Here is a 112217-nt window from a genome sequence, read left to right as displayed (position 1 = left end):
GTCTGGTGACGCCGTTTCCGAAGATCAGCCTGCCGGCCCGAAGCTACTTCGCCTACTTCCCGGAAGGGCGCAGCGACGATCCGCACCGCGCGGTGTTCTGCGATTGGCTGGAGCAGCAGGGACGGCGGATGGACTGAACCCGACTACGGCTGTTCGTCGTCATCGCCCTCGATCTCCTGCGGCAGCGCGATCACGACGCGTCCGCTATTGAGATCGACCTCGGGCACCACCGCGTTGGTAAACGGCAGCAGCATCGTCGTGCCCTTCGGCGGCGCTATCTCGATGATGTCGCCGGCGCCGAAATTATGGATCGCGAGCACGCGGCCGAGCGCTTCGCCGGTCATGGTGACGGCGGCGAGCCCGATCAGGTCGGTGTGGTAATATTCGTCCTCGTCGGTCGCCGGCAGTTTTTCGCGCGCGACGTAGAGCTCGATGCCGTTGAGCCGTTCGGCCTCATCGCGGGTCGTGACGCCCTTGAACGTCGCGACCAGATGATCCTTGGCCTCACGCGCCTGCGCGACCTCGAACTGGCGCTTGCCGTCCTTGGAGACAAGCGGCCCATAGCGCCGCACGGCCAAGGGATCTTCGGTGAAGGTCCACAATTTGACCGCGCCGCGCACACCATGCGCGGCGCCGATCCGCGCGACGCAGATCAGCGCCGACATGGGTTGGCCTTAGCCCTTCGCAGCGGCTTCGGCCTGCGCCTTGCGCTCCTTGCGCGGCACGGCCTTCTGCGGGTTGCTGCGCGTCTCGCGCTTCTTGACGCCGGCGGCATCGAGGAAGCGCATCACGCGGTCCGACGGCTGCGCGCCCTTGGCGAGCCAGGCCTTCACCTTGTCCATGTCGAGCTTCAGCCGGGTCTCGTTGTCCTTCGGCAGCAGCGGGTTGAAATGGCCGAGGCGCTCGATGAAACGGCCGTCGCGGGGGAAGCGCGAATCGGCGACGACGACGTGATAGACGGGGCGCTTCTTGGTGCCTGCGCGTGCGAGGCGGATAACGACTGACATTCGGTTTCTCCTTCAAAGTACGTTTTGTTCAGTTGATTGGTATTCCGCGTCACGCCGGATGCTTGCGATCCGTTGCGACGAATTCCTCATTTCTTCTTGCCCGGGAAGCCACCAAGGCCTGGCAGCAACGGCTTGCCGCTCAGCCCGGTGAGCCCTGGAACGTTCGGAAGACCCTGACGCAGGCCGGCCGGCAAATCCTTCGGCAGGTTCGGAAGGCCACCGCCACCACCCTGCATCTTGTCCTGCAATGCCTTCATCTCTTCCGGCGAAGGCGGCTTCATGCCGCCGCCGAAGCCCATCGCCTGGGCGATGCCGGCGAGCGGGCCGCGCTTGCCCGAGCCCATGGCCTTCATCACGTCGGCCATGTTCCGATGCATCTTGAGCAGCTTGTTGACCTGCTCGACGCTCTGGCCGGAGCCGGCGGCGATGCGCTTCTTGCGGCTGGCCTTGAGCACGTCGGGATGACGCCGCTCGTCGCGCGTCATGGAATCGATCACCGCGACCTGACGCTTCAAAATCTTGTCGTCGATGCCGGCGGCCGCGATCTGGTTCTTCATCTTGGCGATGCCGGGCATCATGCCCATCAAGCCGCTGATGCCGCCCATATTGGCCATCTGCAACAACTGCTCGCGCATGTCGTTGAGATCGAACTGCCCCTTGCGCATCCGCTCGGCGGTGCGCGCGGCCTTCTCCGCATCGATGTTGGCGGCGGCCCGCTCGACCAGCGACACCACGTCGCCCATGCCGAGGATGCGGCCGGCGATACGGTCGGGGTGGAAATCCTCCAGCGCGTCGGTCTTTTCACCGGTGCCCAGCAGCTTGATCGGCTTGCCGGTGACCGCGCGCATCGACAGCGCCGCGCCGCCGCGGCCATCGCCGTCCACGCGGGTCAAGACGATCCCGGTGAGGCCGACGCGCTCGTCGAAGGCGCGGGCGAGGTTGACGGCGTCCTGGCCGGTGAGGCTATCCGCGACCAGCAGCACTTCATGCGGATTCGCGGCAGCCTTGATGGCTGCTGCCTCCGCCATCATCTCTTCGTCGAGCGTGGTGCGGCCGGCGGTGTCGAGCAGCACGATGTCGTAGCCGCCGAGCTTGCCGGCTTCGAGCGCGCGCTTGGCGATTTGAGGCGGCTGCTGTCCCGCGACGATCGGAAGCGTCGGAATGTCGAGATCGCGGCCGAGCACGGCAAGCTGCTCCATCGCCGCCGGGCGGTAGACGTCGAGCGAGGCCATCAGCACCTTGCGCTTGTCGCGCTGGACGAGACGGCGGGCGAGCTTTGCGGTGGTCGTCGTCTTACCGGAACCTTGCAGGCCGACCATCATGATCGGCACCGGCGGCACGGAATTCACGTCGATGGTCTGGCTCTCGGCGCCGAGCGTGTTGATCAGCTCGTCGTGGACGATCTTGACCACCATCTGGCCGGGCGTCACCGACTTGACGACGGTGGCGCCGATCGCCTGCTCGCGGACCCGTTCGGTGAAGCTGCGCACGACCTCGAGCGCAACGTCGGCTTCCAGCAGCGCGCGGCGCACCTCGCGCATCGCGGCGTCGACGTCCTTTTCGGTCAGCGCACCGCGCCCCGTCAGACGATCGAGGATGCCGCCAAGCCGTTCCGACAGATTGTCGAACAATGCCGTTGTCCCTTGTCCTGCTCGCGCAGGGTTGCCGCATTCACCCCTGTCATGCCCCGGCTTGACCGGGGCATCCAGTACGCCGCGGCGCCTCGGTTCGAGCCGAGTTGCCTCTGGAATACTGGATCCCCCCGCCTTCGCGGGGGATGACCTTGCTCTCGTTCCTTGGCAAACTGCCAGGAAGCGATCTTCCAAACACCTTTACGCCCGAGGGCGCACAGCGCTGTCGGGCGTTGGCCTCTGGCCTCCAGGGCCAGTGGGCGGGTCGAAAAGAAAGCCTTTCCGAGAAAGTGCGCGGGTTAAACGCCGCCGGCGCCCGAAAGTCAAGGAAAGTTAGTGCGCCGAGGCAGGCTTGAGAAGGCAAGGCATTGAAAATATTACCCTTCCGGCGACGGGTTCCTTTTCCCACAGCACCGCCCATATAGGCGGTGATGCCTTACCTCCTGTCCCGGCCCTGAAGCCTGCCCGTGCCTATCACCCGCCGCCGCATCTTCGGACTACTGGCCGGTGGCGTTGATCGGTGTTCCGTCCCTCTGGATGTCCCGCATGAAAACCTATGATGGCCCCGTCTCCGACCATTTCGACGGCCTGAATTTCTTTGATCCCGACGGCGTGCCGCCGAAATCGCTTGGCGAGGTGCTGCGCTGGCAATTCGGCGGCGGGCGGCAGCGCGCGACCTGGCCGGACTGGGTCCCGAGCCCGCATGCCGATACGCCCCCGGCCCGCGTCGACGGCGACAAGGCCCGGCTCTCCTTCGTCGGCCACGCAAGCTGGCTGATCCAGGCCGGCGGCCTCAACATCCTGGTCGATCCCGTCTGGTCGATGCGGGTCTCGCCGGTGGGGTGGGCCGGACCGAAACGGCACAACGATCCCGGCATCGCGTTCGAGAAACTTCCGAAAATCGACGTCGTGCTGGTCTCGCACGGACACTACGATCATCTCGACATCGCGACGCTGTCGCGGCTCGCCAAGAATTTTGCCCCGCGCGTGGTCACCCCGCTCGGCAACGACGTCACGATGCGCGGCGCCGGTCCCGCGATCAAGGTGGAAGCCTTCGACTGGCACGATCGCGTCGAGCTCGGCGACGGTGTGGCCGTGACGCTGGTGCCGACGCGGCACTGGTCGGCGCGCGGCATGTTTGACCGCAACAAGGCGCTGTGGGCGAGCTTCGTGCTGGAGACGCCGGCAGGCAAGATCTATGTCGTTTGCGATTCCGGCTATGGCGAGGGCAAGCACTTCCGCCGCGTCGCCGAGGCGCATGGGCCGTTACGTCTGGCGATCCTCCCCATCGGCGCCTACGAACCGCGCTCGTTCATGCGCGATCAGCATATGAATCCGGATGACGCGGTGAAAGCGCTCGCCGATTGCGGCGCGTTGGCCGCGCTCGGGCATCATCACGGGACGTTTCAGCTGACGGATGAAGCGATCGATGCGCCGGCGAAGGCGTTGGTTGAGGCGCTGGATGCTGCAAACATCCCGCAGGAGCAATTTGTGGCGATGAAGCCGGGGCAGGTGGTGGAGATCTAGCTCTGCGCGCTTTTTTGCTCCGCTGTCGTCCCGGACAAGCGAGCGGAGCGAGCGCGCTTGTCCGGGACGACAGCTGGAATTCTTGCAGCAGCGCGCCTCTTACGAGCGCCGCTACTGCCCCTGCTTGATTGCCCAGCTCACACTCACCGTCACCGACAGCGTTTCCTCGCCCGGTGCAACGGAGGCGGGCGCTGCGGCCATCGGCGCCGTCGCCATCCTCGCCTTGAACAGCGGGACCGGGCCGCCGCCTTCGGACACGCTGAGTGGCGAGCCGAGCGTGACGCCGGTGGCCTTGGCGTAGATCTCGGCCTTGCGGCGGGCATCGGCAACGGCCTGCACGCGCGCATCGTCGAGCAGCTTTGAGGCTTGCGTCACCTCGAAGGAGATGTTGCCGATATCGTTGGCGCCGGCGCCGACCAGCGTGTCGATGATGCCGGCCACCTTGGTCACGTCGCGGATCTTCACGGTGACGCGATTGCTGGCGCGGAAACCGACCACCGGCGAGGCGCCGCCACTGCGGTTCGGCGCATATTGCGGCTGCAACGACAGCCGCGAGGTCTGGTAGTCCTTCTCGGCGATCCCGGCGGCCTTCAGCGCCAGCAGCACCTTGCCCATTGCGGCGTTGTTGGCGTCGGAGGCCTCCTTCGCCGTCTTGGCGTCATTGGCGACACCAGCGTCGATCTGCGCGAGGTCAGGCGCCGCTGATACGGTCGCCTCGCCGCTCACCGAGATCGCGGCTGGAAAATCGTCGGCGAGCGCGGGAGCCGCGATCAGCGCGGCGGCGAAAACGGAGGCAATGGCGGCAAGCTTGTTCATCGATCTCACTTCAGCGGCACGAAAACGTTGATCACAAGCTTGTCCTCGGCCGTCTTCAGGGGATCGGTAAGGTACTCCTCGATGAACGTATCCTTGGCTTCGAGCTTCTTGTCGTCGAGGTGATTGGTGATCGCCTCGTAGGTGTTGTCCATATTGTCGTAGGAGCCGCGATGGACGAATTTCAGCGCCTTGCCCTCCGGAGATTTGCCGACGCTCATGTCCTTGGGCAAGTTTTTCGGATCCTGCTCGACCGGGATCTCGGCGAGGAAGGTAAAGCCGGTATCGTCGGTCGAGGTGTAGACGATCATGGAATTGCCGGCGTGCTTGATGCCCTGCTTGTCCAGCAGCGCGTTCAGCGCCTTGAAGGCATCGACCAATGTGTCGAAGGCCGAGTCCCAATTGGCGGTGCCCTTGACCATGACGACCTTTTTCGGCTCGAGCGCGGTCTCCAAGCCGAAGGGATCGGCGATCTGCACCGGGGCTGGGGTGGTGGCCGCAGCGGGCGGGGCCGCCGGACTGGGCGAGGGTGAGGCGCTGGCCGCCGGCGACGGCGTGGCCACAGGCGCGGGCGAGGCGCTCACGGCCGGGGACGGCGATGCAGATGGCGCCGGCTGGGGACTGGCCGATGCGGCGGGCGCGGGGCTCTGGGTTTGCGCCCAACTGCCGGAAGCGCCAAGCGACAGGGCCGCTGCCGGGATCAGCGCGGCAAAAGCGAGACGGCAAAAGCGATTCATTCTATTCTCCCCAAAACCTTACGCACCAAGGCCTTAATTCACCAAGTCCTTAACCCACCAAGGCCTTAACCGGCCGCGCGTCCCGGTTGGCGCGAACCGCGCCGTTCTAACACGCGAGCGCCGAATTCGTCCCATGACAGATGCGTCATGGCCATCGGCCCCAAATCACTGGTCAAGCCGCCAAGGATCGCCATATAAGACGGGCGGAATTCAGGAATTTTCATGAGCGCGCTGGCCAACCACGCATTTGCCAAGATGAATGGCATCGGCAACGAGATCGTCGTTGTCGACATGCGCGATTCCGCCTCGCCGGTCACGCCGGACGACGCCCGCGCCGTGGCATCGGCTCAGGGCGGCGTGCCCTACGACCAGCTCATGGTGCTTCAGAAGCCGCGGCTCGACGGCACCGAAGCCTTCATCCGCATCTACAACAACGACGGCTCGGAGGCCGGCGCCTGCGGTAACGGCATGCGTTGCGTGGTGCGGCAAATCTTTGAGAAGACCGGGCAGGCCACGGCGACATTCGAGACGCCTGCGGGCCTGCTCAATTGCTGGCAGGGCCCGGCGCCCGACCTCTACACCGTCGACATGGGCGCGCCCAAGTTTGGCTGGCAGGATATTCCGCTGGCGGAAGAGTTTCGCGATACCCGCTACATCGAATTGCAGATCGGGCCGATCGACAATCCGATTCTGCATTCGCCATCAGTGGTGAGCATGGGCAATCCGCACGCGGTCTTCTGGGTCGACGACGTCAACGCCTATGATCTCGAGCGTTTTGGTCCTCTGCTGGAAAACCATCCGATCTTCCCCGAGCGCGCCAACATCACGCTCGCCCATATCGTCGATCGCGAGCACATCACGATCCGCACCTGGGAGCGCGGCGCCGGCCTGACCAGGGCCTGCGGCTCGGCGGCCTGCGCCACCGCTGTCGCCGCGGCGCGCCTGAAGCGCGTCAACCGCAATGTCGAGATCACGCTGCCCGGCGGCAAGCTCGGCATCGAATGGCGCGAGCGCGACGATCACGTGCTGATGACGGGCACGGCGACCTTCGAATATGAGGGCGCCTTCGATCCGGCGCTGTTCGCGCCGGTCGGGTGATGGGCGTCGAGGTCGTCACCTTCGGCTGCCGCCTCAATGCGTTCGAGGCCGAAGTGATCCGCCGCGAGGCTGAGGGCGCGGGACTTTCCGACACCATCGTCATCAACAGCTGCGCCGTCACCAACGAAGCGGTGGCGCAGGCGCGGCAGTCGATCCGCAAATTGAAACGCGAGCGGCCGGAGGCGCGCATCGTCGTCACCGGCTGCGCCGCGCAGACGCAAAGCCAAATGTTTGCCGGCATGGCGGAGGTCGATCGCGTCGTCGGCAATGACGACAAGATGCGAACGTCTGCATGGCGCGATGCGCGCGATGCATTCGCCATCGGCGCCAGCGAGAAGATCGCGGTCAGCGACATCATGGCGGTGAAGGAGATGGCGCCGCATCTCGTCGACGGCTTTGCGGCCGGCCTGCCGCGCGTGTTCGTGCAGGTGCAGAACGGCTGCGACCATCGCTGCACCTTCTGCATCATTCCGTTCGGCCGCGGCAATTCGCGCTCGGTGCCGATGGGCGCGATTGTTAATCAGGTGCGGGCGCTTGCTCAGCGCGGCCATGCCGAGATCGTGCTGACCGGCGTCGATCTCACCAGCTATGGCGCCGACCTGCCGGGTACGCCGAAGCTCGGAATGCTGACGAAGCAGATCCTGCGGCATGTGCCGGAATTGAAGCGGCTGCGCATCTCGTCGATCGATTCGATCGAGGCCGATGCCGATCTGCTCGACGCCATCGCCGATGATGCGCGGCTGATGCCGCATCTGCATCTGTCGCTGCAATCCGGCGACGACATGATCTTGAAGCGCATGAAGCGCCGGCATTCGCGCAGCGACGCGATCGCATTCTGCGACCAGGTACGCCGCCTCCGCCCGGACATTGCGTTCGGCGCCGACGTCATCGCGGGTTTTCCGACCGAGACGGAGGAGATGTTTTCGCGCTCGCTCGACCTCGTCGAGGAATGCGGCCTCACCTTCCTGCACGTCTTCCCCTATTCGCCGCGCCCCGGCACGCCGGCCGCGCGCATGCCGCAGGTCGCGGGTCCAGTCATCAAGGAACGCGCGAAGCGACTCCGTTTCGCCGGTGAGGCCGCGCTACGGCTGAGGCTGCAAGCCGAGATCGGCGCGACCCGCGACGTGCTGATCGAGAGCGGGAGCCAGGGGCGCACGGAGCACTATCTGCCGGTGGCGATTGCGGGCGCAAAGGTCGGGAGCGTGATGCCGCTGAGGATTGACGGAAGTGATGGCGAGCGGCTGACGGTGTGACTCCGTTGCCGTGAGTTGCGTCGCAACTGCATCCCCAATGTTGTCCCGGCGAAGGCCGGGACCTATACCGCGTGATCTATCAGTCACCTGCGGTGCTTGTCCCAGCGAAGCAGAGTAACTGAGAGTCTCCGTCAAACTTCTCCCTGTGGTTGATGGGGTGGACGGCCCCCTACGGCATCAGTGTGCCAGAATGAGGTTGTCAGAAACTCATTCGCAGGAGCCGCCCGTGAACCAGATTATCCGCATTGGAATGGATACGTCGAAGTATATTTTTGTGCTGCATGGGGTTGATGAGGATGAGCGGCCTGTGCTGCGCAAGAAACTTTCGCGCAAGCAGGTGCTCGAGTTCTTCACCAAGTTGCCGCCGACCGTGATCGGGATGGAGGCCTGCGGGGCTTCGCAACATTGGGCGCGAGAGCTTCGCAAGCTCGGCCACGAGGTGAAGCTGATGGCGCCGCAACTGGTGAAGCCCTACGTGTCGCGGAACAAGAACGACGGACGGGACGCGGAAGGGCTTTGCGAGGCGATGAGCCGACCGACCATGCGGTTCGTGCCGGTGAAGAGCGCCGAGCAGCAAGCCGCATTGATGCTGACGGGCATCCGCGACGGGCTGATCGCCCGGCGCACTCAGTTGACCAATACGATCCGCGGCCATGCGGCGGAGTTTGGCCTGATTGCGCCCAAGGGGCTGGACAAGATCGAGCCGTTGCTGGCGCAGATTGCGCAGGACGAGACGCTTCCCGTCCTGGCGCGCGAGCTGTTTGTCGTGCTGGGCCGCGAATGCGCCAAGCTCGAGAGCGAGCTGGAGGCGATCGAAGCCAGGCTGATGGCCTGGCACCGTGGCGATGCCATGGGCCGGCGTTTGGCGCAGATCCCCTCGGTCGGTCCGATCGTTGCCACCGCGCTGGTGATGAAGACGCCGGATCCGCGGGCGTTCCGCTCCGGTCGTCACTTTGCGGCCTGGGTGGGATTGACGCCCAAGGACCACTCCACCGCCGGCAAGACCAGGCTTGGCAAGATCACCCGGGCGGGCGACGAGGATCTGAGGCGGCTGCTCGTGATCGGGGCCACGGCCGTGATCCAGCAGGCCCGACGAGGCCGCGGCCAACACTCACGTTGGCTGCTGGCGCTGATTGCGCGCAAGCCGCCGAAGCTTGCGGCCGTGGCGCTCGCCAACAAGGTGGCCCGCATCGCCTGGAAGCTGATGATCAGCGGCGAGAGTTACGACGCGGCACGGTTGAATGCCGCCGCGGTAGTCCCCGCCTAACAGATTGGCCGACCGGCGGGCTCGCTCGCCGGCCGACCCGGAGCTGCAGGAGCAGATGGAGCGATCGATCGAGCAACGATGCGAGACATTCCGTGGGACCCATTGGCCGCCAGCAGGTCGCCGGGTTGTTTGGAACCCGCATCGCGCAAACCATCTTGGCCAGCGATCTAATCCATCGCACTCAACAGGCCGGACATATGGATGCAAGCGATCCGATCTCACCAAAAAGCTCTTGTGCCACGGGGGCCGTCCACATATGGGTCCCGGCCTTCGCCGGGACGACATCGAGGGTGTGGATGCGTGGTGCCTTGCTGGATGCCGTCTACGACGCCCGCACCTGCCAGAACCGGAGCGTGCGCCGTGCGTTCTCCGGCGTCATGCGGGCGAAATGGCCTTGCGCCTTGGCGAGATCGGCCGGCTTCATCGCGCCGGTGGCATAGCGGCTTTCCAGCACGGCAGCCGTCGTTTCCCAGCTGAGCTGCGCCGCCTTGCACGGCACCAGTAGCCCGTCGTCGCGCAGGCTCTGCATCAACGGGCGAATGACCTCGATGGTCGATCCGGACAGCGCCGCCAAGGCAGCGACAGTCTCCTCGTAGCGCCGCTGCGTCGCGAAGCCGAGCAGCCTCGCCTCGCCGAGCTCGCCGGCCGCCTTCAGATTCGCGATGGCACGCTTGGCACCTTCGAAGTCGCGAACACCCGACATCTCGCGCTCGACGCCCACCGTGACGGCTGCAATAGCACTCTGGATCTCCTCGAACAGATGCGGCGGCGCGCGCGACAGCAGCCGGGCACGAACGACATCCGTCGCCGAGCGCAGCAATTGGCGGCGCAGCTCCGACGGCAGGTCGACGCGAACGCCGATGCTCACGGCGAGTTCGGAATCGGACTCGGCCTGTCCGACGATGACGGCAAATCCGCTGCCCGAGACCCGTGCGCCCGGATTGGCGGCAAGCCGCCGGCTGACGCTCGGATAGCGGCGCGCCAGCAGCGCGTCGGTGACGATCTCCTTCAGCCACCAGCGGCCGGCGACCGCGAGCAGATGCGGCTCGCCCTTGCTCGCCGCGATCTTCACCAGCTCACCATCATCGAGGCGCGCCGATTCCTGGAGCACGGGGCCGGCGATGCGGATCTCGTCATTGTTGGCGAGGCGGCGGATCACGGACGGCGGCGCCTGCGCGATCGGTGCGAGCTGCGCGCTGATCTCGGCGAGCGCAATGCGCGCGCCCATATCGGCGATCGCCCGCAGCTCGATCGTGCCGATCAGGCGCTCGAGCACGTCGTCGAACAGCGCGATCTGCTCGTCGTCGAAGCTGCCGGCGGAGGACAGGAACAGGTCAGTGACGCGCCGGGCCGTTTCCAGGCCCTTTTCCGCCGAGCCGAGTCGAATCGCGGATTCGACCTCGTCGATGATCGATAGCTCGGCGTTGGACATGACGCGCTGCTCGTCCTGAGCGGATTGACGGAAGCTTGTTCTAAGCAACCGTTATCATTAGAGACGAGCGCTGAACGTTTCGTAAACCGTGCACGGGGACGCGGCTATTCTCCAGTCCACCCGCAGGCGCGGAGCCGCTCGTGCATATGGGGCGGGGCCGGGGCCACCACGCGGACCGGCTCCTTGTTCCTGGAGATCGGCACCACGATCTCGCGGGAATGCAGATGCAGGCGCGGTTCGCCGAAACGCGGGCCGTTGCCGTAAATGTTATCGCCGAAGATCGGCCATCCCGTCGCGGCCGAATGCACCCGCAATTGATGGGTCCGGCCGGTGACCGGTTCCATGGCGAGCCAGGTCAGGCCCGCGCCCCGGCCCATCACCTTCCAGTTGGTGACGGCCTTCTGTCCCTCGGGATCGGGCTTCTGCCACCAGCCGCGTTCGGCATTGAGCCGGCCCAGCGGCATGTCGATGGTGCCTTCATCCTCAGTGGGGCCGCCCTCGACCAGGGTCCAGTAGGTCTTGCCGATCTTGCCGTGCTTGAACAGGAGGCCGAGCGAGGCGGTCGCCTTGCGATGGCGGCCGAGCACGAGGCAACCAGAGGTGTCCTTGTCCAGCCGGTGGGCCAGCACTGGCGGCCGCGGCAGGCCGAAACGGAGGGCGTCGAACGATGCTTCCAGATTGGCGCCGCCCTTGGGGCCGCGATGCACCGGCAGGCCCACCGGCTTGTCGATGACCAGCATCAGCCCGTCGCGATGGAGCACGCGCGCCAGGATTTCGTCGGCGGTCAATTCGGGAACATCGAGCAATTGCAAGACTTTCGTTCAAGACTTTCGTTTGCTTGCGGGAACGGCTAACACACCGCCACCATGAACGATACCACCCCCGAGACCCCAAAGCTGAGCTGGTGGCGCCGCCTGTCCAACGGGCTGAAGCGCACGTCGTCCTCGCTTGGGACCGCGGTCGCCGACCTCGTCACCAAGCGCAAGCTCGACCGCGCCATGCTCGACGATATCGAGGACGTGCTGCTGCGCGCCGACCTCGGCACCGAGGTCGCGGTGCGGATCGCCGACGCCGTCGGCACGGGGCGCTATGACAAGGCGATCTCGGCGGACGAGGTCAAGGACGTCGTCGCGACCGAAGTCGAGAAGGTGTTGTCGCCGGTCGCGAAGGCGCTCGAGATCGATGCGGCGAAAAAACCGTTCGTCATCCTCGTGGTCGGCGTCAACGGTTCCGGCAAGACCACGACTATCGGCAAGCTGTCTGCAAAGTTTGCGGCCGAAAGCCGCAAGGTGATGCTGGCCGCCGGCGACACGTTTCGCGCGGCCGCGATCGAGCAGCTCAAGGTCTGGGGCGAGCGCACCAAGACGCCGGTCATCGCCGGTGCGCAGGGCTCGGACTCGGCGAGCCTCGCGTTCAACGCACTGACGGCGGCGAAGGAGCAGAACATCGATGTGCTCCTGATCGACACCGCGGGGCGGCTCCAGAACAAGTCCGAGCTGATGAACGAGCTCGAAAAGGTCGTGCGCGTCATCCGGAAGGTGGACGCCACCGCGCCGCATGCGGTGTTACTGGTGCTCGATGCCACGGTCGGCCAGAACGCGCTGTCCCAGGTCGAGGCCTTCCACCGCACCGCCGGCGTCACCGGTCTCGTGATGACGAAGCTCGACGGCACCGCGCGCGGCGGCATCCTGGTCGCGCTCGCGGAAAAATTCAAACTGCCCGTGCATTTCATCGGCGTCGGCGAGAGCGTCGACGATCTCGCGCCGTTCACCGCGCGCGATTTCGCCCGCGCCATTGCCGGAATCGAAAGCTGAAAAATGGACAAGACCCAGCCGCATCCGTTGTTCAAGCTTGCGACCGAGCTCGGTCCGCTGCTCATCTTCTTTTTCGTGAATGCGAAGTTCAACCTTTTCGCGGCGACCGGCGCCTTCATGGTCGCGATCGTCATTGCGATGATCGCCTCCTATGTGGTGACGCGCCACGTGCCGATCATGGCGATCGTGACCGGCGTGATTGTGCTGGTGTTCGGCACGCTGACGCTAGTGCTGCACGACGAGACCTTCATCAAGGTCAAGCCGACGATCATCTACGGCCTGTTTGCCGCGATCCTCGGCGGCGGGCTGCTGTTCGGCCGCTCCTTCATCGCCGTGATGTTCGACCAGATGTTCAACCTGACCCCGCAGGGCTGGCGCATCCTGACGCTGCGCTGGGCGCTGTTCTTCTTCGGCATGGCGATTCTGAACGAGATCGTCTGGCGCACCCAGAGCACGGACTTCTGGGTGAACTTCAAGGTGTTTGGCGTGACGCCGCTGACGATGGTGTTTGCCATCGCGCAGATGCCGCTGACCAAGCGTTATCACATCGAGCCGGCATCGCTGGAGGCGAGCGAGGCCGAGGCGGGGGATGTGAGGAAGGGGTAGGGCTCTGCGGCTTCTCCGCCTCCCGCCACCTTCTCGGGCATACCGGATCGCCCGCGGCATCTTCTGCCGCTTCAGCGAACGTGCTAGAGCCCGCTGATGAGTTCCCTTCCCTCCTCCGTCGACGTCGCGATCATCGGCGCCGGTGCTGCGGGCCTCGGCGCGGCGCACGCCCTACGCGGCTCCGGCCTCTCGGTGATCGTGCTGGAGGCGCGCAATCGCATCGGCGGACGGGCCTGGACCGTGCAGGCCTCACCTGAAGTGACCTTCGACGTCGGTTGCGGCTGGCTCCATTCGGCAGACAAGAACTCCTTCGTCCCGATCGCCCGCCAGCTCGATTTCGAGGTCAACACGGATCTGCCGCCCTGGAGCGATCGCGCCTTTGGCGAGGCCTTTCCGGAAGTCGCGCGCAGGGATTTTGTGCGCGCGATGGATGAATTCTACTATCGTGCCTCTGAGGCTGCGGAAAAAGCTGAGGATGCGCCTGCCGCACGCTATCTCGAACTCGGCAACCGCTGGAACCCGATGATCGACGCGGTCTCGACTTATGTGAATGGGTGCGAGCTCGATCAAGTCTCGATCTTCGACATGGAGGCCTACGAGGACACTTACTTCAATTGGCGCGTGCGGGCCGGATATGGGACTCTGATCGCGGCCTATGGCGCTTCCTGCCCGTTCACACTGAACTGCAACGTCGCGCTCATCGACCATTCCGGCCAGCGCATCCGGCTCGAAACTTCGCTCGGCACCCTCGATGCCGCCAAGGTGATCGTCACTGTGCCGACCAATTTGATTGCAGACGAGGCGATCCGCTTTGCGCCGCCGGTGCCCGCCAAGGTCGATGCGGCAGCCGGCCTGCCGCTCGGCGTCGACGACAAGGTAACGCTGGCGCTGGAGGATGCGGAGGCTTTCCCGAAGGAGGGAAACTTGCGCGGCGCCACCATGCGCACCGCGATGGGCACCTATCACATCCGCCCGTTCGGCCAGCCCTGCATCGAGGGCTTTTTCGGCGGCAGCTTTGCGCGCGAATTGGAAGACGCCGGCGATGGCGCCTTCGCGGCCCAAAGCATCGACGAGATCGCAGGCTTTCTCGGCAACGATATCCGGCGCAAGCTGAAGCCGCTCGCCGAAACGCGCTGGGCCCACGATCCCTTCGCCCGCGGCGCCTATTCGCATGCGCTGCCCGGCCATGCCGGCGACCGCGCGGTGTTGGCGGCGCCGGTCGATGGCCGGCTGTTCTTCGCGGGCGAAGCGACGTCGCCGAATTTCTTCACGACGGCGCATGGGGCGCGAGACAGCGGAGAACGGGCGGCGAAAGAAGTGCTCGCGGCTCTCGGGGAAGACTGATCGGACGCCGTCATTGCGTCATATCCCCAACGTCGTCCCGGCCGAGCGCGCAATTGCGCACGAGGGGCCGGAACCCATACCGCGTGATCTCTCGGTGAACCTCGGTATTGGTACCGCGGATTGATTCCTTCACTGCCAATCTTCGTCAAACCTCTCCCTGTGGTTATGGGTCCCGGCCTTCGCCGGGACGACACCGAGTTCGTAGGCGCGTCTCGTCGCTGCGCTCGCAGACGAATTCATTCAATGACCCGCGCGCGCAGATCGGCGTCCGGCACAAAACACGCTTCGTACTTCCCAAAGATGCGATAGCGATTGCGCGCGATGAGGTTGTACACCGCATTCCGCAGCGGCTTCGGCACCGCGAACAACATGCGCACCCGGCGCCATCCCGGCAGCTGCGACAGCACCGTCAGCGCAGCGTCTGACTTCAAGAACACCTCGCCACCGTGGACCACCGCGTTTGTATCGGGATCGTCCGGATCAATTCCGAACGTTTTTGCGAGCCGGGCCCCGTAGTTCGACTGGACCGGCGTGAACCGAAACCGCCGCGCCGTATCGCGCTGCGCGACGAAGCGGACCCAGCGCGAGCAGAAGATGCAGACGCCGTCGAACAGGATCACGTCATCGTCGGGCCATTTTTGCATCAGCGATTGTCCAGCATCAGGAGCGCGACCAGCATTAGCACAATAGCCGGCCCGATCTTCACCAGCGCGCCGAGCGGCTCGATCCAGAGGTCAGGCGTCAGGATCGCCGCACCCCCCATATAGCCGAACGATGCGACGATACCCGCGACCAGCCCGATCGCCGCGGTGCGGCGGAAGGCGATCAGCACGCCGATGCCCATGTCCATCAGGCTGGTGCCTATGGTCGCTTGCCGCCCGCCACCGGCTTCAACGCGCGGTCGAACTCACTGCCGGCGGCTTTGACACCGGCTTCGGTCTCGATCATCCAGTGGCCTTCGCTGCCCACCGCCGGCAATGAGCGGAAGTCGACCTTGCCGCCACCGCCGCGAAACGCATCTGCCAATGCCTGCGAAAACGCCGGTGCGAAATAGCTGTCATTGGTCGCAACGAGCCATATGACGGGAATGCGCGCCGTCTTGCCAAACACAGTGGCGGCTGCAAGAAGCGTATGCGGCGCGCAGATCCGGTTCGGCTCATCGTTGGCGTGGCCGCCGCGCCCAGGCGCGAACGCGATGATCGCGGCGATCGCTTTTGGATCGGCATTCGCGAGCGCCAGCGCGCCCCAACCACCGGCGGAATGGCCGATCACGATGGCGGCGTCCTTGCGGACGAAATCCTGCTTACGCAAGAATTCCAGCGCGAGCGAAATTTCCGCCGCGGTTACGCGGCCTGAACGCGCATAGTCCGCCTCGTCACAGCCACCCTGGTCCTCGAGATAGCGACCGCCGGTCGCGCCGTGGCCGAGCCGTTCCGGCACCAGCACGGCAAAGCCGCGCGCGACGAGATACGCGACGAGCGCGCGGTATTCCGGCTGCGGCATTTGCGCGCGACGCAGCACGTTCTGCGTGGTGGCATGCGCGATGACCGCCAGACGAAACGAACCGACGCCGGTCGGACGAAACAGCAGCGCATGCGCGGCAATATCGGTATCCGGTGACGGCACGCGCCATTGCTGGCGGCGAAACGGCGCGCCTTCCTCTCCCGATGAACCAAACGTGACCTGAGCGCACAGAGGCGGCGCAGTCAGCAGGGCCAGCAGAGGCAGAAGGGCAAGGATGTTGGAGAGCCGCATGAATTGCCGAAGGCGAACACGGACAGCGAGGGCCAGACTAGTAGGAACGAATCATTCCGGGCGGACTTTTTGCGGTGCCATCGCCGTTCATTCGTTACCGCAGAGCAGTTTTGCACCGACGAATAGCAAGTCGGTGCCGTCCAAGGCGGCGGCTTGTCTTTTTTCGGTACAACATGGTCAAAATACTGATGCAGAAAGTCCACAGGTTAACCGATAATTAACGATAGGTCTTGCCGCCGGCGCGGCGACTTGGTTTGATCGTGTCCATGAGCACAACCCTGATCGAGGTCCGGCCGGCCAAAGCTGCAGACGCAACTGCGGTGGCGTCAACCCATGACGAAGCCTGGCGTTCGGCCTATCAGGGCATCATTCCCGGCGCCGAGCTGGAAAAGCTGATCAACCGCCGCGGCCCGCAATGGTGGGACAGCGCGATTCGTAAGGGCAGCCGCGTCAGCGTGCTGGTGTTCGGCGACAAGATCGCGGGCTACGCCAATTACGGCCGCAACCGCGCTCGCAGCCTGCACTTCGACGGCGAAATCTACGAGCTCTACCTGCGCCCGGAATTCCAGGGCCTCGGCTTTGGTCGTCGCCTGTTCACTGCCGCCCGCCGCGACCTCATGCAGAGCAATTTGAAGAGCATGGTGGTGTGGGCGCTGTCCGATAACGATCCGGCGACGGAGTTTTACCGGGCCTTGGGCGGCCGCATGGTGGCGCGCTCCTCGGAGCGATTCGGGCCGAAGTCGCTCGACAAGGTTGCCTTCGCTTGGACCAATTGAGCTGCTGAAAGCGTAACCGGCAGCGATCCCTCTCCGTCGATACCGCTGCCTTTTGAGCCGGTGATCGCCGGATTCATTATTTCACAAAAACGCGATGGATAGGCGGGCCAAGCCCGCGTATGACGGTGCCAAATCGCTGCCGGGCGCGATTTCACCTCGGCAACAACGGAGCCTTGAATGCGTATCGATGCGATCTCGATCGGGACCAACCCGCCACACGACGTCAACGTCATCATCGAAGTACCAGTGGGTGGCGAGCCGATCAAATACGAGATGGACAAGGAAGCCGGCACGCTGGTCGTCGACCGCTTCCTCTACACGCCGATGCGTTACCCTGGTAACTACGGCTTCATTCCGCACACGCTGTCCGACGATGGCGACCCCTGCGACGTCCTGATCATCAACACCCGCGCCATCATCCCCGGCGCTGTCATGAGCGTGCGTCCGGTCGGCGTGCTGATGATGGAAGACGAAGCCGGCGGCGACGAGAAGATTTTGGCGGTGCCGTCGTCAAAGCTCACGCAGCGCTACGACAAGGTGAAGACCTATAGCGATCTGCCGGACATCACGCTGCAGCAGATCCAGCACTTCTTCGAGCACTACAAGGATCTCGAGAAGGGCAAATGGGTGAAGATTTTGCGCTGGGGCGGCCCCGAGGAAGCGCACAAGCTGATCCTCGAGGGCATCGAGCGCGAGAAGAAGAAGTGACGACGTAGTCGTCATTCCGGAGCGATCCATTAGCATCGAATTGTGGTGCGCAGTTGCGCACCTGAGAATCTCGAGGTTCCGGGTTCGCACTTCGTGCGCCCCGGAACGACAGATCGCTTACACCGCAGGCTTCGGCAGGCCCGCGATCGCGCAGGCGGCACGAAGCGTGTTCACGAGCAGGCAGGCCACCGTCATCTGGCCGACGCCGCCCGGCACCGGCGTGATCGCGCCAGCAACCCCGAGCGCCTCCTGATAGGCGACGTCGCCGACCAGACGCGTCTTGCCGTCACCCTTGGGGATGCGATTGATGCCGACGTCGATCACGGTCGCGCCCGGCTTCAGCCAGTCGCCGCGCACCATCTCCGGCTTGCCGACGGCGGCATAGACGAGGTCGGCGCGCTTCACGAGCCCGGGCAAATCGCGCGAGCGCGAATGCGCGATCGTCACCGTGGCGTTCTCGTTCAGCAGCAACTGCACCAGCGGGCGGCCGACCAGATTGGAGCGGCCGACGACGATGGCATTCATGCCTTCGAGCGAAGCATGCACGCTCTTGGTCAGGATGATGCAGCCGAGCGGCGTGCAGGGCGATAGCGCCTCGAAACCACCGGCGAGCCGGCCGGCGTTGTTCGGATGCAGACCGTCGACATCCTTGGCGGGATCGATCGCGTTGATGACGGCCTCGGTGTTGACGCCCTTCGGCAGCGGCAATTGCACCAAGATGCCGTGCACGGCGGGATCGCGGTTGAGTTTTGCGACGAGCGCGAGAAGATCTCCTTGCGAGACGCTGGCCGGCAGCTTGTGCTCGAACGAAGCCATACCCGCGGTCTGGGTCTGGGTCTGTTTGGAGCGGACATAGACCTCGCTGGCGGGATCATTGCCGACCAGCACCACCGCAAGGCCCGGCACCAGATTGTGCTCGCGCGCGACGCGGGCGACCTCGTCGGCGACACGGGCCCGAAGTTCCGCCGCGATGACTTTTCCATCGATGATCTTGGCCGTCATGTCAGTTCCTTAAATCTGTGGTTTGGCCGAGGCGAGCTGGCGCAGAGTTTCGCCGAGCCGCGCCGGATCGCCGTCGACCGCGATCTGCTTCAGTCGCGAGGTCGCCCCGGACAGGAGCTTCACGCTGGCCTTGGGCACGCCAAGCGATTTCGCCAGCAGCGCCAGGACCGCCCGATTGGCCTCGCCACCATCGGCGATGGCGCGCACCCTCACCTTGAGCACGCTGCGGCCATCGGCCAACTGCTCGATCCCGTCGATGCCGTCGCGGCCACCGCGCGGCGTCACCCGCAGCGCTATGCTGATGCCTGCGGCCGAGTAACGCCAAGGTTCCTTGGCAACCAAGGCGCTCCCGCCTGCCTAAATCACGTTCGGGTAGATGTAGTACAGGATCACCCGCTCGATGAACATGATGAGCAGGATCAGGATGATCGGCGAGATGTCGAGGCCGCCGAGACTTGGCAGGAAATTGCGAATCGGCGCCAGCACCGGCTCGGTGATGCGGTACAGAAACTCCGCTACCGCCGACACGAACTGGTTGCGGGTGTTGACGACGTTGAAAGCGATCAGCCAGGACAGGATCGCGGACGCGATCAGCAGCCAGACGTAGAGATCGAGCACGATGATGACGATGTCGAGAACGGCACGCATGGCTTTTGAAAACTCTGGCTTCGGGTGGGGATTGACGCCTTTTGCTAGATATCGGTTCCCTCCGGCCCAAACAAGGGAAGTTCGGGCGTCAGGATGGCTAAAACCGGGTTACGCCCGTCCTTGACTTGACCTTGGCGGGGACTTAAATGGCGCCCGGTTGTCGGCCGCATTGACCAGAGCGGACCGCGACGGGGCCATAGCTCAGCTGGGAGAGCGCGTCGTTCGCAATGACGAGGTCGGCGGTTCGATCCCGCCTGGCTCCACCACGCTTCGCCCTTCGGGCTACGCGTGGCGCAGCCGCGCAGAACCCGAAGGGCGAAGCGTGGTGTCCGGCGTAGTCCACAGGGCGAAGACGGACTGCCCCGAAAGATCTCCCCCTACCTCCCGATAAACCGCGGCCGCCGCTTCTCCATGAAGCTTGCCACGCCCTCCCGGAAATCGCTGCCGTTGAGCGCGACCAGCATCTCGCGGTTGGCCTCGGTCGTGGCCTCGGCCAGGCTCTGGAACGGCACCTCGTAGAGCTGCCGCTTGATCACGGCCATGGCGCTCGGCGAGACCAAATCGGCGAGATCGCGCGCATAGGCACAGGTTTCTTCGCGAAGCTTTTCGAGCGGGCAGAGCCGGTTGACCAGTCCGATCCGCAGCGCCTCGTCGCTCGTCACGCGCCGCGCCGAGAGCAGCAGATCCATCGCATTGGCATGACCGACGATGCGGGGCAGCATCCAGCTGATGCCGTGCTCGGCGATCAGGCCGCGGCGCGCAAAGGCGGTGGTGAAGACGGTGTTGTCGGCGGCAAAGCGCAGGTCGCAATAGAGCGCGTGCACGAGGCCGATGCCTGCGGTCGCGCCGTTGAGCATGGCGATTACCGGCTTTCCAATCGACGGATAGAAGCCGTAGGCGTCTGCCAGTCCGGCCGGCGGTTCATATCGAAGGGGGGCAGGTTCGATGCACGCCTGACGTCGTTGGGATCGAGCCCTTTCAGCGCATCCATGTCGGCACCGGCGCAGAACGCGCGGCCCGCGCCAGTGAGCACGATGACGCGGACATTGTCGTCGGCGGCTGATGTCTCCATCGCGTGACGCACGTCGCGCTCCATGATTGGCGTCCATGCATTCATGCGGTCGGGACGATTGAGCGTGATGGTCGCGATCTTGTCGCTCACCTCGTAGAGAATGTGTTCGTAACCCATGGCGCTCTCCCTCGGTTTCTCGGCGCGCCTTCGCGCGCGCTCGTTGGCAGCGAGCCTAGCATAATCGGGGATGAGGCAAGGGCTGGTTGCGCAAACGCGCGATCACTCGGCGGCTTGCGCGAGTGCCGGCCGACGCGCCAGCCAGCCGTCGATGAAATGATCGAGCCAGGCGCGTTCCGCGACGTCGTAGACGGCACGGTCCGCGAAATGATGATGGCGCTCGCGCGCGCCGGGCGCGCTCAGGCCGTCATAGCCGCGCGTGGTCCAGCAATGCATCATCGCGTAGGTCACATCGGGATGAAACTGCACACCGAAGGCATTTCCGGTGCGGAACGCCTGCACCGGAAAATCGGCGCCTTCCGCAAGCAGTTCAGCGCCGGCCGGCAGCTCAAATCCTTCGCGATGCCAGTGATAGACTTGCGCCGGCCAATCCGGGCAGAGCCAGTGTCCCGCCGCGGTCGGGCGGATCGAGTAATAGCCGATCTGGGTTATGGCCGCAGGATGCGGCGCGACGCGGGCGCCGAGCTGCATCGCGAGCATTTGCGCACCGAGGCAGATGCCGAGAAACGGCCGCTGTTCGCGGAGCGGAATTTCGATCCAGTCGATCTCGCGGCGGATGTAGTCGTCGGAATCATTGGCGCTCATCGGGCCGCCGAAGACCACGGCGCCGGCATGCTGCTCGAGCGTATCCGGCAAGGGATCGCCGAAGCGGGGACGGCGGATGTCGAGGCGGTGGCCGAGCGCGCGGAGCGCATTGCCGACGCGGCCGGGCGTCGAGGATTCCTGATGCAGGACGATGAGGACCGGCAGTCGAGCTTCGGGACGAGCAGCCGATGCGCCAAGGGCCCTTCGCTTGGGGAAGGGCACCACCTCTGCGCCATCAAACCTGTCCGCCCGAAACGACATCGCCTTTCCAAATGCTATCGGTTCAGACCGCCAGCATAACTAAGCGATCGTTAATTTCGTGTGAGTTTGCGCACACACGCCACCGATTATGGAAAGCAAACTCCGGGCCAGCGCTGCCGGCTTATCGTTTACGCATCTGAAACCGGCCGACCGCCGCCAGGACGAAGCCGCGTGGAAAAAACCGCAGCAGGAACGGCACGATCTTGATGCCTAGACCCGGCAGGACTGCCCGTTTGTTCGCCATCAAGCCGCGATAGGCATCGCGCGCGACGGCTGCGGCGGAGACGTTGAGGATCGTGGAATCGAAGCCGGGGGAAAAGCCCGCGCGGGCCTGAAACTCCGAGGGTACCGGACCCGGGCAAAGTACGGTGACGCGCACGCCGCGCTTGCCGAGCTCGCAGCGCAGCGCCTCGGTGAAGGAGATCACATAGGCCTTGGACGCGTAATACACGGCCATGCCCGGGCCGGGCAGGAAACCCGCGACCGAGCCGACGTTGAGAATGCCGCCCTTGTTGCGGATGAGCTGGTCGGCAAAACGCAACGACAGATCCGTCAGCGCGCGGATGTTCACGTCGATAATGCCGAGCTGCTCGGCGCGGTCGCGCCTGACGGCATCGCCAAACACGCCAAAGCCGGCGTTGTTGACGAGATGATCGAGCTCGACGTCTTCGGCGGCGAGCGCCGCCGCGATCTTCTCGCCGGCGTCTGCGGCTTGCAGGTCGCAGGCGATCACGATCGGCTTCTTGCCGCCGTTGGCGGCCAGCTCGCTCGCGAGCGCCTCCAGTCGATCCGCCCGACGCGCCGTCAATGCGAGGCGATGCCCATTGGCGGCGAATACGCGCGCCAGCTCCGTGCCTATGCCCGCCGAGGCACCGGTAATCAACGTCACCCGCTCAGTCACGATCGAAGTCTCTTGAATTCAAGTTTTTTGCCCCCGCAATGGCGGAACGAGAGCATAGGCCGTGCGCGACACGCAAGCTGGCTGGCGGCATGGTCGCTCGAGCGGGCGACAGGGAGCGCGAGAAAAACCGCTGATTTTCAAGCGAAACCGGCACGGGCGCGGCCGGCGATTACATTAAACTTTCGTCATGTGGTCCGCACGGCCCGCCATTCGCCGTGTTGAAACGGATCACCCGCCGACGGCGCCGTCCTTCGCCTGGCCGCCGGCGCGGTCCGCGACGGCGTGCTTGAGGTCGATCCGGTCGCGCTGGGCGACGCCGAGCAGGTCGGATGCACGCCAGACGACATTATCCTCGAACTCGGTAACCTGGCCGTCGGCATAGACCAGCTCCCACATCATCTGCACGATGCGCTTGCGGCCCTCTTCGTCGAGCGAACGCATAATGACGCTGGTGAAATGATAGAGGTCGACCGCTTCGCCCTCGACCTCGGTTGCGTCCGCGATCAGGCGGTCGGCGGTGCCGCGATCGAGCCCGAAATGGCTTTCGATCAGGCTGTGCAGCTTGCGCTGCTCGGCCTCAGTCGGCTGACCGTCCAGCGAAACCATGTGGACCAGCAGCGCGGTTGCCGCCAGCCGATAGTCGCTGTCGCCGAAGGCACGGTCCTGCGCTTGAGGGGCAACAATGTCGGCGATGAATTGGCGCAGGCCGTCAAGCATAAGGTCCCTACCGAGATAGATGAAGCCGCGGGAAGCGGCCGCTACCAGCATTATATGAGTGGGAAACTCAATCGCCGCAATATGCGTCGGTTCCGCGCGCCGATTACGTTTCGGCAATCTGGTGTCGTCCCGGCGAAGGCCGGGACCCATACCGCGTGATCTCGGGAATAGGCAGGACAGTCGTTGCGGCAATCTTCGCCAAACTACAGCCTGTGGCTATGGGTCCCGGGACGACATCGGGTCACGGTATCTCGTACACCACCATCTTGTCGGCGATGCCGCGCAGCGCGGCCTGCTTCTGGATCGGTCTGATCGCGCGCTGCTGCAACACCTCGGCGACGGCCGGCGCGTCCAGCACCGGCCCGGTGATGTGGATCTCCTGCGCGGTCGACAGGCTCTGCACGCGCGAAGCGATGTTGACGGTCTGGCCGAAATAATCCTGCCGCTCGTTGAGCATCACCGCGAGGCACGGGCCTTCATGGATGCCGATCTTGACGATGAGATCGGCGGTGCCGCGCTGCTTGTTGAGCTCGCCCATCGCCGCGCGCATTCGCAGGCCCGCGGCGATCGCATGCTCGGGGCGGATGAAGGTCGCCATCACGGCGTCGCCGATCGTCTTCACCACCGCACCCTTCTCGGAGGAGATGATCTCGAGCAGTGCATGGAAGTGCGCGCGCACGAGATCGAAGGCGGCGAGATCGCCAACCCGCTCGTAGAGCGCGGTCGAACCTTTCAGGTCGGTGAACAGGAAGGTCAGCGAGGTGATCTGAAGCCGCTGGTCGAGACTGAGATTGTCCGCCTTGAACACATCGCGAAAAGTCTGGTTCGACAGCATCCGCTTGGCGGTGATAAACGGCTTGCGCTTGCCGATCAGATGATGAAGCGCTTCGGCCGCAATGAACACCGATGGTAGCACACGCACGCCGGCCTGGTTCTCCAGCGACAACCGCAATGGGCCCGGCCGCATGGTCGTAGTCCCCGTCGGCGCCTGCACCTTATTGTACATGATCGAGAGCTGCTGGCGCTCCTTGGTCGGCTCGCCCTGAACGTCGATGAAATGGGCGGCGTGCGTCACCGGCTCGAAGATGATGATGAAGTCGCTCGGCAGTTGCAGCGACATGGTCGCCTTCTCGCCGGCCGGAAGCTCGAACGTATCCAGCGTCACCTCATTCGCGAGCGTCGCAAAGGATTCCTTGTTGAAGTCGACGCCGGAGCTCCAGAACACCTGCTTGAAATATTCCCACACCGGAAGCGAGTCGGGATCATGCGCCGCGATGCGCCGGACGCGCGGATTCACCGTGAAGGAGACCTCGACCTGGTCGTCGACGGAGGCCTTGTAGCCGCAGGCGCAGAGTGCGCAGTGATAATCATCGGGCTTGAGCGCCTTCAGGGTCGAGTGCGCGCCGAGCACGCCGCCGCAGCCCGGACACAGCACGTTCCAGCCGAGATCGAACAGCCCGAGCCGCGCCGAATGCAGAAAACCCGAGATCGCGCGCTCTTCGTCGAGACCATGCTGCCTGGAGAAATCGAGAACATTGACGCGGTTGAGTTCGTGATCCTCGCCGTGGTCGATGAGATGTTGAATCGCGTCGACCACCTTCGGATCGGCGGTCTGCTTCAGAACGGAAAGCTGGGCTTGAATGTCGCTCATGGCGAAACTCTATCTAGGGTGGATCACGCCATTGGCCAGACGAGCGCTTGTCACCGACGCGTGATACGGAACATGGGTGAGTGGTCCGGCTGGGTCGTGACGACGCCAAGCGGGATAACGGGACTCGCATCGGCCAGCTCGACGCGGAACACACCGATCAGCCGCGCCAGCGCCAGCACCGATTCGGCTTGCGCAAACGGCGCGCCGATGCAGACGCGCGGGCCCGCGCCAAACGGCAGATAAGCGAAGCGGTCGGGCGGCTCAGTCGACATGAAGCGCTTTGGAATGAACGCGTTCGGCTGATCCCACAGCTTCTCGTGCCGGTGAAGCAGCCACGGCGCGATCATGATGATGTCGCCCTTGCCGATCGCAACGCCGGCCGCATCGTCCTTTTCCCGGGCTGCGCGCGCGATCAAGAAGGCCGGCGGATAGAGCCGCATGGTCTCCTCGATCACGGCACGGGTGAATTTTTGGCGATCGATGTCAGCCATACTGTCGAGATGCTCGCCGCGCGTCTCGGAGGCGACCTCCTCCTGCGTCTCCGGATCGAGCGCCAGCAGATAGAGCGCCCAAAACAACGCCGTCGCCGTGGTCTCGTGACCTGCGAGAATCATGGTCGCGACCTCGTCGACGAGCTGTTCGTCGGAGAAGCCCTTGCCGGTCTCAGGATCGCGCGCCTCATCCATGAGATCGAAGAGATCGCGGGGCGGTGCACCGTCCTTCTTGCCCGCGGCACGCCGCTCGGCAATCAGCATCGCGACGAATTCGGTCCAGCGCTTGCGGAAACGGGCACGCGCAAAATCCACCGGGCTCGGCCAGGACACCGGCAGCACCATGTCGAGGAAATACGGCCGCCCCAGCCGCTCGCCATATTCCATGACGAAGTTGCGCAAGGTCGGGCCATGCCGGTCCATGCCGAACGAGAACATCGTGCGTCCGGCGATCTCGAGCGTCATGCGCTGCATGATCTCGCGCAGATCGACGGGCTCGCCCGTGCGCGCGTCGAGCTTCGCAATGGTCTCGTCGAGCACCGCCGTCATGGGTGGGACGAGGTTTGCGGTCGCACGCGGCGTGAAGGCCGGCGCGAGCGTGCGGCGCTGATGCGTCCAGGCCTGGCCTTCCGCAATCAGCAGGCCTTCGCCGAGCACGGGACGCAACATGCGAATGCCCGCAGGCGTGCGCGAATAATTCTCGTAGTTGCTGACCAGGATATGCCGGATCGCGTCCGGGCGGTTCAGGATAAAGCTGTTGCGGAAGAAGAAGCGGCCCTGGATGACATCTTCCTCGTAGGCGCGCTGCCCCCAGGTTGCAATCATGTTCTGCCGGATCACCGCAACCCGGCCGAGGAATGACATGTCGTCCGGCGCACGCGGCGGGGTCGGAGGGACGATGGGCCGACGCACACTGGCGATGTTCATGGCTCTCTCCCGCAGATGTAACGCAGCTAAACAGCTAATAAGTCAGCTCGGCAATCGCAATCCTGTTCTCGGAGGCGGGCCAGGCCCGTGCCACAATCCGTTCTTCGTTGAATTGGGCCACGACGTTACGCCCGACCTCGGCGGCCGAAAGGCGCAGGGTTGCTGCCGCATCCGTGGGCACGCCCGGCTTGACGTCCGCGGGCTCCTTGCCGTCGAGCAGCATTACGTCCCGCGGCAGGCCTAAATAGCCGCGTGGCCGCGACATGATCACGACCGCGCCGGCGTCCTTGTCCGCCGGCCCGAGCGGGCGCGCCGCACGCAGGTGCACGACGTCGGAAGAACGCGGGAAGGGCGAGCGATAGGAATGCGTCGTCGGCGCATCCGGCGATGTCAGGACGAATTCGAGCGACCAGGCTGGATCGACCTCCGCCGGTCCCCAACGCCCGTCAGGGCCGGTCTTTGAGCTGTGCACCGCAGTACCCTTGCGCTCTCCGGTTTCGGGATCCACGCGGAAGATATCGACCGCTGCGCCCGCGACCGGGCGATTGGTCGGTACGCCGCCCGGCGTGCCCGTCACGAGGCCGCTCAGCCTGACACTCTGCTCCGGCACGATCGCGATGCGCGCGGGCTCGCGGCCGGCGATGAATTTGTAGATCTCGCGAAAAGCCCGCGGATGAAACGCCACCTCGCGATGGTCGAGCGCGCCGAGCACGAGATTGGTGGCGCCCTTCAGCTCGGGCCCCTCGGCGGTAACGCCGGTCGGCACGCCGGCCTTCCCGATGAAGCGGCCATCGGGTTGCGCGTATTTGTCCATGCCGTCGCTGCGCAACGTGAGGAAGGCCAGGCCCGGGGTCACCTCGCTCTCACCCTCGTTCAAGCCGCGCAAGAACGCGCCGCGGCCGTTGAACTCGCTTCCGAGCGGATCGTCGGTTGCAAACACGCCGTGATTGGGTGTACCGCACAACACGGCATGGCTGACATCACCGGCGCCACCGTCCTTGATGACATTGCGGATCGCGTAGCCACCGCGCGAGCTGCCGACCAGCGCGACGCGGGCTGCACCGGTGCTGCGCTTCAGTTCCGCGATGGCCGCCGCGAGCTCGCGGCGCTGATCCTCGGTTGACGAACGGTTGGCCTGCTCGACCTTGTCGTCGCTCCGCGCATTGGGATCGGTGAAATTGATCGCCAGCATACGATCGGGCGCGATGCCGTTGGATTCCATCCGCCACAAGGTCGTCATCCAGAGCGCGTCGTAGTCGCCATTGCCGTGGACGAACAGGATCGGCGGCACCTCGGAGCTCTTTGCCTCGGACGCTGGTTGCGCCAGCGCGCCCGTCCGCAAGCTCGCAACCGCGAAAGGCAGCGCACCGGCACCTTGCAGGATCATCCGTCGCGACAGCTTCATATGTTCCTCCCCGGCAAAACCACGTCTTTGCACCGCTTATAGCGGCCTAACCACTGGACAGCGAAGGACTTTCGCGGGCATCACTGAACCCGCCGGATTCGCCGAAGTTACTTCTGACAGCCCACTTGGAAGGGGATATGACCGAGCAGACGAACCGTCAGAGAATTGCCGCCGACGGCATCACCGCGCCGCTGCGGTACACCCTGTTCCGGCGCATCTGGCTCGCCAGCCTGCTCTCCAATCTCGGCCTGCTGATCCAGGGTGTGGGCGCCGCCTGGGCGATGACGCAGATGGCGGCCTCGGCCGACAAGGTGGCGCTGGTGCAGACCGCCTTGATGCTGCCGATCATGCTGATCTCGATGCCGGCCGGCGCCATCGCCGACATGTATGACCGGCGCATCGTCACCCTGATCTCGCTCATCATCGCCCTGACCGGCGCGACCGCGCTCACGCTGCTCGCCTGGTTCCAGCTCATCAGCCCGGAAACGCTGCTGGCCTTCTGCTTCATCGTCGGCAGCGGCAATGCGCTGTTCGGCCCGGCCTGGCAATCCTCGGTCAGCGAACAGGTGCCGCCGGATGCGCTGCCGTCCGCGGTGGCGCTCAACGGCATCAGCTACAACATCGCACGCAGTTTCGGCCCGGCGATCGGCGGCGTCATCGTCGCCTCCGCCGGAGCGGTCGCCGCCTTCGCCTGCAATGCGATCCTCTATCTGCCGCTGCTGGTGGTGCTGCTGCTGTGGCGGCGCAGCACCGAGCCCTCGCGACTGCCGCGGGAAAAGCTCAACCGCGCGATGGTCTCGGGCTTCCGCTACATCACCAATTCGCCGCCGATCAAGATCGTGCTGTTGCGCACGCTGGTGATGGGGCTGATCGGCGGCGCCGTCATGGCGCTGATGCCGCTGGTCGCGCGCGATTTGCTGCATGGCGGCGCGCAAACCTACGGCATCATGCTGGGCGCCTTCGGCATGGGCGCCGTCGTGGGCGCGCTCAACATCCATGAATTGCGAAAGCGCATGAGCGGCGAGGCGGCGATCCGCGCCTGCACCATCTCGATGGCCTTTGCGATGGCGGCACTCGCGGTGAGCAACGAACCGGTGCTGACCGCGGCCGCACTGGTGCTCGCGGGCGCGGTCTGGATGGCAGCCGTCGCGCTGTTCAATATCGGTGTGCAGCTCTCGGCGCCGCGCTGGGTCGCGGGTCGATCGCTCGCGGCGTTCCAGGCCTCGATCTCAGGCGGCATTGCGATCGGCGCCTGGGGCTGGGGCCATCTCACCGATTATGCCGGCGTCGAGGTCGCGCTCCTGGTTGCCGCCGGCCTGATGCTGATCTCGCCGCTGCTCGGAATCTGGCTGGCGATGCCGCGCGTCGGCGCTCGCAACGAAGACGCCGAGGTGCTGGCAGATCCCGAGGTGAAGCTGCCGCTCACAGGCCGCAGCGGACCCTTGGTGGTCGAGATCGAATACCGCGTCTCGCAGGAGAACGCGCGCGCCTTCCACAATGTGATGCAGGACGTGCAGCTCTCCAGGCAGCGCAACGGCGCCTATGGCTGGTCGATCGCGCGCGATATCGCCGACCCCGAATTGTGGACCGAGCGCTATCACTGCCCGACCTGGCTCGACTATCTGCGCCAACGCAACCGTTCGACCCAGTCCGAGCGCGCGCTGCACCAGAGTGCAATCGATTTCCACGTCGGCCCCGATCCGGTGCGGATCCGCCGCATGCTGGAGCGCCCGTTCGGCTCGGTGCGCTGGAAGGAAGAGACACCGGATCGTGCGGCAAGCGAAGTACTGCCGGTAGTCGCGACCGCGGCGGGCAGCAGTACGTAGGTTCACAGCCGGTAGCCCGGATGGAGCGAAGCGCAATCCGGGGTGATCTCACCGCGCGGACAGGACCTGGATTACGCTTCGCTCCATCCGGGCTACGAAAATACTCACTGCCCGTGGTCGATCAGCACCTTGTCGCAGGCCTTACTCAGGCGGGTGCGATGCTCTTTCAGGCAGGCGAGCACGGCCTGATCGCCATTGTTCATCACGGGACGGCAGAAGCGTGTGACATCGCGTGCGCAGGCGTCGTGCCCCTGCTGCGCGGATGCGCTCGCTGCGAACAACATGAATGGAAAAATGAAAAGAAATCTGGTCATCGCGTAATGCCTCTTACCCGAAAGATGTGCGGGCGAAGCTAGAGCGACGATCCCGGGGCCGCAACGGCTTTATTGACAGGCTGCATCTGCGCCGCCGCGTGGCCCCGGCTTGACGCCGGGGACACATCGCGAGGGAGCTTGAAGGATGCAACGATCGTTGCGCGCTTACTGACTGTCCTGGGCGTTAGCGACCTTGCGCGACGCGCCCTTGGCGAGGTCCTTGTCCATCACCGCGCGGCAACCGACGCTCAGGTCGGAGCGATGCTTCACCATGCACGCCGTGATCTTCGGGATGTTGGGGATTTCCGACGAGCACAGGCGGAAGGCGTCGCCAGTGCACATCTGCTGCGCTTCGGACGAGAAGGCGAAGCTCGAGCTGGTCGAGATGATCGAGACGATGGCGGCAAAGCCCAGAGCCAGGCTGGTGTCGCGGATCTTGGCGGTCAGGGACGTGGTATTCAGAGACTTGCCGTTCAGAGACTTGGTCATTTGAAGCTCCCATTGGCACGCCGGAGCGGGCCCGTTGTTGATGGGAGCTACGATGCTCCACGAAAGTCCTTTCCACTGTGATGACGGTCACGGGAGGCTCCCCCACTGTGACATCGGTCACCTTGGCGCACTCCCCTGAAATTCCTCCTCTTCCGCCGTCGTGTTGGTGTCACGTTAACTGTTCCTTCGCATTAATAGCCGGGCGCGCGGGAAATTCCGCCGGTTTGGTTGCGTAATTGGAAAGAATAGCGATGCGTAATGCGTTAGGCCTGATGCTGGCCAGTGTAGTTGCGGCGGTCGTGATCGCCGCCGGCGGTTGGTTTTATTATTCCTCGCGCGCCGATCAGGCCGCTCCCAAGACAATTGCCGCCCGTGCCGCCGATCCTCTGCCGGCACCGGCGAAGCTTGCCGCCAAGGATGACGTCGAGACCACCGCGACGATCGCGGGCAAGCCGACGACACCTGTCGCGACGCCTACACCGGCCGCCCCGGTGCAGCAGAAGTCGACCTGCGCCAATCCGAACGCGCTCGGCGTGGCCCGCGTGGTCGAGATCGACACCACCGGCGGACCCGGCTTCGGCTTCGAGCACTTCAAGCAGTTCGACTTCCTCACCGACAAGGAGGTCGTGCTGACCTTCGACGACGGTCCCTGGCCGAACAACACGCCGGCCGTGCTGAAGGCACTCGCCGACGAATGCACCAAGGGCCTGTTCTTCGCCGTCGGCAAGCACGCGACCTATCACCCCGAAATCCTGCGCCAGGTGCTGGCCCAGGGCCACACGGTCGGCACCCACACCTGGTCTCACGTCAATCTCAACGGCAAGAAGATGACGGAGCAACAGGCCAAGGACGAGGTCGAGAAGGGCTTTAGCGCGGTGAAATTCGCGCTCGGCACCAACCCGGCGCCGTTCTTCCGCTTCCCGCAGCTCCAGCACAATCCGGCGATTGTGACCTATTTCGGCACTCGCAACGTCGCGATGTTTTCGACCGACCTCGACTCCTTCGATTTTCGCAAGGAGAGCACGCCGGACAAGATCGTCAGCAACGTGATGACCAAGCTCGACAAGCTCGGCAAGGGCATCATCCTGATGCACGATTTCCAGAAGCACACCGCCGAAGCGATGCCGACGCTGCTCGCGCGCCTGAAGGCCGGCGGCTACAGGGTCGTGCAAATGAAGGCCAAGACGACGTTCCAGACGCTGCCGGAATATGACGAGGCGCTGCTGAAGGATCTGAAGGTGCCGACATCGAGCGCACGTCCGATCGCGAGCGTGGTGCAGACGGTCTCGCAGTAACGGATTAGATCGCTATCTGAGTGTTTCAAGTGACGTCATGGCCGGGCTTGTCCCGGCCATCCACGTTCTTGGGCGCGCGCAGACGTGGATGCCCGAGACAAGCCCGGGCATGACGGAATATGTGGCGCCCGACGAGCACGCCTTACCAATAAATGCCGTGGCGATGCAGCTCGCCGATGATACGGCCTTCGGTCCAGTAGCGCTTGTGCTTCGGCTTGTCCGCCTTCGCCATGGTCTTGGCGGCGGGCGTGGCCGTCGTCGCGGGCGCCGAAGTGGTTGTGGTAGGCGCTACAGGCGCAGCGGTCGAAACCGCCGGCGGACGATCGAGATATTTCGGAACTTCGGTGACTGGCGCGGCTTCGCTCACCTGTGTCGTGGCAGTGGCCGTCGTGATTTGCGGAACCGAGGCGTGCTCGTTGGCCGCAGCCAGCGACAGGCTGCGCGGGCCGGCGGCTTGGGCAGAGGCCGAGACCAGGACCAGGGCGGCAACCAGAATGATCTTGCGCATGTGAAATCTCCCCGTGTTGGCGCGAGGGGACACTAGGTGAACAGCGTTTGAGGTAATGTGATGCGGATCACGCGGGCGGCGTCCCTTGCATCTGTTCATTCATTATCGGCGAACACTCAGCTCCCTGATCGCGAAACCGAGGTCTCGGGGATCGCCCGGAAAACGCGTGGCGGCATTGGTGTCCAACTCGACCAGGAGAGCCTCATCGCGTGCAAACTGATCCAACGGGAAAGACAAAGGGCCTGCAGGCACGACGCCTTTGTAGACCCCGCGTCCATTGATCTTGATTAGGAATTCGTTGCCGGAGATCGGCATGGGCCACAATTCAAGCTTCAATGTGCGTGCCGGAGTCACAGGCTTGTTCGGAATCTCGAGGCGCGCGTTCGGTGATGCCCATTGAAGCGCGCCTCCAGGGGTCATTTCCTTGCCGAAAAGACCGCGCGTTGCGATCCCTGGCGGGGCTTCCGTACCGACCTCAAGCACATTGCGCTTCCCATCCAGGAATTCACGCGACGACCGGTCTGTGGCCACGGATATCAGCCGCTGCCCCGGATTGGCGATGAGCCGCTCGGACGCCACCAGACAGTCGAACTTTTCAAAACCCTCAGGAAAATACGCTCGCCCGGGCCTATCGGGCCAGGACAGGATCCGCGGCGCTGCCCAGGGTACCCGAAGCTCCGCTGCGAGCCGGCGCAGCAAATTGTGCATCATCGGATTGGCAACGTCGATGACGAGCCCGTTGCAGCTCCTGATTTCCGCGGACAAGCGGTTGTAATCCCAGTCGAGAGACGCCTTTTGCGCGTTGACCTGCACGGCGGCGGTCGGAAGACCGGGAATACCCGCGCCAACCGCTTGCATGACCAACAGCGGCCGCAATACGCCAAGGGCAAGGTGAACAGTTACGACGACACAAACGGCGGCAACAGCGCCTGGATCCCACCGCTTCGCGGCCATGGGAGCAATGACAAGTACGAAGAGCATCGGCGCCGCCATTGCCATGCCCTTGCCCGCCGCCCACCCATGCCCGGCCGTCAGGATGGCAATCGGCACGAGGCATCCGACCAGGCTGCCTGCCAGAAGCCGCGCGGCGCTTCCGCCCGGCTCGGCGTGCCAAATGGTCCACGACGTCCTTGCGATGCCCCTCAACAGCACGAACAAAAAGCCATAGAGCAGCAATTTCCACACGACCGCGATCCCGGCAGGCCACCCCGCGGACGGCAGCACCGCATATAGGCCGAGACCAGCAACCACGGATTCGACGGGCAATGAGAACCAGGCGTTCGCCAGTTCTCCGAAACTGCTGTCGGGACTGGCGATGACATCGAGAAAGTTCGCGTCACTGCCGAACAGGTAACGTTGATAATACTTCCACCAGTCGGGCGCGTCGGTGGCTGCACGAGTCAACTGCCGGACGACGTAGGCAACCGTACCAGACCAGAGAGGAATGCACAGGAGCAACGATACTCCTACACCTGCTGTCAAGCCTGGCGCAGCCACAGGCAGGGCCTTGCGAGATGCCGGATGGCAGCACGCCATCACGACCGCGACAGCGGCGGCAGGACCGTAGATCGTCAGCGATTCCGGATAGAGAAAGAACGCACCTGTCATCAGCGCCGCAAAGATCGCTGCCAGCCGTATGATCGAGCCGGGCATCTGCCCAAAGCGATTGTTGTCGAAGGCGAACGCAACGAATGCGAGGAGAAGCAGGAAGATTGGCTGCGTCGCAAGTTGAGACCAGGCGTTGATATCAAATACGTACTGCTCGAAGAATCCGATCGTAAGTGCCGCGGCGCACGCAAATGCCAGCCAGCGCCGCATCGAGAGCGCGTTGACAAAGACGAACAGCGCCGCAAACAACATGTTGAGCTGCATGCCGACCATATACGGATAGGTGCAGTCAACGACGTCGCCGCCGCTCACGGCGGCGACGGCAGCATGTATCATCGACACGGCGCCGCGATAGTCGACGAACCACAGCGCCAGCACTGACAATGGATCGGACTTCGCATTATCCGCCCCCTGGACGACCAGGGCTGCGTAATCAAGCACGCGATACGAAGCCGAGGAGCCCAAGTACAACATGTGATCGTAGACATTCGCCTGGAAAACGCGGAAGCGCGCGCCTCCAGTCCACCCGGGTGCAAGACAAACCATCGCAACAACTGCAACCGCTATCGCCGTCACGAACCATCGTCCGGACGATGGCCTGGATCGCCGATGCAGCGCCGGAAAGCGCATTGCAGCAGCAGTGACAAGACCGACGATCGCCATCGCGGGCAGCGTGACCCACGGAGCCACGCCGGAGAGATACAGAACCGCGGTTCCGGCCGCGAGGAGGCCGAGGCCAAGCGGCGGCGCAAGCGCCCAGCGCACTTCAAAATGTTCCGACGGCAGAAGCAGGGAGAATGGAAGACCAATGGCTCCGCACGTCAGCGCGATAAGCCCAACTACCAGGATATCGTGCATGCTCCCTCGCGCCCCCGAGTTGCGAGTAGTTGCGGCTCTCCGGACGCGCTGTCAATCCAACTCAGGCTGCCAAGGCAGGTAGCGCGCGGGCGCGAAGCAACGCACCTCACGTGGCGTGAAATCTCAGGCGCAAGCTGTCTCGAGGGCTGTCGTCGCTTGAATCAAGGCGCTGGTGCCGCAAGAGGGATTCGAACCCCCGACCCCGTCATTACGAATGACGTGCTCTACCAACTGAGCTATTGCGGCGAACCCTGCCGGGGCCCGGGCGATGCCGACCCCGATACGCGCGCTCCTGATATCGGGCACGGCCCGAATTGGCAAGGACAAGGCGGGTCCGAAATGCGGCTTACGCGCCCCAGCGCGACCAGAATCCGCGCCAGCCACCGGCCTGGGCCTTGGGCGTGCCGATTTGTTCCGCAAATTCATCGCTCGGACCCTCGTCGTCGATGCCGGGATCGTCCGGGGCACGGACGATCGGGATGACAGCGGGGATCGGCACTGGGCCGGGCTTGCCGAGATCGGCGCGGGTCCGGAACACCGGCGTTGCCGCCGGCGGCGATGATTCGGCGGGCTCTGGAGCCGGGTTGACCGGCTCGGCGGGCGCTGCTGTGGCCTCTTTGGCGGGCGAAGGTGAGTTGTCCTGCTCGGCGGGGCTCGGTGCCAGCGCGGCCGGTTCCACCGGGCTCGCGGCAGGCGCCGTCACCCGCTTCGGCGGCGGGGCCGCGAGCATGGCTTCTTCGAAGGCCGAGGACTCGATCGTGGTGCTTCTGTCGGAGGGCAGGCTCGCAACCGGCGTCTGCCACTGGAAGGCGTCGAGCCGGCCGGTGACCGGGGAAACCGGGCGCCAGCGGTCGCTGACATAGCCGTCCGCAGTCCAGGCCGGATCGTGGCGGGCGCGCACCGCGCGCAAGGTCCAGGCGCGTGCGCGGCCGCCGTCGCCATGCTCGGTGCGCTCGATGTCCGCCATCAGCAGTGCGACACGCTGGGTCGGATCGTTGACGTAAGGCGCGAGCGCTTCGCGCGCACGAGCGAATTCCGAAGCATCGATTGCGGCGCGCGCGATCGCAAGCTGCCCTTCGAAGTGGCCGGACCTGTCGGCAGGCGTCTTGGCCGCAGGTGTCTTGGCCATAGGTGTCTTGGCCATAGGTGTCTTGGCCGCGAGCGTCTCGACCCGCTGCAAGCGTTGCCGCGCGGCATCGCCGAGCTTCACATGCGCATAGGCGTCCGCGAGATCGGGATGCGGATTGGCGAGCCAGGCGGCTTCCACCAGCTTCATGGCGCGGCGCACCTGATGCGCCTCGCTCTGGAACTTCGCGGCGAGCACCGCGGCCGGCACCAGCGTCGGAGCGAGCTTGACCGCCTCCATCACGCTCTCGCGCGCGACGTCGCGGTCCATGGTTTCCAATTCCAGCGCGCGGGCCGTGAGCAGCACGCCGCGCTGCCGGCGATAGGCCGCCTTGTCGATCAGGCCCGCGGACAGATTCGAGTCGAGAATCCCGAGCGCCCCGCTCCAGTCGCCGCGTGCGCAGCGAAAGCCGAGCACCGCATGCGAGGCCCAGGTCGAGGACGGCGACAGCTTGATCGCCTCCTCCGCGATCATCACGGCGCCGACCGCATCATCGGCGCGCTGCGCCTCGATGAACAGGCCGCGCAGGCCGAGCAGCCGCGTATCCGCGCGCTCGGCCATGGCGCGGAAGGCGCGCTGCGCCTCGTCGCGATTGCCCTCGAGCTGCGCCGACTGCGCATGCAGGAGAAGCGCGAGCGGATCGTTCGGCGCGTGGCGCCGCGCCGCCTCCGCATGCCGGCGGGCGAGCGCAGTGTCGCCATGGCCGATCGCGAGCAGGCCATGGGTGATGGCGTGGCGGCCGCGCGCGTGACGCTTTTCGTGGCGGCTGCGGCGCAGACGTCCCGGCGTACGCCAGATCGCACTCAACAGGCTCCAGGCGAATATTGCCGCGACCGCAACAAGGCCGAGCCCGAACGCGAACACCGGCACTGTCGTCTCTGCGCGCAAGCTGCCCCAGGTCAGGATGACATCGCCGGTCTGATCGGCGACCCAGGCCGCGCCGGCCGCCGCCAGCGCGATCAGAACAAGGAAGAGGACGATGCGAAGCATGGCGATCCCTATACGCGCAACTTATTGCGCGAACCTTATTGAGCAGGCTTGGTGATATCAGCCATGGCATCGTCGGCGAATTTACGGGACGCGGCGAGCGCCGCCTCGCGCACATCTGTCTTGTCGAGCCAGGCCTGTGCGGGGGCGCGATCGGCCTCGGACAGTGTCTTCAGCTCGCGCCGCGCCTCGACGAAATCGTTGCGCAGCGCCGCAGCCGTCACCCGCGCGACGATGGCGCCGCGATCATTGCCGACCCCGTCGGTACGCTCGATACGAACGAGCTTCGACGCCCCGGCCTGCAGACGCTCGACGATGCCGGTGCCGGTCTGCGCCTCCGCTGGAGGCGACAGTTTCGGCACAATGTTGAGGAGCTCGCGGCTCAGCGCGACCGGCGTCGGGATGCCTGACGATGCAAAAACGTCGAGCGGCTTCAGCACATCCGGCTTGGCCGCAAGCGACCGCGCCGCGGCCAGCTGCGATTCATAGGGATCACCATGGCGAACTGCGACGTCGAGCAAGGAGGCCGCCACCACGTGGCGCAGCGGCTTATCGTCCATTGTCTTGGCATCTGTCTTGGCATCGGCGATCTTCTCGCCCTTCTGCGCCAGTTCGGCGCGATCGGTCTTGCTGGCGCGTTCGAGCTGCGCGAGGCGGGCGTTGAGGGCTGCAAGATCGGGAGCAGCCGCCGCATCGCGGGGCGCGGACTTCACATCGTTCAACGCGCTCGCGGTCTTCTCTGACTGCGTGCGCAGATTGGCGATATCGCTGCGCAAGGCGCCAAGCGATTTTTCCAGCGTGTCGATCCGCGCGACCATCGCCGGATCGGTCGCGGGCTTGCCGACCTTGGCTTCGACCGCCGCGACGCGCCCATTCAGGCTATCGACAGTCGCGCTCGTAACTTGCGGAGCAGCCGGCGGCGCCTGCACGGCGGGCCAGCCCAGCATCCAGCCGACTGCAATCACGACCGCAGCGGCCACCGCGCCGGAGATTGGTGCAACGATCCAGGGCGACACCGGCGCGGAGGCGACGGCGGCCTGCGCCTCGGCTTCGGCCTTCTCGGATTTTGCCTGTTCAGGCTCGGCGTGTTCAGGCGCTGGCTGAGCCTGCGGCTCGTCCGCCACCTCTTGCGGCTGGGTGGAGACTTCGGTCGCCTCGAGGTCGATGGTGGGCGGGGCGCGCTTGGCACGGCCGGACTCGGGGGCCGATCCTGCGTCTTCAGGCTTGTCATCGGCCATCGTGACGGTTCCTCACACTTGCGTACCTTGCACAGATCCCTTGGGCGGACCCGGCTTTGTCGGATTCGGCCCGTCCTCTTACGCCAAACGGGTGCGCAAAGCACGCTCCAAGGCATCAAACAGGGCATTTTCGTCCGGTGTCGCGGCCACCAGAGCCTGTGACGCGCCGGCATCGCGCAGCACGCTCGCGACCGTCTCGGACAAGCAGCATTGCGGGATCGCCAGCGCCGAGATTTCGACGCCTTCGTCCCGCGCCGCCTCCAGGAAAGCCCGCGCACTGCGCCGGGAGTAATGCAGCACCGCCTCGATCCCATGAGCGGCAAAGCCTTCGCAGACCTCACGCGGCAGATGCTTGACCGGGGCCATGCGATAGGTGGTCTGCGTGACCACGTTGAATCCTTCGGCACCGAACTCGCCGCCGAGATCGCGCGACAAATCCGCGCCCGCCAGATAGAGCACCGTGCTCTTCTTCTTCAGCACCTTGTCGCGCGCGCTCTGCATCACCTTGTCGCGCAGAGCCACGGCATCGCCGCCGGCGACAATCACCTCGGCGAAACCGGCGTCGCGCGCCGCGGCTGCCGTATGCTCGCCGACCACGAACACAGGCAGCCTCAACAAATCGAGCTCCCGCAATTGTGGCGCGACCGCACGGATCGCATTGGCCGACGTGACGATGATGGCGCTGTAGTTCGCCTCGTTTTCGTCATGGAAGGGCACCGGTTCGAACTTGAGCACCGGCGCAAGCAACACCACATGACCCCGCGCACGCAGAGCGTCCGCAGTCGCCTCATTGTCGGGATGCGGCCGTGTGACAAGAATCGACATCGCTTGTGTTCCCTGGGCCGGGTGGCGGTGGCGCTTTCACGAGGATGGCTGCGCGTGGCGATTGCGCAAGCCGACCTTGGAATGCTACCGGACGTACCAGAACTCCGCTTTACGGATGAGCGCAAGGGCGCAAATTGGATAACAATTCGCCAATGCTGGTACTGGGCATCGAAACCACCTGCGACGAGACCGCGGCGGCGGTGATCGAGCGCGCGCCTGACGGCGGCGGCAAGATTCTCTCCAATATCGTGCGGTCGCAGGTCGAGGAGCATGCCCGTTTCGGAGGCGTGGTGCCGGAGATCGCCGCACGCGCGCATGTCGATCTGCTCGACGGCATCATCGACCGCGCCATGCACGACGCCGGCATCGGCTTCGCCCAGCTCAATGGCGTCGCGGCAGCCGCGGGGCCCGGGTTGATCGGCGGCGTCATCGTCGGGCTCACCACCGCGAAGGCGATCGCGATGGTGCACGACACGCCGCTGGTCGCGGTGAACCATCTGGAAGCGCATGCGCTGACGCCGCGCCTGACCGATGCGATCGAATTTCCTTATTGCCTGTTCCTCGCCTCAGGCGGCCACACCCAGATCGTCGCGGTTACAGGTGTCGGCCAGTATGTGCGGCTCGGCACCACCGTCGACGATGCGATCGGCGAGGCCTTTGACAAGATCGCGAAGATGCTGGGCCTGCCCTATCCCGGCGGCCCGCAGGTCGAGCGCGCCGCGGCAAGCGGCGATGCCACGCGCTTTGCCTTTCCGCGGCCGATGCAAGGACGCCCCGACGCCAATTTCTCGCTGTCGGGATTGAAAACGGCCGTGCGCAACGAGGCGAGCCGGATCACCGAGATCACGCCGCAGGACATCAACGATCTCTGTGCGAGCTTCCAGGCCGCCGTGCTGGACTCGACGACCGACCGGCTGAGCGTCGGCCTGAAGCTTTTCCGCGAACAGTTCGGCGCGCCGCATGCGCTGGTGGCTGCCGGCGGCGTCGCCGCCAATCAGGCGATCCGCGGCGCCCTGCATGACGTTGCCAGGCGGGCGAAGACCCAACTGATCATGCCGCCGCCTGCCCTCTGCACCGACAATGGCGCGATGATCGCCTGGGCCGGCGCCGAGCGCCTTGCGCTCGGCATGACCGATACGATGGAAGCCCAGCCCCACGCGCGTTGGCTGCTCGATGCCAACGCGACGGCGCCAGTGGGTTACGGCAACACCCGCGCAGGATTTTAGCGCGATGGCCCCGTTTCAATCCGTCGCGGTGATCGGTGCAGGCGCCTGGGGCACGGCGCTCGCAACCGTCGCGGCGCGCGCCGGGCGGAACGTCACGCTGTGGGCACGAAACGCCGAGCATGCGGCGCGGATCGCCGCGACCCGCGAGAATCCGCGGCTGCCCGGCGTGCGGTTGGCGCCCGAGATCGTCGTGACGCACGAGCTGGCGGAAGCCGCGCGCGCCGACATGCTGCTAATTGCAACGCCGGCGCAACACCTGCGCGGCGCGGCCAACATGCTGGCCTCGCATCTGACAAAAGCAGTGCCGGTCGTCGCCTGTGCCAAGGGCATCGAGCACGGTACCCACAAATTCATGACCGACGTGATCGCGGAAGCCGCCCCGCACACACAGCCAGGGATCCTGTCGGGCCCGAGCTTTGCCGACGACGTCGCGCGCGGTCTGCCGACGGCGGTGACGCTGGCAGCGAAGGATGAGGCGCTGGCGAGCAGCCTGGTCCAGGCACTGGGCTCGCCGACGTTCCGGCCCTATCACTCTACCGATGTCCGCGGCGTCGAGATCGGCGGCGCGGCCAAGAATGTGCTGGCGATCGCGGTCGGCATCGCGGTCGGCCGCAAGCTCGGCGCCTCGGCTCAAGCCGCGCTCACCACCCGCGGCTTTGCCGAGTTGACACGCCTGGGCCGCGCGATCGGCGCGCGCGGCGAGACGCTCGCCGGCCTTTCCGGTCTCGGCGATCTGATCCTGACCTGTTCGAGTCCGCAGTCACGCAACTTCGCGCTCGGTCTTGCGCTCGGCCGCGGCGAGCAACCGCCCGCCGGCAAGCTCGCCGAAGGGGAGTTCACCGCACCGGTGCTGATCGAGCTCGCAGCTTCGCAGAACATCGAGATGCCGGTATCGGAAGCGGTCGCTTCGATCCTGAGCGGCAGGAGCACGATCGACGCCGCGATCTCGGGACTTTTGACCCGCCCCTTCAAGGCAGAGGAATGACATCTTCCGTCATGCGCGCGCTTGTCGCGGGCATCCACGTCTTGATATTGAATACGGAAGCAGAGACGTGGATGGCCGGGACAAGCCCGGCCATGACGAACGGATAGGGCGCGCGATGAATTACTGGCTGGTGAAATCCGAACCATCGGTGTGGTCCTGGGACCAGCAGGTGGCGAAGGGCGCCAAGGGCGAGGCCTGGACCGGCGTGCGTAATTTCACCGCCCGCCTGAACCTCGTGAACATGAAGAAGGGCGACAAGGCGTTCTTCTATCATTCCAACGAGGGCAAGGAGATCGTCGGCATCGCGGAAGTTATCAAGGAAGCCTATCCCGATCCGACCGACAAGACCGAAAAATTCGTCTGCGTCGACATCAAGGCGGACAAGCCGTTGAAGACGCCGGTGACGATGGCCGCGGTCAAGGCCGAGAAGAAGCTGGCCGACATGGCGCTGGTGAAATACTCGCGCCTGTCGGTGCAGCCGGTGACGGCAGACGAGTGGAAGCTCGTCTGCAAGATGGGTGGGGTGTAGTCATCTGCGCTGGCGCCTGTCGCTTACGTCTCCGGCAGCGCAAAGGCCTCGCATGGCGCGGCGATGCCGCGCAGCGGATGCATCCCGAGCGTGACCAAGGGCATGTCCGTCTCGGCGGCAAGCGCGCCTGATATCAGCACGGTTTGGCCGAGCGGCTTGCATAATCCTTCGAGCCGGCTCACGAGATTGACCGCAGGCCCGATCGCCGTGAAATCGAGACGATTGGCGGCGCCGATATTGCCCCATAGCATCTCGCCGAGATGTAGCGCGGCGCCGAACGCCAGAGGTGGCAAGCCTTGGCCGCGGCGCTCTTCATTGAGATGAGCCATTCCGGCTTTGGCCGCGCTTGCCGCGCGCAAAGCTGAATCACATGAGCGCCGCCGGTCCGTGTCGACCACCGGAAAGATCGCCAGCACGCCGTCACCGATGAACTTCAGCACCTCGCCGCCGAAGGCGTGAACCGCACCGGCGATGCGATCGAACCAGGCGTCGAGCGCCGCGATGACGTCCGCGGGCGGATTGGTTTCCGACAAAATCGTGAAGCTGCGCAGATCGGCATAAAGCAACGCGGCCTGAATGGTCTCGCCGAGGTCGCGCCGCAACGGTGCCGCTAGCACCCGCTCCGCGCTGCGCTTGCCAAGATAGGCATCCAACGTCGCCCGCAACGTGGCGCGCGCGGCGAGCAGCGCGAGCGGTGTCGCGGCAAAGCGCGCGGCCTGGTGCAGTTGATCTATCTCGTGTGCGGCGAACGGACGCGGCCCGATCCAGCCGAGCAATGGCCCATCGGGCCGTCCGACGACGTCTTCGTGCATCTCGCCGCCTGCGATGTCTCGCAACCAACGGCGCCCGGCGTCGCTGGGCGGATCGGGAGCAAGTCCGCCTGGTGCAAAGCCCAGCGCTTCGATGACCTCGCCGCTCTCCGCGCGCCACAGCCAGGTCCGCCTCGCAATCAGTGGATGCGGCACCTCCAGCGTCAGGGCGCCGGCCGCAAGCGGCACGCCATCGGCAACCAGATGTGCGCCGAGTTCCGCGAGCAGGCGGTCGACCCGGGGGACATCGGAGGCGGCGTCGACAAGCCAAGCGAGCGTCGGGGAGAGTTGCATGCTCCAATGATGGCGAAGACGGACCCGCTTTGTCACGGGCAATCCTTGACGGGCCGCTTTGGCGCTGCCATCTGCCAGCTTTGGCCCAGGGATGATCGCCGATGACCGAGCCGTTCATTGTCCGACGCGAGACCCAGATCGCCGCCCCACGTGCCACCGTCTTCGCCTATTTGACCGACCCGGACAAAATCCTGGGCTGGATGGGGTCCGATGCGACCATGGAGCCGCATCCCGGCGGGCTCTACCTCCTCAAAGGCATCGGCGAGCGCGGCGGCGTGGCCCGCGGCGCCTTTCGCGAGGTCGTGCCGGTGCACCGTCTGGCCTACACGTTCGGATGGGATGCCGGCCAGAACGTGCCGCCCGGCTCAAGCCTGATCGAAATCGACCTGATCGAACGGGATGGCGGCACGCTGCTGCGCATGACCCATAGCGGGCTGCCGACCGAAGAACAGGCGGCCGCGCACGCGAAAGGCTGGGCGCACTATCTGGGACGGCTCACGATCGCAGCCGCGGGCGGCGATCCCGGTCCGGACAAGGGTGTTTCCGACAGGACGTAGTGCCGCGCGCCTCAGACCGCCGCGGTCGCCACCACCTGCGCCAAAAGCTGCTCGCGCCTGGCCTGCGAACGCTGGCCCTTCATTGTCGCGGCGAAGCGTTCGAGAATGCCGTCCTCGAATGCGGTAACGATGGTATCGTGAACGTAGCTCTTGCGGCAGATTGCCGGCGTGTTGGAGAGCTGGTCGGCTGCGCCGCGAATTGCTTCGAGCACCTGCTTCTTGCGGCCGCGCTGGCTGGTCGCCGGCGTAACCCGCGACAAAGATTCCACAACGACCGCAGACGCCATCAGCGTGCGAAAGTCCTTGAGCGAAATCTTGATGCCGGCGATCTCGCGCAGAAACGCGTTCACCTGGGTGGTGTTGACGGCGCGCACGATGCCGGAGGCATCGCGATACTGGAACATGCGCTTGCCGGGGACGCCGCGCAGGATGCCGATGGCGCGCACGAGCTTGGCCGCGTCGCACTCCTTCCGCACCGCCTTGCCGCCCTTCGCCTTGAAGGTCAGCACGAAACAGTCGTCCTCCAGCGTGACGTTGGACTTCAGCATCGTGGTGGCGCCGCGGGTGCCGTTGAGGCGGGCATAGGATTCATTGCCTGGACGGATCGCCGTGCGCGCGATCAGCTCGATCACGGCCGACAACGCGAATTCGCGCGTCGGCTCTTCGCCCGACAGGAACATCGAGACCTTGCGCCGGATCTTCGGCAGCGCGCCGACGAGCTTTTCCAGCCGATGCGCCTTGCGCTGCTCGCGGACCTTTTCCCAGTCGACGTGATAGCGATATTGCAACCGGCCCGCGGCATCGCGCCCGACCGCCTGGAGATGCAAGCTCGGATCGGCCGAATAGCGTACCTCGCGATAGGCCGGCGGCACCGCCATGGCATGCAGCCGGCGGATGGTGCGGGCGTCGCGGATATGCGCGCCGTTCGGGCGGACGAAGGAATAGCCCTTGCCGCGCTTGATGCGCCGAATCGTCAGCTCGTTCTGGTCGCCGAGCCGCAGGCCCAGTTCCTTGGCGATTGCCTCGACCGAGGTCGCGGGGGCCGTATCGAAGGCCTTTTTCGGGCTGGGACGCCTGAAACCAGACGGTTTCGGCCATTGTCCGAGGGCTTTGGCCAGTGCAACAGCGGTAGGATCAGCTGAAGCGGGCTGCATCGTCCCGAGATTCTGCTGATCTATCATAGTGTTATACCTTAGCCCTGCCTGTTATCGGTCAATGCAATTGTTCTGATTTTTGTTCCAGAGGCCTCGTTGGGGCCTCGGGTTGGCCATTTAGGGTGTTCCGAACCGCATTGCGAGTCCCGAATCAGTGAGGAGCGGTCTCTAAATACCACCAGCAGGCGCATGGGCCCCCTGCGCGGCCGGTTCCGGCGGTTTGGGTAAAGAGCCGGAAGGTGCCGTTTACGCCGGTTACCGACCCGGGCGAGCCGGACAAATCATCTTGATCCTCCGCATGGCCGCCCGCTCGCCGAAGGTCCAGCTTGTGCCGCTTGTCGGGTCCGGTTAGCCCGACGCATAATCGGCTCAAGATCAAAGTCGGCTCGCCGGTCGCTTGGGTTCGGCTTGCCGTAGGTGGAGGGAAACATGTCCGAGAAGATCTACGACGTCCCCGCGGAGTGGGCGAAGCGCGCCTGGATCGACCAGCCCAAGTACAAGGAGATGTACGCCCGCTCGATCTCGGACCCGAACGCTTTCTGGGCCGAACAGGCCAAGCGCATCGACTGGATGAAGGCGCCGACGAAGATCGAAAACGTGTCCTTCGCGCCTGGTAACATCTCGATCAAATGGTTCGAGGACGGCATCCTCAACGTCGCCTGGAACTGCATCGACCGCCACCTCGCCAAGCGAGCCAATCAGACCGCGCTCATCTGGGAGGGCGACGATCCCTCGCAATCCCGGCACATCACCTACAAGGAGCTGCACGACGAGGTCTGCCGGATGGCCAACATCCTGCGCACCCGCAACGTCAAGAAAGGCGACCGCGTCACCATCTACCTGCCGATGATTCCGGAAGCGGCCTACGCGATGCTGGCCTGCGCGCGGATCGGCGCCATCCATTCCGTGGTGTTCGCCGGCTTCTCGCCCGACAGCCTCGCCCAGCGCATCAACGACTGCCAATCCAAGGTGATCATCACCGCCGATGAAGGCCTGCGCGGCGGCAAGAAGGTGCCGCTGAAGGCCAATGTCGACGCCGCACTCGCCAAGGCTGACGGCGTCGACTGGGTCGTCGTGGTCAAGCGCACCGGCGGCAAGATCGACATGAACCCGACGCGCGACCTCTGGTACCACGAGGCCGCGGCGATGGTGACGACCGAATGCCCGGCTGAGCACATGCACGCTGAGGATCCCCTGTTCATCCTCTATACGTCAGGCTCGACCGGCCAGCCCAAGGGCGTGCTGCACACTTCGGCCGGCTATCTCGTATTCGCCGCGATGACGCATCAATACGTCTTCGACTATCACGATGGCGACATCTACTGGTGCACCGCCGACGTCGGCTGGGTCACCGGCCACAGCTACATTCTGTACGGGCCGCTGGCCAACGGCGCGACCACGCTGATGTTCGAGGGCGTGCCGAACTATCCGGACAATTCCAGGTTCTGGAACGTGATCGACAAGCACAAGGTCAATATCTTCTACACCGCCCCGACCGCGATCCGCGCCTTGATGCAGTCCGGCGATGAGCCCGTGAAGAAGACCTCGCGCGCCTCGCTCCGCCTGCTCGGCTCGGTCGGCGAGCCGATCAATCCCGAAGCCTGGGAGTGGTATCACCGCGTGGTCGGCGACGACCGCTGCCCGATCGTCGACACCTGGTGGCAGACCGAGACCGGCGGCATCTTGATCACGCCGTTGCCGGGCGCGACCAAACTGAAGCCGGGCTCGGCGACGCAGCCGTTCTTCGGCGTGGCGCCTGAGATCGTCGACGCCGACGGCAAGGTGCTGGACGGCGAGACGTCAGGCAATCTCTGCCTGACGCGGTCATGGCCGGGCCAGATGCGCACGGTCTATGGCGATCACGCCCGCTTCGAGCAGACCTATTTCTCGACCTACAAGGGCAAATACTTCACCGGCGACGGTTGCCGGCGCGATGCCGACGGCTATTACTGGATCACCGGCCGCGTCGACGACGTCATCAACGTCTCCGGCCACCGCATGGGCACCGCGGAAGTCGAGAGCGCGCTGGTCGCACATGAGAAGGTGTCGGAAGCCGCCGTGGTCGGCTTCCCGCACGACATCAAGGGCCAGGGCATCTACGCCTACGTCACCCTGATGGCCGGCGTCGAGCCGAACGAGGACCTGCGCAAGGAGCTCGTGACCTGGGTGCGCAAGGAGATCGGCCCGATCGCCTCGCCCGACCAGATCCAGTTCGCCCCCAGCCTGCCGAAAACCCGCTCCGGCAAGATCATGCGCCGCATCCTGCGCAAGATCGCCGAGGACGAGCCGGGCAGCCTGGGCGACACCTCGACCCTGGCCGATCCCGCCGTCGTCGATGACCTCGTCAAGAACCGGCAGAACAAGAAGCAGACGTCGGCCTGAACTCCTCATTCGTCATTCCGGGCGCGCGACAACGCGACCCGGAATGACGCCTCCAATTTGCAAGCCGTGCCGCCCTTTCAAAGAGTTGTCAGGACGCGCCCGGCCGGCTGCGCATCTTTCCCCCCGGGTGTTGTTTTCAGGTCATTTACTTTATTTCGAACATTTCCTTTGTTCCCCTGCTGGCTGGCTCTCGGCGGCCACGCGTGGAAACTATCCGGTTAACAGGCGCAGTTAAGAATGTTCGGCGAGCGGGCAATTGCCGGGTTCTGCGTAATTTTGGACGACCCGTTCGGGGCGAGGGGAAGCATTGATGTCGATGAGGATCGCTGTGGCGCTGGCCGCCACCATCGGGGCAGGGGTCTTGCTGTCGCCGGCGGCGCAGGCGCGGCCGGAAATCGTGGGGCTGCATTCGGGCGACTATTCGCCGGGCACCATCCTGGTCAAAACCAACGAGCGGCGGCTCTATCTCATTCTCGATAACGGCCACGCCGTGCGTTATCCGGTCGGCGTCGGCAAATCCGGCAAGCAATGGGCCGGCACCACCCGCATCGACGGCAAGTACCGTAACCCGGCCTGGTCGCCTCCGGCCGAAGTGAAGCGCGACAAGCCGCAGCTTCCCGACGTCATTCCGGGCGGATCGCCGCGCAATCCGATGGGCGTCGCCGCGATGACGCTGTCCGGCGGCGAATATGCGATCCATGGCACCAACGTGCCGGGCTCGGTCGGCGGCTTCGTCTCCTATGGCTGCATCCGCATGCTCAACGACGACATCACGGATCTCTACGGCCGCGTCTCCGTCGGCACGACGGTGGTCGTGGCGCGCTGATCGCCGGGATCAGATCAGGACAACGAGAGCCGCGTCGAACGACGCGGCTTTTTTATTGCCAGAAGCGCCAGCCCCGCGCGCACCAGCCGTCGCGATGGCCGCCATTGTAGCTGCGCGCATAGCCGCCTGCGAGCAGCACGGCCGAGACGCTGGCGGTGCGTTTGGTCGCAACGTCGGCGAGAACGCGTCCGTATTTGTCGGGGCCGAGATTGTAGATCGTGACGCCGCCCTGGCCGAGCAGGTTACGAAGCGCGGCGGCGGCGGCTTCAGCCTTGTCCAATTCTTCCTGGCAGGAGGCTTTCATCTCGGGTGCATCGATGCCGCGCAGGCGAACGCGTGCGACGAGGTCGCGGCCATCGCGTTGATGCACGCGCGCAACGAAGGTATCGCCGTCGATGGTGCGGATGACGTCGACCGTCTGGCGAATGTCGGGGTTGCCGGCCTGCTGGAGGATGATCTCGGCGTCCTGCGGCCGGCCGTCGGCTGCATGCGGAACGGGCCAGTTCGCTCCATGGCGAAAGGTGAGCACGACCGCCACCACGACACCAACCACGAACATCCACGGCACGAAGCGGCGGCCAAACGGCGAGCCGCCGAACTGCGGCCGATAGCCACCGGGTCGATCCTGGAAACGCATCAGGCCACGCTAGAGCTGAGTCGGGGAAACCGGCAAGCACAACGCACACATCGAAACCGGCCCTCGCGAGCATGGTCGTCTTTGGCATTCGGTGCCGTTGTTCCAGCAGAACTCATGCATCAGCCGTACTATTACGGCCACCCGCGAATCTTACCTAAATCTCAATCTTTGGTTGCGACTACCTGATGTGCGGCGGCGCAAGGAGATAGCGGTGGGGTCATTCAATTTTCGCATTGGAACAAAGCTCGGCATCGTCACCGGCATCAGCGTTCTGCTGGTCGGCGGCATCCTGGCCAACCAGATGCTCGGCAACCGGACGATCGCGGAATCCAACCGCCTGGTCATCGTCAACTACCTCAACAAGAGCAACGCGCAGGCGACTCAGACGGCGATGGCGCGGGCGCAGCTCGCCGCCATCGAGATCGGCTCGGCGCCGTCAGTCGAAGAGGTCGACAAGCTCCTCGACATTGTCCGCGCCCAGGCGACTGAGGCCGGTACGGAAATCAACGCCGCAACAGAACGGGCGACGCGGAAGGTCACACAGGATGCCTACCGTGAGACCAAGAAATTCGTGGACGCCTATCTGGCCAGTGCCGTCGAGCTGGCGGCGGCGCAACGGGCCGTCATCGGCGCGCCCGCTGGCGGCGCCAGGGCCGCGGCCGAAACGGCGAGGGCGAGCATTCTCTCAGAACATATGCGCCCGGCGGCCCGGGAAGTCAGCAAACGCATCGACGACCTGGTGGGCGTCGCCAACGAATTCGCGGTGCGACGCAAAGGCGAGTTGCTGGCGGAACTGGATCGTGTCGCCAGCTTCGCATTGATCGTCGGCGTATTCGTCGTGCTGATGTTGATCGGCTCCGCGGTCTTTTCGGTATTGAGCATCGCCCGGCCGATCCGGCGGATCGGCGACGTGCTCCTGCAACTCGCCGGTGGCAACAAGGCCGTCGAGATTCCCTACACCGCCCGCGGCGACGAAATCGGTGACAACGCCCGCGCGGCCCACACCTTCAAGGACAATCTGATTCGCATCGAGCAGATGGAGGCCGAGCAGAAGGATCAGGAAGCCGCTGCGGCCGCACGGCGCACGGATGAGATGATGAGCCTCGCCGGCGCGTTCGAAGCTGCGGTCGGCGGCATCATCGACTCGGTGTCGGCGGCCTCCCAGCAACTCGAATCCACCGCCGGCACACTGTCGGGGACCGCGGAAGAGACCGAACAGCTCTCCGGAATGGTGGCGGCAGCCTCCGAGGAAGCATCCGCCAATGTCGGAGCCGTGGCGTCCGCCGCCGAGGAAATGAGCGCGTCGGTGGTCGAGATCAGCCGGCAGGTCCACGATTCCAGCCGCATCGCCGGCGAGGCGGTGAAACAGGCCGAGCGCACCGACGCCCGGATCAACGAGTTGCTCAAGGCTGCGGGCCGGATCGGCGACGTCGTGAAATTGATCACGGCGATAGCCGAACAGACCAACCTTCTGGCGCTGAACGCCACCATCGAGGCGGCGCGCGCCGGCGAATCCGGCCGCGGGTTTGCCGTGGTGGCGAGCGAGGTCAAGGCGCTCGCGGCCCAGACCGCGAGAGCGACCGAGGAAATCGGCGCGCAGATCGCCGGCATGCAGACCGCGACGCAGGACTCCGTCGGCGCGATCAAGGAGATCGGCGCGACCATCGCCAGGATTTCGGACATCTCGACGACCATCGCTGCGACCATCGAGGAGCAGGGTGCTGCGACGTCCGAGATCGCTCGCAACGTCAGCGAAGCCGCGAAGGGAACGGTCGAGGTCGCCGACAAGATCGCCCAGGTCAGTCACGGTGCCAGCGCCACCGGCTCGGCTTCAGCACAAGTGCTGGCATCGGCGCGCTCGCTGTCCAGCGAAAGCGGTCTCTTGAAGGCGGAGGTCGAGAAATTCCTCCACACTGTGCGCGCCGCCTGAGCCCGCCAACAAAGCGGCGAGCACATCTTCGGTGCTCGCTCGCCCGACTGCACAGCCCCCCCGGGATCACACGGGTTTGACCGGCATCTCCGGCAACTATAGGTTGGAGATGAACTCGCGAGCAACTGCGCTTGCGGAACCTGCTCCAGCGAGCTTCCCGACATGAACATCGACGTGACCTCAGCCGATTCGCTCGAACGAATCGCCGACCTGGTTCGGCAGCAGCACGGTTCCCTTGACATCATGCCGCTTTCGCCAGTTGGCGAATTCCAGACCAGAACCGTCACGCTCGAAACGTTGATGCGCGAAGTAACGGAGTGCCTTGCCGAGGACTTCCGGCATCGCCCGGCGCAAGACTTCCCGATGCTTTATTTCGCATGCGGCAAGGCCCGGGTCGGATCGACAGCCCTGAGCAACCTGTTCGGCATGACCGGGATGCCCTCATATTATCAGCCGCTGAAGGCCATCCTGCGCGATGCGCTCGTCGGCCAATCGCTGACGCCCTGGATCGTGCCGTCAGCGACCGATGAGCCGAGTATCTTCAGCAAGGAGACGATCGGGCCCTACGTGCCCGCCGAGAGTCTGTTCAACCCGCTACAGCTATTGATCGAAGCAGGTTATCCGCGGCACCGACTGCACCTCATCATGCTCGATCGCGAGCCGGCAAGCGCCCTAGCGTCATGGCTCGAGAAGCTGATTTCTCGCGCGCCGGAAAGTACGTTGCTGCAGCATTATGTCATCGCCGCGCTCAGCGCGGTTCGGGTGGCAAGCTACGCGAAGCAACAGGGCGTTCCGGTCACTCACTACGTTTATGAGGTGAGCAAGGAGGCCATATCGTCGGTTCGTACCTTGTTCGACCGCCTTGGTCTTTCGACCAGCTTTACCGAAAATGCCGTGACGTCCTGGCGGGAGCCAGGACAAACGCAGGTGAACAACGCGCGCGTCATCTTCCCGAGCGAAGCGACGATCTACAAGGTGCCCAATCTGCACACCTCCGATACCGCCTATCGCTACCAGCGCCGCGCAACGGCCTCGCTGAGCGAAACCCAGATGAACATTCTGGAGCGCTGCGGGCTCAATGATGCCTATCGCGCCTCGGTCACGGCGTGCGCTCGCGATCTCGACCTGAGCGCGGCGACGTCGGCGCGCTTGTTCGGCGATTGGTTCGCTGCGGCCGCGTGATCACCATGCTGGACATTCCCACGATCGCCGAGCCTGCCCTCCCGGAAAGGACTGAGCAGGTCCGCAGCACCACCAGCCATCTTCGGCGCCTGGAAGCGGAAAGCATTCACATCCTGCGAGAGACGGCGGCCGAGTTTCGCAAACCGGTGATGCTGTATTCGATCGGCAAGGACTCTTCGGTGCTGCTGCACCTCGCGATGAAGGCGTTTCATCCCGGCAAGCCGCCGTTTCCGCTGCTGCACATCGATACGACCTGGAAGTTCCGCGAGATGATCGCGTTTCGCGACCGCCGCGCGCGCGAGCTCGACCTCGATCTGATCGTCCATGTCAATGACGGGGGCCGGAGCCAGGGTATCGATCCCTTCAGCCACGGCTCGGCCCGCTACACCGACGTCATGAAGACGCAGGCGTTGCGACAGGCGCTGGACCTCCACGGCTTCGACGCCGCGATCGGAGGCGCCCGGCGCGACGAGGAGAAGTCGCGCGCCAAGGAGCGCATCTTTTCGCACCGGAGCGCGGCGCATCGCTGGGATCCGAAAAACCAGCGGCCGGAATTGTGGAGTCTCTACAATACACTGCTCGCGCCTGGCGACAGCATGCGGGTGTTTCCGCTGTCGAACTGGACCGAGCTCGACGTCTGGGACTACATCCTGCTCGAGAACATCCCGATCGTTCCGCTCTATCTGGCCGCGCCGCGCCCAGTGGTCGAGCGCGACGGCACGCTGATCATGGTGGACGACGAACGGATGCCGCTGCGCTTCGACGAAGCGCCGCGATGGCGCTCGGTCAGGTTCCGCACCCTGGGCTGCTATCCCCTCACCGGCGCAACGATTTCGACGGCGGCAACCGTGCCGGAGATCGTGCGGGAGATGATGGCCTCACGCATCTCCGAACGGCAGGGACGCATGATCGACCGGGACAGTCCGGCGTCGATGGAGCGCAAGAAAGCGGAAGGCTACTTCTGATGTCCTATCACGAGGCACCCACGATCGCGGCGATCGATGCGCCGCGGCTGGAGCAGGACGACAGGCCGACGCTGCGTTTCGTCACTTGCGGCAGCGTCGACGACGGCAAGAGCACGTTGGTCGGCCGCCTGCTCTACGACTCCAAGACGCTGCTCGACGACCAGCTGGACGCGCTGGCCTCCGAGAGCAAGACCGCCGGCACCACCGGCGGCAATCTCGATTTCGCGCTTCTGGTCGACGGCTTGCAGGCCGAGCGCGAGCAGGGCATCACGATCGATGTCGCCTACCGGTTCTTCGCCACTCCGCTGCGACGGTTCATCGTCGCCGACACGCCGGGACATGCGCAGTATACGCGCAACATGGCAACCGGCGCGTCCAACGCGAATCTCGCCGTGGTGCTGGTCGACGCGCGTAAGGGCCTGATCACGCAGACCCGGCGCCACAGCCACATCCTGTCGCTTCTGGGAGTACGCCACGTCGTCCTCGCCGTGAACAAGATGGATCTGATCGGTTTTGACGGGGACCGCTATGCGGCCATTACCGCCGAATACCTGACCCTGGCGGGTCAGCTCGGAATCTCCCGGGTCCAATGCATCCCCGTCGTGGCGCCTGACGGCGACAACATCGTCGCCGCGAGCGCGCGCATGCCCTGGTACACGGGGCCGACCGTCACGGCGTATCTGGAATCGGTGGACGTGGCCGGCGACATCTCGCAGCGGCCGTTCCGGCTGCCGGTGCAATGGGTCAACCGGCCGCATGCGGAGTTTCGCGGCTTTTGCGGACGGATCGCCAGCGGTACGATTGCGACCGGCGAGGCGGTCAGCGTGCAGCCGTCGGGCCGTCTCACCCACGTCGCGCGCATTCTCACGCCCGGCGGCGAGCGCGATTGCGCCAACGCGGGCGAGTCGGTGACGCTCACGCTCACCGACGAGATCGACGTCAGCCGCGGCGACGTGCTGACGGCGGGACCCGCGCCGCAGGTTTCGGATCAACTGGCGGCCCATCTCGTCTGGTTCGATGACGACGCCATGATCGCGGGCTGGCGCTACATGCTCAAATGCGGCGCGGCCTCGACCGGCGCGGTGATCTCGACGCTCAAGCACCGCATCGCCATCGACACCATGGCGCAGGAAAGCGCCACGACGCTGGATGCAAACCAAATCGGCTACGTCCACCTCAATCTCGACCGCCCGCTGGTTTTCGAGGCTTATCGTGACGATCGCGAGATGGGCAGCTTCATCCTCATTGATCCGATCAGCCACCGTACCGCCGCGGCGGGAATGATCAACCTTTCGCTGCGCCGTGCCACCAACGTTCATCGGCAGCGGCTCTCCGTCGACAAGTCCGTGCGGGCGCGGCTCAAGCAGCAGCGGCCCTGCATACTCTGGTTCACGGGCCTGAGCGGCGCCGGCAAATCGACAATCGCCGATCTCGTCGACCGGCGGCTCGCCGAGCTCGGACGCCATGCCGCACTGCTCGACGGCGACAATCTCCGTCACGGCATCAATCGCGACCTCGGCTTTTCCAGCGCGGAGAGGATAGAGAACGTCCGGCGCGCCGCGGAGATCGCGGCGCTGTTCGTCGACGCCGGCATGATCGCACTGGTCGCGCTGATCTCGCCGTTCCGCAGCGTGCGCGAGATGGCGCGGCACCGGGTCGAGGCGGGCGAATTCATCGAGATCCATGTCGCGACCCCGCTGGCCGAATGCGAGCGCCGCGATCCCAAGGGCCTCTATCGCAAGGCGCGGGCAGGAGAACTGCTGGCCTTCACCGGGATCGACCATCCCTACGAGACGCCGCAGGCGCCGGAGATCACAATCGACACCTCGGAGCTCTCGACCGAAGCGGCCTGCGAGCACATCATCCGTTACTTGCAGGAGCATCGCTATCTGTAGCGGCTGGTCGCGGACCGACTCGGTCGGCCAGCAGAGGGCTCAAAAGTCGGAGGCGATGCCCTTGCGCTCCCAGTCACCGTAGCGGGTTGGCTCCGGTCCCTTCGGTCCCTGAAGCTCCTTCGGTGCCGCCTTGGCTTGGGCCGCGGCAGCCTCTCGCCGCGCCTCGGCTTCGGCGAGCGCACGCTGGGCGGCCGGCGGCAATGGCTTGCGATCGGGAACGGGAGGCTGGTCACTCATTGTCCGCCTTTCTAGCGCAGGACGACCCGCCGCGCGACGTCCAATAACGCATTTCCTAAGTTCGTTCCGGGGGGATGAAAAAGCCGGAGGCCATTCTTACATTCGGCATATTCGCGTGCCACAGCTGGGCTGTTAAGGCATGCGCCCCTTCGGCGGAACTGCCGCTCGCTAAGAACCTTAAGCCGCATGCCATCTCAACGTTTCGCTCCTCCGTCCGAAGTGCCCGGTCTCGCGGCACGGCGGATCGCCGCCGACATCGTCGACGGTGTGCTGCACAAGCGCCGCACGCTCGACGAACAGCTCGATGGCGCCGGCGCCCATCCCGGACTGAAGACGCTCGCCGACCGCGACCGCGCGCTGATGCGGCGCCTGGTTGCGACCATCCTGCGCCGGCTGGGCACGCTCGGCCACGTGCTCTCTCGCCTGCTCGACAAGGGCATTCCATCTGATGCGCCGCGTGCGCAGAGCGCGCTTCTGATCGGCGCCGCCCAGATTCTCTGGATGGACGTACCCGACCACGCCGCCGTCGACCTCTCCGTTCGCCTCGTGCAATCCGACCGCCGCGCCGCGCGCTATGCCGGCCTCGTCAACGCCGTGCTGCGCCGTTGCGCGCGTGAGGGCAAGGCGCTGGTGGAGGAGGTTGCCGCGCAGTCGCTGGACCTGCCGCCCTGGCTGCTCGCGCGCTGGAGCGCGCATTACGGCGAGACAGTCGCAAGGGATATGGCACTCGCGCTCGGCCACGAGCCTTCGCTCGATCTGACCGTGAAGTCGGACGCCACGCAATGGGCGAGCCGGCTGCATGGCGAGGTGCTGCCGACCGGATCGGTGCGCACCGTGCTGCACGGCGCGGTGACCATGCTGCCCGGCTTCGCCGAGGGACAATGGTGGGTGCAGGACGCCGCCGCCGCGCTGCCGGCCCGGCTGTTCGGCGACATCGCCGGCAAATCGATCGCCGATCTCTGCGCCGCCCCCGGCGGCAAGACCGCGCAACTGGCGCAGGCCGGCGCGCATGTCACGGCGATCGACCGCTCGCCCGCCCGGGTGGCGCGGCTGCGCGAAAATCTGGCGCGCTTGTCGCTCCAGGCCGAGACTGTCGTCGCCGACGCCGTGGAATGGGCCGGCCCGGCGGACGGCCTCGACGGTATCCTGATCGATGCGCCCTGCACCTCGACCGGCACGATTCGTCGTCACCCCGACGTGGCGTGGCTCCGGCAGGAGTCCGACATCGCCGCGCTGACCACGCTCCAGCAGCGGCTGCTGCAAAAATCCGTCTCGCTGCTCAAGCCGGGCGGAACGCTGGTCTACTGCACCTGTTCGCTGGAACCCGAAGAGGGCGAGCAGGCCATCGCCGCGCTGCTGGCCGCAGAGCCTGCGCTTCGGCGAGTGCCGATCGAAGCGTCCGAGGTCTCAGGGCTCTCCGAGATCATCACTTCCGACGGCGACCTGCGCACCCTGCCCAGCCATCTGCCGAACGCCGATCCAAAGCTCGGCGGGCTCGACGGATTCTTCGCGGCCCGGCTCGTTAAATCCTGATTTTGCACCGGATTTTGCTGCCGCGACGCTGATTCGCGTCCTTTCAAGGTGGTGTCAGACGGCCGTTTTTGGGATTAATAAGGATTCGTCGGAATCCTCTCCCCCTACAAGGCAAGGCGTGTCGGTCGCTCAACGCAGACGTATCTCGACGCTGGTCATGAACCGCTTCGCGCGGAACATGCTCGCGCGCGCGAGCGGCGGCTCCGTGGCCCTGTCGCGGGTCTGGCCGGGCCGCACCGACCGGCTGATAATCGCACCGCACGATCTGCGCACGGCGGACGCGACTCGCGCCGCCGAGATCTATGCCGGCCGCTTCGTCTTCGCCGGCAAGATCGTCAACTGCCACGGACGCTCGATCTTCGATCTCGAGCCGCCGTCGGAGGATTGGGAAGTCGCGCTGCTCGGGTTCGGCTGGCTGCGACACTTGCGCGCCGCCGATACCGCGCTGACGCGGGCGAATGCGCGCGCACTGGTCGAGGACTGGATCGCCAACCCCGCCAACAAGCGCCGTCCCGTCGCACGCCGCGCCGACGTGCTGGCGCGGCGCGTGATCTCGCTGCTGTCGCAGGCGCCGCTGGTGCTCAACGACACCGACAACAAGTTCTACCGCCGCTATCTGCGCGCGCTGGCGCGCGAGATCCGCTTCCTCCGCTACACCATGCTCAACATCCCCGACGGGGTGCCGAAGCTCCAGGTGCTGATCGCGCTGTGCTACACGGCACTGTGCCTCGCCAACCAGGCGAAGCACATCCGCAGTGCCTCGAAAAAGCTCTCGGACGAGCTGCAGCGGCAGATCCTGCCCGACGGCGGCCACATCTCACGCAACCCGGGCGCGCTGATCGAGCTCCTGATCGACCTGCTGCCGTTGCGGCAGACCTTTGCCGCGCGCAACATCGCGCCGCCGCCCGCACTTCTCAACGCGATCGACCGCATGATGCCGATGCTGCGCTTCTTCCGGCACGGCGACGGCAATTTCGCGCTGTTCAACGGCATGAGCGCAACGCCTTCGGACCTGCTCGCCACGCTGCTCGCCTATGACGACACCCACGGCGCGCCGATGGCGAACATGCCGCATACCGGCTTCCAGCGTCTCGACGCCGGCCAGACCACGCTGATCATCGACACCGGCCCGCCGCCGCCGGCGGGCGTCAGCCACGACGCCCATGCCGGTTGCCTGTCGTTCGAACTATCCTCCGGCATCAGCCGCATCGTCACCAATTGCGGCATGCCGACGACGGGGCGCGACAACTGGCGGCCGTTCGCGCGCGGGACGCCTGCGCATTCGACGCTAACCTATCACGACACTTCATTCTGCCAGTTCGTCGAGATGTCGGCGATAAAGCGGCTGCTGCATGGCGCGCTCGTCGTCAGCGGGCCCGTCGAGGTCGAGAGCTATCGCGAGATCGTGCAGAACGGCACGCTGCTCACGACGTCGCATGACGGCTACATGGCCAAGTTCGGTGCGATCCATCGTCGCGTGCTGATGGTCGCCAATGACGGCGCGCGGATCGACGGCGAGGACACGCTGTCGCCGCCACAAGGCGCGCGGCTCAAGGGCAGTGATGCCGATTTCGCGCTGCGCTTCCATCTGCATCCGGCGGTGAAGGCGAGCCGGCTGTCGGACGCCCGCGGCGTCATGCTGGTGCTGCCCAACCGCGACGTCTGGACCTTCGAGGCGCTCGACGACAAGGTCGATCTCGAGGACAGCGTGTTCCTGGCGGGAAATGACGGGCCCCGCCGCACCGCGCAGATCGTGATCCGGCAGGACGCCCGCCAGGCGCCCTCGATCCGCTGGAGCTTTGTGCGCTCGACCGCCTCGCCGACCGTCACCAATGCCCGCCGCAACGCCCGGCGCGAGCCGGAACTTCCGCTGTAAACCGGTGCGGGTTGGTCATATCTAGTCGTTGAGAACAGCGCGAAAAGCTGCTATCGAGCGCTCGCTCGCGCAACTGGCGACCTTGGATGGAGCACCATCGGGAAGCGCGGGACATAGCTGCCGCGCGCCTGGGCATAGACACTCCTTAAGACAGAGGATCTTGCTCATGACTGACCATCCCCGCCGCGTCACCCGCGCTCTGCTTTCTGTTTCCGACAAAGCCGGCCTGATCGAATTCGCCCAGGCGCTTGGCGCCCATGGCGTCGAGCTGGTCTCGACCGGCGGCACCGCCAAGGCGATCGCCGCCGCCGGCCTCAAGGTAAAAGACGTCTCCGAGCTGACCGGCTTTCCCGAGATGATGGACGGCCGCGTCAAGACACTGCATCCGAAGGTACATGGCGGCCTGCTCGCGATTCGCGACAATGCCGAACATGCCTCGGCGATGAAGACGCATGGCATCGCGCCGATCGATCTTCTTGTCGTCAACCTCTATCCGTTCGAAGCGACGGTCGAGAAGGGCGCAGGCTTCGAGGATTGCATCGAGAACATCGACATCGGCGGCCCCGCGATGATCCGCGCCGCCGCGAAGAACCATGACGACGTTGCCGTCGTTGTCGAGGCGCAGGACTATCAGGCCGTGCTCGATGAGCTCGCCGCAAACAAGGGCGCGACGACGCTTGGCTTGCGCCGGCGGCTCGCTGCAAAGGCCTATGCGCGTACCGCGGCCTATGATGCCGCAATCTCGAACTGGTTCAACCGGCAGCTCGAGATCGACGCGCCTGACTTCCGCGCCTTCGGCGGCAAATTGATCCAGTCGCTGCGCTACGGCGAGAACCCGCACCAGACCGCGGCATTCTATGCGACGCCCGACAAACGTCCGGGCGTCTCCACCGCACGGCAGTTGCAGGGCAAGGAGCTCTCCTACAACAACATCAACGACACCGATGCGGCCTATGAATGCATCGGCGAGTTCGACGCGAAACGCACCGCTGCCTGCGTCATCGTCAAGCACGCCAACCCCTGCGGCGTCGCGGAGGGCTCCGACCTCGTCAACGCCTATCGAAAGGCGCTGGCCTGCGATTCCACCTCCGCTTATGGTGGCATCATTGCGATGAACCGCCCGCTCGACGCCGACACCGCGCGCGAGATCACAAAAATCTTCACCGAAGTGATCATCGCCCCCGACGCCAGCGAGGAAGCGATCGCCATCATCGGTGCGCGCAAGAATCTGCGCCTGCTGCTTGCAGGCAGCCTGCCCGATCCGCGTGCGCCGGGCCTGACCGCCAAGACGGTCGCGGGCGGCCTTCTCGTGCAGAGCCGCGACAACGCCGTGGTCGACGACATGACTTTCAAGGTCGTGACCAGGCGTGCGCCGACGGATGCGGAGATGCGCGACCTGAAATTCGCGTTCCGCGTCGCAAAGCACGTCAAGTCCAACACCATCATCTACGCCAAGGATCTCGCCACCGTCGGCATCGGCGCAGGCCAGATGAGCCGGGTGGATTCAGCGCGGATCGCGGCGCGAAAAGCCCAGGATGCAGCCAACGAGCTGAAGCTCGCCGCGCCCCTCACCAAGGGCTCGGTCGTGGCGTCGGATGCGTTCTTCCCGTTCGCCGACGGCATGCTCGCCTGCATCGAAGCCGGCGCCACCGCCGTGGTGCAGCCCGGCGGCTCAATGCGCGACGATGAGGTGATCAAGGCCGCCGACGAACACGGCATCGCCATGGTGTTCACGGGGACGCGGCACTTCAGGCACTAAGCGCTAAACTCTCCACGGGTCGTCCCGGCCTAGTGCGCAATTGCGCACGGGGGGCCGGGACCCATACCCCACAGGGAGCAGTTTGACGAAGACTCGGAGAGGGAATCTCGCGCGGTAACTCCTTCATGGGGTTGATGGGGTGGACGGCCCCCTACGGCATCAGTGTGCCAGAATGAGGTTGTCAGAAACTCATTCGCAGGAGCCGCCCGTGAACCAGATTATCCGCATTGGAATGGATACGTCGAAGTATATTTTCGTGCTGCATGGGGTTGATGCGGCGGAGCAGCCGGTCTTGCGCAAGAAGCTGTCGCGCAAGCAGGTGGCGGAGTTCTTCGCCAAGTTGCCGCCGACCGTGATCGGGATGGAGGCCTGCGGGGCTTCGCAACATTGGGCGCGGGAGCTTCGCCAGCTCGGCCACGAGGTGAAGCTGATGGCGCCGCAACTGGTGAAGCCCTACGTGTCGCGGAACAAGAACGACGGGCGGGACGCGGAAGGGCTTTGCGAGGCGATGAGCCGACCGACCATGCGGTTCGTGCCGGTGAAGAGCGCCGAGCAGCAAGCCGCATTGATGCTGACGGGCATCCGCGACGGGCTGATCGCCCGGCGCACTCAGCTGACCAATACGATCCGCGGCCATGCGGCGGAGTTTGGCCTGATTGCGCCCAAGGGGCTGGACAAGATCGAGCCGTTGCTGGCGCAGATTGCGCAGGACGAGACGCTTCCTGTCCTGGCGCGCGAGCTGTTTGTCGTGCTGGGCCGCGAATGCGCCAAGCTCGAGAGCGAGCTGGAGGCGATCGAAGCCAGGCTGATGCCTGGCACCGTGGCGATGCCATGGGCCGGCGTTTGGCGCAGATCCCCTCGGTCGGTCCGATCGTTGCCACCGCGCTGGTGATGAAGACGCCGGATCCGCGGGCGTTCCGCTCCGGTCGTCACTTTGCGGCCTGGGTGGGATTGACGCCCAAGGACCATTCCACTGCCGGCAAGACCAGGCTTGGCAAGATCACCCGGGCGGGCGACGAGGACTTGAGGCGGCTGCTCGTGATCGGGGCCACGGCCGTGATCCAGCAGGCCCGACGAGGCCGCGGCCAACACTCACGTTGGCTGCTGGCGCTGATTGCGCGCAAGCCGCCGAAGCTTGCGGCCGTGGCGCTCGCCAACAAGGTGGCCCGCATCGCCTGGAAGCTCATGGTGACGGGAGAGAGTTACGATGCGGCGCGGTTGAATGCCGCTGCGGCAGGGGCCGCCTAACAGATTGGCCGACCGGCGGGCTCGCTCGCCGGCCGACCCGGAGCTGCAGGAGCAGATGGAGCGATCGATCGAGCAACGATGCGAGACATTCCGTGGGACCCATTGGCCGCCAGCAGGTCGCCGGGTTGTTTGGAACCCGCATCGCGCAAACCATCTTGGCCAGCGATCTAATCCATCGCACTCAACAGGCCGGACATATGGATGCAAGCGATCCGATCTCTCAAAAAGCTCTTGTGCCACGGGGGCCGTCCACATATGGGTCCCGGCCTTCGCCGGGACGACGGCGGAGTTTTATTCTTCCCTCACCCGCGCCAACAATCCCAGGCCCGCGACGAAGAACACCACCAGCACGGCCATGCCGACCTTCTGGCTCGCGGTTACAGCCGTGATCACGCCGATCAGCAGCGGACCGATGAAGGACGTCACCTTTCCGGTCAGCGCGAACAGACCAAAATACTGCGCGATGCGATCCTTCGGCGCGAGGCGAATCAGGAGCGTTCGCGAGGCAGCCTGGAGCGGGCCGCCGGCCGCACCGATCAGGCAGCCCAGCACGAGATAGGCGCGCTCGGCCGCTCCAGCGAAGAGCGCGCCGCCCGGTACGGGAGGAGCGACCTTGATGAAGAAAATCGAATCCTTGTCGACCAGCAGAATCGCTGCGAGCGACAGCAGCAGGATCAGCATGCTGCCCGTGATCACGCGCTTCGGCCCGAGAGAATCGTCGAGCTTGCCACCGAGCCAAGCACCGAAGGTGCCCGCGATCGCCAGCATGATGCCGAAAGTACCGATCTGGATCGTGTGCCAGCCGAAAGTACCGGCGGCATAGATGCCGCCGAAAGCAAACAGCGACACCAATCCGTCGGTGTAGATCATGTTGGCGAGCAGAAACGCTGCGAGCGACTTTTGCTTCGGCAACTCACCCAGCGATCGCTTCAAATCCGACAGGCCCTCGCGCAGCGCCTTACGCACGGGGCGTTTGGCCGGATAGTCCGGCGTGAACAGGAACATCGGTGTCACGAAGATGATGAACCACAACCCCGTCAGCGGTCCGGTGATGCGATCGCCCTGGTGGGTTGCGGGATCGAGCCCGAACAGCGGCGTGAAACCAAGCAGCGTGCGCCCGGTCTCGGGATTGGCGGCGAGGAAGCCGAGCACGATGCTCAGGCTGGTGATGCCGCCGACATAGCCGGTGGCCCAGCCGTTGCCCGAGAGCCGCCCGATCCGCTCCGGCGGCACAAGCGTCGGCATCATCGCATTGTTGAACACGGTCGCGAACTCCGCGCCGACGCTGGCGAGCGCAAAGGCGGTGAGCAGCGGCGGAATGATGCCGGGGTCGCCGGGCTTGCCGATCCACATCGCGCTGGAGCCGAGCACCAGGATCGCGCCGAACGTCGCGATCCACGGCTTGCGCTGGCCGGACGCGTCGGCAATGGCGCCAAGCACCGGCGACAGCAGCGCAATGACCAGGCCGGCCGCGGCGGCTGCAAAGCCCCACAACGACTGCCCCGTGGCGGGATCGGGCGCGATGCTGGTCGCGAAATAGGGGGCGAACACGAAGGTCGTGATCAACGTGAAATAGGGCTGCGCAGCCCAATCAAAGAAGATCCAGCTGATGACGGCAGCGCGCGGCGGATAGGTCCGTTCCGTGCCGGCCAGGCGCGCGTCCGAGGCGATCGTCGTCATCATTCATTTCCCATCACAAACAGTTTTGCCTCTGTTGGCGCAAACCGTATAGCATTATAGCGACGCGTGTGAATTGGCCGGAGGGCCACGGCGGAAGTTTGATGATGTCGTCATTTTCGACACGGCGGACGTTTTTCGCATTCATTGCGACTCTGGCGTTTGGTCTCGCGCCTGCCACTGCGCAGGAGGCACGGCGGGCCTATGTTCCACCGGCACTCGACACGGTGCACGCGGTCGCCGCCGAGCACGGCATGGTGGTGGCGCAGGAAAAGATATCTGCGCAGGTGGGCGCCGATATCCTGCGGCGAGGCGGCAGTGCCGTCGATGCCGCGGTCGCGACCAGCTTCGCGATGGCCGTGACCTATCCGCGCGCCGGCAATATCGGCGGCGGCGGCTTCATGGTGATCCATTCGGCCGAGCGGAACGAAGACATCGCAATTGATTATCGCGAGACCGCGCCGGCGGCAACGACGACGCAGATCTTCCTCGGACCCGACGGCAAACCCGACGCCGCGAAGTCGCGCGATTCCGCGCTCGGCATCGGCGTGCCCGGCACGGTGGCGGGACTGGCTCTGGCATTGGAGAAATATGGCTCGGGCCAGTTCACGCTGGCGCAACTGCTCGAGCCCGCAATCGCGCTCGCCCGCGACGGGTTCGTGGTCAGCGACGACATGGCCGACAGCTTGCCGGGTTGGCACCGGCGTCTCGCGCGTTGGCCCTCCACGGCCAGAGTTTTTTCACGGCCGGACGGCACGTCGCTCGGCGAAGGAGATCGGCTGGTGCAGAGCGACCTCGCGGAAACGCTGTCGATCGTAGCCAGGCAAGGTCCGCGCGGCTTCTATGAGGGGCCGGTCGCAGACAAGCTCGCCAAGGCCGTCTCCGACGCCGGCGGCATCATGACATCGGCGGATCTGAAAGCGTATCGAGCGGTGACCCGCGCGCCCGTGCGCGGCAGCTATCGCGGCTATGACATCGTCTCAATGCCGTTGCCCTCGTCCGGCGGGGTCGTGTTGGTGGAGACCCTCAACATTCTCGAAGGCTTTCAGCTCGCGCAGCTGAAACAGGGTTCGCCGGCGTCGCTGCATCTTCTCATCGAAGCCATGAAGCGCGCCTATGCCGACCGCGCGCGCTATCTCGGCGACCCCGCTTTCGTCAAGGCGCCGATCGAGACGCTCACCGCAAAGGACTATGCCACCAAGCTGCGCGCAACCATCTCCACCGATCGCGCCACGCCGTCGAGCCAGCTGACCGCCGCCGCGACTTCGCCGCGCGAAGGCAGCAACACCACGCATTTCTCCGTCGTCGACAGCCGCGGCAATGCCGTCAGCAACACCTACACGCTGAACTTCAGCTATGGCGTCGGCCTCGTCGCCAACGGCACTGGCGTACTGCTCAACAACGAGCTCGACGATTTCACCGCGGCGGTTGGCGCCGCCAATGCTTACGGCCTCGTTGGCTTCGAGCCCAATCTGCCCGGGCCCGGCAAGCGGCCGCTGTCGTCGATGTCGCCGACCATCGTGCTGAAGGACGGCAAGCCGGTGCTGGTGACGGGCTCGCCCGGTGGCAGCCGCATCATCTCGACCGTGCTCCAGGTGATCGTCAACGTCCTCGACTACAAGATGGACGTTGCGGCCGCCGTTGCGGCACCGCGGCTGCATCACCAATGGCTGCCGGACGAGGTGCGCGTCGAGCGCGGCTTTCCCGACGATGTCCTGTTCGATCTGAAGGCGATGGACCACCTCATCGTCGAACCGATGGGACAGACTTCCGCCAATTCGATCGCGGTGACCGCCAATGGGCCGCTCGGCGCGCCTGATCCACGCACGCGGGGTGCGGAAGCAGCGGGACAGTAACTCTGCCCCTGCATAGCGCCGCGGCCCGCGCCGCTTGCACAGGCCGCCGCGCGTGCTACCACCGCCCGGCCAAAGAAACTGCCGGGAAACGCACATGAGCACAGCCGATCCGACCGAGCGCATCGAACGCGCCGAGATCGAAGACACCAGCCTTCTCGCCTTCTATCGCGACATGAACACGCCGGAGCGGCGGACGTTCTGGGCCTGCGCGGCGGGCTGGGCGCTCGACGGCATGGACTTCATGATCTATCCGCTGGTGATCGGCACCATCATCGCGCTGTGGAAGGTCGACGCCGGCTCGGCGGGCCTTGCCGGCACCGTGACGCTGCTGGCCTCCGCCATCGGAGGTTGGCTCGGCGGCTATCTCTCCGACCACATCGGCCGGGTCAGGACGCTCCAGATCACCATCATCTGGTTCTCGTTCTTCTCGCTGGTTTGCGCAGTCGTGCAGAATTTCGAGCAGCTTCTGATCGCGCGTGCCGTGCTCGGCCTGGGCTTCGGCGGCGAATGGGCCGCAGGTGCGGTGCTGATGGGCGAGGCGATCCGGCCGCAATATCGCGGACGCGCGGTCGGCTCGGTGCAGTCGGGCTGGGCGGTCGGCTGGGGCCTCGCGGTGCTATCGCAGGCGATCCTGTTCTCGGCTTTGCCGGCGGAGACGGCGTGGCGCTGGATGTTCGTGATCGGCGCGCTGCCGGCGCTGCTGGTGTTCTACATCCGCCGCTCCGTCACCGAGCCGGAGATCTCGGCTGCGACCCGCGCCAAGCAGGCCGCGAGCGGCGATCGCCCGGCACTTTGGGAGATTTTCTCAGGCCCGATCCTGAAGACCACGATCCTGGCCTCGCTGATGGCGACGGGCTGCCAGGGCGGCTATTACGCGATCACGTTCTGGGTGCCGCAATTCCTGACCAAGGAGCGGCATCTGTCGATCGTTGGCTCGACCGGCTACCTCTCGACGCTGATCATCGGCTCCTTCATCGGTTATCTCGTCGGTGCCTGGCTCGCCGACCGCATCGGTCGGCGCAATCTGTTCCTGACGTTCTCGCTCGGCGCCATCGCGGTGGTGCTGCTCTATACGCAGCTGCCGCTGACCAACGAGATCCTTTGGCTGCTCGGCTTTCCGCTCGGCTTCTTCGCCTCGGGCTATTTCTCCGGCATCGGAGCGTTCCTGACCGAGCTGTATCCGACGCGGTTGCGCGGCTCAGGCCAGGGCTTTTGCTACAATTTCGGCCGCGGCATCGGCGCGCTGTTTCCTTATCTGGTCGGTGCGCTGTCGGCGTCGACGTCGCTCGCCAACGCGATCGCGATATTTGCGGTCGTCGCGTACGCAGTGTTCTTCATCGCCGCGTTCGCATTGCCAGAGACGAAGGGCCGCGTGCTGCACGCTGATGGTTAGGGCGACTTGATGCTGTCATTCCGGGGCGATGCGAAGCATCGAACCCGGAATGACGGAAACTAACTACCGTCCCACCTGATACGGTCCGCCCTTCTCGAGTGCGCGATTGTACGCAGGGCGCGCATGGATGCGTTCGAGGAACGCCATCGCCTTGGGATGGCCCTGCTCGAGTCCGCCGCGCGCCTGGGCTGCTTCGAGTGGAAAGCTCATCTGGATATCGGCTGCGGTGAATTCGCTGCCGGCGAACCATTCGCTCTTGCCGAGCTCGCCTTCCCAATAGTCCATGTGTTGCTTGATCTGCGGATTGACCAGCGCCGTCAGCGCCTGGTTCGAGACCTTGCGCACCAGGGGCCGCAGCAAAGCCGGCGCGCGCTTCGGCATGAGCGTGAACAGCAGTTTTAACAGCAGCGGCTGCATCGCCGAGCCTTCAGCATAGTGCAGCCAGTAGGTGAAGCGCAGCCGCTCCGGCGTGTTCGGCGGCGGGATCAGTCGGCCATTGCCGTAGGTGGCGATGAGATATTCGATGATCGCACCGGACTCGGCGATGGTGTTGCCGTTGTCGGTGATGACGGGCGACTTGCCGAGCGGGTGGATCGCACGCAACTCCTTCGGCGCACGCATGTCGGGCTGACGCTGATAGCGCACGATCTCGTAGGGCACGCCCAACTCCTCGAGCAGCCACAGCACGCGCTGCGAGCGTGAATTGTTGAGGTGATGAACGGTCAGCATCGGAAGGTCCCCAGCTTGGGCGTGGTCGATCGGCCGCGCGTTCGTGCCAGCCCGAGCGAGCGTTGTCGAGCCGTCCCAGCGCATATTTTCGCCCGGGTATATTGACGCCGGCAATTTACCCGGGTATAAAATCGGCGGCCTGATCAATATGGCAATGATTCCAATGCAAGGGACTTTTACAGCCTTCATCGGTCAACGCCGGCTAGCCTCCGGCCCGGCAGGGGATGTCGCGCTCGCCGTCAAGCGGACTGCGATCCAACAGGGCGAGCCGATCATCGTCTTCGACGACGGGACGGGTCGTTCGATCGATTTCGATCTGCGCGGCGAGGATCGCGAGGTGCTGGCGCGGCTTGCCCCGACCCCGAGCGAGGAGACGGCGCCGCCGAGCGCGCCGCGCGGCCGCGGCCGACCGAAGCTCGGCGTGGTTGCCCGCGAGGTGACTCTGCTGCCACGGCACTGGGAGTGGCTCAACGTCCAACCCGGCGGCGCTTCGGTCGCGCTGCGAAAGCTCGTCGACGAGGCGAGGCGCGCGAGCGGCGACAAGGACCGCGAGCGGCAGGCGCGCGATTCGGCCTACCACTTCATGTCGACCATGGCGGGCAACCTGCCGCAGTTCGAGGAAGCCTCGCGCGCGCTGTTCGCGGATGACCGGCGGCGCTTCACCGGACTGATCGCCGACTGGCCCGCCGACATCCGCGACCACGTCGTCAAGCTCGCCTACAGCGACCGCGCGTAAACCGCGCGAAGCACTTGCTTGCACATCGCTGTGGCGCAAGCAGTCGATCCGGCGCGCGATCTGACCGAATCACCAAGGTATTATGACCATCATTAAGCGGTGGACCTACGGCGCCCCCCGCGCCACAATGCAAAGAAAAGCGACGTCAGGGAGGACGAATTTGACCCGCACAGCTCCGCAATTCCTGTTCGATTTCGGCAGCCCGAACGCCTATCTCAGCCATCTGGCGATCCCGGCGATCGAGCAGCGGATTGGCGTGAAATTCGAGTACGTGCCGATTCTGCTCGGCGGCATCTTCAAGTCGACCAACAACAAGTCGCCGGCCGAGACACTCGCCGGCGTCAAGAACAAGCGCGAATTCCAGGCGGTCGAGACCGAGCGCTTCATCAAGCGCTTCAAGGTCCCGCCCTATGTCATGAATCCCTTCTTCCCCGTCAACACGCTGAACCTGATGCGCACGGCGATCGCGGCGCAGCTCGAAGGCGTGTTCGAAGAATATGTCGAGGCCGCGTTCCACCATATGTGGCGCGAGCCGAAGAAAATGGATGATCCGGAGATCGCGGCGAAGGCGCTCGCATCCTCCGGCCTCGATGCCCAAAAACTGTTCGCCCGCGCCCAGGAGGGCGAGGTGAAGGGCAAGCTGATCAAGAACACCGAAGAGGCCGTCGCGCGCGGTGCGTTCGGCTCGCCGACCTTCTTCGTCGGCGATGAGATGTTCTTCGGCAAGGAGCAGTTGCGTGAGGTCGAGGAGATGGTGTCGGGAAAGTGAAGCGTATGAATGGCGAGTAGCGAATAGCGAGTGGAAATCGTGTTTGCTATTCGCTACTCCCTATTCGCCATTCGCCAAGAATAACAACGGAGTTTTCCCATGCGTATCCTCGTGGTCGGCGCCGGCGCCATCGGCGGCTATTTTGGTGGTAGGCTGTTGCAGGCCGGCCGCGACGTCACCTTCCTGGTCCGGCCGCGGCGCGCCGCCGAGCTTGCGAGCGCCGGCCTCGTGATCAAGAGCCCGAATGGCGATGTGACGCTGAAGGATCCGCCGCGGGTCGAGGCGGACAAACTCAAGGACAAGTTCGACGTCGTGCTGCTGAGCTGCAAGGCGTTCGACCTTGACGACGCCATCAAATCCTTTGCGGCGGCGGTCGGGCCGAATACCGCGATCATTCCGATGCTCAACGGCATGAAGCATCTCGACACGCTCGACAGCAAGTTCGGCAAGGAGCGCGTGCTCGGCGGTCTCTGCGCCATCGCCGCGACGCTGAACGAGAAGCGCGAGGTGGTGCAGCTTCAGCCGATGCAGTCGATCAATTACGGCGAGCGGGACGGCCAGCTGTCGGAGCGCGTCAAGGCGATCGACGAAGCGTTCAAGAGCGGCATCAATGGTGCCACCGCCAGCCAGAACATCATGCAGGACATGTGGGAGAAATGGGTGTTCCTCTCCTCGCTCGCCGCCTCGACCAGCCTGATGCGCACCTCCGTCGGCAACATTCTGGCCGCGCCCGGCGGCAGGGATTTTCTGCTCGGCATGCTCGATGAAACCAGCGCCATCGCCACAGCGTCAGGCTATACGCCGGGCGGCCCGTTTTTCGAACGCGTCAAGGGTCTGCTCACCACCGAAGGCTCGCCGATGACGGCCTCGATGTTCCGCGACGTCAAGGCAGGCTTTCCGGTCGAAGCTGATCACGTCATCGGCGACCTCATCGCGCGGGGCGACGCCGCCAAGGTGCCGGTGCCAAAGCTGCGCATCGCCTATACGCATTTGAAGGCGTACGAGAAGCAGCGGGCGGAGTAGCTCGCGGCCCAACATCTGGCTGTCGTCCCGGACAAGCGTAAGCGCAGATCCGGGACCCATAGCCACGAATTTGAGTTGCTGCGCGAAGGCGTCACTCCGAATCCCCGTAACCACTCCTCCCTCTGGTTGATGGGGTGGACGGCCCCCTACGGCATCAGTGTGCCAGAATGAGGTTGTCAGAAACTCATTCGCAGGAGCCGCCCGTGAACCAGATTATCCGCATTGGAATGGATACGTCGAAGTATATTTTTGTGCTGCATGGGGTTGATGAGGATGAGCGGCCTGTGCTGCGCAAGAAACTTTCGCGCAAGCAGGTGCTCGAGTTCTTCACCAAGTTGCCGCCGACCGTGATCGGGATGGAGGCCTGCGGGGCTTCGCAACATTGGGCGCGAGAGCTTCGCAAGCTCGGCCACGAGGTGAAGCTGATGGCGCCGCAACTGGTGAAGCCCTACGTGTCGCGGAACAAGAACGACGGACGGGACGCGGAAGGGCTTTGCGAGGCGATGAGCCGACCGACCATGCGGTTCGTGCCGGTGAAGAGCGCCGAGCAGCAAGCCGCATTGATGCTGACGGGCATCCGCGACGGGCTGATCGCCCGGCGCACTCAGTTGACCAATACGATCCGCGGCCATGCGGCGGAGTTTGGCCTGATTGCGCCCAAGGGGCTGGACAAGATCGAGCCGTTGCTGGCGCAGATTGCGCAGGACGAGACGCTTCCCGTCCTGGCGCGCGAGCTGTTTGTCGTGCTGGGCCGCGAATGCGCCAAGCTCGAGAGCGAGCTGGAGGCGATCGAAGCCAGGCTGATGGCCTGGCACCGTGGCGATGCCATGGGCCGGCGTTTGGCGCAGATCCCCTCGGTCGGTCCGATCGTTGCCACCGCGCTGGTGATGAAGACGCCGGATCCGCGGGCGTTCCGCTCCGGTCGTCACTTTGCGGCCTGGGTGGGATTGACGCCCAAGGACCACTCCACTGCCGGCAAGACCAGGCTTGGCAAGATCACCCGGGCGGGCGACGAGGACTTGAGGCGGCTGCTCGTGATCGGGGCCACGGCCGTGATCCAGCAGGCCCGACGAGGCCGCGGCCAACACTCACGTTGGCTGCTGGCGCTGATTGCGCGCAAGCCGCCGAAGCTTGCGGCCGTGGCGCTCGCCAACAAGGTGGCCCGCATCGCCTGGAAGCTGATGATCAGCGGCGAGAGTTACGACGCGGCACGGTTGAATGCCGCCGCGGTAGTCCCCGCCTAACAGATTGGCCGACCGGCGGGCTCGCTCGCCGGCCGACCCGGAGCTGCAGGAGCAGATGGAGCGATCGATCGAGCAACGATGCGAGACATTCCGTGGGACCCATTGGCCGCCAGCAGGTCGCCGGGTTGTTTGGAACCCGCATCGCGCAAACCATCTTGGCCAGCGATCTAATCCATCGCACTCAACAGGCCGGACATATGGATGCAAGCGATCCGATCTCACCAAAAAGCTCTTGTGCCACGGGGGCCGTCCACATATGGGTCCCGGATCTGCGCGCGCTTGGGGCGCGCTTGTCCGGGACGACGGCGGAGTGTGAAGCTACTGCAAATGCGCGAGGTAATGCGCGAGCGCGGTGATCTCTTCTTCGCTCAGGGAGTAGGCGACGTCGGCCATGGCGGCGCCGGCACCGCCGACGCGCTGGCTCGTCTTGTAGTCGTGCAGCGCCTTCACGAGATATTCCTCGCGCTGGCCGGCAAGCCGCGCAATTGCCTTGGTCCCGGCATAGCTATCGGTGTGGCATGAGGCGCAGCGGCGGCCGGCGGCGGCTTGCGCGCCCTTCTTCGAGAGATCGGGGTCGTTGTCCTCCGGACCCTTCGGCGGCGTCAGCGAGGCGAAATAGGCGCCGAGATTGCGGATGTCCTCGTTGTTGATCTGCTCGACGATCGGCTGCATCTGCTCGTTCTTGCGCGAGCCGGCACGGAAGAACACGAGCTGCCACTGCGTGTATTGATCGGGCTGGCCGGCGAGCGAGGGGATGTTCTCCATCTGCGAGATGCCGTTGTCGCCGTGGCAGCCGGCGCAGATTTCTGCTTTGGCCTTGCCGGCTGCGACATCGGCGGCTTGGGCGGGAAGGAAGCCGAGCGTGAGGAGCGCAACCACGCTGATTGCGTGCGAGATGTACTGCCGGTGCATGATTGAAAATTCCGATCTGACAGGCTCGTCATTCCGGGGCGTGCGAAGCACGAGCCCGGAATCCATAACCACCAGTCGGGGTTATGGGTTCCGGACTCGCGCTAACGCGTGATCCGGAACGACATTGGAGCTGAAAAGCAAAGAGGCTGCGGCCGTCTCCCGGCCGCAGCCTCTTTTTCAAATTACGCTACTTCTTGCTGTAGCTGATGCGGTAGATCGCGCCGGCCCAATCGTCGGCGACGAGGATCGAGCCATCCTTGGCGAGGATGATGTCGGCGGGACGGCCGAGATAGCCCTGGTCGCCCTCGAGCCAGCCGGAGGCGAACACCTCCTGCTTGGCGTTCTTACCGTCGGGCCCGACGATCACGCGCATGATGCGGGCGCCCTGGTACTTGTGGCGATTCCAGGAGCCGTGCTCAGCGATGAGGATGTTGTTCTTGTACTCGGCGGGGAACTGCTCGCCGGTATAGAACTTCATGCCGAGCGGAGCGACATGTGCGCCGAGATTCAGCACCGGCGGCGTGAACTCGGAGCATTTGTGGCCCATGGCGAACTTCGGATCGGGCAGGTCGCCCTGGTGGCAGTAGGGATAGCCAAAATGCTCGCCGATCTTGGAGATCATGTTCAGCTTGTCGCTGGGCAGATCGTCGCTGACCCAGTCGCGGGCGTTCTCGGTGAACCAGAGCTTTCCGGTGCGCGGATCGACGTCGCCGCCGACCGAGTTGCGGACGCCGAGCGCATAGACTTCGGCGTTGCCGGTCTTGGGATCGACGCGCCGGATCTGCGAGACGCTGGTCGGGGGAACGCCGATGTTGAAGGGCGGTCCGAACGGCAGGAAGAACCAGCCTTCCTTGTCGACCGCGATGTATTTCCAGCCATGCGCGGCGTAGGAGGGCATGTCGTCATACACGACCTTGCCGTCACCGAGCTTGTCCAGATTGGCTTCCGCGTTATCGTAACGGATCAGCTTGTCCACCGCGATGACGTAGAGAGCGCCGTCCTTGAAGGCGAGACCGGTGGGCATGTTCAGGCCCTTGAGGATGGTCTTGACCTCCTTCTTGCCGTTGTTGTCCTTGATCGCATAGACGTTGCCGAGGCCGAACGAGCCGACGAACAGCGTGCCCTTGTCACCCCAGGCCATCTGCCGTGCCGCGAGAACACCGGGCGCATAGACCTCGATCTTGAAGCCCGCCGGCAGCTTGATCTTCTTCATCATCGCCGCGAGCTCGGCCTCCGACGCGCCAGTGGGCGGCCCCGACGGCGGCGCCAGGCCCTTCTGCGCCTCGGTCTCGTCGCCGAGGAACCAGTCATCCGGCGGATGGGTCCAGAATTCCTTGGTGCCGGATTCGTATTTCTTCAGAGTCCGATTCTTGTCCTGCTGCTGCGCATGACCGACGCTTGTCCCCGCAAGAAGGGCAACCGCTGCAAGCGCCAGGATGGATTGAAAGACGGATCGATGGAATTTCATCGCGTCACTCCCCTAAGGCAGCCATCAGGGCTGCACGTTATTTTGTTTTGCTAGTCGAGAGGCGAGGTTCGGAGTCTGTCGAGAGGGCAGACGCAAAAAGGTTAGCACATCTGCGAGCGGTGAGAAGCGCGTCGCGTGCACCGCGGTTGTGCTCAATACAAGTTGAGACGGATTTTCTCTCGACACGGCCTCGTGGTGACAACGATCTCGCTGCAACGCGGAATCAAAGTGGCGCGGCGAATTTACAGGCAGCACCAGCATCGAGCCGAACAAAAATCGCGAAAACAACCCCATGCAAAGTAGAAAGGCTCAGGCCAATTTGCGCCCGGTGACACCAGACAGACATTTGATGCATCGAGCAAAACAGCAAAAGCGGCGATCACGAGGCGACGGGGTAGGGCCCGCCGTCGAATGTCGTCTCATGATAGCCTTTTGAGCCAATCTCGCGCGCCAACGCGCTGCGAAAATCCTGTCCGGTGCGAAGGCTGCCCAGGACATGGGCAAAGTCGAATTCGGGACGCCAGCCCAATTCGCGCCGCGCCCGATCGTTGACGTAGACGCGATCGATCTCAGGGAACAGGCGCCAGCCCCGCGCCGAATAGAGCTCTGCGCAATCCGGATAGAGTTCGCGCACGACACCGGGCGCGTCGCGGGCAAGGTCCGCGAGATGGCGCGGCTCGAACGGGCTCGTGGCGGAGACGATGTAGCGGGCGAAGCCGATCGCCGGCGCGCGCTCGACGGCGGCAAGATGGGCGCTCACCGCGTCGGCAATATCCAGCCGGCGATACAGCAGCTCATTGGCCTGCGCGTTCTCCAGCGCGTAAGCCTCGCGCATCATGGCATCGTCATCGGCCTCCGGAAAGAAGCGCGAGGTTCGCAGGATGACGACGGGCAGACCGCGCTCGCGAAAGAACAGCTCGCACAGATTTTCCGCCATCAGCTTGGTCGTGCCGTAGATGTTTTTCGGCACCGACGGCAGATCCTCGGTGACCCACACCGCGGCCTGTCCCGCCTCCGGCCTGAGCTGGGAGCCGAACGCGCTGGTGGTGCTGGTGAAAACAAAGCTCCGCACCCCGGCGGCCCCGGCCGCCTCGAGCAGATTGAGCGTGCCGCTGACGTTGGTGTCGACGAAGTCCTGCCTAGCGTGGGTCGCCACATGCGGCTTGTGCAGGGTCGCGGTGTGGATGACGGCGGTGACGCCGGCCATCTGGCGCCGCACGAAGTCCGGGTCGATGATCGAGCCGACGGCATCGGTCCAGGCTGACGGTTTCAAATCAACCCCATGCACAGGTGAACCGCGCGCCCGCAGCCTCCGAAGAATGGCCTCCCCGAGGTGCCCTGCGCTGCCGGTGACCATGATTGTCATTGCAGACCCAACACAGCCGCCAGCGGCGTGGAAAACCACGATCCGCACCTGTCAGGCTGGATGCTTTGGGAAAAATTGGAGCGGGCGAAGGGGCTCGAACCCTCGACCCCGACCTTGGCAAGGTCGTGCTCTACCACTGAGCTACACCCGCATCCTGTGTCGGCCGCGTGACGCGACCGGCAACGGCTGTCGTATGCCAAAACCAAGCGGCGAATGCAACAGCTACCGGCGGCATAGATTCGCATCTTGAGCCCCATATGGACCCCAATCCCGGCCAAATCGGCCAAAAATACTCGGGAACCGGCGAATCGGCCGCCATGGATTGAAATTCGGCCGCCCCGGCCCAATTTTAGGCCGACAGCGAAGCATATGAATTGGCGACGTGCTAAAGAGCCGCCATTCCAGACATCAGACAAGGGGATCCCGTGACGATCATCGACCAGGGTAACGGAGCGGCGGGCCCGGCTGCCGCCGATCTGATCAAGGACACGACCACCCAGACCTTCGTGAAGGATGTCATCGAGGAATCGAAGCGCCAGCCGGTTCTGATCGACTTCTGGGCGGAGTGGTGCGGCCCCTGCAAGCAGCTCACTCCCGTGCTCGAAAAGGCGGTCAAGGCCGCCAAGGGCAAGGTCAAGCTGGTCAAGATGAACATTGACCAGCATCCGGCGATTCCGGGCCAGATGGGCATCCAGTCGATCCCGGCCGTGATCGCCTTCGTCAACGGCCAGCCCGCCGACGGCTTCATGGGCGCGGTGCCGGAGAGCCAGGTCAACGCCTTCATCGAAAAGCTGACCAAGGGCGTGACCGCGCCGGGTGAGCCGAATGTCGCGGAAATCCTGCAAGAGGCCGAGGCCGTGCTCGCTGAGGGCGACGCCGCCGCCGCCGCGCAGATCTATGCCGAGGTGCTCTCGCACGATTCGACCAACATCGCGGCGCTTGCCGGCCTCGCAAAGTGCTACGTCACCTCCGGCGCGATGGAGCAGGCCAAGCAGACGCTGGCCATGGTGCCGGAATCCAAGCGCAACGACGCCGCGGTGAAGGCCGTGCAGGCCGCCATCGATCTCGCCGAGCAGGCGGAGTCGCTCGGCCCGGTCGCCGAGCTGGAACAGAAAGTCGCCGCAAACCCGCTCGATCATCAGGCCCGATTCGACCTTGCGACCGCACTCAACGCGCAGGGCAACCGGGCGGCGGCGACCGAGCAGCTGCTCGCGATCATCAAGCGCGACCGCAAATGGAACGACGACGGCGCGCGCAAGCAGCTCGTGCAGTTCTTCGAGGCCTGGGGGGGCGCCGACGATGCGACCGTCGAGGGACGAAAGCGTTTGTCGATCATCCTGTTTTCGTAAGGCCAGCTGGCAAGACCAGCGAGGACCGGGCAGATGCCGATCAATATCGAATATCGCGGGCCCGCCGACCTTCCGGAAATCATTCCGGTGTTCCCGCTACCGGGCGCGCTGCTGCTGCCGCGTGGCCAGATGCCGCTCAACATCTTCGAGCCGCGCTACCTCGCGATGGTGGACGATGCCTTTCGCGATGGCCATCGCCTGATCGGCATGATCCAGCCGGACATGGCGCATTCGCCGAAGAACTCCGATAAGCCGACGCTGTTCCGCGTCGGCTGCGTCGGCCGCATCACCCAGCTCGCCGAATCCGGCGACGGCCGCTACATCCTCGAGCTCACCGGGGTCTCACGTTTCAAGGTGCTCGAAGAGCTCGAGGTGCTGACCGCCTACCGGCAGTGCAAAGTAGATTTCTTCGCCTTCGCCGACGATTTTACCGCGCGCGTGGGTGAGGACGAAGTTAACCGCGAGGCGCTGCTGGTGGCGCTGGCAGACTTCTTGAAGGCCAACAATCTCAAGGTCGACTGGGAAGGCGTCGAAAGCGCGCCCAATGAGGCGCTCGTCAATGCACTCGCAATGATGTCGCCCTACGGCCCGGCCGAGAAGCAGGCCATGCTCGAGGCGCCGGACCTGAAGACCCGTGCCGAGATTTTGATCGCGATCACCGAGATGGATCTGGCCAAGAAGCGCACCTCGGGCGATCCGCCGTTGCAGTAGCGGCCTGAATGCTCACGCAGCGCGGACGGCTGTTCCAGCACCCCGCCGCAGCATTTTGGCGATGCTGGATGCAGGCATCGGTCGGCTGAAATAGTAGCCTTGCGTTTCGATGCACCCCTCTTCACGGAGAATGTCCAGCTGCTCCTTCGTTTCGACGCCTTCGGCGGTCGTGGTCTTGCCGAGGCTGACTGCGAAACGAACCACTGCTCGCGCGAGATGGTGCGCCTCTGCCCTCGCGCTGGACAGCTCGTTGACGAAACTGCGGTCGATCTTGATCTTGTCGAATGGGAATCTTTGCAGAAAGCTCAGCGATGAATAGCCGGTGCCGAAATCGTCCAGGGCGATTCGCACCCCGAGCTCGCGCAGTTGACCGAGTACTGCGAACACAGCTTGGCTGTCATGCATGATCGCCGTCTCGGTAACCTCCAGCTCGAGCCTGTGCGGCGCAACTCCCGAACTCGCCAGCGCGCCGATAATGACCGGGACAAGCTCCTTGCTCCTGAATTGAGCGGGAGACAGGTTGATCGCGATCCTGAGATGGGCAGGCCATTTGGCGGCTTCCGCACAGCCGTTCCTCAAGACCCATTCTCCCAGCGGCACGATCAAGCCGGTCTCCTCCGCAAGCGGGATAAATTCGCTGGGCATGACCAGACCTCGCTGCGGGTGATGCCAACGTAGCAATGCCTCGAAGCCGCTGGTCTTGCCGGTCGCGGCATTGACGAATGGCTGGTAGTGGAGCTCGAATTGACCGCCGGCAAGCGCATCCCGCATGTCGCGCTCCAGGTTGCGTCGCGCATGCATGAGCTCGTCGAGTTCCGGCTCGAAGAAGCGGAATGCACCACGTCCACCACTCTTGGCCGAGTAGAGGGCGAGATCCGCGCTCTTCATGATCACGTCGGAATCGTTGCCATCGCGCGGCGCGATGGCAATACCGATGCTGGTGCCTACTGTGACCTGGTGATCGCCGAGATCGAAGGGTTCGCAAAGCGCCTTTCTGATGTTCTCAGCGAGGGTCGCGGCCTCCAGGGCTGGGTTGATCACGTAGTCGATCACTGCGAAATCGTCGCCGCCCAGCCGAGCGATCAACGCGGTTTCCGTGGTGCATTCGCGCAAACGCGCAGCGACGGCGCGCAGCAGGGAATCGCCCGCCGGATGTCCAAGCGTGTCGTTGACTTCCTTGAAGCGATCGAGGTCAAGCATGAGCACGGCCAGATCAAGGCCGCCATTGCGCGTAACTGCAATGGCATGCTCCATCCGTTCCCTGAGCAGCACGCGATTTGGCAGATCGGTCAGCGCATCGTGTTGCGCCATATGAGCGATCTTGGCCTCGGACCGGCGTTGCTCGGTAACGTCGAGATGCGTGGCCACCCACCCGCCGCCGGCCATTGGCTGTCGCGTCACGCAGATCAACCGACCATCTGCAAACTCGTCGATCCTGCTCGAGACTGCATCGAACGGCAACGCGGCCAACTTCGAGATGAATTGCTCGGCAGCACCCTCGCTGGGGTCGCCCTTGAGGATGCCATTCATAATACGATGCCTGATGATGTCCGTGTGCAATGTGCCCGTTCTCAGCAGTTCCGGCGGCAGCCGATAGAGTAGGGCATAGCGCTCGTTGCAGACGACAAGTCGCTTCTCTGCATCGAACATGCACAGGGCCTCGACCATGTTGTTGATGGCCGTGTCCAGCCTGATTTTCTGGTCCTGGATTTCCTTTTGCGAATCTTCCACCTGTTGCCTGGCGAGCGAAAGCTCACTGATGATTTCCTCGAATCTGCTGGTTCTGGTCGCAAGCCGGCGATCCGCCAGCACACCGACAAAACTCATCCCGAGCACTGACAGAGCCACACCTGCAATTGCCACGGCAAGAAAGCTGGGAGAAAGCGACAAGGTACCGCCGTTCAACGTCGGGTCTGGAACGATCTGCACGGCCCCCATAGCCGTGAAATGATGCGACACGATTGCGAGCGTCAGCAGCAGCGCCGCGACGAAGGTCCCCCATTTGTCGTTGCGGGCCAGGGCGACCGCGAGTGCAGCGTAGCCCAGGACCATGCCGAGGGCGATCGAGACGAACACCAGCTCCGACGACCAGGTCACGCGGCCAGGCACTTCGAGGGCCCACATGCCGAGATAGTGCATGCTCGCAATACCGGCGCCTATGATGCCGCCGCCGGCAGCCGCGCGCCATCGGCCGGAGTTACTGACGGCAACGCCAAAACCACCTGACGTCAGGATCATCGCCGCGGCGAGCGACAGCGCTGTCAGAACGATGCCGTAACTGGTTGAGACGCCGGGCTCATAGGCGAGCATTGCGACAAAATGCGTTGCCCAAATTCCATAGCCGATGGCGGCGCCCGCGATCGCAATCCAGATCAGCCGCGCCCGAGCTCGCGACGCGATCGCGCGATGAAAGATGCTGACGGCCACAATACTTGCAATGAAGCAAACCAGACCAGCGAGCATGACAAGCCGCCAATCATGGTCTTCCGTGACGCAGGTAAAAACGCGGAACATTCAGATCGCTCCCTCGTCAATATTTCGACGATTGATCCAATTGGCTTTCTTCGCGTTAATTTTCTGCAATGCTCGGTTGCATGCCTATCGAAAGGTAAACCCAAGCTCAACAATGGTGCCGTTTACCGGTAGCCTGGGCGGGCGAGGGGCTTAATTCCCGTGAAACTACGGCTTCGGCGGGCTCGAGGCTCTATCGGTTCGAAATAACCCGGTCCTGCTTAGGAGTGACCGCGGATACGCTTGCGACCCGTGATCATCGCGCGGATCAGGTTCTCGCGCTGGAGCAGTCCCATCAGCACCACGCCCACCACATGCAGCACGGCGAGGACGATGACGGCGTCCGACGCATAAGCGTGGGTGTCCTCGATCCACCAGACGCCGAAGAAGGTGGCGGTCACCGACATCGCGCCGGTGATCACCGAGACCGCGAGCGACAGCAGCAGCGCTACCAGCATCAAGGTGCCGGCGGGGTTGAGCCCGATATAGCGGCCGCTGATGCCGCGGCGCAGATTCCAGAGATAGCTTGGCGCGGCGCGAAGCCTGACCCCGACCATGCGAAAACGTGAGTAGCGGCTTCCCCAAAACCCCCAGACCAGGCGGAAGGCGAGAAGCGCGATCACGGCATAGCCGACAATGCGGTGAAGCCCGTCATAGACGGTGGGCGTGAACCAGGCGACCAGAACACAGACGGCGAGAACCCAATGCCAGAGGCGCAGCGGGAGGTCCCAGACCTCGACCTGCCGCGAAGCGGTTCGATCCGCGGGGGCCCGACTGGGCTCCCCGCGCGCTTCTGGCACCGCTTCTGTCATACGCCTCGGTTTACTTTGTGCGGTTCGCTTGGCGCCGTTTACTTTGCAATGGTGTGCTTCAGGCTGAGATCTTCCGGGCTGTAGAACAGCTCGTAAAGCTTGCCTTCCTTGACGCCATAGACCTCATAGCACGAGCCTTCAATCTTGGAGCGCCGCACCTCGTAGCCCAGCGCCTTGGCCTTGGCTTCGGCGTCGGTCGCCGGCTTCCACGACGCCTTGTCGAGCTTGGTGCAATCCTTGAAGCCGTCGGCCATGGCCGTGGACCCCATGCCAATCCCGATCGTCAGTGCAATGGCAACAACACGAATGACCTTCACGAACGTCTCCTCCTCTGTCGTGTGCGCAACGCCTTGCGCGAAGCGACATCGAAGGAAGCAAAGGCGATGGTCAAGTCAATCCGGTTCGGGCGTGGATTGCTTTAGAGAAGTTCTAACATCGGCAAAAAGATCAGTGCGCTCCAGGCACAGTGTGCTTCTCACGCGTTGCTGCGGCCTTACGTCTCATGGGTAACCTCATGGGTCGACGCACATCCGCTAATAGCCGGCAACCGCGAGTGCCGTGACGGCACTCATCCCGACCCAGCCGAAATGACGCCCGCGCGTCGCCCAGGCATTGGCCAGCGCCGCGAAGCCGAACACGATCGCGAGCGTCACGACGATCCAGTGGCGCGCGATGTTCGATTCCATCCAGGGCGCGGCGAGCAGCAGCACGCCGCCGCCGATCCACGCCACCGTACCGGCCTGCCAGACCAGCCGGATCAGCGTGCGCAGCCGCGGCGGCTCGATAGAGGCGCGAGCGAACACTTTGGTCTCGCCGAGCATGCCGTGAATCAGCGCCAGCACGATCGCGGCAGCGCCGGAACATTGCAGCAGAAGGTCGCGCATGGGCAACTCCATCCATACAGCACTGTATTGTTTATGCGCCTGCTTGCCCCCAGCTGTCAATACAGTAGTGTATGGTCGGTTCCTGGGAATCCGACATGACCGAACAGCTCTCCGCCGACGATTGGATCAACCAGGGTCTCAGGGCGCTCACGAAAAGCGGCTTCACCGCGCTGAAGGCCGATCCGCTGGCGAAGACCATGGGCGTCTCGCGCGGCAGCTTCTATTGGCATTTTGCCGATCTCGGCGCGTTCCACGCTGCCATCTTGAAGCGCTGGCGCGAGATCGCGGCCGAGCAGATCATCGCCGATGTCGAGGCCGACAACGATGAGCCGCTGAAAGCGCTGCTGCGCAGGACGTTTGGGGCGCGGCTCGATCTCGAGCGGGCGGTGCGCAACTGGGCGGCGTTCGATGCAGCCGCTCAGGGAGCGGTTCGTGCCATCGACCGCCGCAGGCTCGACTACGTCGAGACGCTGCTGGAGCGGCGCGGACTGACGCCCGCGATGGCGCAGGCCCGCGCGCAAATCCTGTACTGGACGTTTCTCGGCTTCGCGCTGTCGGGAGCGCCGGTTCCAGCTCCACGGCTCCAGGTCCTGCTCGACGAGATCCTGCGGATGGTGTCGGCCTAAAGCGCGATGGGCGGCCGCGATTTTCTGTGCTAGAGGCAACCGACCGCCGGAGATCATGATGAACGCGCCCACGGAACGCCCCGAAAACAGCGTCGATCCCAAACTGCTGGAGATTTTGGTCTGCCCGCTGACCAAGGGCCCGCTGGAGTTCGATTCGGCGAAGCAGGAATTGATCTCGCGCTCCGCAAAACTCGCCTATCCCATCCGCGACGGCATCCCGATCATGCTGCCGGAAGAGGCGCGCAAGATCGATTGAGGGCGCGATGGCCGCGCAATATTCTCGGTGTCGTCCCGGCGAAGGCCGGGACCCAACCACAGAGAGTAGTTTGGCGAAGGCTCGGAGTTGCCATCTCGCGTCATAACCACTCCCTGTTGTACTGGACGTTTCTCGGCTTCGCGCTGTCGGGAGCGCCGGTTCCAGCTCCACGGCTCCAGGTCCTGCTCGACGAGATCCTGCGGATGGTGTCGGCCTAAAGCGCGATGGGCGGCCGCGATTTTCTGTGCTAGAGGCAACCGACCGCCGGAGATCATGATGAACGCGCCCACGGAACGCCCCGAAAACAGCGTCGATCCCAAACTGCTGGAGATTTTGGTCTGCCCGCTGACCAAGGGCCCGCTGGAGTTCGATTCGGCGAAGCAGGAATTGATCTCGCGCTCCGCAAAACTCGCCTATCCCATCCGCGACGGCATCCCGATCATGCTGCCGGAAGAGGCGCGCAAGATCGATTGAGGGCGCGATGGCCGCGCAATATTCTCGGTGTCGTCCCGGCGAAGGCCGGGACCCAACCACAGAGAGTAGTTTGGCGAAGGCTCGGAGTTGCCATCTCGCGTCATAACCACTCCCTGTGGTTGATGGGGTGGACGGCCCCCTACGGCATCAGTGTGCCAGAATGAGGTTGTCAGAAACTCATTCGCAGGAGCCGCCCGTGAACCAGATTATCCGCATTGGAATGGATACGTCGAAGTATATTTTTGTGCTGCATGGGGTTGATGAGGATGAGCGGCCTGTGCTGCGCAAGAAACTTTCGCGCAAGCAGGTGCTCGAGTTCTTCACCAAGTTGCCGCCGACCGTGATCGGGATGGAGGCCTGCGGGGCTTCGCAACATTGGGCGCGAGAGCTTCGCAAGCTCGGCCACGAGGTGAAGCTGATGGCGCCGCAACTGGTGAAGCCCTACGTGTCGCGGAACAAGAACGACGGACGGGACGCGGAAGGGCTTTGCGAGGCGATGAGCCGACCGACCATGCGGTTCGTGCCGGTGAAGAGCGCCGAGCAGCAAGCCGCATTGATGCTGACGGGCATCCGCGACGGGCTGATCGCCCGGCGCACTCAGTTGACCAATACGATCCGCGGCCATGCGGCGGAGTTTGGCCTGATTGCGCCCAAGGGGCTGGACAAGATCGAGCCGTTGCTGGCGCAGATTGCGCAGGACGAGACGCTTCCCGTCCTGGCGCGCGAGCTGTTTGTCGTGCTGGGCCGCGAATGCGCCAAGCTCGAGAGCGAGCTGGAGGCGATCGAAGCCAGGCTGATGGCCTGGCACCGTGGCGATGCCATGGGCCGGCGTTTGGCGCAGATCCCCTCGGTCGGTCCGATCGTTGCCACCGCGCTGGTGATGAAGACGCCGGATCCGCGGGCGTTCCGCTCCGGTCGTCACTTTGCGGCCTGGGTGGGATTGACGCCCAAGGACCACTCCACCGCCGGCAAGACCAGGCTTGGCAAGATCACCCGGGCGGGCGACGAGGATCTGAGGCGGCTGCTCGTGATCGGGGCCACGGCCGTGATCCAGCAGGCCCGACGAGGCCGCGGCCAACACTCACGTTGGCTGCTGGCGCTGATTGCGCGCAAGCCGCCGAAGCTTGCGGCCGTGGCGCTCGCCAACAAGGTGGCCCGCATCGCCTGGAAGCTGATGATCAGCGGCGAGAGTTACGACGCGGCACGGTTGAATGCCGCCGCGGTAGTCCCCGCCTAACAGATTGGCCGACCGGCGGGCTCGCTCGCCGGCCGACCCGGAGCTGCAGGAGCAGATGGAGCGATCGATCGAGCAACGATGCGAGACATTCCGTGGGACCCATTGGCCGCCAGCAGGTCGCCGGGTTGTTTGGAACCCGCATCGCGCAAACCATCTTGGCCAGCGATCTAATCCATCGCACTCAACAGGCCGGACATATGGATGCAAGCGATCCGATCTCACCAAAAAGCTCTTGTGCCACGGGGGCCGTCCACATATGGGTCCCGGATCAGCGCTCGCTACGCTCGCTTGTCCGGGACGACAGTGGAGAGTGCGGCGCCAGCGAGAATTACAGCGCCTCGCCCTTCAACAACCGCGGCACCTCGCCGGTGAGTCCGGCGGCCTCGCGGATGAACAAATTCTTCAGCGGCGGCGCGCGGTCGACAAGGCCGAGGCCGATGTCGCGCACGGTGCGCAGCAGCGTCGACTGGTTGGAAAACAGGAAGTTCAGCGAGTTGGTGGCAACCCCCATCGCCATGGTGTCGAAGCGCCGCCAGCGCTGGTAGCGCTCGAGCACGCCGGCCTCGCCGATATCCATGCCGAGTCGCGCGGCGTCGACGACGACCTCGGCCAATGCGGCGACATCCTTCAGCCCCATGTTGAGGCCCTGGCCCGCAATCGGATGGATGACATGCGCGGCATCGCCAACCAGCGCCAGCCGTTCGCCGATGAAGGAGCGCGCGACAAAATAGGACAGCGGAAACGCGCGCGGCTTGTCGAGTGCCTTCACCTCGCCGAGGTGCAGGCCAAAGCGCTGCTCGAGCTCGCCGTGAAACTCCTCATCGCTCAGAGCCACGATGCGCGCGGCTTCCGCCCGGCGCTCGGTCCACACCAGTGACGATCGCTTGCCGGAAAGCGGCAGGATCGCGAATGGGCCTGCGGGCAAAAAGTGTTCTTCCGCACGCCCCTCGTGATCGCGCTCGTGACCGACGGTGACGACGATGCCGGACTGGTCATACTCCCAGCCATGGGTGGCAATGCCGGCGCGTTCGCGCAGTTTCGACCTTGCGCCGTCAGCGGCGACCAGGAGGCTGGCCGCGACGACGCTGCCATCGCCGAGCGTCACCTCGATGCCGTCGGCGCGCGAATCGTAGGACGCCACGGTGGTGGCGCGGAGCTCGACACCCTCGGCCTCGGCGCGCACCACCAGTGCATCGATCAGGCGTCGGTTCTCGACCATGTGCGCGAAGGGTTCGCCAGGCGCGACATCGCCGGCAAAGTTCAAAAACACCGGACGCGTGGCGTCTTCCAGCTTGGAATCGGTGACGACCATGTCGAGGATCGGCTGCGCCTCGCCCTTGACGTCGTCCCAGGCGCCTATCGCCTCGAACAGCCGGCGACAAGCGGCCACGATCGCGGTCGCGCGCGGGTCGCGGCTCGGCCGTGTCGCAAGCGCGGGGTCGGCAACGATGACGGGAATCTCGGGCCCGAGCCCCTGCCGCAGCGCTAGGGCCAGCGCGAGGCCGGCAAACGCGCCGCCGCCAATGACAATGCTACCCTGTACCGACATACCAAGTTTTTCCTGCCAAGTTTCCTGCCAAGTTTCCTGCCAAAATTCCCGGCTAAATCCTGGTCTTGCTAGCAGACTTGAGGTGGGCGAAACAGTGCGGTGAAACAAGGGCGGAACGGCCCAGTTTGTCATTCCGGGGCGCGCGTAAGCGCGAACCCGGAATCCAGAGATTGTCAGCTCGAGATTCCGGGTTCATCGCTGCCGCGATGCCCCGGAATGACGGGATCCTGAGAAAGCACCATATGTCCAAAAGCCTGATCGACCTCATCGCGATCCTTGACCTCGAACAGCTCGAGGTGAATCTGTTCCGCGGCAACAGCCCGAAGACGAGCTGGCAGCGGGTGTTCGGCGGGCAGGTGATCGGGCAGGCCATGGTTGCGGCCTGCCGCACGGTCGAGGGCCGGCTGCCGCACTCGCTGCATTGCTATTTCATCCTGCCGGGTGATCCGCAGATCCCGATCATCTACCAGGTCGAGCGCCTGCGCGACGGCAAGAGCTATTCGACGCGCCGCGTCACTGCGATCCAGCATGGCAACGCGATCTTCTCGATCATGGTGTCGTTCCACGCTGAGGAAGAGAGCGCGTTCGACCACCAGGAAAAGATGCCGGACGTGCCGCCGCCGGAAAAGCTCACGGCGGAGGAGGTGGCGAAGCAGCCGATGTTCCGCGAGATGCCGGACTTCATCCGCCGCTACTATGAATCCGATCGGCCGATCGAGCTGCGTCCCGTGGAGCTCGGCCGCTATTTCGGTGAGAAGATCGACGACGGCCGCATCCACGTCTGGATCAAGACCGCGGCAACGCTGCCGGACGATCCGGCGCTGCACCTCTGCGCGCTGGCCTATGCGTCGGACTTCTCGCTGCTCGATGCCGTGATGGCACGCTACGGCCGCACGCTGTTCGACAAGCGCATGATGCCGGCGAGCCTCGATCACGCGATGTGGTTTCACCGCCCCTTCCGCGCCGACGAATGGCTGCTCTACGTGCAGGATTCACCGAGCGCCCAGGGCGGCCGCGGCTTGACCCGCGGCCTGATCTTCAAGCCGGATGGCACGCTCGTCGCCTCCGTCGCGCAGGAAGGCTCCGTGCGCGAGCGGAAGAGCTGATCGCCTTAAGCGCGATTGATCGCACTTAAGGCGATGTTTGGATCATGCTCAGAGCTACCCGCGCGGAGCGAGTTCGGTCTGCGACGCGAACCAGTTCATGATCCAGCGATACACCCACGGGATCGGGATGATGAGGCTGGAGAGAATCGCGGCCACGATTCCGCGCCAGAGAATCCCTAGTCCGCTACCCTTAAAGACGATCTCGCGCCGCGTGCCCTCGATGTTGCGGCAGAACCAGCGAAGCTGCGCCGCGGCGACCCAGGCCCAGCCGATGATGGTGATGATGGAGATCGCGAACAGCAGATTCCACCCGATATAGGCCCACACCGAGCCCGTGAAGCTGAGACCGAGCGGCTGACCGTTGGAGGCGAGATTTGCGACCATCCATTTGACCAGGAGCCAGTAGAGAACGATCTGGACGATGAACAGCAGGTTGCTCAGCAACTGGATGCCGGTGAAGGCGATGACGATCGCCAGCACGATGAAGCCGAAAAACCAGGGCACAAGCGTCATCGCATTGCCGGTGAAGCTGAGGTTGGGCCGCCCCGGAACCTTGACGCAGGACACGATCCATTTGGTGTACCAGACGAACACCCACGGCACCGGGATGATGAAGCACATGCCGATCAGCATCACGATGCTGCGCCAGGTGAACTCGAGGATGCCGAAATCGACCGACAGCGAACCGCCGCCGGCGCCACCGTAGCCACTGGCGCCCATCATCGGCGGACCGCCAGCCGGGACCATCGGCGGACCGCCGCCACCGATCAGGCCGGGGATCTCGGCGGCCTTCTGCCAACCCGCCATGCCCTCGGACCACACCAGCGTGTCCGGGCGCACGACGCCCTGTTTCACGAGGTCGCGAAATTGCCCCTCCGGATAGGGGCCCTGCTGCTTGCCTTCGGATGCATAGAACCAACTCGCCATGACGCGCCCCCCTCAAACATACTTATGTCCCGGCCGGGACGCTTGGGTTCACCGCATCCAGGCCAAAAATGCATTGTGGAGGATGAACGGCTGCCCTGTACATAGGCGGCCGGCCAAAAGCCCCCCACGATTTTCTCCTTCAAACTGCAACTTTTTTATGCCATTTGCCCGGAATGATGCCAGATTGACGCGGTGCCGAGGACAACGGCGTAGCGCATCCCGGGGAATAGGCCTGACCATGAAACTCGTCGTCGCGATCATCAAACCCTTCAAGCTCGATGAAGTCCGTCAGGCACTGACGGCGATCGGCGTTCACGGCATGACCGTGACCGAGGTGAAGGGCTATGGCCGCCAGAAGGGCCATACCGAGATCTATCGCGGCGCCGAATATGTCGTGAACTTCCTGCCGAAGCTGCGGATCGAGATCGCGGTCGCCTCCGATGTCGCCGAGAAGGCCGTCAGCGCGATTACCGCAACGGCACGCACCGGGCAGATCGGCGACGGCAAGATCTTCGTCACGCCGATCGATCACGCGCTGCGCATCCGCACCGGCGAAACCGACAGCGACGCGCTCTAAACTCGCTCTTCTTCGATCGCACCGGGCAACGACGCCACAGCGTGCGACGCAATCAATATGCTGGGGAAAATGACATGGCGGGATTGTTGCGCCGCGCGGCGTCTATGGCTGCGCCGGTCGGACTTGCGTGCATCATTGCATCGCCGGCGCACGCCGCGGGCCCCGAGATCAACACCGCCGACACCGCCTGGATGATCGTCGCCACCGCGCTGGTGCTGATGATGACAATCCCGGGGCTGGCGCTGTTCTATTCCGGCATGGTGCGCAAGAAGAACGTGCTCGCGACCATGGCGCAGAGCCTTGCCGCGGTGACGCTGATCTCCATTCTCTGGGTCGCATTCGGTTATTCGCTGTGCTTCGTCGGCGACGGCCCGTGGATCGGCACGCTCGACCGCTGGTTCCTCGTCGGCATGACGATGGACAGCGTGAACCCGGCCGCGAAGACGATCCCGGAATCGCTGTTCATGCTGTACCAGATGACCTTTGCGATCATCACGGTGGCACTGGTCGCGGGCTCGGTCGCCGACCGAATGCGGTTCTCCGCCTATCTGCTGTTCTCGATCGGCTGGTTCATCTTCGTCTACATTCCGCTGGCGCATTGGGTGTGGGGCGGTGGCTTTCTCGCCAGCATGGGCGTGGTGGATTTCGCCGGCGGCCTCGTTGTGCATCTGTCGGCCGGCACCGGCGGCCTCGTCGCAGCCAAGGTGATGGGACGCCGTCATGGTTATGGCACCGAAAATCTGTCGCCGTTCGATCTTTCGCTCGCGGTGATGGGCACGGGGCTGCTGTGGGTGGGCTGGTTCGGCTTCAATGGCGGCTCGGCGGGCGCCGCCAACTCGCGCGCGGTCATGGCGATCATTGCGACCCATCTTGCAGCCTGCTCCGGCGCGCTGACCTGGGGGGCGATCGAATGGTCGACACGACGCAAGCCCTCCGTGCTCGGCATGATCTCCGGCGCGGTCGCGGGCCTCGGCACCATCACGCCGGCCTCGGGCTTCGTCGCACCATGGCACGGCATCGTCATCGGCGTGATCGCCGGCCTCGTCTGCTACTGGGCCTGCACCTGGCTGAAGCGCCGCTTCGACTATGACGATTCGCTCGACGTGTTCGGCGTCCACGGCATCGGCGGGTTGACGGGCACCCTGATGGCCGGCGTGTTCGCAACCAGCGCGATCGGCGGCACCGCCGGCCTGATCGAGGGCCATCCGCAGCAGCTGTTACTCCAGCTCTACGGGGTCGCCGTCACCTTCGTCTGGTCGGCCGGTGTGAGCTTCGTCCTGCTCAAGCTGGTCGGGCTGTTCGTGCCCTTGCGCGTATCGCGTGAGCACGAGCTGGAGGGGCTGGATATTTCGCAGCACGGAGAGGCATTGCAGTAGCACATCAGGCTGCCAGCGGGTCGCTCGAAACACTGGACGGCCGCAGCTCACTTCGGGCTTGCGCAACACATAAGCACGTGCTTATGTGTTATCATGATCGAAGCCGACATCTTCAAGGCGCTGGCCGACCCGACGCGTCGAAAGGTCTTTGAAAAGCTCGCTGGCGGAAGCCTGAATGCCAGCGCTTTGCGCGACGGATTGGAGATCAGCCAACCGGCGATGTCGCAGCATCTCGCGGTGCTGCGTGGGGCAGGCCTGGTGCGCGAACAGCGGCAGGGCCGCTTTGTGAACTACGAGGTCGACCCGGACGGGATCGCCACCATCGGGACATGGCTTGCGCGCTACCGCGCCTACTGGCCGAAGCGCATGGAAGCGCTCGCCGGTCTCTTGAAGGACATGGACCAATAAGGACCTGGATCAATGAGCGACGCAGTGAAGCCTGATCACGCCGCCCCAGCCCTGGTGCTCGAATATGACCTCGATGCGCCGCCGGCGAAGGTCTGGCGCGCCGTGACCATTCCGGCCCTGCGCGAGCGCTGGCTGCCGGGCTCCGACCTTGCGGGCGCCGAACCTGAATCATCGATCGCGGGCGAAGAGGTGCGCTACCGCCTCCGCGATTCCGAACCGCCGTTTCGCGAAAGCCACGTCACCTTCCGGATCGAACCAAACGAAACCGGCGGCACCCGCGTTCGCATCATCCAGCAAGCCTGCGACGATCGAGCAAAGCTGCCGCAGGCGGCCAATGCCAATTGCTGCCTGATGCGCGCGGCCTAACGACAAACAGACTTCATCACCTGCAGAAATGGAGGTCGCCGATGCGCGACATGCTGCAACTCGTCCCTATAGTCGTCGAACAGTCCGCCCGCGGCGAGCGATCCTTCGACATCTATTCGCGGCTCTTGCGCGAGCGCATCATCTTCCTGAACGGCGAGGTCAATGATGCGACGTCCGGACTGGTTTGCGCGCAGCTGCTGTTCCTGGAGGCGGAGAATCCGAACAAGCCGATCAATCTCTACATCAATTCCTATGGCGGCGTGATCACCAGCGGACTGGCGATGTACGACACCATGCAATTCATCAAGGCGCCGGTCCATACGCTGTGCATGGGCACCGCGCGCTCCATGGGCTCGTTCCTGCTGATGGCCGGCGAGCCCGGTCACCGCGCTGCCCTGCCCAATGCGAGCCTCCACGTGCATCAGCCGCTCGGCGGCTTCCAGGGCCAAGCGTCCGACATCCTGATCCATGCAACCGAAATGCAGGAAACCAAGCGGCGCATCATCCGGCTCTATGCACAGCATTGCGGGCGTCCCGAGGAGGAGGTGGAACGGACTCTGGACCGCGACCACTTTATGACCGCGAAACAAGCGGTCGAATGGGGACTGATCGACAGGGTCTTTGCGGAACGCGACGCCGCCTGACGGTCCGACAACGGCAGCGGCACCCCGCCCTGATCGAATGCCGCCCGCAGCAGGTGCTGGTCCGGCCCTCTGGCCGCGCTACCGCGCCTGGTCGGCCGCGTGAGCTTCGTCTTGCTCAAGCTGGTCGGCCTGTTCGTGCCCTTGCGCGTATCCCGTGAGCACGACTTGGAGGGGCTCGATATTTCGCAGCACGGTGAAGCCCTGCGATAAGCGCCGACCTTACCAAATTACCTTTCTGCTGCCCGACACGTGAGCAACATTGTGTCGGCAGCCTGTCGTGCCTTCATTTTAAGCAGGCATGATCACGTATTGGGCGCGACGTAATAGCGCACCGCGCCGCAATACCCGCCAAACGCGAAAACCCCCGTTTTCATAGTCCGTTAGGCAACGCGCCCGATCTGGCACGGCATTTGATTCTAGGGGTCCTGGCTGTGCCCGCGTAGTGAACTTTCTCCCTCGTGGCGAACCAGTCGAGAAACGCCCGGCCACGTCCGGACCGGGCCCAAGCGGGGATAGGACCCATGAAAATTGTTATGGCGATTATCAAGCCATTCAAGCTGGAAGAAGTCCGTGACGCCCTGACCGCCATCGGCGTTCACGGTCTTACGGTGACGGAAGTCAAGGGATATGGCCGCCAGAAGGGCCATACGGAAATCTACCGCGGCGCCGAATACGCCGTGAGCTTCCTGCCCAAGATCAAGATCGAAGTCGCTGTCGCCTCCGACCAGGTCGACAAGACGATCGATGCGATCACGTCCGCCGCCAAAACCGGACAGATCGGCGACGGCAAGATCTTCGTCATCAACCTCGACCATGCGGTTCGCATCCGCACCGGCGAGGCCGACGCCGCGGCCCTTTGATTTCGCGCTCAACCAAAATCCAATCAGGAGTAAATGAAATGACGTTTAAGCGTCCCTATGGCGCGGGACTGGCCGCCCTCGCAGTCGGCATGTTCGCTGCGACCGCAGCCTACGCCGAGCCAACGGTCAACAAGGGAGACAACGCCTGGATGCTGACATCGACAGTGCTCGTGCTGTTGATGACGATCCCCGGCCTCGCGCTGTTCTACGGCGGCCTCGTCCGCTCCAAGAACATGCTCTCGGTCCTGATGCAGGTGTTCTACACCGTCTGCGTCGTCACCGTGATCTGGGCCGTGTACGGCTACAGCCTCGCCTTCACCGGCGGCTCCGACTTCATCGGCGGCTTCTCCAAGGCCTTCATGATGGGCGTCACCACCGACTCGAAGGCCGCGACCTTCAGCGTCGACGCCAACATCTCGGAGCTCATCTATATATGCTTCCAGATGACCTTCGCGGCGATCACGCCCGCCCTCATCGTCGGCGCCTTTGCCGAGCGCATGAAGTTCGCGGCGATCGCGCTGTTCATCCCGCTCTGGGTCACGCTGATCTACTTCCCGATCGCGCACATGGTCTGGTACTGGCCCGGCCCGGACATGATCCAGGATGCGGCCAAGGCACTCGCTGCGGCGGGTGATGCGGCGGCGAAGACCGCGGCCCAGGCCAAGCTGGACGAGATCAACGCCGACGCCGGCTGGATCTTCAAGAAGGGCGCGATCGACTTCGCGGGCGGCACCGTGGTGCACATCAACGCCGGCATCGCAGGTCTCGTCGGCGCTCTGCTGATCGGCAAGCGCGTCGGCTACGGCAAGGAGCTGATGGCTCCGCACTCGCTGACCATGTCGATGATCGGTGCCTCGCTGCTCTGGGTCGGCTGGTTCGGCTTCAACGCCGGCTCCAACCTCGAAGCCAACGGCGGCGCCGCCCTCGCCATGACCAACTCCTTCGTCGCCACCGCGGCCGCTGCGCTGTCGTGGATGTTCGCGGAGTGGATCGTGAAGGGTCATCCCTCCGTGCTCGGCATCATCTCCGGCGCTGTCGCGGGCCTCGTGGCGGTCACGCCTGCGGCCGGCTTCTCCGGCGTGATGGGTGCGATCGTCCTCGGCCTGGTCGTCGGCGTGGTCTGCCTGTTCTTCTGCACCGTGGTGAAGAACGCGCTCGGCTACGATGACTCCCTCGACGTGTTCGGCGTGCACTGTGTCGGCGGCATCATCGGCGCTCTCGGCACCGGCATCCTCGTCAACCCGGCCCTCGGCGGCGCCGGTATCGTCGACTACACAGCGATCCCGCCGAAGGTTGCCGATTACGACTTCGCGGCGCAGATGGTCTCCCAGCTCTGGGGCGTCTGCACCACGCTGGTGTGGTCGGGTATCGGTTCGGCGATCCTCTACAAGGTCGTCGATGTGATCGTTGGCCTGCGCGCCAATGTCGAGACCGAGCGTGAAGGCCTCGACATCACCGAGCACACCGAGCGCGCCTACAACATGTAAGTGTTCTCCCGGGGCGCGATCCGTTCGGGGATCGCGCCCAGAACTACGGTTTGGGCACATACCCGGCAATGCCCCGACCGTTGAGGGGCTCCAGCGCAAGTTGGAGCCCCTTTCTTTTTGTCCTCGCGGAGTGCCCGCACAAATTGCTTTGTGTCGGCGTTGAGGAATATCATGGGCCGATTGGGGCTCATTTCATGCGCCTGTTCATTCGCCTCGCATTGTGTTCATGGCTGCTCGTCCTGTCCGTTTTGGAAGCCCAGGCCGACAAGCGCGTCGCGCTGGTGATCAGAAACAGCGCCTACAGGAACGTTCCCGCGCTGCCCAATCCGACCAATGATGCGGTCGACGTTGGAGCGGCCCTGAAACGATCAGGATTCGATCCCCTCGTCGCGACAGATCTCGATCAGTCCGCCATGCAGGACGCCGTTCTTCGCTTCGCGCGCGAGGCCCGGGGCGCTGACGTTGCCCTGTTTTATTACAGCGGGCACGCCCTTCAGGTCGCCGGCGTCAACTATCTGGTGCCCGTCGATGCCGTCGTCCGCGACGAGGTCGACCTGAGGCGCCTGGTGCGCGCGGACGAGATCCTCGCGGATCTGCAGCAGGCAAAGAACCTGCGGATCCTCGTGCTCGACGCCTGCCGCGACAATCCATTCGCCGACGAGCTCCGGCGAAATGTCGGCCAGGGTCGCGGCGTGACCCTCGGACGCGGGCTGGCCAAGATGGAGAGCCCGGAGGGCACCATTATCTCCTATGCGACCCAGGCCGGGCGCACCGCCGATGACGGCAACGGCCGCAACAGTCCCTATACCAGCGCGTTCCTGCAGCACATCCGTGACAGGGACAGCATCAATACGGTGTTTCAGACGATCAGCGCCGGCGTCTACCAGCGGACCAAGGGCACTCAGGTACCCGAGCTTTCACTGTCGTTCTTCGGCGAGTTCTATCTGAACGGCAAGCCCGAGACGGCAGCGTTGTCCCCTGCCGCCCCTCAGGCCGACTCCTGCGCGGAGGCCGGAGATCATTGGCGCAGCGCGGAAGCGCTCGGGTCGCTTGCCGCCTTCAAGGACCACCTCGCGCGCTTCCCGGCCTGCGCGTTCGCGGACCTTGCGAAGTCCCGTCTCGCGGCGCTGACGAAATCCGCAGATGACGTGATACGCAGCACCGCCTTCGACGGAACCTGGATCGGCAAGGAAACCTGCGAGAGCCGACCGCCATTTGCGGAAGGCTTTTATCAGTATGCCCTGCGCATCAAGGACGGGGTGCTTCACGCGGCTTTTGGCGACGAGGGCAAGCCGGGTTCGACCGTCTACGATGGAAGGATAGAGGCCGATGGCAGGTCCAGCATCTTGGTCAAAGGCATCATCGGCGAGAACGACCCGCTGCGTCGGCCCGCCGGCAGTCCCTATCAATACAAGATCGTCCTCGCGCTGAAGGATTCGGGCGGAGCCGGCGTTCGCACCGAAACTACGCGGCCGTGCCGGATGGAATTGTCGAAGCTGGCACCGCAGAGCCCGGATGCAAATCCGGCCCAGGCTGATCCGAAGCGCGGCGCAAAACGCGACGACAAGACAGCCGTGATCCCACCCCAGCAGCGCGAGGGTGGACAATCCCGGCAGACCGGCGGAGGGCTGAGCTGCTCGGCGATGCGGGGCAAGTGCGCGGTGGCGTGTGTCGGTCTCGGTGGCCGCGCGGATTGCGCTTCAACCGCTTGCCCGCGACTGGAAGCAGAGTGCATGAGCAGCGGGTGCTGGCGCGGCCGAGGGTTCAACGGCTGCGGCCTCGCCAAGAGATAGGAACGCACGGTCAGCTGCGGGGGAGACGTATTTTTTGTACCGCTCGCGCCAAAGAAAAAGATTGCCATTCCCGGCGACCCGCGCAGAAATATCGACCATAACGAACGACAATCGGGGAGGTCGTCATGCGTTTGGAAGGCGGATGCTATTGCGGCGAAGTGCGCTACGTGGCCGAGGGCGATCCGATGATGCAGGCGCAATGCCATTGCCGCGAGTGCCAGTACATCTCGGGCGGCGCGCCCAACACCTTCATCGCGATGCCGGCGGCCGGCTTCAGCTACATCACTGGACATCCCAAGCAATTTTCGCGCAAGGACCTCGAACGCGCGGTCACCCGTGAATTCTGCGCCGAATGCGGCACGCATCTGGTGACCAAGGTTCCGGGTCTGCCGGCCGCGATCGTGAAGGTCGGCACGCTGGACGAGCCTGCGCGGTTCCATCCGCAGATGGCGATCTACACCTGCGACAAGCAGGAATTCCATGCGATTCCCGCAGGCATGCCGGCGTTCGAGAAGCTCCCGGCGCGTTAGAAGCCCGATAGGGCGTATCGTAGACGGCGACGCGGACGCACTCGCCCGCCTTGACCGCGCGATTGCGGCTGCGCTTGCTCGAAACACACGATACGGGGGCCGACGGCCTCGCGGGCGCGGCGCATTCCGTTGTTATCCGGCCTCATTATTCCACTCTGGACGGGCGCGCCAACCGATGGTTAATCGCGTCTTAACCTCGCCCTATCTATGGTGAACTGAACCGCTTCCGGCCGGCGTATTCATGCGACCGGCAGTTCCAACAGTGCTGGCGCCCAACGAATGGCAATGACCGCTTCATCCCGTGCGCCGCAGGGCAGTGGAAGCTCCGACAGCGAACGCTCGCCCTTCATCCGGCTGAACGAGCTGTTGGCGCCGCATCAGCCGGGCAAGCCCTTGATTACGCTTGCAGTTGGGGAGCCCCAGCATCCGGTGCCGGATTTCGTCGGCCCGGTGCTGGCAAAGCACATCGCCGATTTCGGCCGCTATCCTCTCGGCAAAGGCATCGAGCCGTTCCGGAAAGCCGCCAGCACCTGGCTGTCGTCGCGCTTCAAGCTGCCGCGGCCGCTCGATCCCGAGAGCGAGGTCCTCGTCCTCAATGGCAGCCGCGAAGGGCTGTTCTTCGCCGCGATCACGGCCGCGCGTTACGTCGGCCCGCGCCTCGGCAAGCCCGCGATCCTGATGCCGAACCCGTTCTATCCGGTCTACGGCGCCGGCGCCCGTGCAGCTAGCTGCGAGCAGATCTACTTGCCGACCACGGTCGAGAACGGCTTCCTGCCCGATCTCGACGCTATCGACGAGGCCACGCTGGCGCGCACGGTGGCGTTCTACCTCGCCTCGCCCGCCAACCCGCAAGGCTCGGTCGCATCGCGCGACTATTTTCTTCGCTTGAAGCAGCTCTCCGACCGCTACGGCTTCGTCATCCTCAGCGACGAATGCTATTCGGAAATCTACACCCGCGAAGCGCCGGGCAGTGCGCTCGAATGCGCCGGTCCCGACTTCACCCGCGTGGTCGCGTTCCAGTCGCTGTCGAAGCGCTCCAACCTGCCGGGCATGCGCGTCGGCTTCGCCGCCGGCGACAAGAAATTCATCAGCATGTTTCTCGAGCTGCGCAACGTCGCGGCGCCGCAGGTGCCGGCGGCGCTCCAGCATGTCGCGACCGCCGCTTACGGCGACGAGGCGCATGTCGAGGAGAATCGCAGGCTCTACCGGATCAAGTTCGATCTCGCCGACCAGATCATCGGCAATCGTTACGGCTATCGCCGGCCCGATGGCGGCTTCTGCGTCTGGCTCAACACGTCCGAGCTCGGCGACGACGTGGCCCTAACGGTCAGGCTCTTCAAGGAAGCAGGCGTGCGCGTGGTGCCCGGCAGCTACCTGGCACGGCTCCAGCCCGACGGCTTCAATCCCGGTGCAGGCTACATTCGCCTCGCATTGGTGCAGGATGGTGAGACCACGGCGGCGGCGCTGCACCGCCTGGTCGAAACTCTGGGTTAGGCGGGGCCCATGAGCATGTCGACAATCGAACGTGTCATTCCCCTGGTCGGCCATCTGCCGCCCTCGATCCGCGAGGCACTGACGCGCCGCGTGCGCGAGCTCACCGGTCTCGGACTGATCACGCTCTCGGGCGTCGCCTCGGCCGCGCTGATGACCTGGTCGGTGCAGGATCCCAGTCTCAGCCATGCGACCTCGCGGCCGATCCGCAACATTCTCGGCTATGCCGGCGCGATCGGCGCCGACCTCGCGATGCAGATCCTCGGGCTCGGCGCAATCATGCTGATCCTGACGGTGGCCGTGTGGGGCTGGCGCATGCTGACCCATCGCCCGTTCGATCGCGAAGCGCTGCGACTTGGTTGCTGGATTCTCTGCACGGTAATCGCGGCAGGCTTTGCGAGCTGCTGGCCGCATGGCGGCGCCTGGCCGCTGCCGACCGGAATTGGCGGTGTCGTCGGCGACGCGCTGGTGCGCGCGCCCGCGGTGATTTTCGGACCGGCCGGCACGATCTATCGCATCGTGCTCGGCGCAATCTTGTTCGTCGCGATGGCCGCGACCTTCCTGATCGCCTGCGGTCTCGGCGCACGCGAGCGCGACGAAGAGGTTGCGCCGATCGAGGATGACGATACGCCGCTCGACGAAAACGAGGGCAGCGATCGCGGCTCGGTGTCGCTGGGCTGGCTGTTCCACGCACTGATGAGCACCAAGGCGCGACTGATCTGGCTGCTCGGCACCGCCTATCGCTCGCTGGTCTCGAGCGGACCGAAGCCCCGTGCGATTGCCTTCGACCGGCAGGAACCGAATCTCGGTGCCGGCCGTGCCGCGCCGTCGATCTCGCCACAGTCCGAGGACAAGGATTACGAGGAGGAGCACGAGGAAGACGACGAGGAGGAAGAGGAAGCGCCGGCCGCGCGCGCGCCGCGCAAGAAGGCCGCGCCGAAGGCTCTCGCCAAGAAATCCTCCGACAAGTTCGAGCTTCCGTCCGTGTCCGTGCTGGCCGCGCCCAAGGCCGGCGATCGCCAGCCGCTCAGCAAGGCCGAGCTGGAAGCCAATTCGCGCGCGCTCGAAGGCGTGCTGCAAGACTTCGGCGTGCGCGGCGAGATCGTGAAGGCCAATCCGGGCCCTGTGGTCACGTTGTACGAGCTGGAGCCCGCGCCCGGCATCAAGTCGTCGCGCGTGATTGGCCTGGCCGACGACATCGCCCGCTCGATGAGCGCGCTGTCGGCGCGCGTCGCTGTCGTGCCCGGCCGCAATGCCATCGGCATCGAGCTGCCGAACGCGCATCGTGAAAAGGTCTATCTGCGCGAGCTGCTGGTCGCCAAGGAAACCATCGAGACGGTCGCGAAGCTGCCGCTCTGCCTCGGTAAGACCATCGGCGGCGATCCCGTCATCATCGATCTCGCCCGCACCCCGCACATGCTGATCGCCGGCACCACCGGCTCCGGCAAGTCGGTCGCCATCAACACCATGATCCTCAGCCTGGTCTACCGGTTGCGCCCTGATCAGTGCCGGCTGATCATGGTCGATCCGAAGATGCTCGAACTCTCCGTCTATGACGGCATCCCCCATCTGCTCACGCCTGTTGTGACCGACCCGAAGAAGGCGGTCGTCGCGCTGAAATGGGCCGTGCGCGAGATGGAAGAGCGCTACAAGAACATGGCCAAGCTCGGCGTGCGCAATATCGACGGCTACAATGCGCGCCTGCTCGAAGTGAAGGCCAAAGGCGAGGAGCCAACGCGCACGGTGCACACCGGCTTCGACAAGGAGACCGGCAAGGCGATCTACGAGGAAGAGAAGCTCTCGCTCGAGCCGCTGCCCTACATCGTCATCATCGTCGACGAAATGGCCGACCTGATGATGGTCGCCGGCAAGGACATCGAAGGCGCGGTGCAGCGCCTCGCGCAGATGGCGCGCGCCGCCGGATTGCATGTGATCCTCGCGACGCAGCGTCCGTCGGTCGACGTCATCACCGGCACCATCAAGGCGAACTTCCCGACCCGCATCGCCTTCCAGGTCACCTCCAAGATCGACAGCCGCACCATTTTGGGCGAGATGGGCGCCGAGCAACTGCTCGGCCAGGGCGACATGCTCTACATGGCCGGCGGCGGCCGCATCAGCCGCGTGCACGGACCTTTTGCTTCGGACGAGGAAGTCGAGAAGGTGGTGCGCCACCTGAAGACGCAAGGACAGCCGGAATATCTCGAAGCGGTCACGGCCGAGGAGCCGACCGAGGACGAGGACGGCGCGGTGTTCGACGCCACCGGCATGGGCGCGGACGGCGGCGGCGATCTGTTCTCGCAGGCCGTCGCCATCGTCAAGCGCGACCGCAAGGCCTCGACCAGCTACATCCAGCGCCGCCTGCAAATCGGCTATAACCGCGCCGCATCGCTGATGGAGCGCATGGAACTGGAAGGCATTGTCGGCCCCGCCAATCACGCCGGCAAGCGCGAGATTCTGGTCGAGGAAGAAGACAGCCACATGTGAGGCGAGTCGCCTCAAAATAGCATTTCACGCAAAAACGTTATCTGCTTTTGCCCGAAATCACGCTAAAAAGGCGCCTAGCCACACAGGACGACGCGTTGATCAGACATCCGGACATTCGATTCGCTGCCTCCATCGCTGCGCGCAGCGCGCGCGTGGCCGGCGTGCTTCTCGTCACCGCCGCGATGGTGACCGCGACGTCTTTTGCGCAGACCGTACCCGTGCCAAAGCCCGCGCCGAAGGGCCGTGACGGTGCTCCGCCCTCGGGGGGGCCGTCGATCACGGGTGCGACCCAGGTGCCACCGAATCCGGTGATTCCGGACCCACGCCGCAACGTGCCGAGCAGCATCTTCCAGACCTTCGACGCCAACCAGAAGGCGCAGGCGGCCAAGGTCAGCGCCTACCTCTCCTCGCTTCAGACGCTGGTCGGGAATTTCGTCCAGGTCGGCCCCGACGGCAGCAAAACCCAGGGCGACTTCTACATCCAGAAGCCGGGCAAGGTGCGCTTCGAATATGATGCGCCGAGCCCGATCGACATCGTCGCCGACGGATCGTCGGTCGTGGTGCGCGACCGCAAGCTCGCCACGCAAGACGTCTATCCGCTGTCGCAGACGCCGCTCCGTTTCCTGCTGTCTGATCGCATCGACCTGATGAAGGACACCAACGTCGTCAATGTCACCGCAGACGACGTCTTCGTCAGTGTCACCATCGAGGAGAAGCAGGCCCTGGTCGGCACCAGCCGGCTGATGTTGATGTTCGGCGCCAAGGACGGCCAATTGAAGCAGTGGACCGTCACCGACCCGCAGGGCTACGACACCACGATTGCGGTCTACAATCTCGATGCGGGCAAGAAGCTCGACCCCGGCATGTTCAAGATCGACTTCACCAATTACGGCCCGTCGCCGGGTTAAGCAGAGACGCCGTAGGGTGGGCAAGCGTGCCCACCATCCATGCCACGAGCTTGAAAAGACGTGGGCACGACGCTTTGCGCCTTTGCCCACCGACGAGAGCTTGCTATGACGCGTCCCTCATGCGTCTTTCCCTGACAACCTGGAACATCAACTCGGTGCGGCTGCGCATCGATCTGGTCGCGAAGTTTCTCAAGAGTGCGCGGCCGGACGTGCTGTGCCTCCAGGAGACCAAGTGCATCGACGATGCCTTTCCGCTGAAGCGCTTCAAGCGGCTCGGCTATGAGCATGTCGCGCTGAACGGGCAGAAGGGCTATCACGGCGTCGCCATCGTCTCGAAGATTCCGTTCGAGTCCAAGGACATCCGCACCTTCTGCGACAAGGTGGATTCGCGCCACATCTCGGTGTCGTTCGGCGAGAAGGCCAACATCGCAAAGCCGCTGGTGCTGCATAATTTCTACGTGCCCGCCGGCGGCGACATTCCCGATCCCGCGCTGAACGAGAAATTCGACCACAAGCTTCGCTTCCTCGACGAGCTGAAAGCGTGCGAGCCGCTGCATCCGCGTGGCGAAGACCGCCACATCCTGGTCGGCGATCTCAACGTCGCCCCGCACGAGAACGACGTGTGGTCGCACAAGCAGCTCCTGAAAGTGGTGTCGCACACTCCGGTCGAGACCGAGAAGCTTCAGGCGGCGCTGAACGCCGGCGAGTGGATCGACGTCGCGCGCGAGCGTATTCCGATGTCGGAGAAGGTCTACACATGGTGGAGCTACCGCTCCGCCGACTGGACCGTCGGCGACCGCGGCCGCAGGCTCGATCACATCTGGGTCTCGCGCGCCTTGAAGGACGCGGTCAGCGATTTCAGGATCTTGCGCGACGCGCGGAGCTGGGAGCGTCCGTCGGACCACGTGCCGGTGACGGTGACACTGGAGGTGTGACGGCGAAGAAGCTTGTAGCCCGGATGGAGCGCAGCGAAATCCGGGACTTCTCTTTTCGTAACAGCAATTCCCGGATTGCGCTTCGCTCCATCCGGGCTACGGAGCGGCTAAATGGTCAGCTTCGCACCCGCCATCAAGATATCGCTGGCGATCTGGCTCGAGCGAACGGCGAATTCGTCGCGAAGGCGAACCGCTGCGGCCGGATCGCTTTCGAGCACGCGCTGAAACAGGCTGCGCGCGACGCGGATGACGGAAGAGTGCTCGATCGCGATCGCGCTCGACGGCCGCTTCATCGGCACCACCAGCGCAAGCTCGCCGATCAGCGCGCCGGGACCGGCGATCATTTCAGCGCCGGCGCCGTCATCGACCCGAAAGGCGCCGCGCTGGACCACGAAGCCGGCATCGGCATCGTCGCCGAGATTGAACAGGACGTCGCCGCGCACGAAGTCACGCTGCTCGGAGCCGATCGCCAGCATGCGCAACGAGGCGTCTCCCAACAGGCGCAATGTCGGGACACGCTCTAGAAGCACTACGTCGTCGTCGATTGACATTCAGGTCCGAAGCTCGCGGGCACGCGATCTAAAACGATTCGTGCACCCCCAAAGCGTATCACGGCACCAGCTTGTAGCCACCGGCTTCCGTCACCAGGATTTCCGGGTTGGCGGCGTCCTTCTCGATCTTCTGGCGAAGACGGTAGATGTGGGTTTCCAGCGTATGGGTGGTGACACCGGAATTGTACCCCCAGACCTCCTGGAGCAGGGTCTCGCGCGAGACGGGCATCTGGCCGGCCCGGTACAGGAAGCGAAGGATCGCGGTTTCCTTCTCGGTCAGCCGGACCTTGCGGGCATTGGCCGCGGTCAGCATCTTGGAGCCCGGGCGGAAACTGTAGGGGCCGACCGAAAACACAGCATCCTCGCTGGCTTCGTGCTGGCGGAGCTGGGCGCGGATGCGGGCGAGCAGCACGGCGAAGCGGAAGGGTTTTGCGACATAGTCGTTGGCGCCGGATTCCAGGCCCAGAATTGTATCGGAATCGGTGTCGTGCCCGGTCAGCATGATGATCGGGGCCTTGAATCCGCCCTTACGCAGGGACCGGACCACCTCGCGGCCGTCGGTGTCGGGCAGGCCAACATCCATCAGGACGAGATCGGGGGAGTTGGCCTTTGCGGCGCTTGCGCCCTTGGCGCCGGTATCGACGGCGGAGGCTTCAAATTCTTCGTGCAGCGATAATTGCTCCACCAACGTATCGCGCAGATCGGTGTCGTCATCCACGATCAGGATCTTGCGGGCATTGGCCATAGGGGATCATCCTTTTGGGGTCCGGCTCGGCGCGCATGCATGCCGCGCTCAGCCGTGATGGGAAAGTTAGGGGTCGCCGTTATTATTGTTGTTCGTGTTGAAGTAGTGGGCTGTTACCGATTCACAAGCGAGAACCACTCTAACCCAGAATAGCAGGGCGCCTTGATGAATGTCCTGTAATGAATTCGACATCGCACGTTCGCATGAAAAATGAAGTTACTTCAGTCGGTTACGTCAGGAAAAGGCGCTCGGGCCCGCTCGTCGTGATCCGCGTTAGGCCTGCTGCCGGTAATCCGCGCCGAGGCTGGCTGACGGCCGGACAGCTGACGATTCCGGTGGCGTTGGGACGCGGCGGCATTCTGGCCAACAAGCGCGAGGGCGACGGCGGCACCCCGCGGGGCAGCTTCCGGCCGCGGCAATTATGGTGGCGTGGCGACCGCCACAGCCGCCCGCAGACCTTCCTGCCGGCGCGGACCATCACTGCCGCGGACGGCTGGTGTGAGGACCCCAGCGACCGCCACTACAATCGGCCGGTCCGGCTCGGGCGGGAGCAGGGCGGCGACCGGCTCAAGCGGGCCGACCATCTCTATGACTTCATCATCGAGATCGACCACAACACCAGGCCGCGCATCGCCGGCCGCGGCAGCGCGGTGTTCTTGCATCTGGCCCGCGACAATTTCGGGCCGACCGCGGGCTGCATCTCCATGACAAAAGCGGCGATGCTACAATTGCTGCGGCGGCTGGGACCGCGAACAAGAATCATCATCGGGTGAGGACACATGCTCGACAAGGATCAGATCGCCGCCGCATCGCGCGCCCTCGTTCAACATTGGTGTGACGGCACCAAGCTTGACACGCTGGAGATTTCTCTGCGCCCACAGAGCCGCGTCGAGGGCTACGCCGTGCAGGCCGCGCTCGAAACGCAATCGGCCGCAAAACTGTTCGGCTGGAAGATCGCGGCAACCAGCGAGGCCGGACAGAAGCATATCAACGTGGCGGGCCCGATGGCTGGACGCATCTTAAGCGACACCGTCATTGCCGATGGCGGCACCGCGTCGATGAAGGGCAACGAGATGCGCGTCGGCGAACCTGAATTCGCCTTCCGCATGGGGCGCGATCTGCCGCCGCGCGCGGAGCCCTACGGCGTGGACGAGGTGCTCGCCGCCGTCGACACCTTGCATCCCGCGATCGAGATTCCGGATTCGCGCTTTGCCGATTTCGCCAGCGCCGGCGAAGCCCAGCTCATCGCCGACAACGCCTGCGCGCATTTGTTCGTGCTGGGCGCGCCGGCCAGGGCCGATTGGCGCGCGATGGATCTCGTCGAGGAGCGGCCCGTGACCGTGCTGCGCGATCAGCGCTACGTCGGCCACGGCAGGAACGTTCTCGGCGACCCCCGTGTTGCGCTGGCCTGGCTTGCCAACGAGCTGCGCGGGCTCGGCCTCACCTTGAGGGCAGGGGAGGTGGTGACGACAGGCACGTGTCATCCGCCGCTGCCGATCCAGGCCGGCGATCAATTTGCGGTGGATTTTGGCGTGTTGGGAAAAGTGTCGGTGGGGTTCGCGTAGGCGCCGCGCACTCCGCCGTCACCGATGCCCGAAGATCGCCGACCCCACGCGCACATGCGTGGCGCCGAGCATGATGGCGGTGGCAAAATCGGCGCTCATGCCCATCGAGAGATTTGTCAAACCGTTGCGCGCGGCGATCTTGGCCGTCAGCGCGAAGTGCGCCGCCGGCGGCTCGTCGACCGGCGGAATGCACATCAACCCGGAGATGGTCAGCCCATAGGTGTCGCGGCAGTTCGCGAGGAAGGCGTCGGCCTCGCCGGGCGCGACGCCGGCCTTCTGCGCCTCCTCGCCGGTATTGATCTGGACGAACAGCTGCGGGTGCTTGTTCTGGGATTCGATTTCCTTGGCTAACGCTTGGCAAATGCTCGGACGGTCAACCGAATGGATGGCATCGAACAGCGCCACCGCCTCTTTCGCCTTGTTGGATTGCAGCGGCCCGATCAGGTGCAGCGCGATATCCGGGTAAGCAGACGTTAACTCAGGCCACTTGCCCTTGGCCTCCTGCACACGATTCTCGCCGAATACGCGCTGTCCGGCGCCGATAACCGGGGTAATTGCATCCGCGGCGAAAGTCTTGGACACCGCGATCAGCGTCACCGAGCTCCGCTCGCGCCGCGCTTCCTTGCAGGCGCGCGCGATTTCCGCTTCCACGGCGGCGAGCCCGTTTGGTGAATGAGCGGTTAGCGGCACGGCGTTGGCTTCGGTCATGATGTCGGCTCGGCACTGATTGTTGCGGAGGTAGTTCCAATTTTACCGAGTTCACGAAAGGGTTTTTGAACCCTTCGCTTTACCTTGCCAGATGGGGTGGGTCGCGAAGATGGCAAACGTCAGTTTCAACCGCAAACGAGCAAAACTCAAGCAGGTCCTCGGAATCCGGGCGCGGCTTGCGTTGCTCGCGGTGATTCTGGTGGCGCCCTTGATGCTCGAGCGCATCCGTTCGCTCGAAGACACGCGGGCGAAGCAGATCGCGCAGGCCGCGGCCGAATTCACCACCGTCGCAAGGCACAGCGCCGATGCGCAGCGCGAGGTGATCTCATCGGTCGAGACCATCTTGAAATCGGAAGCCTTCATCCGCGCCTCCGCCGGCGGCATCAGCAAGAGCTGCGACGTGCTGCGCGCGAGCCTGCCGTCGAGCCTTCCCTGGATCCGCACGTTGTTGATCGCCGGTCAGGACGGACGCATCCAGTGCGCGACCAATAACATGTATGTCGGCCTCGACCTCAGCGACCGGCCTTATTTCCAGCAGGCGCAGGAAACCGGCCGCTTCGTTCTCAGCGACTTCATCCTGTCGCGGCCCGTGCCGGCACCGACCGTCATGGCGGTCTATCCGGTGTCCGCGTTCAGCGGCGTATCCGATGCCGTCGTGCTGGCAACGGTCAATCTCGACTGGATGTCGAAGGTCATGAGCAATCTCGGCGGCCGCGCCGGCATCACCGCGGTGCTGGTCGACAGCGCCGGCACCGTGCTGGCCGCGCCCGCCGACCAGCACAGCGCGGTAGGCCGGCCCCTGGACAACATGCCGCTGATGTCGGCGATCGCCGACAAGGCGTTGCGTTCGGACCAGGACGAGGGCTCGCTGTCTTTCCTGGCCGCCGACGGCTCCCGGCGTGCGGTCAGCTACATCCGCATTGCCGGCACCAACGCCCGCCTGATCGCCAGTATCGACGAGGACAAGGTGTCTGCGGCGGTCAGCCGCGACATCCGCACCGCCTATCTCCAGCTCGCCTTCGTCGTCGTGTTCGTTCTGCTCGGCGCGCTGATCGCCGCCGAGAAGCTCGTGATCAAGCCGATCGAGATGCTCGCGGACATGGCCAAACGTCTCGGCGAAGGTGATTTGTCGGCCCGCGCCGCGCGCAATCGCCTGCCGTCCGAATTCGTGCCGCTGGCACGCGCGCTCAATGCGATGGCGGCGCAATTGAGCCAGCGCGAGCGCGAGCTGATCGCGAGCAACGACAGGCTGACGGTGATGGCGTCGATCGACATGCTGTCGGGCCTCGCCAATCGCCGAGGTTTCCAGAGCCGGCTCGATTTCGAATGGATGCGCGCGCAGCAGTATGACAGCGACCTGGCGCTGCTAATGATCGACGTCGACCATTTCAAGCTGTTCAACGACACCTACGGCCACCTCGAGGGCGATTCCTGCCTGACCCGGCTCGGCGAATCGTTGTCCGGCATCGCGGCCGACACGATGGGCTTTGCGGCACGCTACGGCGGCGAGGAATTCTGCCTGCTGCTGCCGAACACCGATCTGACGCGCGCCCTCGAGATCGGCGAACAGGTGCGCGCAGCCGTGCTGAAGCTTTGCCTGCCGCACATCACCTCGAACCACATGATCGTTACCGTCTCGATCGGCGTCGCCGCGACGCGGCCCAACGAGACCCTGCGCCCGGGTGATCTGATCGAAGCGGCAGATGCCGCGCTCTACGCAGCCAAGCACCGCGGCCGCAATAATGTCGTCGAGCACGGCATCGTGCACGTGGAGAACGGTGCGGCCGAGATGATGATGGCGGGTTAATATCGCCCGGCGGCGGCGGCAGTCAGATCGGAATCGACAAAGCCTGCATTCGTCCCGACATGACAGAATGCTGCGAAGCGCTCTATTGCGCCGGGGTACATTTTCATTGGAACCGGCGCCGCACAACCTGAGGCGAGATGATTCGGATGCGAATATCCGGACATGCCGCCAAACTGACGTGCCCGCGCGTGATGAGGGTCGGGCTGGGATCGCCGCCCATCGGCCCCCCGCCAGCCGTCCCGACCATGCATCGCCACGGCGCTCCGGCAAACCGTCGCGGGTATCCAACCCGTTGACCCCACGGCCGCTTTTGTGGCCTAGTCCGCCGTCTTCAGACCGGCTCGAACTCACGAAAAACCAACGATTCCATGACCTCCGAACGCTATAACGCCCGCGACGCCGAACCGCGCTGGCAAGCCGCCTGGGACGAACAGGCGATCTTCGTCTCCAGGAACGACGATTCGCGCCCGAAATACTACGTGCTCGAGATGTTCCCCTACCCATCCGGGCGCATCCATATCGGCCATGTCCGGAACTACACGCTCGGCGACGTGCTGGCCCGCTTCATGCGCGCCAAGGGGTTCAACGTGCTGCACCCGATGGGCTGGGACGCCTTCGGCCTGCCGGCCGAAAACGCCGCCATCGAGCGCAAGGTCGCACCGAAAGCCTGGACCTACGACAACATCGCCGCGATGAGGAAGCAGCTCCGCTCGATCGGGCTGTCGCTGGACTGGAGCCGGGAGATCGCGACCTGCGATCCCAGCTATTACAAGCATCAGCAGAAGATGTTTCTGGACTTCATGCGCGCCGGCCTCGCCGAGCGCGAGAAGCGCAAGGTGAACTGGGACCCCGTCGACATGACCGTGCTCGCCAACGAGCAGGTGATCGACGGCCGTGGCTGGCGTTCAGGAGCCGTTATCGAACAACGGGAAATGAACCAGTGGGTCTTCAAGATCACGAAGTACTCGCAGGAGCTGCTCGCCGCGCTGGATGGACTGGACCGCTGGCCCGACAAGGTGCGGCTGATGCAGCGCAACTGGATCGGCCGCTCGGAAGGCTTGCTTGTCCGCTTTGCGCTGGACACCGTGACGACGCCGGCCGGCGAGAGCGAGCTGAAGATCTTCACGACGCGCCCCGACACGCTGTTCGGCGCAAAATTCATGGCGATCTCGGCCGATCATCCGCTGGCACAGGCGGCCGCCGCAAAGAATCCGAAGCTCGCCGAGTTCATCGGCGAGATCAAGCGGATGGGCACGGCCCAGGAGATCATCGACACCGCCGAGAAACAGGGTTTTGATACCGGCATCCGTGCGATTCACCCGTTCGATCCGACCTGGAAGCTGCCGGTCTATGTCGCCAACTTCGTGCTGATGGAATACGGCACCGGCGCGATCTTCGGCTGCCCCGCGCACGACCAGCGCGACCTCGACTTCGTCAACAAGTACAATCTCGGCAACACGCCGGTGGTGTGCCCCGAGGGCCAGGACCCGAAGAGTTTCGTGATCACCGACACCGCCTATGACGGCGACGGCCGCATGATCAATTCGCGCTTCCTCGACGGCATGACCATCGAGCAGGCCAAGGACGAAGTCGCGAAACGCCTGGAAAACGAGCTGCGCGGCAACGCGCCGGTCGGCGAGCGTCAGGTGAATTTCCGCCTGCGCGACTGGGGCATTTCACGCCAGCGCTATTGGGGCTGCCCGATTCCCGTCATCCACTGCCCGAAGTGCGATGTGGTGCCGGTGCCGGATGTAGACTTGCCGGTGAAGCTGCCGGACGATGCGACCTTCGACAAGCCGGGCAACGCGCTCGACCATCATCCGAGCTGGAAGCACGTGGCGTGCCCGCAATGCGGGGCTAAGGCGCTGCGCGAAACCGACACCATGGACACCTTCGTGGATTCGTCCTGGTACTTTGCGCGCTTCACCGATCCCTGGAACGAGAACGCGCCGACGACGCCTGCGGTCGCGAACCGGATGATGCCGGTCGACCAGTATATCGGCGGCGTCGAGCATGCGATCCTGCATCTGCTCTACAGCCGCTTCTTCGTGCGCGCGATGAAGGCGACCGGCCACATCGCGATGGACGAGCCGTTCGCCGGCATGTTCACGCAGGGAATGGTGGTGCACGAGACCTACCAGAAGGCCGACGGCACCTATGTTCAGCCGGTCGAAGTGAAGATCGAGACCGGCGGCAACGGCCGCCGCGCCACGCTGCTGGCAACCGGCGAAGACATCCAGATCGGCGCGATCGAGAAGATGTCGAAGTCGAAGAAGAACACGGTCGACCCCGACGACATCATCGAGACCTACGGCGCCGACGTCGCGCGCTGGTTCATGCTGTCGGACTCCCCGCCCGACCGCGACGTGATCTGGAGCGACGAGCGCGTCCAAGGCGCCTCGCGCTTCGTGCAGCGGTTGTGGCGGCTGGTGAACGAGGCTGCGGAACTTGGCAAGGGCGCGCCGGCGGCCCGGCCAGCTTCGTTCGGCCCGGATGCGACCGCCCTGCGCAAGGCCGCCCATGGCGCGCTGGACAAGATCACCACCGGCATCGAGCGGCTGCACTTCAACGTCTGCCTCGCCCATATCCGCGAATTCGCCAATGCCCTGTCCGAGGCGCTACAGCGGCCCGGCCAGCCTGCCCCTGACCTCGCCTGGGCGATCCGGGAAGCCGGCCATATCCTGGTCCAGCTGTTCTCGCCGATGATGCCGCATCTGGCCGAGGAGTGCTGGCAGCTGCTGGGCCAGCCGGGGCTGGTTTCCGAGGCCAATTGGCCGCAAATCGAACGCGATTTGCTGGTTGAAGACGCCGTGACCCTGGTGGTTCAGGTCAACGGCAAAAAACGGGGTGAGGTCACGGTTGCAACAGCGGCCCAGAATCCGGAAATCGAGGCTGCCGTTTTGGCCCTCGATGCGGTAAAGCTGGCCCTGGACGGCAAGCCCGTCCGCAAGGTGATCATCGTCCCCAAGAGGATCGTGAATGTTGTCGGCTAGGATCCGCATCGCAGCCCGCTTGCTGGCGGTCGCCGCATTGGCGGCGCTGACGGCCGGCTGCTTCCAGCCGATGTATGCCGAGCATACCGACGGTACCCCCGGCCTGCGCGAAAAGCTGATGGGGATCGATCTCCCGCCGGTGGACAAGGCCAATGCTTCTCGCGAGGCCCGCGTCGGGGTGGAGATCCGTAACTCCCTTGCCTTTAAGCTCTACGGCACTGCCACGGGTATGCCGCCGACCCACCGCCTGGTGTTGCGCTTCAACTCCAGCAGGTCGTCCCTGATAGTCGATCCCAGTACCGGTCTGCCGACCAGCGAAAACTACGGCATCGACGCCCAGTACAACCTGATCGAGATCGCGACCAACAAGTCGGTGATGACCGGCAGCACGTTCTCGCGCGTGTCCTATGACATGCCCGGCTCCTACCAGCGCTTCTCGCGTAACCGTGCCGTTCGCGATGCCGAGGATCGTGCCGCCAACGAGATCGCCGAGAACATCACGACCCGGCTCGCCTCGTTCTTCACCGCGGGCACGTAATTACCTTTGTCATTCCGGGCACGCGAAGCGTGAACCCGGAATCTCGATCCTCCACCTCTGGATTCCGGGTTCGCGCCTTGCGCGCGCCCGGAATGACGAGTGTTAGGCAACATGGTCGCGCTGCGCGGAAAAGAGATCGACGCCTTCCTGGCCCGGCCCGACGCGGGCCGACCAATCATCCTGCTCTATGGTCCTGATGCCGGTCTCGTGCGCGAACGCGCCGATGCACTGATCGCCTCCGCCGTCGACGACCCCAACGATCCGTTCTCGCTGGTGAAACTCGACGGCGACGAGCTCTCCGCTGAACCGTCGCGTCTGGTCGATGAAGCAATGACCGTCCCGTTGTTCGGCGGTCGCCGCGCCATCCGCGTGCGTGCCGGCTCACGCAGTTTTGCCAGCGGCATCGACACGCTGGCGGAGATGTCCGTCAGGGATTGCCGGATCGTGATCGAGGCCGGCGAGCTGCGTCCGGAGTCGCCGCTGCGCAAAGCATGCGAGCGCGCCAAGATGGCCGTGGCGATCGGCTGCTATCCCGACACCGAGCGCGACCTGGCCAAGCTGATGGAGGACGAGCTCCGCATCGCGAACTTGCGCATCGCGCAGGACGCCCGCGCTGCGCTGATGTCCTTTCTCGGCGGCGACCGCCAGGCCTCGCGCAACGAGCTGCGCAAGCTCACGCTCTACGCCCACGGCAAGGGCGAGATCACGCTGGATGACGTGATGGCCGTGGTGGCCGACGCCTCCGAGCTGAAACTCGATCCGATCGTCGACGGCGCCTTCGCCGGCCGGCCGGACATCGTCGAGAACGAATTCGCCAAGGCGATGATCGCCGGCACCTATCCCGGCGTGATCATCTCCGCCGCGCAGCGCCAGGCAGCATGGCTGCACAAATCCGCGCTCGCCATCGCCGATGGCGCGCCCGCCTCCACCGTGCTCGACGGCGGATTTCCACGGCTGCACTTTTCACGAAAGCCGGCGGTCGAAACGGCGCTGCGCAATTTCAGCGTGGCGCGGCTTGCGGGGATCATCGAGCAGCTCGCCACTGCAGCGCTAGACACCCGCAAGCAATCCACCCTCGCCGCCGCGATCGCACAGCGCACGCTGATGGCCATCGCTGCGAATGCGAAGCGACGGGGCTGAGCCGGGTTCTGTCCATGCGTCATTGCGAGGAGCCCTTTGACCAGGACGGTGCATGCTCTCATCCTGAAGCGCGGAACGCGCGGCTCTCAGGGTGAGGGTGAACGGAAAGAGGGCTAGATCCCGCCCTTCGCGAGCCGACGCATCACCTCGTCGAGCTGATCGAGGTTGCGGTAGTTGATCTGCACGGAGCCACCGGGGTCGCGGTGGCTGACGGTGACCTTGAGGCCGAGCGCATCGCTGACGCGTTTCTCCAGGTCGATCGTGTCAGGGTCCTTTTCCTTGGCCCCGACGCGCGCCTTCTGCGGCTTGCGCTCCGGCACGCCCTCTTCATGCGCGAGCGCCTCGGCCTGGCGGACGTTGAGGCCCTCCTCGACGATGCGCTTGGCGGATGCGAGCGGATCGGGCACGCCGATCAGTGCGCGGGCATGCCCGGCGGTCAACTGACCGGTCGCGATGAAAGCCTGCACTTCGCCCGGCAGCTTCGTCAGCCGCATCATGTTGGCGACATGGCTGCGGCTCTTGCCGACGACTCTTGCGATGTCGTCCTGGCTGCGTTTGAACTCGTTGGCGAGCGCGTGATAGCCCTGCGCCTCTTCCATCGGGTTGAGGTCTTCGCGCTGCACGTTCTCGACGATCGCGAACTCCAGTGCATCGCTGTCGCTGATGTCAACCGGCACGATCGGCACTTCATGCAGACCGGCCATTTGCGAGGCGCGCCAGCGCCGCTCGCCGGCGATGATCTCGTAGCGGTCCTGCGCGCCCTTCACCGGGCGCACCACGATCGGCTGGATCACGCCGTGCTGCTTGATGGAGTCCGAGAGTTCCTTGAGCTCGACTTCGGAAAAGGTGCGGCGCGGGTTGCGCGGATTGGGCTTGATGAATTCGATCGGCACCTTGCGCTGCGCGCGCGGCCGCTCGACATGCGCCGCCTCGCCGCCGACGTCACCGATCAGACTCGCAAGACCCCGGCCCAGTCGCGAACGCGCTTCGTCGGCCATCGCCAGCTCCCTTGGATTCACGTAGCAACACTCCAGAACTGAATTTCGAATTGTAGGGTGGGCAAAGCGAAGCGTGCCCACCGGTTATGTGGCGGAAGATGGTGGGCACGGCGAAGACGCCTTTGCCCACCCTACGTCGTTCAATGCGTGGTGCGCAGTTCGCGCTCGCGCTGGATCACTTCGGTGGCAAGCCGCAAGTAAGCTTCGCTGCCGACGCATTTGAGATCGTAGACCAGCACCGGCTTGCCGTAGGACGGCGCTTCCGAGATGCGCACGTTGCGCGGGATCATGGTCTTGTAGACCTTCTCGCCCATGAACTGCCGGACGTCGGCGACGACCTGGTTCGAGAGGTTGTTGCGCGAGTCGAACATGGTCAGCACGATGCCGTGGATCGACAGGTTCGGATTGAGCGTCGAACGCACCTGCTCGACCGTCTGGAGCAGTTGCGACAGACCCTCCAGCGCGAAGAACTCGCATTGCAGCGGCACCAGGATCGCATCCGACGCGGCCATCGCATTCACCGTGAGCAGGTTGAGCGAGGGCGGGCAGTCGATCAGCACATAGGTGTAGTCGGCGTCCGGCGAGACGTTGTTGTTGAGCGAGCCGATCGCGTCGCGCAGCTTGAAGGCGCGGCCGGGTGTGGTGCCGAGCTCGAGCTCGAGGCCGGAGAGGTCCATGGTCGAGGGCGCGATGTGCAGCCGCGGCACAGCGGTGGCGACCACCGCCTCACGCAGGCTCGCTTCGCCGATCAGCACGTCATAGGTCGAGCAGGAGCGGTTGCGGCGATCGATGCCGAGCCCGGTCGATGCGTTGCCCTGCGGATCGAGATCAACGATCAGGACGCGCTCGCCGATCGCCGCGAGCGCCGTGCCGAGATTGATCGCTGTGGTTGTTTTTCCCACACCGCCCTTCTGATTCGCGAGCGCCAGGATGCGCGGATGGCCCTGCGGGACCACGCTGGTCTGTTCCTGCTGCGGTTCGTCAATCACGGTCAT

At 64.6% G+C, this 112217-nt stretch carries 103 protein-coding genes, 3 tRNA genes, 4 pseudogenes and 1 riboswitch (1 of these 111 running past the window's edge); of the genes and pseudogenes, 61 read left to right on the top strand and 49 right to left on the bottom strand.

Features of this window, described 5'->3' with window-relative positions; translation table 11 throughout:
• Positions 1–137: the 3' end of a LysR substrate-binding domain-containing protein gene (locus IVB18_RS00550; protein WP_247987407.1), read on the top strand. The gene continues 775 nt to the left of window position 1, outside the view; the window shows 137 of its 912 coding nt (coding positions 776–912); its start codon lies beyond the left edge, outside the window; its stop codon occupies positions 135–137.
• Positions 138–143: 6 nt separating this feature from the next.
• Here IVB18_RS00550 and rimM read toward each other — a convergent pair whose 3' ends face one another.
• From rimM to ffh, 3 genes are all read right to left on the bottom strand, one after another.
• A complete protein-coding gene (rimM, locus tag IVB18_RS00545) occupies positions 144–665 on the bottom strand; it encodes a ribosome maturation factor RimM (RefSeq protein ID WP_247987406.1) in 522 nt (173 codons plus the stop codon).
• A 9-nt stretch (positions 666–674) separates the two neighbouring features.
• Positions 675–1007: a 30S ribosomal protein S16 gene (rpsP, locus tag IVB18_RS00540; protein ID WP_247987405.1), complete on the bottom strand. Its 333-nt coding sequence runs from the start codon at positions 1005–1007 to the stop codon at positions 675–677.
• An 86-nt stretch (positions 1008–1093) separates the two neighbouring features.
• A complete protein-coding gene (gene ffh, locus IVB18_RS00535; protein WP_247987404.1) occupies positions 1094–2638 on the bottom strand; it encodes a signal recognition particle protein in 1545 nt (514 codons plus the stop codon).
• 546 nt (positions 2639–3184) lie between these two features.
• Between ffh and IVB18_RS00530 the strand changes: the two genes are divergently transcribed.
• On the top strand, positions 3185–4165 hold the full coding sequence (locus IVB18_RS00530; RefSeq protein ID WP_247987403.1) for an MBL fold metallo-hydrolase: 981 nt from the start codon (positions 3185–3187) through the stop codon (positions 4163–4165).
• A gap of 111 nt (positions 4166–4276) precedes the next feature.
• On the opposite strand, the gene IVB18_RS00525 is transcribed toward IVB18_RS00530, so the two are convergent.
• Positions 4277–4981 (bottom strand): SIMPL domain-containing protein, encoded by a 705-nt coding sequence (locus tag IVB18_RS00525; RefSeq protein ID WP_247987402.1) that lies wholly within the window; start codon positions 4979–4981, stop codon positions 4277–4279.
• Between the two features lie 5 nt (positions 4982–4986).
• Positions 4987–5715 (bottom strand): GyrI-like domain-containing protein, encoded by a 729-nt coding sequence (locus tag IVB18_RS00520; RefSeq protein WP_247987401.1) that lies wholly within the window; start codon positions 5713–5715, stop codon positions 4987–4989.
• Between the two features lie 222 nt (positions 5716–5937).
• On the opposite strand from IVB18_RS00520, the gene dapF reads away from it, so the two are divergent.
• The 3 genes from dapF to IVB18_RS00505 all read left to right on the top strand — a co-directional run bounded on the left by dapF (position 5938) and on the right by IVB18_RS00505 (position 9333).
• Positions 5938–6813 (top strand): diaminopimelate epimerase, encoded by an 876-nt coding sequence (gene dapF, locus IVB18_RS00515; protein WP_247987400.1) that lies wholly within the window; start codon positions 5938–5940, stop codon positions 6811–6813.
• Positions 6813–8066, top strand: coding sequence for a tRNA (N(6)-L-threonylcarbamoyladenosine(37)-C(2))-methylthiotransferase MtaB (mtaB, locus tag IVB18_RS00510; RefSeq protein ID WP_247987399.1), 1254 nt, complete (start codon positions 6813–6815; stop codon positions 8064–8066). Before dapF ends, mtaB begins: the two co-directional genes overlap by 1 nt.
• 226 nt (positions 8067–8292) lie before the next feature.
• A complete protein-coding gene (locus tag IVB18_RS00505; RefSeq protein ID WP_247987344.1) occupies positions 8293–9333 on the top strand; it encodes an IS110 family transposase in 1041 nt (346 codons plus the stop codon).
• Positions 9334–9655: 322 nt separating this feature from the next.
• On the opposite strand, the gene IVB18_RS00500 is transcribed toward IVB18_RS00505, so the two are convergent.
• Together IVB18_RS00500 and IVB18_RS00495 are read right to left on the bottom strand one after the other, a co-directional pair.
• Positions 9656–10765 carry a DUF2336 domain-containing protein gene (locus IVB18_RS00500; protein WP_247987398.1) on the bottom strand — a complete coding sequence of 370 codons (1110 nt, stop codon included), beginning with the start codon at positions 10763–10765 and terminating at the stop codon, positions 9656–9658.
• A 104-nt stretch (positions 10766–10869) separates the two neighbouring features.
• Positions 10870–11571 carry an RNA pseudouridine synthase gene (locus IVB18_RS00495; protein WP_247991930.1) on the bottom strand — a complete coding sequence of 234 codons (702 nt, stop codon included), beginning with the start codon at positions 11569–11571 and terminating at the stop codon, positions 10870–10872.
• A 60-nt stretch (positions 11572–11631) separates the two neighbouring features.
• On the opposite strand from IVB18_RS00495, the gene ftsY reads away from it, so the two are divergent.
• From ftsY to IVB18_RS00480, 3 genes are all read left to right on the top strand, one after another.
• Positions 11632–12579, top strand: coding sequence for a signal recognition particle-docking protein FtsY (gene ftsY / locus IVB18_RS00490; protein ID WP_247987397.1), 948 nt, complete (start codon positions 11632–11634; stop codon positions 12577–12579).
• 3 nt (positions 12580–12582) lie between these two features.
• Complete coding sequence (locus IVB18_RS00485) at positions 12583–13185, top strand: septation protein A (protein WP_247987396.1); 603 nt, start codon at positions 12583–12585, stop codon at positions 13183–13185.
• Positions 13186–13281: 96 nt separating this feature from the next.
• Entirely contained in the window at positions 13282–14529 is a 1248-nt protein-coding gene (locus IVB18_RS00480) for an NAD(P)/FAD-dependent oxidoreductase (RefSeq protein ID WP_247987395.1), read from the top strand.
• Between the two features lie 236 nt (positions 14530–14765).
• Here the strand turns inward: IVB18_RS00480 and IVB18_RS00475 are convergent, their stop codons facing one another.
• The 3 genes and pseudogenes from IVB18_RS00475 to IVB18_RS00465 all read right to left on the bottom strand — a co-directional run bounded on the left by IVB18_RS00475 (position 14766) and on the right by IVB18_RS00465 (position 16284).
• On the bottom strand, positions 14766–15173 hold the full coding sequence (locus tag IVB18_RS00475; protein ID WP_247987394.1) for a thiol-disulfide oxidoreductase DCC family protein: 408 nt from the start codon (positions 15171–15173) through the stop codon (positions 14766–14768).
• A pseudogene (locus IVB18_RS00470) lies at positions 15173–15397 on the bottom strand (DoxX-like family protein); the annotation flags it as partial. The pseudogene IVB18_RS00470 and the gene IVB18_RS00475, both read right to left, overlap by 1 nt.
• The gene (locus IVB18_RS00465) at positions 15391–16284 is read right to left on the bottom strand and encodes an alpha/beta fold hydrolase (RefSeq protein ID WP_247987393.1); all 894 of its coding nucleotides are present in this window, start codon (positions 16282–16284) and stop codon (positions 15391–15393) included. The gene IVB18_RS00465 and the pseudogene IVB18_RS00470, both read right to left, overlap by 7 nt.
• Positions 16285–16550: 266 nt before the next feature.
• Between IVB18_RS00465 and IVB18_RS00460 the strand changes: the two genes are divergently transcribed.
• Both IVB18_RS00460 and ppa read left to right on the top strand, forming a co-directional pair.
• The gene (locus tag IVB18_RS00460) at positions 16551–17060 is read left to right on the top strand and encodes a GNAT family N-acetyltransferase (protein ID WP_027533231.1); all 510 of its coding nucleotides are present in this window, start codon (positions 16551–16553) and stop codon (positions 17058–17060) included.
• Between the two features lie 177 nt (positions 17061–17237).
• Positions 17238–17768 (top strand): inorganic diphosphatase, encoded by a 531-nt coding sequence (gene ppa / locus IVB18_RS00455; RefSeq protein WP_247987392.1) that lies wholly within the window; start codon positions 17238–17240, stop codon positions 17766–17768.
• Positions 17769–17885: 117 nt separating this feature from the next.
• Here the strand turns inward: ppa and IVB18_RS00450 are convergent, their stop codons facing one another.
• The 3 genes from IVB18_RS00450 to IVB18_RS00440 are packed head-to-tail and all read right to left on the bottom strand — an operon-like array spanning position 17886 to position 19418.
• Complete coding sequence (locus IVB18_RS00450; RefSeq protein ID WP_247987391.1) at positions 17886–18770, bottom strand: bifunctional methylenetetrahydrofolate dehydrogenase/methenyltetrahydrofolate cyclohydrolase; 885 nt, start codon at positions 18768–18770, stop codon at positions 17886–17888.
• A 9-nt stretch (positions 18771–18779) separates the two neighbouring features.
• Positions 18780–19112, bottom strand: coding sequence for a DUF167 domain-containing protein (locus IVB18_RS00445; RefSeq protein ID WP_247987390.1), 333 nt, complete (start codon positions 19110–19112; stop codon positions 18780–18782).
• 15 nt (positions 19113–19127) lie between these two features.
• The gene (locus IVB18_RS00440) at positions 19128–19418 is read right to left on the bottom strand and encodes a YggT family protein (protein WP_007598721.1); all 291 of its coding nucleotides are present in this window, start codon (positions 19416–19418) and stop codon (positions 19128–19130) included.
• Positions 19419–19608: 190 nt separating this feature from the next.
• Here IVB18_RS00440 and IVB18_RS00435 point away from each other — a divergent pair.
• Positions 19609–19684 (top strand) — tRNA-Ala (locus tag IVB18_RS00435).
• A gap of 111 nt (positions 19685–19795) precedes the next feature.
• On the opposite strand, the pseudogene IVB18_RS00430 reads toward IVB18_RS00435, so the two are convergent.
• The 7 genes and pseudogenes from IVB18_RS00430 to IVB18_RS00400 form a co-directional block, all read right to left on the bottom strand.
• Positions 19796–20607, bottom strand: a pseudogene (locus IVB18_RS00430) (enoyl-CoA hydratase).
• Between the two features lie 102 nt (positions 20608–20709).
• Complete coding sequence (locus IVB18_RS00425) at positions 20710–21513, bottom strand: glutamine amidotransferase (protein WP_247987389.1); 804 nt, start codon at positions 21511–21513, stop codon at positions 20710–20712.
• A gap of 121 nt (positions 21514–21634) precedes the next feature.
• The gene (locus tag IVB18_RS00420) at positions 21635–22414 is read right to left on the bottom strand and encodes an SDR family oxidoreductase (RefSeq protein WP_247987388.1); all 780 of its coding nucleotides are present in this window, start codon (positions 22412–22414) and stop codon (positions 21635–21637) included.
• Between the two features lie 228 nt (positions 22415–22642).
• Positions 22643–23131 carry a TerB family tellurite resistance protein gene (locus IVB18_RS00415; protein WP_247991929.1) on the bottom strand — a complete coding sequence of 163 codons (489 nt, stop codon included), beginning with the start codon at positions 23129–23131 and terminating at the stop codon, positions 22643–22645.
• A 241-nt stretch (positions 23132–23372) separates the two neighbouring features.
• Positions 23373–24782, bottom strand: a complete 1410-nt coding sequence (locus tag IVB18_RS00410; protein ID WP_247987387.1) for an adenylate/guanylate cyclase domain-containing protein — start codon at positions 24780–24782, stop codon at positions 23373–23375.
• 50 nt (positions 24783–24832) lie between these two features.
• Positions 24833–26200 carry a cytochrome P450 gene (locus IVB18_RS00405; protein ID WP_247987386.1) on the bottom strand — a complete coding sequence of 456 codons (1368 nt, stop codon included), beginning with the start codon at positions 26198–26200 and terminating at the stop codon, positions 24833–24835.
• Between the two features lie 34 nt (positions 26201–26234).
• The gene (locus IVB18_RS00400; protein ID WP_247987385.1) at positions 26235–27605 is read right to left on the bottom strand and encodes a hydrolase; all 1371 of its coding nucleotides are present in this window, start codon (positions 27603–27605) and stop codon (positions 26235–26237) included.
• Between the two features lie 137 nt (positions 27606–27742).
• Here IVB18_RS00400 and IVB18_RS00395 point away from each other — a divergent pair, with 137 nt between their 5' ends.
• Positions 27743–29431 (top strand): MFS transporter, encoded by a 1689-nt coding sequence (locus tag IVB18_RS00395; RefSeq protein WP_247987384.1) that lies wholly within the window; start codon positions 27743–27745, stop codon positions 29429–29431.
• A gap of 104 nt (positions 29432–29535) precedes the next feature.
• Here IVB18_RS00395 and IVB18_RS00390 read toward each other — a convergent pair whose 3' ends face one another.
• Together IVB18_RS00390 and IVB18_RS00385 are read right to left on the bottom strand one after the other, a co-directional pair.
• On the bottom strand, positions 29536–29745 hold the full coding sequence (locus IVB18_RS00390) for a hypothetical protein (RefSeq protein WP_247987383.1): 210 nt from the start codon (positions 29743–29745) through the stop codon (positions 29536–29538).
• Between the two features lie 165 nt (positions 29746–29910).
• Positions 29911–30234: a hypothetical protein gene (locus IVB18_RS00385; RefSeq protein ID WP_247987382.1), complete on the bottom strand. Its 324-nt coding sequence runs from the start codon at positions 30232–30234 to the stop codon at positions 29911–29913.
• Positions 30235–30485: 251 nt separating this feature from the next.
• On the opposite strand from IVB18_RS00385, the gene IVB18_RS00380 reads away from it, so the two are divergent.
• A complete protein-coding gene (locus tag IVB18_RS00380) occupies positions 30486–31529 on the top strand; it encodes a polysaccharide deacetylase family protein (RefSeq protein ID WP_247987381.1) in 1044 nt (347 codons plus the stop codon).
• Between the two features lie 142 nt (positions 31530–31671).
• Here IVB18_RS00380 and IVB18_RS00375 read toward each other — a convergent pair whose 3' ends face one another.
• The 6 genes from IVB18_RS00375 to IVB18_RS00350 form a co-directional block, all read right to left on the bottom strand.
• Positions 31672–32037 carry a hypothetical protein gene (locus tag IVB18_RS00375; RefSeq protein ID WP_247987380.1) on the bottom strand — a complete coding sequence of 122 codons (366 nt, stop codon included), beginning with the start codon at positions 32035–32037 and terminating at the stop codon, positions 31672–31674.
• Between the two features lie 102 nt (positions 32038–32139).
• Positions 32140–34503 (bottom strand): hypothetical protein, encoded by a 2364-nt coding sequence (locus IVB18_RS00370; RefSeq protein ID WP_247987379.1) that lies wholly within the window; start codon positions 34501–34503, stop codon positions 32140–32142.
• A 170-nt stretch (positions 34504–34673) separates the two neighbouring features.
• Positions 34674–34749: transfer RNA gene (locus tag IVB18_RS00365), tRNA-Thr, on the bottom strand.
• Positions 34750–34849: 100 nt separating this feature from the next.
• Complete coding sequence (locus IVB18_RS00360) at positions 34850–36619, bottom strand: heme biosynthesis HemY N-terminal domain-containing protein (protein WP_247987378.1); 1770 nt, start codon at positions 36617–36619, stop codon at positions 34850–34852.
• Between the two features lie 35 nt (positions 36620–36654).
• Positions 36655–37854 carry a hypothetical protein gene (locus IVB18_RS00355; protein WP_247987377.1) on the bottom strand — a complete coding sequence of 400 codons (1200 nt, stop codon included), beginning with the start codon at positions 37852–37854 and terminating at the stop codon, positions 36655–36657.
• Positions 37855–37932: 78 nt separating this feature from the next.
• The gene (locus IVB18_RS00350) at positions 37933–38679 is read right to left on the bottom strand and encodes a uroporphyrinogen-III synthase (RefSeq protein ID WP_247987376.1); all 747 of its coding nucleotides are present in this window, start codon (positions 38677–38679) and stop codon (positions 37933–37935) included.
• A 152-nt stretch (positions 38680–38831) separates the two neighbouring features.
• Between IVB18_RS00350 and tsaD the strand changes: the two genes are divergently transcribed.
• The 3 genes from tsaD to IVB18_RS00335 all read left to right on the top strand — a co-directional run bounded on the left by tsaD (position 38832) and on the right by IVB18_RS00335 (position 41419).
• Positions 38832–39905 (top strand): tRNA (adenosine(37)-N6)-threonylcarbamoyltransferase complex transferase subunit TsaD, encoded by a 1074-nt coding sequence (gene tsaD, locus IVB18_RS00345; protein ID WP_247987375.1) that lies wholly within the window; start codon positions 38832–38834, stop codon positions 39903–39905.
• Between the two features lie 4 nt (positions 39906–39909).
• Positions 39910–40890: an NAD(P)H-dependent glycerol-3-phosphate dehydrogenase gene (locus IVB18_RS00340; RefSeq protein ID WP_247987374.1), complete on the top strand. Its 981-nt coding sequence runs from the start codon at positions 39910–39912 to the stop codon at positions 40888–40890.
• Positions 40891–41005: 115 nt separating this feature from the next.
• Complete coding sequence (locus IVB18_RS00335) at positions 41006–41419, top strand: EVE domain-containing protein (protein ID WP_247991928.1); 414 nt, start codon at positions 41006–41008, stop codon at positions 41417–41419.
• Between the two features lie 23 nt (positions 41420–41442).
• Here IVB18_RS00335 and IVB18_RS00330 read toward each other — a convergent pair whose 3' ends face one another.
• Positions 41443–42522: an adenylate/guanylate cyclase domain-containing protein gene (locus IVB18_RS00330; RefSeq protein WP_247991927.1), complete on the bottom strand. Its 1080-nt coding sequence runs from the start codon at positions 42520–42522 to the stop codon at positions 41443–41445.
• A 101-nt stretch (positions 42523–42623) separates the two neighbouring features.
• On the opposite strand from IVB18_RS00330, the gene IVB18_RS00325 reads away from it, so the two are divergent.
• On the top strand, positions 42624–43079 hold the full coding sequence (locus IVB18_RS00325; RefSeq protein ID WP_247987373.1) for an SRPBCC family protein: 456 nt from the start codon (positions 42624–42626) through the stop codon (positions 43077–43079).
• 11 nt (positions 43080–43090) lie between these two features.
• Here the strand turns inward: IVB18_RS00325 and IVB18_RS00320 are convergent, their stop codons facing one another.
• Complete coding sequence (locus tag IVB18_RS00320; RefSeq protein WP_247987372.1) at positions 43091–44260, bottom strand: DNA topoisomerase IB; 1170 nt, start codon at positions 44258–44260, stop codon at positions 43091–43093.
• Positions 44261–44662: 402 nt separating this feature from the next.
• Here IVB18_RS00320 and acs point away from each other — a divergent pair, with 402 nt between their 5' ends.
• Together acs and IVB18_RS00310 are read left to right on the top strand one after the other, a co-directional pair.
• Positions 44663–46615 (top strand): acetate--CoA ligase, encoded by a 1953-nt coding sequence (gene acs / locus IVB18_RS00315; RefSeq protein ID WP_247987371.1) that lies wholly within the window; start codon positions 44663–44665, stop codon positions 46613–46615.
• A gap of 310 nt (positions 46616–46925) precedes the next feature.
• On the top strand, positions 46926–47441 hold the full coding sequence (locus IVB18_RS00310) for a L,D-transpeptidase (protein WP_247987370.1): 516 nt from the start codon (positions 46926–46928) through the stop codon (positions 47439–47441).
• 52 nt (positions 47442–47493) lie between these two features.
• Here the strand turns inward: IVB18_RS00310 and IVB18_RS00305 are convergent, their stop codons facing one another.
• Positions 47494–48078 carry a thermonuclease family protein gene (locus IVB18_RS00305; RefSeq protein ID WP_247987369.1) on the bottom strand — a complete coding sequence of 195 codons (585 nt, stop codon included), beginning with the start codon at positions 48076–48078 and terminating at the stop codon, positions 47494–47496.
• A gap of 211 nt (positions 48079–48289) precedes the next feature.
• On the opposite strand from IVB18_RS00305, the gene IVB18_RS00300 reads away from it, so the two are divergent.
• The 4 genes from IVB18_RS00300 to cysC all read left to right on the top strand — a co-directional run bounded on the left by IVB18_RS00300 (position 48290) and on the right by cysC (position 54050).
• A complete protein-coding gene (locus IVB18_RS00300; RefSeq protein ID WP_247987368.1) occupies positions 48290–50008 on the top strand; it encodes a methyl-accepting chemotaxis protein in 1719 nt (572 codons plus the stop codon).
• Positions 50009–50170: 162 nt separating this feature from the next.
• Positions 50171–51190: a sulfotransferase family protein gene (locus IVB18_RS00295; RefSeq protein ID WP_247987367.1), complete on the top strand. Its 1020-nt coding sequence runs from the start codon at positions 50171–50173 to the stop codon at positions 51188–51190.
• Positions 51191–51195: 5 nt separating this feature from the next.
• On the top strand, positions 51196–52155 hold the full coding sequence (gene cysD, locus IVB18_RS00290) for a sulfate adenylyltransferase subunit CysD (protein WP_247987366.1): 960 nt from the start codon (positions 51196–51198) through the stop codon (positions 52153–52155).
• Positions 52155–54050, top strand: a complete 1896-nt coding sequence (gene cysC / locus IVB18_RS00285; RefSeq protein WP_247987365.1) for an adenylyl-sulfate kinase — start codon at positions 52155–52157, stop codon at positions 54048–54050. The genes cysD and cysC overlap by 1 nt, the downstream gene beginning before the upstream one ends.
• Positions 54051–54089: 39 nt before the next feature.
• On the opposite strand, the gene IVB18_RS00280 is transcribed toward cysC, so the two are convergent.
• The gene (locus IVB18_RS00280) at positions 54090–54287 is read right to left on the bottom strand and encodes a DUF1674 domain-containing protein (protein ID WP_247987364.1); all 198 of its coding nucleotides are present in this window, start codon (positions 54285–54287) and stop codon (positions 54090–54092) included.
• A 186-nt stretch (positions 54288–54473) separates the two neighbouring features.
• Here IVB18_RS00280 and IVB18_RS00275 point away from each other — a divergent pair, with 186 nt between their 5' ends.
• The 4 genes and pseudogenes from IVB18_RS00275 (at position 54474) to IVB18_RS00260 (ending at position 60703) form a co-directional block, all read left to right on the top strand.
• On the top strand, positions 54474–55820 hold the full coding sequence (locus tag IVB18_RS00275) for a transcription antitermination factor NusB (RefSeq protein ID WP_247987363.1): 1347 nt from the start codon (positions 54474–54476) through the stop codon (positions 55818–55820).
• Between the two features lie 157 nt (positions 55821–55977).
• Complete coding sequence (locus IVB18_RS00270) at positions 55978–57696, top strand: heparinase II/III family protein (protein ID WP_247991926.1); 1719 nt, start codon at positions 55978–55980, stop codon at positions 57694–57696.
• Positions 57697–57755: 59 nt separating this feature from the next.
• A riboswitch (ZMP/ZTP riboswitch) is annotated at positions 57756–57837 on the top strand.
• A 25-nt stretch (positions 57838–57862) separates the two neighbouring features.
• The gene (purH, locus tag IVB18_RS00265; RefSeq protein WP_247987362.1) at positions 57863–59455 is read left to right on the top strand and encodes a bifunctional phosphoribosylaminoimidazolecarboxamide formyltransferase/IMP cyclohydrolase; all 1593 of its coding nucleotides are present in this window, start codon (positions 57863–57865) and stop codon (positions 59453–59455) included.
• Positions 59456–59663: 208 nt separating this feature from the next.
• Positions 59664–60703, top strand: a pseudogene (locus tag IVB18_RS00260) (IS110 family transposase).
• Positions 60704–60994: 291 nt separating this feature from the next.
• On the opposite strand, the gene IVB18_RS00255 reads toward IVB18_RS00260, so the two are convergent.
• The gene (locus tag IVB18_RS00255; protein WP_247987361.1) at positions 60995–62383 is read right to left on the bottom strand and encodes an MFS transporter; all 1389 of its coding nucleotides are present in this window, start codon (positions 62381–62383) and stop codon (positions 60995–60997) included.
• Positions 62384–62484: 101 nt separating this feature from the next.
• Here IVB18_RS00255 and ggt point away from each other — a divergent pair, with 101 nt between their 5' ends.
• The gene (ggt, locus tag IVB18_RS00250; RefSeq protein ID WP_247987360.1) at positions 62485–64236 is read left to right on the top strand and encodes a gamma-glutamyltransferase; all 1752 of its coding nucleotides are present in this window, start codon (positions 62485–62487) and stop codon (positions 64234–64236) included.
• 94 nt (positions 64237–64330) lie between these two features.
• The gene (locus IVB18_RS00245) at positions 64331–65629 is read left to right on the top strand and encodes an MFS transporter (RefSeq protein ID WP_247987359.1); all 1299 of its coding nucleotides are present in this window, start codon (positions 64331–64333) and stop codon (positions 65627–65629) included.
• 63 nt (positions 65630–65692) lie between these two features.
• Here the strand turns inward: IVB18_RS00245 and IVB18_RS00240 are convergent, their stop codons facing one another.
• Entirely contained in the window at positions 65693–66358 is a 666-nt protein-coding gene (locus tag IVB18_RS00240) for a glutathione S-transferase (protein WP_247987358.1), read from the bottom strand.
• 148 nt (positions 66359–66506) lie between these two features.
• Between IVB18_RS00240 and IVB18_RS00235 the strand changes: the two genes are divergently transcribed.
• The 4 genes from IVB18_RS00235 to IVB18_RS00220 all read left to right on the top strand — a co-directional run bounded on the left by IVB18_RS00235 (position 66507) and on the right by IVB18_RS00220 (position 70130).
• A complete protein-coding gene (locus IVB18_RS00235) occupies positions 66507–67094 on the top strand; it encodes a DUF2239 family protein (protein ID WP_247987357.1) in 588 nt (195 codons plus the stop codon).
• A 160-nt stretch (positions 67095–67254) separates the two neighbouring features.
• Positions 67255–67863 (top strand): 2-hydroxychromene-2-carboxylate isomerase, encoded by a 609-nt coding sequence (locus IVB18_RS00230; protein WP_247987356.1) that lies wholly within the window; start codon positions 67255–67257, stop codon positions 67861–67863.
• Between the two features lie 99 nt (positions 67864–67962).
• Positions 67963–68886: a 2-dehydropantoate 2-reductase gene (gene panE / locus IVB18_RS00225; RefSeq protein WP_247987355.1), complete on the top strand. Its 924-nt coding sequence runs from the start codon at positions 67963–67965 to the stop codon at positions 68884–68886.
• Between the two features lie 203 nt (positions 68887–69089).
• Complete coding sequence (locus IVB18_RS00220) at positions 69090–70130, top strand: IS110 family transposase (protein ID WP_247987344.1); 1041 nt, start codon at positions 69090–69092, stop codon at positions 70128–70130.
• A 318-nt stretch (positions 70131–70448) separates the two neighbouring features.
• Here the strand turns inward: IVB18_RS00220 and IVB18_RS00215 are convergent, their stop codons facing one another.
• The 4 genes from IVB18_RS00215 to IVB18_RS00200 form a co-directional block, all read right to left on the bottom strand.
• Positions 70449–71042: a c-type cytochrome gene (locus IVB18_RS00215; RefSeq protein ID WP_247987354.1), complete on the bottom strand. Its 594-nt coding sequence runs from the start codon at positions 71040–71042 to the stop codon at positions 70449–70451.
• A 187-nt stretch (positions 71043–71229) separates the two neighbouring features.
• A complete protein-coding gene (locus IVB18_RS00210; RefSeq protein WP_247987353.1) occupies positions 71230–72510 on the bottom strand; it encodes a PQQ-dependent sugar dehydrogenase in 1281 nt (426 codons plus the stop codon).
• A gap of 379 nt (positions 72511–72889) precedes the next feature.
• Positions 72890–73876 carry an NAD(P)-dependent oxidoreductase gene (locus IVB18_RS00205; RefSeq protein ID WP_247987352.1) on the bottom strand — a complete coding sequence of 329 codons (987 nt, stop codon included), beginning with the start codon at positions 73874–73876 and terminating at the stop codon, positions 72890–72892.
• A gap of 76 nt (positions 73877–73952) precedes the next feature.
• Positions 73953–74027: transfer RNA gene (locus tag IVB18_RS00200), tRNA-Gly, on the bottom strand.
• A 274-nt stretch (positions 74028–74301) separates the two neighbouring features.
• Between IVB18_RS00200 and trxA the strand changes: the two genes are divergently transcribed.
• Positions 74302–75225: a thioredoxin gene (gene trxA, locus IVB18_RS00195; protein WP_247987351.1), complete on the top strand. Its 924-nt coding sequence runs from the start codon at positions 74302–74304 to the stop codon at positions 75223–75225.
• Between the two features lie 33 nt (positions 75226–75258).
• Positions 75259–75936, top strand: a complete 678-nt coding sequence (locus IVB18_RS00190) for an LON peptidase substrate-binding domain-containing protein (RefSeq protein WP_247987350.1) — start codon at positions 75259–75261, stop codon at positions 75934–75936.
• Between the two features lie 12 nt (positions 75937–75948).
• Here the strand turns inward: IVB18_RS00190 and IVB18_RS00185 are convergent, their stop codons facing one another.
• Positions 75949–78450: an EAL domain-containing protein gene (locus tag IVB18_RS00185; RefSeq protein ID WP_247987349.1), complete on the bottom strand. Its 2502-nt coding sequence runs from the start codon at positions 78448–78450 to the stop codon at positions 75949–75951.
• Between IVB18_RS00185 and IVB18_RS00180 the strand changes: the two genes are divergently transcribed.
• Positions 78343–78582, top strand: coding sequence for a hypothetical protein (locus IVB18_RS00180; RefSeq protein ID WP_247991974.1), 240 nt, complete (start codon positions 78343–78345; stop codon positions 78580–78582). The two genes, IVB18_RS00185 and IVB18_RS00180, sit on opposite strands and share 108 nt — an antisense overlap.
• An 86-nt stretch (positions 78583–78668) precedes the next feature.
• Here the strand turns inward: IVB18_RS00180 and IVB18_RS00175 are convergent, their stop codons facing one another.
• The 3 genes from IVB18_RS00175 to IVB18_RS00165 form a co-directional block, all read right to left on the bottom strand.
• Entirely contained in the window at positions 78669–79259 is a 591-nt protein-coding gene (locus IVB18_RS00175) for a cytochrome b/b6 domain-containing protein (RefSeq protein ID WP_247987348.1), read from the bottom strand.
• Between the two features lie 38 nt (positions 79260–79297).
• On the bottom strand, positions 79298–79576 hold the full coding sequence (locus tag IVB18_RS00170) for a PepSY domain-containing protein (protein ID WP_247987347.1): 279 nt from the start codon (positions 79574–79576) through the stop codon (positions 79298–79300).
• 216 nt (positions 79577–79792) lie between these two features.
• Entirely contained in the window at positions 79793–80143 is a 351-nt protein-coding gene (locus IVB18_RS00165) for a hypothetical protein (protein ID WP_247987346.1), read from the bottom strand.
• A gap of 95 nt (positions 80144–80238) precedes the next feature.
• On the opposite strand from IVB18_RS00165, the gene IVB18_RS00160 reads away from it, so the two are divergent.
• The 5 genes and pseudogenes from IVB18_RS00160 (at position 80239) to IVB18_RS00140 (ending at position 82736) form a co-directional block, all read left to right on the top strand.
• Positions 80239–80769, top strand: a complete 531-nt coding sequence (locus IVB18_RS00160) for a TetR/AcrR family transcriptional regulator (protein ID WP_247987345.1) — start codon at positions 80239–80241, stop codon at positions 80767–80769.
• Positions 80770–80827: 58 nt separating this feature from the next.
• Positions 80828–81025: a Trm112 family protein gene (locus IVB18_RS00155; protein WP_092232493.1), complete on the top strand. Its 198-nt coding sequence runs from the start codon at positions 80828–80830 to the stop codon at positions 81023–81025.
• A 113-nt stretch (positions 81026–81138) separates the two neighbouring features.
• Positions 81139–81243, top strand: a pseudogene (locus IVB18_RS00150) (TetR/AcrR family transcriptional regulator); the annotation flags it as partial.
• 58 nt (positions 81244–81301) lie between these two features.
• Positions 81302–81499 carry a Trm112 family protein gene (locus tag IVB18_RS00145; protein WP_092232493.1) on the top strand — a complete coding sequence of 66 codons (198 nt, stop codon included), beginning with the start codon at positions 81302–81304 and terminating at the stop codon, positions 81497–81499.
• 196 nt (positions 81500–81695) lie between these two features.
• A complete protein-coding gene (locus tag IVB18_RS00140) occupies positions 81696–82736 on the top strand; it encodes an IS110 family transposase (protein WP_247987344.1) in 1041 nt (346 codons plus the stop codon).
• 328 nt (positions 82737–83064) lie between these two features.
• Here IVB18_RS00140 and IVB18_RS00135 read toward each other — a convergent pair whose 3' ends face one another.
• A complete protein-coding gene (locus IVB18_RS00135) occupies positions 83065–84285 on the bottom strand; it encodes a ubiquinone biosynthesis hydroxylase (protein WP_247987343.1) in 1221 nt (406 codons plus the stop codon).
• A gap of 242 nt (positions 84286–84527) precedes the next feature.
• Between IVB18_RS00135 and tesB the strand changes: the two genes are divergently transcribed.
• Positions 84528–85391 carry an acyl-CoA thioesterase II gene (tesB, locus tag IVB18_RS00130; protein WP_247987342.1) on the top strand — a complete coding sequence of 288 codons (864 nt, stop codon included), beginning with the start codon at positions 84528–84530 and terminating at the stop codon, positions 85389–85391.
• Positions 85392–85445: 54 nt separating this feature from the next.
• Here tesB and IVB18_RS00125 read toward each other — a convergent pair whose 3' ends face one another.
• Positions 85446–86318: a DUF4339 domain-containing protein gene (locus IVB18_RS00125; protein WP_247987341.1), complete on the bottom strand. Its 873-nt coding sequence runs from the start codon at positions 86316–86318 to the stop codon at positions 85446–85448.
• A gap of 238 nt (positions 86319–86556) precedes the next feature.
• Between IVB18_RS00125 and IVB18_RS00120 the strand changes: the two genes are divergently transcribed.
• From IVB18_RS00120 to xth, 13 genes are all read left to right on the top strand, one after another.
• Complete coding sequence (locus IVB18_RS00120) at positions 86557–86895, top strand: P-II family nitrogen regulator (RefSeq protein ID WP_247987340.1); 339 nt, start codon at positions 86557–86559, stop codon at positions 86893–86895.
• Positions 86896–86969: 74 nt separating this feature from the next.
• The gene (locus tag IVB18_RS00115; RefSeq protein ID WP_247987339.1) at positions 86970–88271 is read left to right on the top strand and encodes an ammonium transporter; all 1302 of its coding nucleotides are present in this window, start codon (positions 86970–86972) and stop codon (positions 88269–88271) included.
• Between the two features lie 93 nt (positions 88272–88364).
• Complete coding sequence (locus tag IVB18_RS00110) at positions 88365–88679, top strand: metalloregulator ArsR/SmtB family transcription factor (protein ID WP_247987338.1); 315 nt, start codon at positions 88365–88367, stop codon at positions 88677–88679.
• Positions 88680–88691: 12 nt separating this feature from the next.
• Complete coding sequence (locus tag IVB18_RS00105) at positions 88692–89045, top strand: hypothetical protein (protein ID WP_247987337.1); 354 nt, start codon at positions 88692–88694, stop codon at positions 89043–89045.
• 41 nt (positions 89046–89086) lie between these two features.
• Positions 89087–89689 carry an ATP-dependent Clp protease proteolytic subunit gene (locus IVB18_RS00100; RefSeq protein ID WP_247987336.1) on the top strand — a complete coding sequence of 201 codons (603 nt, stop codon included), beginning with the start codon at positions 89087–89089 and terminating at the stop codon, positions 89687–89689.
• 521 nt (positions 89690–90210) lie between these two features.
• Positions 90211–90549 carry a P-II family nitrogen regulator gene (locus IVB18_RS00095; RefSeq protein WP_008142813.1) on the top strand — a complete coding sequence of 113 codons (339 nt, stop codon included), beginning with the start codon at positions 90211–90213 and terminating at the stop codon, positions 90547–90549.
• Positions 90550–90587: 38 nt separating this feature from the next.
• Positions 90588–92036: an ammonium transporter gene (locus tag IVB18_RS00090; protein ID WP_247987335.1), complete on the top strand. Its 1449-nt coding sequence runs from the start codon at positions 90588–90590 to the stop codon at positions 92034–92036.
• 194 nt (positions 92037–92230) lie between these two features.
• Complete coding sequence (locus tag IVB18_RS00085) at positions 92231–93829, top strand: caspase family protein (protein ID WP_247987334.1); 1599 nt, start codon at positions 92231–92233, stop codon at positions 93827–93829.
• Between the two features lie 125 nt (positions 93830–93954).
• Positions 93955–94359, top strand: coding sequence for a GFA family protein (locus IVB18_RS00080; RefSeq protein WP_247987333.1), 405 nt, complete (start codon positions 93955–93957; stop codon positions 94357–94359).
• A 279-nt stretch (positions 94360–94638) separates the two neighbouring features.
• Positions 94639–95853: an aminotransferase class I/II-fold pyridoxal phosphate-dependent enzyme gene (locus tag IVB18_RS00075; protein WP_247987332.1), complete on the top strand. Its 1215-nt coding sequence runs from the start codon at positions 94639–94641 to the stop codon at positions 95851–95853.
• A gap of 9 nt (positions 95854–95862) precedes the next feature.
• The gene (locus tag IVB18_RS00070; RefSeq protein WP_247987331.1) at positions 95863–98334 is read left to right on the top strand and encodes a DNA translocase FtsK; all 2472 of its coding nucleotides are present in this window, start codon (positions 95863–95865) and stop codon (positions 98332–98334) included.
• Positions 98335–98486: 152 nt separating this feature from the next.
• Positions 98487–99242, top strand: coding sequence for an outer membrane lipoprotein carrier protein LolA (locus IVB18_RS00065; protein WP_247991925.1), 756 nt, complete (start codon positions 98487–98489; stop codon positions 99240–99242).
• 119 nt (positions 99243–99361) lie between these two features.
• Positions 99362–100177 carry an exodeoxyribonuclease III gene (gene xth, locus IVB18_RS00060; protein ID WP_247987330.1) on the top strand — a complete coding sequence of 272 codons (816 nt, stop codon included), beginning with the start codon at positions 99362–99364 and terminating at the stop codon, positions 100175–100177.
• Positions 100178–100284: 107 nt separating this feature from the next.
• Here the strand turns inward: xth and IVB18_RS00055 are convergent, their stop codons facing one another.
• Together IVB18_RS00055 and IVB18_RS00050 are read right to left on the bottom strand one after the other, a co-directional pair.
• Positions 100285–100728: a cyclic nucleotide-binding domain-containing protein gene (locus IVB18_RS00055; RefSeq protein WP_247987329.1), complete on the bottom strand. Its 444-nt coding sequence runs from the start codon at positions 100726–100728 to the stop codon at positions 100285–100287.
• A gap of 58 nt (positions 100729–100786) precedes the next feature.
• On the bottom strand, positions 100787–101473 hold the full coding sequence (locus IVB18_RS00050) for a response regulator (protein ID WP_008142830.1): 687 nt from the start codon (positions 101471–101473) through the stop codon (positions 100787–100789).
• Between the two features lie 203 nt (positions 101474–101676).
• On the opposite strand from IVB18_RS00050, the gene IVB18_RS00045 reads away from it, so the two are divergent.
• Positions 101677–102246 (top strand): L,D-transpeptidase family protein, encoded by a 570-nt coding sequence (locus IVB18_RS00045; protein WP_247987328.1) that lies wholly within the window; start codon positions 101677–101679, stop codon positions 102244–102246.
• Between the two features lie 6 nt (positions 102247–102252).
• The gene (locus IVB18_RS00040) at positions 102253–103038 is read left to right on the top strand and encodes a fumarylacetoacetate hydrolase family protein (protein WP_247987327.1); all 786 of its coding nucleotides are present in this window, start codon (positions 102253–102255) and stop codon (positions 103036–103038) included.
• Positions 103039–103056: 18 nt separating this feature from the next.
• Here IVB18_RS00040 and IVB18_RS00035 read toward each other — a convergent pair whose 3' ends face one another.
• Complete coding sequence (locus IVB18_RS00035) at positions 103057–103746, bottom strand: YggS family pyridoxal phosphate-dependent enzyme (RefSeq protein ID WP_247987326.1); 690 nt, start codon at positions 103744–103746, stop codon at positions 103057–103059.
• A 109-nt stretch (positions 103747–103855) separates the two neighbouring features.
• Between IVB18_RS00035 and IVB18_RS00030 the strand changes: the two genes are divergently transcribed.
• The 4 genes from IVB18_RS00030 (at position 103856) to holA (ending at position 110224) form a co-directional block, all read left to right on the top strand.
• A complete protein-coding gene (locus IVB18_RS00030) occupies positions 103856–105553 on the top strand; it encodes a diguanylate cyclase (protein WP_247987325.1) in 1698 nt (565 codons plus the stop codon).
• A gap of 368 nt (positions 105554–105921) precedes the next feature.
• Positions 105922–108546, top strand: a complete 2625-nt coding sequence (gene leuS, locus IVB18_RS00025) for a leucine--tRNA ligase (RefSeq protein WP_247987324.1) — start codon at positions 105922–105924, stop codon at positions 108544–108546.
• Positions 108533–109084, top strand: a complete 552-nt coding sequence (gene lptE / locus IVB18_RS00020; RefSeq protein WP_247987323.1) for an LPS assembly lipoprotein LptE — start codon at positions 108533–108535, stop codon at positions 109082–109084. Before leuS ends, lptE begins: the two co-directional genes overlap by 14 nt.
• A gap of 111 nt (positions 109085–109195) precedes the next feature.
• On the top strand, positions 109196–110224 hold the full coding sequence (gene holA, locus IVB18_RS00015) for a DNA polymerase III subunit delta (RefSeq protein ID WP_247991924.1): 1029 nt from the start codon (positions 109196–109198) through the stop codon (positions 110222–110224).
• A gap of 113 nt (positions 110225–110337) precedes the next feature.
• On the opposite strand, the gene IVB18_RS00010 is transcribed toward holA, so the two are convergent.
• Both IVB18_RS00010 and IVB18_RS00005 read right to left on the bottom strand, forming a co-directional pair.
• Positions 110338–111222 carry a ParB/RepB/Spo0J family partition protein gene (locus tag IVB18_RS00010; protein WP_247987322.1) on the bottom strand — a complete coding sequence of 295 codons (885 nt, stop codon included), beginning with the start codon at positions 111220–111222 and terminating at the stop codon, positions 110338–110340.
• Between the two features lie 140 nt (positions 111223–111362).
• Complete coding sequence (locus tag IVB18_RS00005) at positions 111363–112217, bottom strand: ParA family protein (protein WP_247987321.1); 855 nt, start codon at positions 112215–112217, stop codon at positions 111363–111365.

Source organism: Bradyrhizobium sp. 186 (genome assembly GCF_023101685.1).
In the GTDB taxonomy this organism is placed as follows: Bacteria; Pseudomonadota; Alphaproteobacteria; order Rhizobiales; family Xanthobacteraceae; genus Bradyrhizobium.
This window is presented reverse-complemented; position numbering and strand designations above follow the sequence as displayed.

Excerpts from the sequence above, each read along its gene's own strand:
- IVB18_RS00275 (WP_247987363.1), top strand. The coding sequence starts at position 54,474 with ATGCCATCTCAACGTTTCGCTCCTCCGTCCGAAGTGCCCGGTCTCGCG.
- rpsP (WP_247987405.1), bottom strand. The coding sequence starts at position 1,007 with ATGTCAGTCGTTATCCGCCTCGCACGCGCAGGCACCAAGAAGCGCCCC.
- dapF (WP_247987400.1), top strand. The coding sequence starts at position 5,938 with ATGAGCGCGCTGGCCAACCACGCATTTGCCAAGATGAATGGCATCGGC.
- IVB18_RS00375 (WP_247987380.1), bottom strand. The coding sequence starts at position 32,037 with ATGCGCAAGATCATTCTGGTTGCCGCCCTGGTCCTGGTCTCGGCCTCT.
- IVB18_RS00440 (WP_007598721.1), bottom strand. The coding sequence starts at position 19,418 with ATGCGTGCCGTTCTCGACATCGTCATCATCGTGCTCGATCTCTACGTC.
- acs (WP_247987371.1), top strand. The coding sequence starts at position 44,663 with ATGTCCGAGAAGATCTACGACGTCCCCGCGGAGTGGGCGAAGCGCGCC.
- mtaB (WP_247987399.1), top strand. The coding sequence starts at position 6,813 with ATGGGCGTCGAGGTCGTCACCTTCGGCTGCCGCCTCAATGCGTTCGAG.
- leuS (WP_247987324.1), top strand. The coding sequence starts at position 105,922 with ATGACCTCCGAACGCTATAACGCCCGCGACGCCGAACCGCGCTGGCAA.
- IVB18_RS00255 (WP_247987361.1), bottom strand. The coding sequence starts at position 62,383 with ATGACGACGATCGCCTCGGACGCGCGCCTGGCCGGCACGGAACGGACC.
- IVB18_RS00010 (WP_247987322.1), bottom strand. The coding sequence starts at position 111,222 with ATGGCCGACGAAGCGCGTTCGCGACTGGGCCGGGGTCTTGCGAGTCTG.
- IVB18_RS00480 (WP_247987395.1), top strand. The coding sequence starts at position 13,282 with ATGAGTTCCCTTCCCTCCTCCGTCGACGTCGCGATCATCGGCGCCGGT.
- IVB18_RS00160 (WP_247987345.1), top strand. The coding sequence starts at position 80,239 with ATGACCGAACAGCTCTCCGCCGACGATTGGATCAACCAGGGTCTCAGG.
- cysD (WP_247987366.1), top strand. The coding sequence starts at position 51,196 with ATGCTGGACATTCCCACGATCGCCGAGCCTGCCCTCCCGGAAAGGACT.
- IVB18_RS00165 (WP_247987346.1), bottom strand. The coding sequence starts at position 80,143 with ATGCGCGACCTTCTGCTGCAATGTTCCGGCGCTGCCGCGATCGTGCTG.
- tesB (WP_247987342.1), top strand. The coding sequence starts at position 84,528 with ATGTCCAAAAGCCTGATCGACCTCATCGCGATCCTTGACCTCGAACAG.
- IVB18_RS00240 (WP_247987358.1), bottom strand. The coding sequence starts at position 66,358 with ATGCTGACCGTTCATCACCTCAACAATTCACGCTCGCAGCGCGTGCTG.
- IVB18_RS00415 (WP_247991929.1), bottom strand. The coding sequence starts at position 23,131 with ATGCTTGACGGCCTGCGCCAATTCATCGCCGACATTGTTGCCCCTCAA.
- IVB18_RS00450 (WP_247987391.1), bottom strand. The coding sequence starts at position 18,770 with ATGACGGCCAAGATCATCGATGGAAAAGTCATCGCGGCGGAACTTCGG.
- IVB18_RS00215 (WP_247987354.1), bottom strand. The coding sequence starts at position 71,042 with ATGCACCGGCAGTACATCTCGCACGCAATCAGCGTGGTTGCGCTCCTC.
- IVB18_RS00270 (WP_247991926.1), top strand. The coding sequence starts at position 55,978 with ATGAACCGCTTCGCGCGGAACATGCTCGCGCGCGCGAGCGGCGGCTCC.
- panE (WP_247987355.1), top strand. The coding sequence starts at position 67,963 with ATGCGTATCCTCGTGGTCGGCGCCGGCGCCATCGGCGGCTATTTTGGT.
- IVB18_RS00405 (WP_247987386.1), bottom strand. The coding sequence starts at position 26,200 with ATGAACATCGCCAGTGTGCGTCGGCCCATCGTCCCTCCGACCCCGCCG.
- IVB18_RS00310 (WP_247987370.1), top strand. The coding sequence starts at position 46,926 with ATGTCGATGAGGATCGCTGTGGCGCTGGCCGCCACCATCGGGGCAGGG.
- IVB18_RS00410 (WP_247987387.1), bottom strand. The coding sequence starts at position 24,782 with ATGAGCGACATTCAAGCCCAGCTTTCCGTTCTGAAGCAGACCGCCGAT.
- IVB18_RS00370 (WP_247987379.1), bottom strand. The coding sequence starts at position 34,503 with ATGCACGATATCCTGGTAGTTGGGCTTATCGCGCTGACGTGCGGAGCC.
- IVB18_RS00330 (WP_247991927.1), bottom strand. The coding sequence starts at position 42,522 with ATGCAACTCTCCCCGACGCTCGCTTGGCTTGTCGACGCCGCCTCCGAT.
- IVB18_RS00175 (WP_247987348.1), bottom strand. The coding sequence starts at position 79,259 with ATGACAGAAGCGGTGCCAGAAGCGCGCGGGGAGCCCAGTCGGGCCCCC.
- IVB18_RS00245 (WP_247987359.1), top strand. The coding sequence starts at position 64,331 with ATGAGCACAGCCGATCCGACCGAGCGCATCGAACGCGCCGAGATCGAA.
- IVB18_RS00070 (WP_247987331.1), top strand. The coding sequence starts at position 95,863 with ATGAGCATGTCGACAATCGAACGTGTCATTCCCCTGGTCGGCCATCTG.
- IVB18_RS00055 (WP_247987329.1), bottom strand. The coding sequence starts at position 100,728 with ATGTCAATCGACGACGACGTAGTGCTTCTAGAGCGTGTCCCGACATTG.
- IVB18_RS00400 (WP_247987385.1), bottom strand. The coding sequence starts at position 27,605 with ATGAAGCTGTCGCGACGGATGATCCTGCAAGGTGCCGGTGCGCTGCCT.
- ppa (WP_247987392.1), top strand. The coding sequence starts at position 17,238 with ATGCGTATCGATGCGATCTCGATCGGGACCAACCCGCCACACGACGTC.
- IVB18_RS00050 (WP_008142830.1), bottom strand. The coding sequence starts at position 101,473 with ATGGCCAATGCCCGCAAGATCCTGATCGTGGATGACGACACCGATCTG.
- rimM (WP_247987406.1), bottom strand. The coding sequence starts at position 665 with ATGTCGGCGCTGATCTGCGTCGCGCGGATCGGCGCCGCGCATGGTGTG.
- IVB18_RS00095 (WP_008142813.1), top strand. The coding sequence starts at position 90,211 with ATGAAAATTGTTATGGCGATTATCAAGCCATTCAAGCTGGAAGAAGTC.
- IVB18_RS00120 (WP_247987340.1), top strand. The coding sequence starts at position 86,557 with ATGAAACTCGTCGTCGCGATCATCAAACCCTTCAAGCTCGATGAAGTC.
- IVB18_RS00520 (WP_247987401.1), bottom strand. The coding sequence starts at position 5,715 with ATGAATCGCTTTTGCCGTCTCGCTTTTGCCGCGCTGATCCCGGCAGCG.
- IVB18_RS00105 (WP_247987337.1), top strand. The coding sequence starts at position 88,692 with ATGAGCGACGCAGTGAAGCCTGATCACGCCGCCCCAGCCCTGGTGCTC.
- IVB18_RS00035 (WP_247987326.1), bottom strand. The coding sequence starts at position 103,746 with ATGACCGAAGCCAACGCCGTGCCGCTAACCGCTCATTCACCAAACGGG.
- ftsY (WP_247987397.1), top strand. The coding sequence starts at position 11,632 with ATGAACGATACCACCCCCGAGACCCCAAAGCTGAGCTGGTGGCGCCGC.
- IVB18_RS00390 (WP_247987383.1), bottom strand. The coding sequence starts at position 29,745 with ATGACCAGATTTCTTTTCATTTTTCCATTCATGTTGTTCGCAGCGAGC.
- IVB18_RS00530 (WP_247987403.1), top strand. The coding sequence starts at position 3,185 with ATGAAAACCTATGATGGCCCCGTCTCCGACCATTTCGACGGCCTGAAT.
- IVB18_RS00355 (WP_247987377.1), bottom strand. The coding sequence starts at position 37,854 with ATGGCCGATGACAAGCCTGAAGACGCAGGATCGGCCCCCGAGTCCGGC.
- IVB18_RS00525 (WP_247987402.1), bottom strand. The coding sequence starts at position 4,981 with ATGAACAAGCTTGCCGCCATTGCCTCCGTTTTCGCCGCCGCGCTGATC.
- IVB18_RS00110 (WP_247987338.1), top strand. The coding sequence starts at position 88,365 with ATGATCGAAGCCGACATCTTCAAGGCGCTGGCCGACCCGACGCGTCGA.
- IVB18_RS00075 (WP_247987332.1), top strand. The coding sequence starts at position 94,639 with ATGGCAATGACCGCTTCATCCCGTGCGCCGCAGGGCAGTGGAAGCTCC.
- ggt (WP_247987360.1), top strand. The coding sequence starts at position 62,485 with ATGATGTCGTCATTTTCGACACGGCGGACGTTTTTCGCATTCATTGCG.
- IVB18_RS00125 (WP_247987341.1), bottom strand. The coding sequence starts at position 86,318 with ATGGCGAGTTGGTTCTATGCATCCGAAGGCAAGCAGCAGGGCCCCTAT.
- IVB18_RS00280 (WP_247987364.1), bottom strand. The coding sequence starts at position 54,287 with ATGAGTGACCAGCCTCCCGTTCCCGATCGCAAGCCATTGCCGCCGGCC.
- IVB18_RS00235 (WP_247987357.1), top strand. The coding sequence starts at position 66,507 with ATGGCAATGATTCCAATGCAAGGGACTTTTACAGCCTTCATCGGTCAA.
- cysC (WP_247987365.1), top strand. The coding sequence starts at position 52,155 with ATGTCCTATCACGAGGCACCCACGATCGCGGCGATCGATGCGCCGCGG.
- IVB18_RS00340 (WP_247987374.1), top strand. The coding sequence starts at position 39,910 with ATGGCCCCGTTTCAATCCGTCGCGGTGATCGGTGCAGGCGCCTGGGGC.
- IVB18_RS00295 (WP_247987367.1), top strand. The coding sequence starts at position 50,171 with ATGAACATCGACGTGACCTCAGCCGATTCGCTCGAACGAATCGCCGAC.
- IVB18_RS00360 (WP_247987378.1), bottom strand. The coding sequence starts at position 36,619 with ATGCTTCGCATCGTCCTCTTCCTTGTTCTGATCGCGCTGGCGGCGGCC.
- IVB18_RS00180 (WP_247991974.1), top strand. The coding sequence starts at position 78,343 with ATGAAAGATGCTGACGGCCACAATACTTGCAATGAAGCAAACCAGACC.
- IVB18_RS00005 (WP_247987321.1), bottom strand. The coding sequence starts at position 112,217 with ATGACCGTGATTGACGAACCGCAGCAGGAACAGACCAGCGTGGTCCCG.
- IVB18_RS00385 (WP_247987382.1), bottom strand. The coding sequence starts at position 30,234 with ATGACCAAGTCTCTGAACGGCAAGTCTCTGAATACCACGTCCCTGACC.
- IVB18_RS00210 (WP_247987353.1), bottom strand. The coding sequence starts at position 72,510 with ATGAAATTCCATCGATCCGTCTTTCAATCCATCCTGGCGCTTGCAGCG.
- IVB18_RS00465 (WP_247987393.1), bottom strand. The coding sequence starts at position 16,284 with ATGCGGCTCTCCAACATCCTTGCCCTTCTGCCTCTGCTGGCCCTGCTG.
- IVB18_RS00350 (WP_247987376.1), bottom strand. The coding sequence starts at position 38,679 with ATGTCGATTCTTGTCACACGGCCGCATCCCGACAATGAGGCGACTGCG.
- IVB18_RS00100 (WP_247987336.1), top strand. The coding sequence starts at position 89,087 with ATGCGCGACATGCTGCAACTCGTCCCTATAGTCGTCGAACAGTCCGCC.
- xth (WP_247987330.1), top strand. The coding sequence starts at position 99,362 with ATGCGTCTTTCCCTGACAACCTGGAACATCAACTCGGTGCGGCTGCGC.
- IVB18_RS00135 (WP_247987343.1), bottom strand. The coding sequence starts at position 84,285 with ATGTCGGTACAGGGTAGCATTGTCATTGGCGGCGGCGCGTTTGCCGGC.
- IVB18_RS00395 (WP_247987384.1), top strand. The coding sequence starts at position 27,743 with ATGACCGAGCAGACGAACCGTCAGAGAATTGCCGCCGACGGCATCACC.
- IVB18_RS00185 (WP_247987349.1), bottom strand. The coding sequence starts at position 78,450 with ATGTTCCGCGTTTTTACCTGCGTCACGGAAGACCATGATTGGCGGCTT.
- IVB18_RS00190 (WP_247987350.1), top strand. The coding sequence starts at position 75,259 with ATGCCGATCAATATCGAATATCGCGGGCCCGCCGACCTTCCGGAAATC.
- IVB18_RS00325 (WP_247987373.1), top strand. The coding sequence starts at position 42,624 with ATGACCGAGCCGTTCATTGTCCGACGCGAGACCCAGATCGCCGCCCCA.
- IVB18_RS00085 (WP_247987334.1), top strand. The coding sequence starts at position 92,231 with ATGCGCCTGTTCATTCGCCTCGCATTGTGTTCATGGCTGCTCGTCCTG.
- IVB18_RS00320 (WP_247987372.1), bottom strand. The coding sequence starts at position 44,260 with ATGATAGATCAGCAGAATCTCGGGACGATGCAGCCCGCTTCAGCTGAT.
- IVB18_RS00500 (WP_247987398.1), bottom strand. The coding sequence starts at position 10,765 with ATGTCCAACGCCGAGCTATCGATCATCGACGAGGTCGAATCCGCGATT.
- IVB18_RS00080 (WP_247987333.1), top strand. The coding sequence starts at position 93,955 with ATGCGTTTGGAAGGCGGATGCTATTGCGGCGAAGTGCGCTACGTGGCC.
- IVB18_RS00305 (WP_247987369.1), bottom strand. The coding sequence starts at position 48,078 with ATGCGTTTCCAGGATCGACCCGGTGGCTATCGGCCGCAGTTCGGCGGC.
- IVB18_RS00115 (WP_247987339.1), top strand. The coding sequence starts at position 86,970 with ATGGCGGGATTGTTGCGCCGCGCGGCGTCTATGGCTGCGCCGGTCGGA.
- IVB18_RS00030 (WP_247987325.1), top strand. The coding sequence starts at position 103,856 with ATGGCAAACGTCAGTTTCAACCGCAAACGAGCAAAACTCAAGCAGGTC.
- IVB18_RS00380 (WP_247987381.1), top strand. The coding sequence starts at position 30,486 with ATGCGTAATGCGTTAGGCCTGATGCTGGCCAGTGTAGTTGCGGCGGTC.
- IVB18_RS00485 (WP_247987396.1), top strand. The coding sequence starts at position 12,583 with ATGGACAAGACCCAGCCGCATCCGTTGTTCAAGCTTGCGACCGAGCTC.
- purH (WP_247987362.1), top strand. The coding sequence starts at position 57,863 with ATGACTGACCATCCCCGCCGCGTCACCCGCGCTCTGCTTTCTGTTTCC.
- IVB18_RS00475 (WP_247987394.1), bottom strand. The coding sequence starts at position 15,173 with ATGCAAAAATGGCCCGACGATGACGTGATCCTGTTCGACGGCGTCTGC.
- IVB18_RS00045 (WP_247987328.1), top strand. The coding sequence starts at position 101,677 with ATGAAAAATGAAGTTACTTCAGTCGGTTACGTCAGGAAAAGGCGCTCG.
- IVB18_RS00205 (WP_247987352.1), bottom strand. The coding sequence starts at position 73,876 with ATGACAATCATGGTCACCGGCAGCGCAGGGCACCTCGGGGAGGCCATT.
- IVB18_RS00460 (WP_027533231.1), top strand. The coding sequence starts at position 16,551 with ATGAGCACAACCCTGATCGAGGTCCGGCCGGCCAAAGCTGCAGACGCA.
- IVB18_RS00425 (WP_247987389.1), bottom strand. The coding sequence starts at position 21,513 with ATGTCGTTTCGGGCGGACAGGTTTGATGGCGCAGAGGTGGTGCCCTTC.
- IVB18_RS00155 (WP_092232493.1), top strand. The coding sequence starts at position 80,828 with ATGAACGCGCCCACGGAACGCCCCGAAAACAGCGTCGATCCCAAACTG.
- holA (WP_247991924.1), top strand. The coding sequence starts at position 109,196 with ATGGTCGCGCTGCGCGGAAAAGAGATCGACGCCTTCCTGGCCCGGCCC.
- IVB18_RS00335 (WP_247991928.1), top strand. The coding sequence starts at position 41,006 with ATGAATTACTGGCTGGTGAAATCCGAACCATCGGTGTGGTCCTGGGAC.
- lptE (WP_247987323.1), top strand. The coding sequence starts at position 108,533 with ATGTTGTCGGCTAGGATCCGCATCGCAGCCCGCTTGCTGGCGGTCGCC.
- IVB18_RS00090 (WP_247987335.1), top strand. The coding sequence starts at position 90,588 with ATGACGTTTAAGCGTCCCTATGGCGCGGGACTGGCCGCCCTCGCAGTC.
- IVB18_RS00040 (WP_247987327.1), top strand. The coding sequence starts at position 102,253 with ATGCTCGACAAGGATCAGATCGCCGCCGCATCGCGCGCCCTCGTTCAA.
- tsaD (WP_247987375.1), top strand. The coding sequence starts at position 38,832 with ATGCTGGTACTGGGCATCGAAACCACCTGCGACGAGACCGCGGCGGCG.
- IVB18_RS00145 (WP_092232493.1), top strand. The coding sequence starts at position 81,302 with ATGAACGCGCCCACGGAACGCCCCGAAAACAGCGTCGATCCCAAACTG.